This window comes from Mesorhizobium sp. LCM 4576, from assembly GCF_001854815.1.
Classification (GTDB): domain Bacteria; phylum Pseudomonadota; class Alphaproteobacteria; order Rhizobiales; family Rhizobiaceae; genus Mesorhizobium; species Mesorhizobium plurifarium.
The window spans coordinates 57,672-173,014 of sequence record NZ_MDDT01000016.1 but is presented as its reverse complement, the minus strand read 5'-3'; the positions used below and the strand labels follow the sequence as shown (position 1 = coordinate 173,014).

At 64.8% G+C, this 115,343-nt stretch carries 110 protein-coding genes, 1 tRNA gene, 1 other RNA gene, 1 pseudogene and 1 riboswitch (2 of these 114 cut by a window edge); of the genes and pseudogenes, 61 read left to right on the top strand and 52 right to left on the bottom strand.

Translation table 11 applies throughout. The annotated features are described in order from the left end of the window. Positions 1-814 carry the 5' portion of an SDR family NAD(P)-dependent oxidoreductase gene (locus LCM4576_RS08560; protein ID WP_071031744.1) on the bottom strand. It extends 53 nt beyond the left edge of the window, so 814 of the gene's 867 nt are visible here — the first part of the coding sequence; its start codon is at positions 812-814; the stop codon falls past the left edge of the window. A gap of 174 nt (positions 815-988) precedes the next feature. Between LCM4576_RS08560 and LCM4576_RS08555 the strand changes: the two genes are divergently transcribed. Further along, positions 989-1,270: a hypothetical protein gene (locus LCM4576_RS08555; protein WP_041007796.1), complete on the top strand. Its 282-nt coding sequence runs from the start codon at positions 989-991 to the stop codon at positions 1,268-1,270. 3 nt (positions 1,271-1,273) lie between these two features. Here LCM4576_RS08555 and LCM4576_RS08550 read toward each other — a convergent pair whose 3' ends face one another. Then, positions 1,274-1,849 (bottom strand): TMEM175 family protein, encoded by a 576-nt coding sequence (locus LCM4576_RS08550; RefSeq protein ID WP_071031686.1) that lies wholly within the window; start codon positions 1,847-1,849, stop codon positions 1,274-1,276. Between the two features lie 135 nt (positions 1,850-1,984). Here LCM4576_RS08550 and LCM4576_RS08545 point away from each other — a divergent pair, with 135 nt between their 5' ends. Next, positions 1,985-3,193 (top strand): MFS transporter, encoded by a 1,209-nt coding sequence (locus LCM4576_RS08545; RefSeq protein ID WP_071031685.1) that lies wholly within the window; start codon positions 1,985-1,987, stop codon positions 3,191-3,193. Positions 3,194-3,274: 81 nt separating this feature from the next. On the opposite strand, the gene LCM4576_RS08540 is transcribed toward LCM4576_RS08545, so the two are convergent. From LCM4576_RS08540 to LCM4576_RS08530, 3 genes are all read right to left on the bottom strand, one after another. Continuing rightward, entirely contained in the window at positions 3,275-4,741 is a 1,467-nt protein-coding gene (locus LCM4576_RS08540) for an MATE family efflux transporter (RefSeq protein WP_071031684.1), read from the bottom strand. Positions 4,742-4,847: 106 nt separating this feature from the next. Continuing rightward, positions 4,848-6,329 (bottom strand): esterase-like activity of phytase family protein, encoded by a 1,482-nt coding sequence (locus LCM4576_RS08535; RefSeq protein WP_071031683.1) that lies wholly within the window; start codon positions 6,327-6,329, stop codon positions 4,848-4,850. A gap of 156 nt (positions 6,330-6,485) precedes the next feature. After that, on the bottom strand, positions 6,486-7,511 hold the full coding sequence (locus LCM4576_RS08530) for a LacI family DNA-binding transcriptional regulator (protein ID WP_071031682.1): 1,026 nt from the start codon (positions 7,509-7,511) through the stop codon (positions 6,486-6,488). A gap of 196 nt (positions 7,512-7,707) precedes the next feature. On the opposite strand from LCM4576_RS08530, the gene LCM4576_RS08525 reads away from it, so the two are divergent. The 5 genes from LCM4576_RS08525 (at position 7,708) to LCM4576_RS08505 (ending at position 12,659) form a co-directional block, all read left to right on the top strand. After that, positions 7,708-8,739, top strand: a complete 1,032-nt coding sequence (locus LCM4576_RS08525) for a Gfo/Idh/MocA family protein (protein WP_071031743.1) — start codon at positions 7,708-7,710, stop codon at positions 8,737-8,739. Next, entirely contained in the window at positions 8,736-9,644 is a 909-nt protein-coding gene (locus tag LCM4576_RS08520) for a sugar phosphate isomerase/epimerase (protein ID WP_071031681.1), read from the top strand. Before LCM4576_RS08525 ends, LCM4576_RS08520 begins: the two co-directional genes overlap by 4 nt. An 83-nt stretch (positions 9,645-9,727) precedes the next feature. After that, positions 9,728-10,735: a substrate-binding domain-containing protein gene (locus tag LCM4576_RS08515; RefSeq protein WP_071031680.1), complete on the top strand. Its 1,008-nt coding sequence runs from the start codon at positions 9,728-9,730 to the stop codon at positions 10,733-10,735. 89 nt (positions 10,736-10,824) lie between these two features. Continuing rightward, a complete protein-coding gene (locus LCM4576_RS08510; RefSeq protein WP_071031679.1) occupies positions 10,825-11,613 on the top strand; it encodes an ATP-binding cassette domain-containing protein in 789 nt (262 codons plus the stop codon). Further along, entirely contained in the window at positions 11,613-12,659 is a 1,047-nt protein-coding gene (locus LCM4576_RS08505; RefSeq protein WP_071031678.1) for an ABC transporter permease, read from the top strand. Before LCM4576_RS08510 ends, LCM4576_RS08505 begins: the two co-directional genes overlap by 1 nt. A gap of 6 nt (positions 12,660-12,665) precedes the next feature. Here the strand turns inward: LCM4576_RS08505 and LCM4576_RS08500 are convergent, their stop codons facing one another. Continuing rightward, positions 12,666-15,314, bottom strand: coding sequence for an ATP-dependent helicase (locus LCM4576_RS08500; RefSeq protein ID WP_071031677.1), 2,649 nt, complete (start codon positions 15,312-15,314; stop codon positions 12,666-12,668). A 177-nt stretch (positions 15,315-15,491) separates the two neighbouring features. On the opposite strand from LCM4576_RS08500, the gene LCM4576_RS08495 reads away from it, so the two are divergent. After that, positions 15,492-17,804: a glucose/quinate/shikimate family membrane-bound PQQ-dependent dehydrogenase gene (locus LCM4576_RS08495; RefSeq protein WP_071031676.1), complete on the top strand. Its 2,313-nt coding sequence runs from the start codon at positions 15,492-15,494 to the stop codon at positions 17,802-17,804. A gap of 306 nt (positions 17,805-18,110) precedes the next feature. Here the strand turns inward: LCM4576_RS08495 and LCM4576_RS08490 are convergent, their stop codons facing one another. Both LCM4576_RS08490 and LCM4576_RS08485 read right to left on the bottom strand, forming a co-directional pair. Beyond that, on the bottom strand, positions 18,111-20,186 hold the full coding sequence (locus LCM4576_RS08490; RefSeq protein ID WP_083361350.1) for a bifunctional diguanylate cyclase/phosphodiesterase: 2,076 nt from the start codon (positions 20,184-20,186) through the stop codon (positions 18,111-18,113). A gap of 378 nt (positions 20,187-20,564) precedes the next feature. Next, the gene (locus LCM4576_RS08485) at positions 20,565-20,999 is read right to left on the bottom strand and encodes a hypothetical protein (RefSeq protein ID WP_071031675.1); all 435 of its coding nucleotides are present in this window, start codon (positions 20,997-20,999) and stop codon (positions 20,565-20,567) included. 212 nt (positions 21,000-21,211) lie between these two features. On the opposite strand from LCM4576_RS08485, the gene LCM4576_RS08480 reads away from it, so the two are divergent. Continuing rightward, entirely contained in the window at positions 21,212-22,114 is a 903-nt protein-coding gene (locus LCM4576_RS08480; RefSeq protein WP_071031674.1) for a dienelactone hydrolase family protein, read from the top strand. Between the two features lie 9 nt (positions 22,115-22,123). Here LCM4576_RS08480 and LCM4576_RS08475 read toward each other — a convergent pair whose 3' ends face one another. Next, a complete protein-coding gene (locus LCM4576_RS08475) occupies positions 22,124-23,050 on the bottom strand; it encodes a DMT family transporter (protein WP_071031673.1) in 927 nt (308 codons plus the stop codon). An 88-nt stretch (positions 23,051-23,138) separates the two neighbouring features. Here LCM4576_RS08475 and LCM4576_RS08470 point away from each other — a divergent pair, with 88 nt between their 5' ends. Next, positions 23,139-23,615: an Lrp/AsnC family transcriptional regulator gene (locus tag LCM4576_RS08470; protein WP_071031672.1), complete on the top strand. Its 477-nt coding sequence runs from the start codon at positions 23,139-23,141 to the stop codon at positions 23,613-23,615. A gap of 102 nt (positions 23,616-23,717) precedes the next feature. On the opposite strand, the gene LCM4576_RS08465 is transcribed toward LCM4576_RS08470, so the two are convergent. Both LCM4576_RS08465 and LCM4576_RS08460 read right to left on the bottom strand, forming a co-directional pair. Beyond that, positions 23,718-23,915 (bottom strand): hypothetical protein, encoded by a 198-nt coding sequence (locus LCM4576_RS08465; protein ID WP_027168755.1) that lies wholly within the window; start codon positions 23,913-23,915, stop codon positions 23,718-23,720. A gap of 146 nt (positions 23,916-24,061) precedes the next feature. Next, positions 24,062-24,547, bottom strand: coding sequence for a thioesterase family protein (locus tag LCM4576_RS08460; RefSeq protein WP_071031741.1), 486 nt, complete (start codon positions 24,545-24,547; stop codon positions 24,062-24,064). Between the two features lie 167 nt (positions 24,548-24,714). On the opposite strand from LCM4576_RS08460, the gene LCM4576_RS08455 reads away from it, so the two are divergent. Beyond that, on the top strand, positions 24,715-26,130 hold the full coding sequence (locus tag LCM4576_RS08455) for an FAD-binding oxidoreductase (RefSeq protein WP_071031671.1): 1,416 nt from the start codon (positions 24,715-24,717) through the stop codon (positions 26,128-26,130). A 15-nt stretch (positions 26,131-26,145) separates the two neighbouring features. Here LCM4576_RS08455 and LCM4576_RS08450 read toward each other — a convergent pair whose 3' ends face one another. Continuing rightward, complete coding sequence (locus LCM4576_RS08450) at positions 26,146-27,114, bottom strand: Dyp-type peroxidase (RefSeq protein ID WP_071031670.1); 969 nt, start codon at positions 27,112-27,114, stop codon at positions 26,146-26,148. A gap of 195 nt (positions 27,115-27,309) precedes the next feature. On the opposite strand from LCM4576_RS08450, the gene LCM4576_RS08445 reads away from it, so the two are divergent. After that, positions 27,310-31,245 carry an AsmA family protein gene (locus tag LCM4576_RS08445; RefSeq protein WP_071031669.1) on the top strand — a complete coding sequence of 1,312 codons (3,936 nt, stop codon included), beginning with the start codon at positions 27,310-27,312 and terminating at the stop codon, positions 31,243-31,245. Between the two features lie 48 nt (positions 31,246-31,293). On the opposite strand, the gene LCM4576_RS08440 is transcribed toward LCM4576_RS08445, so the two are convergent. Continuing rightward, positions 31,294-31,722: a MarR family winged helix-turn-helix transcriptional regulator gene (locus tag LCM4576_RS08440; RefSeq protein WP_071031668.1), complete on the bottom strand. Its 429-nt coding sequence runs from the start codon at positions 31,720-31,722 to the stop codon at positions 31,294-31,296. 170 nt (positions 31,723-31,892) lie between these two features. On the opposite strand from LCM4576_RS08440, the gene LCM4576_RS08435 reads away from it, so the two are divergent. Next, positions 31,893-33,695 carry a chloride channel protein gene (locus LCM4576_RS08435; RefSeq protein WP_071031667.1) on the top strand — a complete coding sequence of 601 codons (1,803 nt, stop codon included), beginning with the start codon at positions 31,893-31,895 and terminating at the stop codon, positions 33,693-33,695. Positions 33,696-33,702: 7 nt separating this feature from the next. Here LCM4576_RS08435 and LCM4576_RS08430 read toward each other — a convergent pair whose 3' ends face one another. From LCM4576_RS08430 to LCM4576_RS08415, 4 genes are all read right to left on the bottom strand, one after another. Further along, positions 33,703-33,930, bottom strand: coding sequence for a ribbon-helix-helix domain-containing protein (locus LCM4576_RS08430; RefSeq protein WP_040982186.1), 228 nt, complete (start codon positions 33,928-33,930; stop codon positions 33,703-33,705). A gap of 8 nt (positions 33,931-33,938) precedes the next feature. After that, the gene (locus LCM4576_RS08425; RefSeq protein ID WP_041011953.1) at positions 33,939-34,136 is read right to left on the bottom strand and encodes a DUF4169 family protein; all 198 of its coding nucleotides are present in this window, start codon (positions 34,134-34,136) and stop codon (positions 33,939-33,941) included. A gap of 9 nt (positions 34,137-34,145) precedes the next feature. Further along, positions 34,146-34,676: an SspB family protein gene (locus LCM4576_RS08420; protein ID WP_071031740.1), complete on the bottom strand. Its 531-nt coding sequence runs from the start codon at positions 34,674-34,676 to the stop codon at positions 34,146-34,148. Between the two features lie 117 nt (positions 34,677-34,793). Next, positions 34,794-35,477 (bottom strand): TetR/AcrR family transcriptional regulator, encoded by a 684-nt coding sequence (locus tag LCM4576_RS08415; RefSeq protein WP_071031666.1) that lies wholly within the window; start codon positions 35,475-35,477, stop codon positions 34,794-34,796. 211 nt (positions 35,478-35,688) lie between these two features. Between LCM4576_RS08415 and LCM4576_RS08410 the strand changes: the two genes are divergently transcribed. Beyond that, complete coding sequence (locus LCM4576_RS08410) at positions 35,689-36,894, top strand: multidrug effflux MFS transporter (protein WP_071031665.1); 1,206 nt, start codon at positions 35,689-35,691, stop codon at positions 36,892-36,894. Positions 36,895-36,946: 52 nt separating this feature from the next. On the opposite strand, the gene LCM4576_RS08405 is transcribed toward LCM4576_RS08410, so the two are convergent. Both LCM4576_RS08405 and ssrA read right to left on the bottom strand, forming a co-directional pair. Then, complete coding sequence (locus LCM4576_RS08405) at positions 36,947-37,498, bottom strand: AAA family ATPase (protein ID WP_071031664.1); 552 nt, start codon at positions 37,496-37,498, stop codon at positions 36,947-36,949. A gap of 100 nt (positions 37,499-37,598) precedes the next feature. Then, positions 37,599-37,959: a transfer-messenger RNA gene (gene ssrA, locus LCM4576_RS08400) on the bottom strand. 169 nt (positions 37,960-38,128) lie between these two features. On the opposite strand from ssrA, the gene LCM4576_RS08395 reads away from it, so the two are divergent. Both LCM4576_RS08395 and LCM4576_RS08390 read left to right on the top strand, forming a co-directional pair. Then, positions 38,129-38,440 (top strand): DUF2853 family protein, encoded by a 312-nt coding sequence (locus LCM4576_RS08395; protein WP_040982174.1) that lies wholly within the window; start codon positions 38,129-38,131, stop codon positions 38,438-38,440. 142 nt (positions 38,441-38,582) lie between these two features. Next, entirely contained in the window at positions 38,583-39,377 is a 795-nt protein-coding gene (locus tag LCM4576_RS08390; protein WP_071031663.1) for a thymidylate synthase, read from the top strand. A gap of 13 nt (positions 39,378-39,390) precedes the next feature. Here the strand turns inward: LCM4576_RS08390 and LCM4576_RS08385 are convergent, their stop codons facing one another. Next, complete coding sequence (locus LCM4576_RS08385) at positions 39,391-39,600, bottom strand: molybdopterin-binding protein (protein ID WP_040995706.1); 210 nt, start codon at positions 39,598-39,600, stop codon at positions 39,391-39,393. A gap of 161 nt (positions 39,601-39,761) precedes the next feature. Here LCM4576_RS08385 and modA point away from each other — a divergent pair, with 161 nt between their 5' ends. The 4 genes from modA to LCM4576_RS08365 all read left to right on the top strand — a co-directional run bounded on the left by modA (position 39,762) and on the right by LCM4576_RS08365 (position 42,821). Beyond that, entirely contained in the window at positions 39,762-40,556 is a 795-nt protein-coding gene (modA, locus tag LCM4576_RS08380; RefSeq protein ID WP_071031662.1) for a molybdate ABC transporter substrate-binding protein, read from the top strand. Between the two features lie 21 nt (positions 40,557-40,577). After that, positions 40,578-41,282, top strand: coding sequence for a molybdate ABC transporter permease subunit (modB, locus tag LCM4576_RS08375; RefSeq protein WP_071031661.1), 705 nt, complete (start codon positions 40,578-40,580; stop codon positions 41,280-41,282). Beyond that, positions 41,279-42,391 (top strand): molybdenum ABC transporter ATP-binding protein, encoded by a 1,113-nt coding sequence (gene modC, locus LCM4576_RS08370; protein ID WP_071031660.1) that lies wholly within the window; start codon positions 41,279-41,281, stop codon positions 42,389-42,391. The genes modB and modC overlap by 4 nt, the downstream gene beginning before the upstream one ends. An 88-nt stretch (positions 42,392-42,479) precedes the next feature. Beyond that, a complete protein-coding gene (locus tag LCM4576_RS08365; protein ID WP_040982165.1) occupies positions 42,480-42,821 on the top strand; it encodes a winged helix-turn-helix domain-containing protein in 342 nt (113 codons plus the stop codon). A gap of 90 nt (positions 42,822-42,911) precedes the next feature. On the opposite strand, the gene cobF is transcribed toward LCM4576_RS08365, so the two are convergent. Next, positions 42,912-43,673 carry a precorrin-6A synthase (deacetylating) gene (gene cobF / locus LCM4576_RS08360; protein WP_071031659.1) on the bottom strand — a complete coding sequence of 254 codons (762 nt, stop codon included), beginning with the start codon at positions 43,671-43,673 and terminating at the stop codon, positions 42,912-42,914. A gap of 142 nt (positions 43,674-43,815) precedes the next feature. On the opposite strand from cobF, the gene LCM4576_RS08355 reads away from it, so the two are divergent. From LCM4576_RS08355 to LCM4576_RS08330, 6 genes are all read left to right on the top strand, one after another. Further along, positions 43,816-44,832, top strand: coding sequence for a DUF4424 domain-containing protein (locus LCM4576_RS08355; protein WP_071031658.1), 1,017 nt, complete (start codon positions 43,816-43,818; stop codon positions 44,830-44,832). After that, positions 44,832-45,350: a dihydrofolate reductase gene (locus LCM4576_RS08350; protein ID WP_071031657.1), complete on the top strand. Its 519-nt coding sequence runs from the start codon at positions 44,832-44,834 to the stop codon at positions 45,348-45,350. The genes LCM4576_RS08355 and LCM4576_RS08350 overlap by 1 nt, the downstream gene beginning before the upstream one ends. Before the next feature lie 142 nt (positions 45,351-45,492). Beyond that, positions 45,493-46,602, top strand: a complete 1,110-nt coding sequence (gene hflK, locus LCM4576_RS08345; RefSeq protein WP_071031656.1) for an FtsH protease activity modulator HflK — start codon at positions 45,493-45,495, stop codon at positions 46,600-46,602. Beyond that, on the top strand, positions 46,602-47,543 hold the full coding sequence (gene hflC / locus LCM4576_RS08340) for a protease modulator HflC (protein WP_071031655.1): 942 nt from the start codon (positions 46,602-46,604) through the stop codon (positions 47,541-47,543). The genes hflK and hflC overlap by 1 nt, the downstream gene beginning before the upstream one ends. 6 nt (positions 47,544-47,549) lie before the next feature. Further along, complete coding sequence (locus LCM4576_RS08335; RefSeq protein ID WP_071031654.1) at positions 47,550-47,735, top strand: DUF2065 family protein; 186 nt, start codon at positions 47,550-47,552, stop codon at positions 47,733-47,735. Between the two features lie 209 nt (positions 47,736-47,944). Further along, complete coding sequence (locus tag LCM4576_RS08330; RefSeq protein WP_071031653.1) at positions 47,945-49,462, top strand: DegQ family serine endoprotease; 1,518 nt, start codon at positions 47,945-47,947, stop codon at positions 49,460-49,462. Between the two features lie 45 nt (positions 49,463-49,507). Here LCM4576_RS08330 and LCM4576_RS08325 read toward each other — a convergent pair whose 3' ends face one another. Then, the gene (locus LCM4576_RS08325; RefSeq protein WP_071031652.1) at positions 49,508-50,080 is read right to left on the bottom strand and encodes a GNAT family N-acetyltransferase; all 573 of its coding nucleotides are present in this window, start codon (positions 50,078-50,080) and stop codon (positions 49,508-49,510) included. After that, the gene (serB, locus tag LCM4576_RS08320; protein ID WP_116390202.1) at positions 50,077-50,964 is read right to left on the bottom strand and encodes a phosphoserine phosphatase SerB; all 888 of its coding nucleotides are present in this window, start codon (positions 50,962-50,964) and stop codon (positions 50,077-50,079) included. Before serB ends, LCM4576_RS08325 begins: the two co-directional genes overlap by 4 nt. Here serB and miaA point away from each other — a divergent pair. Together miaA and LCM4576_RS08310 are read left to right on the top strand one after the other, a co-directional pair. Beyond that, positions 50,954-51,898 (top strand): tRNA (adenosine(37)-N6)-dimethylallyltransferase MiaA, encoded by a 945-nt coding sequence (gene miaA, locus LCM4576_RS08315; protein ID WP_041012227.1) that lies wholly within the window; start codon positions 50,954-50,956, stop codon positions 51,896-51,898. The genes serB and miaA overlap by 11 nt on opposite strands. A gap of 124 nt (positions 51,899-52,022) precedes the next feature. Beyond that, positions 52,023-52,814: a GGDEF domain-containing protein gene (locus tag LCM4576_RS08310; protein WP_071031651.1), complete on the top strand. Its 792-nt coding sequence runs from the start codon at positions 52,023-52,025 to the stop codon at positions 52,812-52,814. Positions 52,815-52,980: 166 nt separating this feature from the next. Here the strand turns inward: LCM4576_RS08310 and LCM4576_RS08305 are convergent, their stop codons facing one another. Beyond that, positions 52,981-54,816 carry an ATP-binding protein gene (locus tag LCM4576_RS08305; protein ID WP_071031738.1) on the bottom strand — a complete coding sequence of 612 codons (1,836 nt, stop codon included), beginning with the start codon at positions 54,814-54,816 and terminating at the stop codon, positions 52,981-52,983. A gap of 152 nt (positions 54,817-54,968) precedes the next feature. Between LCM4576_RS08305 and LCM4576_RS08300 the strand changes: the two genes are divergently transcribed. From LCM4576_RS08300 to LCM4576_RS08290, 3 genes are read left to right on the top strand one after another with little or no spacing between them, the layout of a single operon-like run. Further along, positions 54,969-55,535 (top strand): XRE family transcriptional regulator, encoded by a 567-nt coding sequence (locus LCM4576_RS08300; RefSeq protein ID WP_071031650.1) that lies wholly within the window; start codon positions 54,969-54,971, stop codon positions 55,533-55,535. 5 nt (positions 55,536-55,540) lie between these two features. Further along, positions 55,541-55,849: a hypothetical protein gene (locus LCM4576_RS08295; protein WP_041007736.1), complete on the top strand. Its 309-nt coding sequence runs from the start codon at positions 55,541-55,543 to the stop codon at positions 55,847-55,849. 39 nt (positions 55,850-55,888) lie between these two features. Next, positions 55,889-56,428 (top strand): GNAT family N-acetyltransferase, encoded by a 540-nt coding sequence (locus LCM4576_RS08290; RefSeq protein WP_071031649.1) that lies wholly within the window; start codon positions 55,889-55,891, stop codon positions 56,426-56,428. Here LCM4576_RS08290 and LCM4576_RS08285 read toward each other — a convergent pair. After that, positions 56,420-57,304, bottom strand: a complete 885-nt coding sequence (locus LCM4576_RS08285; protein ID WP_071031648.1) for a LysR family transcriptional regulator — start codon at positions 57,302-57,304, stop codon at positions 56,420-56,422. The two genes, LCM4576_RS08290 and LCM4576_RS08285, sit on opposite strands and share 9 nt — an antisense overlap. Positions 57,305-57,415: 111 nt before the next feature. On the opposite strand from LCM4576_RS08285, the gene LCM4576_RS08280 reads away from it, so the two are divergent. Together LCM4576_RS08280 and LCM4576_RS08275 are read left to right on the top strand one after the other, a co-directional pair. Next, complete coding sequence (locus LCM4576_RS08280) at positions 57,416-58,567, top strand: gamma-butyrobetaine dioxygenase (RefSeq protein WP_071031647.1); 1,152 nt, start codon at positions 57,416-57,418, stop codon at positions 58,565-58,567. Then, on the top strand, positions 58,564-59,154 hold the full coding sequence (locus LCM4576_RS08275; protein WP_071031646.1) for an HD domain-containing protein: 591 nt from the start codon (positions 58,564-58,566) through the stop codon (positions 59,152-59,154). The genes LCM4576_RS08280 and LCM4576_RS08275 overlap by 4 nt, the downstream gene beginning before the upstream one ends. Positions 59,155-59,205: 51 nt before the next feature. Here LCM4576_RS08275 and LCM4576_RS08270 read toward each other — a convergent pair whose 3' ends face one another. Both LCM4576_RS08270 and LCM4576_RS08265 read right to left on the bottom strand, forming a co-directional pair. Beyond that, positions 59,206-61,014, bottom strand: coding sequence for an NAD(P)/FAD-dependent oxidoreductase (locus tag LCM4576_RS08270; RefSeq protein ID WP_071031645.1), 1,809 nt, complete (start codon positions 61,012-61,014; stop codon positions 59,206-59,208). A 164-nt stretch (positions 61,015-61,178) separates the two neighbouring features. Continuing rightward, the gene (locus LCM4576_RS08265) at positions 61,179-63,101 is read right to left on the bottom strand and encodes a sigma-54-dependent Fis family transcriptional regulator (RefSeq protein WP_071031644.1); all 1,923 of its coding nucleotides are present in this window, start codon (positions 63,099-63,101) and stop codon (positions 61,179-61,181) included. Positions 63,102-63,445: 344 nt separating this feature from the next. Here LCM4576_RS08265 and LCM4576_RS08260 point away from each other — a divergent pair, with 344 nt between their 5' ends. The 10 genes and pseudogenes from LCM4576_RS08260 to LCM4576_RS08215 all read left to right on the top strand — a co-directional run bounded on the left by LCM4576_RS08260 (position 63,446) and on the right by LCM4576_RS08215 (position 75,430). Next, positions 63,446-65,227 (top strand): acetolactate synthase 3 large subunit, encoded by a 1,782-nt coding sequence (locus LCM4576_RS08260; protein WP_083361348.1) that lies wholly within the window; start codon positions 63,446-63,448, stop codon positions 65,225-65,227. An 83-nt stretch (positions 65,228-65,310) separates the two neighbouring features. After that, on the top strand, positions 65,311-65,886 hold the full coding sequence (gene ilvN, locus LCM4576_RS08255) for an acetolactate synthase small subunit (protein WP_040982128.1): 576 nt from the start codon (positions 65,311-65,313) through the stop codon (positions 65,884-65,886). A gap of 120 nt (positions 65,887-66,006) precedes the next feature. Beyond that, entirely contained in the window at positions 66,007-66,603 is a 597-nt protein-coding gene (locus LCM4576_RS08250) for a LysE family translocator (RefSeq protein WP_071031643.1), read from the top strand. Positions 66,604-66,914: 311 nt separating this feature from the next. Next, positions 66,915-68,219, top strand: coding sequence for an efflux RND transporter periplasmic adaptor subunit (locus LCM4576_RS08245; protein WP_071031642.1), 1,305 nt, complete (start codon positions 66,915-66,917; stop codon positions 68,217-68,219). Next, positions 68,216-71,368 carry an efflux RND transporter permease subunit gene (locus LCM4576_RS08240; protein ID WP_071031641.1) on the top strand — a complete coding sequence of 1,051 codons (3,153 nt, stop codon included), beginning with the start codon at positions 68,216-68,218 and terminating at the stop codon, positions 71,366-71,368. The genes LCM4576_RS08245 and LCM4576_RS08240 overlap by 4 nt, the downstream gene beginning before the upstream one ends. A 147-nt stretch (positions 71,369-71,515) precedes the next feature. Then, complete coding sequence (nthA, locus tag LCM4576_RS08235; RefSeq protein ID WP_071031639.1) at positions 71,516-72,133, top strand: nitrile hydratase subunit alpha; 618 nt, start codon at positions 71,516-71,518, stop codon at positions 72,131-72,133. Then, the gene (gene nthB, locus LCM4576_RS08230; RefSeq protein ID WP_071031637.1) at positions 72,130-72,789 is read left to right on the top strand and encodes a nitrile hydratase subunit beta; all 660 of its coding nucleotides are present in this window, start codon (positions 72,130-72,132) and stop codon (positions 72,787-72,789) included. The genes nthA and nthB overlap by 4 nt, the downstream gene beginning before the upstream one ends. Beyond that, positions 72,776-73,120: a nitrile hydratase accessory protein gene (locus LCM4576_RS08225; protein WP_071031635.1), complete on the top strand. Its 345-nt coding sequence runs from the start codon at positions 72,776-72,778 to the stop codon at positions 73,118-73,120. The genes nthB and LCM4576_RS08225 overlap by 14 nt, the downstream gene beginning before the upstream one ends. Positions 73,121-73,257: 137 nt before the next feature. After that, a pseudogene (gene fusA, locus LCM4576_RS08220) lies at positions 73,258-74,136 on the top strand (elongation factor G); the annotation flags it as partial. Between the two features lie 166 nt (positions 74,137-74,302). Next, positions 74,303-75,430, top strand: coding sequence for an ATP-dependent RecD-like DNA helicase (locus LCM4576_RS08215; protein WP_071031736.1), 1,128 nt, complete (start codon positions 74,303-74,305; stop codon positions 75,428-75,430). Between the two features lie 12 nt (positions 75,431-75,442). On the opposite strand, the gene LCM4576_RS08210 is transcribed toward LCM4576_RS08215, so the two are convergent. Next, entirely contained in the window at positions 75,443-75,838 is a 396-nt protein-coding gene (locus LCM4576_RS08210) for an STAS/SEC14 domain-containing protein (protein ID WP_071031631.1), read from the bottom strand. 109 nt (positions 75,839-75,947) lie between these two features. On the opposite strand from LCM4576_RS08210, the gene LCM4576_RS08205 reads away from it, so the two are divergent. The 3 genes from LCM4576_RS08205 (at position 75,948) to LCM4576_RS08195 (ending at position 80,749) form a co-directional block, all read left to right on the top strand. Then, entirely contained in the window at positions 75,948-76,688 is a 741-nt protein-coding gene (locus LCM4576_RS08205; protein ID WP_071031629.1) for a pyridoxine 5'-phosphate synthase, read from the top strand. 86 nt (positions 76,689-76,774) lie between these two features. After that, complete coding sequence (locus LCM4576_RS08200; RefSeq protein ID WP_071031627.1) at positions 76,775-78,688, top strand: potassium transporter Kup; 1,914 nt, start codon at positions 76,775-76,777, stop codon at positions 78,686-78,688. Positions 78,689-78,829: 141 nt separating this feature from the next. Next, positions 78,830-80,749 (top strand): potassium transporter Kup, encoded by a 1,920-nt coding sequence (locus tag LCM4576_RS08195; protein ID WP_071031625.1) that lies wholly within the window; start codon positions 78,830-78,832, stop codon positions 80,747-80,749. Between the two features lie 98 nt (positions 80,750-80,847). Here LCM4576_RS08195 and LCM4576_RS08190 read toward each other — a convergent pair whose 3' ends face one another. Then, positions 80,848-81,741 carry an SDR family oxidoreductase gene (locus LCM4576_RS08190; protein ID WP_071031623.1) on the bottom strand — a complete coding sequence of 298 codons (894 nt, stop codon included), beginning with the start codon at positions 81,739-81,741 and terminating at the stop codon, positions 80,848-80,850. 265 nt (positions 81,742-82,006) lie between these two features. Here LCM4576_RS08190 and LCM4576_RS08185 point away from each other — a divergent pair, with 265 nt between their 5' ends. Beyond that, positions 82,007-82,417 (top strand): helix-turn-helix domain-containing protein, encoded by a 411-nt coding sequence (locus LCM4576_RS08185; protein ID WP_040982105.1) that lies wholly within the window; start codon positions 82,007-82,009, stop codon positions 82,415-82,417. Positions 82,418-82,500: 83 nt separating this feature from the next. Continuing rightward, positions 82,501-83,730 carry an NAD(P)/FAD-dependent oxidoreductase gene (locus LCM4576_RS08180; RefSeq protein ID WP_071031621.1) on the top strand — a complete coding sequence of 410 codons (1,230 nt, stop codon included), beginning with the start codon at positions 82,501-82,503 and terminating at the stop codon, positions 83,728-83,730. Here the strand turns inward: LCM4576_RS08180 and LCM4576_RS08175 are convergent. Both LCM4576_RS08175 and LCM4576_RS08170 read right to left on the bottom strand, forming a co-directional pair. Continuing rightward, positions 83,684-84,403: a glutathione S-transferase family protein gene (locus tag LCM4576_RS08175; protein ID WP_071031619.1), complete on the bottom strand. Its 720-nt coding sequence runs from the start codon at positions 84,401-84,403 to the stop codon at positions 83,684-83,686. The two genes, LCM4576_RS08180 and LCM4576_RS08175, sit on opposite strands and share 47 nt — an antisense overlap. Position 84,404: 1 nt before the next feature. Further along, on the bottom strand, positions 84,405-84,710 hold the full coding sequence (locus tag LCM4576_RS08170; RefSeq protein WP_041011922.1) for a Rieske (2Fe-2S) protein: 306 nt from the start codon (positions 84,708-84,710) through the stop codon (positions 84,405-84,407). 96 nt (positions 84,711-84,806) lie between these two features. On the opposite strand from LCM4576_RS08170, the gene LCM4576_RS08165 reads away from it, so the two are divergent. From LCM4576_RS08165 to ilvC, 3 genes are all read left to right on the top strand, one after another. Next, positions 84,807-85,262: a MarR family winged helix-turn-helix transcriptional regulator gene (locus LCM4576_RS08165; protein WP_040982098.1), complete on the top strand. Its 456-nt coding sequence runs from the start codon at positions 84,807-84,809 to the stop codon at positions 85,260-85,262. A 132-nt stretch (positions 85,263-85,394) separates the two neighbouring features. Then, positions 85,395-86,048: a TetR/AcrR family transcriptional regulator gene (locus tag LCM4576_RS08160; RefSeq protein WP_071031617.1), complete on the top strand. Its 654-nt coding sequence runs from the start codon at positions 85,395-85,397 to the stop codon at positions 86,046-86,048. 138 nt (positions 86,049-86,186) lie between these two features. Beyond that, positions 86,187-87,206 carry a ketol-acid reductoisomerase gene (gene ilvC / locus LCM4576_RS08155; protein ID WP_040982094.1) on the top strand — a complete coding sequence of 340 codons (1,020 nt, stop codon included), beginning with the start codon at positions 86,187-86,189 and terminating at the stop codon, positions 87,204-87,206. An 84-nt stretch (positions 87,207-87,290) separates the two neighbouring features. On the opposite strand, the gene LCM4576_RS08150 is transcribed toward ilvC, so the two are convergent. After that, a complete protein-coding gene (locus LCM4576_RS08150; protein ID WP_071031735.1) occupies positions 87,291-87,575 on the bottom strand; it encodes a PilZ domain-containing protein in 285 nt (94 codons plus the stop codon). 172 nt (positions 87,576-87,747) lie between these two features. Further along, positions 87,748-88,326 carry a BA14K family protein gene (locus LCM4576_RS08145; protein WP_071031615.1) on the bottom strand — a complete coding sequence of 193 codons (579 nt, stop codon included), beginning with the start codon at positions 88,324-88,326 and terminating at the stop codon, positions 87,748-87,750. Between the two features lie 166 nt (positions 88,327-88,492). Here LCM4576_RS08145 and LCM4576_RS08140 point away from each other — a divergent pair, with 166 nt between their 5' ends. Beyond that, the gene (locus LCM4576_RS08140; RefSeq protein ID WP_071031613.1) at positions 88,493-89,605 is read left to right on the top strand and encodes an endonuclease/exonuclease/phosphatase family protein; all 1,113 of its coding nucleotides are present in this window, start codon (positions 88,493-88,495) and stop codon (positions 89,603-89,605) included. Between the two features lie 5 nt (positions 89,606-89,610). Continuing rightward, a complete protein-coding gene (locus LCM4576_RS08135; protein WP_071031734.1) occupies positions 89,611-90,327 on the top strand; it encodes a hypothetical protein in 717 nt (238 codons plus the stop codon). A gap of 14 nt (positions 90,328-90,341) precedes the next feature. Here the strand turns inward: LCM4576_RS08135 and LCM4576_RS08130 are convergent, their stop codons facing one another. The 3 genes from LCM4576_RS08130 to LCM4576_RS08120 are packed head-to-tail and all read right to left on the bottom strand — an operon-like array spanning position 90,342 to position 93,554. Beyond that, a complete protein-coding gene (locus LCM4576_RS08130; protein WP_071031612.1) occupies positions 90,342-91,559 on the bottom strand; it encodes an ABC transporter permease in 1,218 nt (405 codons plus the stop codon). Continuing rightward, positions 91,556-92,263, bottom strand: a complete 708-nt coding sequence (locus LCM4576_RS08125) for an ABC transporter ATP-binding protein (RefSeq protein ID WP_071031610.1) — start codon at positions 92,261-92,263, stop codon at positions 91,556-91,558. Before LCM4576_RS08125 ends, LCM4576_RS08130 begins: the two co-directional genes overlap by 4 nt. Before the next feature lie 4 nt (positions 92,264-92,267). After that, positions 92,268-93,554 (bottom strand): efflux RND transporter periplasmic adaptor subunit, encoded by a 1,287-nt coding sequence (locus tag LCM4576_RS08120; protein ID WP_071031608.1) that lies wholly within the window; start codon positions 93,552-93,554, stop codon positions 92,268-92,270. 133 nt (positions 93,555-93,687) lie between these two features. On the opposite strand from LCM4576_RS08120, the gene LCM4576_RS08115 reads away from it, so the two are divergent. Next, a complete protein-coding gene (locus LCM4576_RS08115) occupies positions 93,688-94,590 on the top strand; it encodes a PhzF family phenazine biosynthesis protein (protein ID WP_071031606.1) in 903 nt (300 codons plus the stop codon). Between the two features lie 161 nt (positions 94,591-94,751). Next, positions 94,752-94,827: transfer RNA gene (locus tag LCM4576_RS08110), tRNA-Lys, on the top strand. A gap of 43 nt (positions 94,828-94,870) precedes the next feature. Here LCM4576_RS08110 and LCM4576_RS08105 read toward each other — a convergent pair. From LCM4576_RS08105 to cbiE, 8 genes are all read right to left on the bottom strand, one after another. Then, complete coding sequence (locus LCM4576_RS08105) at positions 94,871-95,131, bottom strand: hypothetical protein (protein ID WP_071031604.1); 261 nt, start codon at positions 95,129-95,131, stop codon at positions 94,871-94,873. A gap of 222 nt (positions 95,132-95,353) precedes the next feature. Further along, the gene (gene cobT / locus LCM4576_RS08100; protein ID WP_041011914.1) at positions 95,354-96,379 is read right to left on the bottom strand and encodes a nicotinate-nucleotide--dimethylbenzimidazole phosphoribosyltransferase; all 1,026 of its coding nucleotides are present in this window, start codon (positions 96,377-96,379) and stop codon (positions 95,354-95,356) included. A 24-nt stretch (positions 96,380-96,403) separates the two neighbouring features. Further along, on the bottom strand, positions 96,404-97,171 hold the full coding sequence (locus LCM4576_RS08095) for an adenosylcobinamide-GDP ribazoletransferase (RefSeq protein WP_071031603.1): 768 nt from the start codon (positions 97,169-97,171) through the stop codon (positions 96,404-96,406). Then, complete coding sequence (locus LCM4576_RS08090) at positions 97,168-98,484, bottom strand: cobyrinate a,c-diamide synthase (RefSeq protein ID WP_071031601.1); 1,317 nt, start codon at positions 98,482-98,484, stop codon at positions 97,168-97,170. Before LCM4576_RS08090 ends, LCM4576_RS08095 begins: the two co-directional genes overlap by 4 nt. Next, a complete protein-coding gene (gene cobA / locus LCM4576_RS08085) occupies positions 98,481-99,275 on the bottom strand; it encodes a uroporphyrinogen-III C-methyltransferase (protein WP_071031733.1) in 795 nt (264 codons plus the stop codon). The genes LCM4576_RS08090 and cobA overlap by 4 nt, the downstream gene beginning before the upstream one ends. 14 nt (positions 99,276-99,289) lie before the next feature. Beyond that, on the bottom strand, positions 99,290-100,054 hold the full coding sequence (cobM, locus tag LCM4576_RS08080; RefSeq protein ID WP_071031599.1) for a precorrin-4 C(11)-methyltransferase: 765 nt from the start codon (positions 100,052-100,054) through the stop codon (positions 99,290-99,292). Then, positions 100,051-100,551: a cobalamin biosynthesis protein gene (locus LCM4576_RS08075; protein ID WP_040982069.1), complete on the bottom strand. Its 501-nt coding sequence runs from the start codon at positions 100,549-100,551 to the stop codon at positions 100,051-100,053. The genes cobM and LCM4576_RS08075 overlap by 4 nt, the downstream gene beginning before the upstream one ends. Beyond that, a complete protein-coding gene (gene cbiE, locus LCM4576_RS08070) occupies positions 100,548-101,789 on the bottom strand; it encodes a precorrin-6y C5,15-methyltransferase (decarboxylating) subunit CbiE (protein ID WP_071031598.1) in 1,242 nt (413 codons plus the stop codon). The genes LCM4576_RS08075 and cbiE overlap by 4 nt, the downstream gene beginning before the upstream one ends. A gap of 1 nt (position 101,790) precedes the next feature. Here cbiE and LCM4576_RS08065 point away from each other — a divergent pair, with 1 nt between their 5' ends. Then, positions 101,791-102,558, top strand: a complete 768-nt coding sequence (locus LCM4576_RS08065; protein ID WP_071031596.1) for a cobalt-precorrin-6A reductase — start codon at positions 101,791-101,793, stop codon at positions 102,556-102,558. Here LCM4576_RS08065 and LCM4576_RS08060 read toward each other — a convergent pair. From LCM4576_RS08060 to LCM4576_RS08030, 7 genes are read right to left on the bottom strand one after another with little or no spacing between them, the layout of a single operon-like run. Further along, entirely contained in the window at positions 102,522-103,286 is a 765-nt protein-coding gene (locus LCM4576_RS08060; RefSeq protein ID WP_071031594.1) for a precorrin-3B C(17)-methyltransferase, read from the bottom strand. The genes LCM4576_RS08065 and LCM4576_RS08060 overlap by 37 nt on opposite strands. After that, on the bottom strand, positions 103,283-104,032 hold the full coding sequence (locus LCM4576_RS08055; RefSeq protein WP_071031592.1) for a precorrin-2 C(20)-methyltransferase: 750 nt from the start codon (positions 104,030-104,032) through the stop codon (positions 103,283-103,285). The genes LCM4576_RS08060 and LCM4576_RS08055 overlap by 4 nt, the downstream gene beginning before the upstream one ends. Next, a complete protein-coding gene (locus LCM4576_RS08050) occupies positions 104,029-104,661 on the bottom strand; it encodes a precorrin-8X methylmutase (RefSeq protein ID WP_040982059.1) in 633 nt (210 codons plus the stop codon). Before LCM4576_RS08050 ends, LCM4576_RS08055 begins: the two co-directional genes overlap by 4 nt. Continuing rightward, positions 104,662-106,149, bottom strand: a complete 1,488-nt coding sequence (gene cobG, locus LCM4576_RS08045; protein ID WP_071031590.1) for a precorrin-3B synthase — start codon at positions 106,147-106,149, stop codon at positions 104,662-104,664. It lies immediately after the preceding gene. Beyond that, positions 106,146-109,904 (bottom strand): cobaltochelatase subunit CobN, encoded by a 3,759-nt coding sequence (locus LCM4576_RS08040; protein ID WP_071031588.1) that lies wholly within the window; start codon positions 109,902-109,904, stop codon positions 106,146-106,148. The genes cobG and LCM4576_RS08040 overlap by 4 nt, the downstream gene beginning before the upstream one ends. Positions 109,905-109,920: 16 nt before the next feature. After that, positions 109,921-110,958 carry a cobalamin biosynthesis protein CobW gene (cobW, locus tag LCM4576_RS08035; RefSeq protein ID WP_071031586.1) on the bottom strand — a complete coding sequence of 346 codons (1,038 nt, stop codon included), beginning with the start codon at positions 110,956-110,958 and terminating at the stop codon, positions 109,921-109,923. Positions 110,959-110,960: 2 nt separating this feature from the next. Continuing rightward, on the bottom strand, positions 110,961-111,386 hold the full coding sequence (locus LCM4576_RS08030) for a DUF1636 family protein (protein WP_071031585.1): 426 nt from the start codon (positions 111,384-111,386) through the stop codon (positions 110,961-110,963). Positions 111,387-111,425: 39 nt separating this feature from the next. Beyond that, a riboswitch (cobalamin riboswitch) is annotated at positions 111,426-111,629 on the bottom strand. A 215-nt stretch (positions 111,630-111,844) separates the two neighbouring features. Between LCM4576_RS08030 and LCM4576_RS36265 the strand changes: the two genes are divergently transcribed. Next, on the top strand, positions 111,845-112,063 hold the full coding sequence (locus LCM4576_RS36265; RefSeq protein ID WP_131803233.1) for a hypothetical protein: 219 nt from the start codon (positions 111,845-111,847) through the stop codon (positions 112,061-112,063). A 105-nt stretch (positions 112,064-112,168) separates the two neighbouring features. On the opposite strand, the gene LCM4576_RS08020 is transcribed toward LCM4576_RS36265, so the two are convergent. Continuing rightward, positions 112,169-113,368 (bottom strand): winged helix-turn-helix domain-containing protein, encoded by a 1,200-nt coding sequence (locus LCM4576_RS08020; protein ID WP_071031581.1) that lies wholly within the window; start codon positions 113,366-113,368, stop codon positions 112,169-112,171. 335 nt (positions 113,369-113,703) lie between these two features. Here LCM4576_RS08020 and LCM4576_RS08015 point away from each other — a divergent pair, with 335 nt between their 5' ends. The 4 genes in view from LCM4576_RS08015 to LCM4576_RS08000 are tightly spaced (at most 9 nt apart) and all read left to right on the top strand, a layout consistent with a single transcriptional unit that may run on beyond the window. Then, positions 113,704-114,069 (top strand): NADH-quinone oxidoreductase subunit A, encoded by a 366-nt coding sequence (locus LCM4576_RS08015; RefSeq protein ID WP_040982049.1) that lies wholly within the window; start codon positions 113,704-113,706, stop codon positions 114,067-114,069. Beyond that, positions 114,060-114,641, top strand: coding sequence for an NADH-quinone oxidoreductase subunit B family protein (locus tag LCM4576_RS08010; RefSeq protein ID WP_015317338.1), 582 nt, complete (start codon positions 114,060-114,062; stop codon positions 114,639-114,641). The genes LCM4576_RS08015 and LCM4576_RS08010 overlap by 10 nt, the downstream gene beginning before the upstream one ends. A gap of 4 nt (positions 114,642-114,645) precedes the next feature. Then, the gene (locus LCM4576_RS08005; RefSeq protein WP_040982040.1) at positions 114,646-115,251 is read left to right on the top strand and encodes an NADH-quinone oxidoreductase subunit C; all 606 of its coding nucleotides are present in this window, start codon (positions 114,646-114,648) and stop codon (positions 115,249-115,251) included. A 9-nt stretch (positions 115,252-115,260) separates the two neighbouring features. Further along, on the top strand, positions 115,261-115,343 hold the 5' end (the start) of the coding sequence (locus LCM4576_RS08000; RefSeq protein ID WP_040999123.1) for an NADH-quinone oxidoreductase subunit D. The gene runs 1,108 nt beyond the window's last position; the window shows 83 of its 1,191 coding nt (coding positions 1-83); the start codon lies at positions 115,261-115,263; the stop codon falls past the right edge of the window.

Genomic DNA, 115,343 nt, shown 5'->3' with positions numbered 1-115,343 from the left:
ACAAGGCAGGGCGGTTCTCGATGATGTCGCCGATGGCCCACGCCATGYGTTTTTCATCCGTCGGCCGCGCCACCTCATTGTCGGGGCACAGGATGTAGAAATCGTCGTCGATCAGCGATGCCAGCATGAAGTCGATCACCTGCTCGCCGGTCCAGGCGCCGGCGGGCTTTTGCGTCGCGCCTTCGGTCAGGCCGGTATAGGTGAAGCCGGGGATCAAAAGATGCGCCGAAACCTTCGCCCCCGGCTCGTTGCGCAGCGCGTGCGCCAGCCCCTCGGTAAACGTCTTCACGCCGGCCTTGGAGACGTTGTAGGCGAGATTGCCGGGCGGCGTGGTGATGCCTTGCTTGGACCCGGTGTTGATGATCAGGCCGGGCTTGTCCGCCGCGAGCATGCGCGGCGCGAAGGCCTCGACGCCGTGCACGACGCCCCAGAAATTGATGTCGATCAACCGCTTCCAGGCGTCGCGGTTCTCCCAGGGCTTGCCCGGATTGTTGCCGACGCCGRCATTGTTCATCAGCACCGACACCGCACCGAAGGCGTCGTGAGCGAGCTCCGCCAGCCGGTCGACCTCCTCGGCCTTGGACACGTCGGTGGGAATTGGAAGGACGGCATCGTCGCCGGCAACCGCGGCGATGGCCTGCTTCGCCTGATCGAGGCGCACGCCGCCGATGTCGGCAAGCACCACCTTCATGCCCATTGCCGCGAACCGTTTCGCGGCGGYAAGGCCGATGCCGCTGGCGCCGCCGGTGACGACGGCGACATTGCCGGAGGCGAAAGCGGGCAGGGCGGTCTGGATCTGGGCGTCGCTGGTCATGCTTTCCATCCTTGTTCGGGTCGGGTCGAACTTAACGCCGGACGCCACCGAGGCAAGGCTGGTTTGTCCCGATAGGCGACCGCGATGCCCGCAATGGGTTGACGACTTACAGTCGCAATGGGTTGACCATCGCTGCGCCTGCCGCGCATGCTGTTCAAAAAAGGAGCTCGGTATTTGACCGATTGGATCGGAATCCTGAAAGAGCAGACTGCCAATGGCGACCAGATGGGCCGCGAGGTGCCGAAGATGCTCGCCAATCCCGATATCAGCGAGGCGCAGGTGAAAACACTGTTCGCGGCGCTGGAGAAGCAGGCGGATTTCGCCGAGAAGCTGCGGCTGGCGCTGGAGAAATTCGGCCACGACTTCCCGATCATCAAGGCGGCAGAGCGGCTGGAGGAACGCTATGCCGACCTTGCCGCCTCGGCTGCCGAGAAGCTCAAGGCGATGCGCAAGTAGGTTCTATTTTTCGATCAGCMTCTCGAAGCGCTTGTCGGGTGYAAACCAGACGGCCGCTACAACCACGTAGATCGCCACGCTGATCCACTGGTTGAAGAAACTGAGCAGGACCGCGGCGATGTAGAGCGCCAGCGAGATCTTGCCCTTTTTGTCGTGCCCGACGGCCTTGGCGAAGGTCGTGTCGGCGCCGTGCAGATGGCGCAGCTTTATGACCAGGATGGTATAGGCGACGGCGCAAAGCGCGAGGTCTATGCCATAGACTGCGACCGGCGCGGGCGCGAAATGGTTCTCTCCCATGAATGCCGTGGTCACCGGCATCAGCGACAGCCAGAACAGAAGGTTCAAATTGGCCCACAGCACGCGTCCGTCGATGCGCTGCACGGTGTGGAACATGTTGTGCAGATTGTTCCAGTAGATGCCGACATTGATGAAGGAGAGCACATAGCAGAAGAAGATCGGCCACTGCGGCAAAAGCGCGGAAAAATCCTCGCCATGCGRCACTTTCAGTTCCAGCACCATGATGGTGATGATGATGGCGACGACGCCATCGGTGAATGCCTCGACCCGTCCCTTGCCCATGATTCCTCCCTCGCTGTGCGCAGACGTTACGGGAGGATGCAGCGGCTGACCATCCTGCCAGAACTGTCAGGAGGGCGTTCGCTCGCTGGAACGGCGCCATTATTTAGGCGTTGGGCTTGCAACCCGGAGATCGCCATGACCAGCTACGCTCAAACCATGACGCGTGACCATGAGCTTGGCGGGGGCGCCGCGATGACCGCCGTCGCCGCCATGATCGCCGCGCTCTTTGCCGGCAGCACCGCTCTGACCCCGCTTTACGTGATCTACAAGCAGGCTTTCGGCTTCTCGCAGGTTACGCTGACGCTGGTCTATGCCGTCTACGTCGTCGGGAATCTGGCGGCGCTGCTGTTTTTCGGCCGGATGTCGGATGTCGTCGGCCGCCGTCCTGCCGCGCTTGCCGCGATGGGTGTTGCCGTGGTCAGCGCGCTGTTTTTCCTCTTCGCCGAAAACCTGGCCTGGCTCGACATCGCCCGCATTCTGAGCGGCCTTGGCATCGGTGTCGGCGCAGGCGCCGGCACCGCCTGGCTTGCGGAGATGATCGAAGGCAAGGACAAGTCGCGCGCGGCCGTCATCGCCACCAGCACCAACTTCATCGGTCTTGGGCTCGGCGCGCTGATGGCGGGGCTGCTCGCCCAATATGCGCCCTGGCCGCTCAGGCTGACATTTGCGGTCTATCTCGTGCTGCTTGCGTTGGTGACCGTGCTGATCTGGCGCACGCGGGAAACGGTCTCCAGTCCGGGGCGGCTCTCGGACGTCTCGCTGCGGCCACGGCTTTCGGTGCCCGACGATATCCGCGCGCAATTCGTGGCGCCCGCGGTGACGGGCTTCGGCGCCATGGCGCTTGTCGGCTTTTATGCCGCGCTGGCGCCGAGCATCCTGGCGCAGCAGCTCCATGCGACCAATCACGCCGTGGCTGGCGGTCTGTTCTTCGAATTGTCGATCGTGGCGGCGGCGACGATTGTCGGCACCGCCCGGCTGTCCAGCCGCTCGACCATGCTCGCGGCGCTCGTCCTGATGATCCCGGCCGTGGCACTGGTCGTCGCAGCGCAAATCTACGCCTCGATGGCGCTCATGATCGCCGCGACGGCGCTCTGCGGCGTGGCGGCGGCGCTCGGCTATCGCGGCGGCCTGCAGGTGGTCAACCAGATCGCGCCGGGCGACCGTCGCGCCGAGGTGGTTTCGGCCTTCTTCATCTGCTGTTTCTGCGGCAACGCGCTGCCGGTGATCGGCATCGGCATCCTGTCGAGCCTGGCGAGCGCGACAACGGCAAGCCTCGCATTTGCCGGCATGATCATCATCTTCTCGCTGGTGGCGCTCGGTTTCGGCGTCAAATACGCGCGGTAGAATCGCCAACCCGCTCTAACTCTTTGTTTTCGCGCAATTCCGGACGGAAGCCGCTGCGCACTTTTCCTGGAATTGCTATAGCTATTCTGTCTCCGGCAGGAGTTGCGCGCGCTGGCGCGGCACGCCGAGGCCGGTGTCGGGCGGCTCGCCGGCGGCCGGCCGGTCCTCGATCATATGCATCGTGCGCCAGCGGCCGAAGCGGTAATAGGCGGCGGCGAGCACGAGCGAGGCGATCGAGCCGGCCGGAAAGCTCCACCACAGCGCTTCCTGGCCGATGACGCTGCGCATCGAATAGGCAAAGCCGGTGCGGATGATCAGCACCGAGATGATCAGGATGATCAGCGGCGGCATGACGGCGCCGGTGGCGCGCACGGTGGCGAACAGCACGATGGTGACGCCGAACAGGATGAACGACCAGGACGCCGCCTTATTGATGTGGGCGGCGATGTCGATCGCCACACTGTCGTTGCTGAGGAAGAGGCCGAGGACCGGGCGATCGAAGGCGAAAAGCAGCGCCACCAGCGCGCCGGTCAGCACCAGGTTGAAGCCGACGCCGGACGCCGCGACCTGGCCGATGCGGTCCCAACGGCCGGCGCCGACATTCTGCGCCGCCATCGAGGAGACGGCGGCGCCGATCGCCAGAGCCGGCATCTGGATATAGGTCCAGAGCTGGGCTGCGATGCCGTAGGCGGCGGCGACCTGCGAGCCATAGGAATTGACGATCCCCATCACCGTCAGCGCCGCGGCCGAGATGACGATCATCTGAAGGCCCATCGGAATGCCCTTGAAGACGACGATGCGCAGCAGCGATGGATCGGGCCGCAGCAGAGCAAGGTCCGAGCCAGCCAGCCGCAGCGGATGTTTTCGCGCATAAAGCACGGTCAGGATGGCGATCACGCTCACCGTCTGGCCGATCAGCGTCGAGGTCGCCGAACCGGCGATGCCGAGTTCGGGGAAGGGGCCGAGGCCGCGGATCAGCAGTGGGTTGAGCACGACATCGAGCACGACCGCCAGCGCCATGAAGACGAACGGCGTGCGGGAATCGCCGGCGCCGCGTAGCACGGTCATGACGAAGGACAACAGGTTCATCATCGGCACGGCGACGAAGATGATGCGTAAGTATGCGCGCGCCAGCGGCAAGGCATCGGCCGGCGTGCCGAGCCCGGTCAGGATGGYGTCGACCCAGATCCAGCCGCAGACGGCGAATACGACCGAGACGAGGAAGAAGAAAGTGGCGCTGGTGCCGACGATGCGCTTCGCTTCGGGCAGGTCGCGGGCGCCGACCGACTGCGCTACCAGGATGGTCGCCGCCATGCCGATGCCGAACACGGTGCCGAGGATGAGGAACAGCACCAGATTGGCGTTGGAGGTGGCGGTCAGCGCCGCTTCGCCAAGGAAGCGGCCGACCCAGACCGCGTTGATCGATCCGTTCAGCGACTGCAGCACGTTGGAGCCGAGCACCGGCAGCGCGAACAACAGCAGCGTGCGCGGGATCGGACCGCTGGTCAGGTCGCCAGTCCGCCGGCGTGCGGGCTTTTTGTCATCCATGGCAGCACCGAAAATGAATCAGGCCTGCGATGCTATCGCAGGCCCGATGCTCATGCATCCCTTCCGCGCTCGGCCGTATGCCGTTCTGCATACGCCCGAAATAGAACTAGTTCGCGGCGAGGCTGTTCCCGGACAGTCCAGGCAGGGTGACCTGATAGACCAGGAAGGTGGTGTCGACATCGGCGCCGTCCTCGGCCTTGTAGGGCGCGCCGACCTGGAAGCCTTCCTGGGTGAGGAAATCGTTGTCGTTGGCGACGAACAGGAAATAGTCGTCGGGCAGCTTCGGATCGAGCACCGAGACCAGCGACATCGCCTCCCACTTCTCCGAGAGGTTGTTCCTGTCGTTCGGCGCGCCATTGTGCAGGCCGAAGCGACCGAGCTCGCCCTTGTCGTTGATGTCGATGAAGGAGGTCAGCTTGGCCGGCGTCACCGACGGGTCGAGYACGCCCTTGGGCGCAACCGGCTTGTCCGCGGCGTCGAACGGGCCGTTGGCGATGTCGGTCGCGGCGGAGAGGTCGACGATCTCGATCTTGCGGTAGAGCGACTCGTCCCCCTTGAGACCCTGGCCGTTGCCCGAGTCCCGCGCCAGCATCAGGAAGCTCTTGTCGGAGAGGGCGACGATCTCGCTCTGCGCGGCGACCTTGGTCTTGCCCTTGGCGTCCTTGAACACCGGCAGCGGCACGACATATTCGTGCGCCAGCTTGAGGTGGGCGAGGTCGGACGCATCATAGACCAGCGCGCGGGTGTTCTGGCGGGTCGAGCCGGAATCGCCGCCGTCCTGGCGGGCCGCCGACTGCAGCACGGCGATCAGGAACTTGCCGTCCGGCGTCATCGACATGCCTTCGAGGCCCTGGTTGTTCTGGCGGCCGATCTCGGGGTCCTTCGGATCGGGCTCGGCCGCGCCCGGGCCAGGATTGTCGGAAGCGAAGTTCGGCTTGCCGTGCCGGATCGGCACCAGCGCGGCCGGCGGCTGGGTCGCCGACATCAGGCGGCCTTCGGCCGAGAAGCGGTAAATGTTCKGGCCATATTCGTCGGAGATGAACATCGTGCCGTCCGCCAGGCGCACGATCGCCTCGTCGTCCAGCGAAAGCTTGCCGTTGTCGGCCTGCGGCAGGATCGGCATGTCGCCGGCGGCTTCGCGCACGCCGTTCAGCGGATCAAGCCCGGTGGCGTCGGCGCCCTTGTCGTCGGTCAAGAGCATCGTGTCGGCAAGTGTCGCCTTGACGCCGGTCTGTTCCTGCCCTGCGGCGGGCGCGGCACCTGGAGCGGTCGGGATCAGCTCGATGGCGATGGTGTTGAGGCGCGGGCGATAATCGGTGGTGCCGACGACGTTGTAGCCGCGGTCCGGCAGCAGCCAGAGCGAGCCCTTGTAGCTGGCGCCGTCGCGCGCCCAGGACTTGGCGTCGATCGACATGCCGGAACCCGAACCGAACGTCTCGCCGAACTTGTCCTTCTGGCTGGCCGGAATGCGGCCGACGCCGACGAGCCCCTTGTTGACATAGGCGACGCCGTCGGCGAATGCCGGGGTCAGCGTGGTGAACAGGGCAAGTGCCGCGCCGAGCGCGACGGTTCGGTTGAGACGTTTCATCGATATCCCCTTCGTGACGAGCAGAGCGGCTATTGGCTCAAAAGGGCGCGGCATCGACGATGCGGGCAGCCCTTGCCGTCGAGCGGTCTAGGACGTGAACGTGATGGTTGCGTGACAGTTTCCTTCTCCCACAAGGGGAGAAGGGAAAGCTCCGCCTCAATCGCTCTCTCTTGCGACCAGCTCCAGCGGCCAGACCTCGCGGATGATGCGTGTGCCTTCGGGGCCGGCGAAGGCGGGAAGCGAGGCGAGCAGCATCTCGGCCAGACGCCGTCCCATCGGCTCCAGCGATGGACGGAAGGCCGTCAGCGCCGGCGAGAAATAGCGGCAGAGCGGCGTGTCGACGATGACGATCACCGCGATGTCGTGGCCGGGCCTGATGCCCATCTCGGCCAGTGCCTTGCAGCCGCCGAGCGCCATTGCGTCATTGTTGAAGATGATGGCTGTCGGCCGGTCCTTGGAGAGCATGACGCGCGGCGTCACCTGATAGCCGCCGGTCTCGTTGATGAAGCCGTCGGCGATCATGCCGGGGTCGACTTCGATGCCGTGCCGCTTCAGAGCCTTGCGGTAGCCGTCGAGGAACAGGTAGCCGAAGTTGAGATCGAGCGAAGGGCGGATGGCGGCAATGCGGCGGTGACCGCGCGCGACCAGCCGGTCGACGRCTTCCTCACCCGCCCTCTCGAAATCGATATCGAGCGAAGGATAGGCGTCGCCACCGGATAGACTTCGGCCAAGCGTGGCGAAGGGAAATCCGGCCTTGCTGAGATAGTCGATCCGATCGTCTTCCCGCCGCGTATTGGCCAACACGACCGCGTCGGCCCGGCGCGTCTCAACCACGCGGCGCAGCCTCTCCGGCTGATATTGGCCGGGCTCGCCCATGACGACCATCAGATCCAGGTCATGCTCGGCGAGCCGCGCCTGCAGACCGGTCAGGAACGGGATGAAGAACGGCTCGCCATATTGCTGATCGCCGGGATGCGGTTGCAGCATGAAGGCGATAGAATGGGTGGCGCCTTTCCTCAGGCTGCGGCCCGACTGGTTGGGCGAATAGTTCAGCTTCCTGGCCGCCTCCAGCACGCGCTGGCGCGTCTCGGCATTGACATCGGCGCGACCGTTCAGCGCGCGCGACACGGTGCCGATCGAAATGTTCAGATGACGCGCGAGATCGTGGATGCTGGACGCCAAGGCCGGTTCTCCCCCTGTCTTCGCTAGCACCGGCCGCCCTTCAGRCCAAGCAGTGGATGTCGATTTTCGCGAGCGGGTGATTGACATTTTAAGGCATCGGGTGTGTTCTCGTAAACGTTTACGGAAAAACGTTTACGGTGATGCCGGAAATGCCGTGACACTCGGACTGGAGGGGCCGAGCGAGGAGGAGCGCTGGATGATGAAGGTCGTCCTGGTCGGGTGCGGAGCCATGAGCAGGCAGTGGCTCGATGCCGCAAGGCAGATCGACGGGCTCGCGATTGCCGGCCTTGTCGATCTCGACGCCGACCGAGCGCAGACGAGGGCGCGCGAATACGATCTCAGCAACGCCGTCATCGGAACCAGCGTTGAAGCCGTGCTCGACGAGACGAAGCCCGACGCCGTGTTCGATGTTGTGGTTCCAGCGGCCCGCCGCGAGGTGGCGCTTTCGGCCTTTGCCCATCATTGCCACCTGCTCACTGAGAAGCCGTTGGCCGACAGCCCCGAGAATGCGCTGGCCATTATCGATGCGGCACGCCGCGCCGGCCGCATCCATGCGGTCGTGYAGAATCGGCGCTATGTCGCCAATGTCCGGCGGATCAGGCGGTTTCTGGACTCGGGCGCCATCGGTCAGCCGACCAGCATCYATGCCGATTTCTTCATCGCGCCGCATTTCGGCGGCTTTCGCGAGGAGATGCGCCACGTGCTGTTGCTCGACATGGCGATCCACACCTTCGACGCCGCGCGCTACATGGTCGCCGGCGAGCCGGCCAGCGTCTATTGCCAGGAATGGGAGCCGGCCAATTCCTGGTACCGGCAGGGCTCGTCGGCCAGCGCCGTTTTCGACCTCGGCGGCGGCAAGGTTTTCACCTATGCCGGCTCCTGGTGCGCCGACGGCTTCCGCACGAGTTGGGAGGGCAGTTGGCGCATCGTCGCCGAGCGCGGCAGCCTGTTGTGGGACGGCCATGACGGGCTGAAGGCGGAGGTGGTTGCGTCCGGCCGCGACGGCATCATCGACAAGACGGAAGCCATCGAGGTGCCGGCGCTCGACCCGGCCGACCGCGTCGGCGGCCATCTCGGCATCATCCAGGATTTCATGCGCGCGATCGAGACCGGCACCGAGCCGGAGACCCGCGGCGCCGACAACATCAAAAGCCTCGCCATGGTCTTCGGCGCGATCGAGAGCGCGGAGAGCGGGCGGCGCGTGGCAATCGCCAAGGAAGCACAATGATGCCAAACCCGCTTCTCGATATCAGGATCGGCACCATGGTGCGGGCCAATCTCGACGATCCGGCCGCCTATGTCAGAGRGATCCTGCCGCTCGGCTTCGAGAGCATCCAGCCTTTCTTCTGGCAGACGCTGGGCGGCAAGGACCTGAAGCGCCTGGCGGGCGAAGTCCGCGAAGCGATCGGCGATGCCGACGTCACCGTGTCGTCGATCGGCGTGTTCGGCAATCCGCTGGAAGGCGGCGAGGTCGATCGCGGCGTACTCCAAGCCTGGGAGACGGTGATCGACAACGCGCATCTGTTCGGCACGTCCATGGTCTGCGGCTTCACCGGCCGCCTGCGCGGCAAGAAGCTGACCGACAGCCTGCCGCGCTTCCGCGAGGTGTGGGGACCGCTGGCCAGACGTGCCGCCGACAAGGGCGTGCGCATTGCGTTCGAGAACTGCGCCATGGACGGCAACTGGGCGAGCGGCGACTGGAACATCGCGCATAACCCGGACGCCTGGGAGCTGATGTTCAACGAGTTGCCCAACGACAATCTCGGGCTCGAATGGGAGCCCTGCCACCAGCTCGTCTACCTCATCGACCCGATCCCGCAGATCCGCAAATGGGCGCCGCGCATCTTCCACGTCCACGGCAAGGACGCGACCGTGCGCTGGGACGTGATCCGCGAGCATGGCGTGTTCGGACGCCTGCCTTTCGTGCAGATGCGCACGCCGGGTTTCGGCGACAGCGACTGGACGCGGGTGATCAGCGAGTTGCGGCTGRCTGGCTACAAGGGCGCCATCGACATCGAGGGCTGGCACGACCCGGTCTATCGCGGCGATCTGGAGATCACCGGCCAGGCGCGGGCGCTGGATTATCTGAAGCAATGCCGGGGAGGGAACAGCTACCTGCCCAATCCGGTCTGAGTGCCGGCCGGCGGGAGGAGCYGGCCCATCCAAATCATTGTCGAAAACCCTTGATCGCGAGGGACCAAAAGGGAGGAACGTGCATGAGCATCACGACCAGAAGGACTGTTCTGCGCTCGACCGTCGTGGCGGCCGCCACGGCGCTCTGCGCCTCGATCTCCACTCTGCCGGCACAGGCGCTTGACGCGCAATGGTGCAAGGACGTGCATATCCGCTTCTTCGTCGGCGGCGCCGAGGGCGACGCCTTCGGCACCATCGTCTACAATGGCGCCAAGCAGGCAGCGGCCGATCTCGGGCCGAAGGTCGACTACATCTTTTCCGGTTGGGACGTCGAAAAGATGGTGCAGCAGTTGCGCGAGGCGGTCGCCGTCAAGCCCCAGGGCATCGCCATGATGGGCCATCCGGGCGACGCGGCGATCATGCCGCTGGCCGAACAGGCGCATAGGGAYGGCATCAAGATGATGTACCAGAACGTGCCGGTGCCGACCGTGGTGGCGGCGTTCGGGGGCGGTTATGTCGGCGCGCAGCAGGAGCAGCAGGGGCGCGCGCTCGGCGCCGAGGCGTTCAAGCTGGCCGGGCTGAAGGCCGGCGACAAGGCGATCATGATCGGCCCGTTCGAGAACGAGAGCCGCGGCGCGCGCGAGCGCGGGACGGTCGCCGCGCTGAAGGAGGCCGGCGTCGATGTCATTCAGATCAATTCACAAACCGAATGGGCAGCCGATCCCAATCTCGCGATCCCGCCGATCACTGCCGCGCTGCTCAACAATCCCGGCGTCAAGGCGGTCGGTTATCCCGGCGGCCAGATGCTCGGCAATGTCGCCACCTACATGCAGGCGGYGGGCAGGAAGCCTGGCGACATCTTCAATTTCGGCTTCGACACCAGCCCGCAGATCGTCGAGGCCTTCAAGGGCGGCTGGGTGCAACTGACGGCCGACCAGCAGCCGTTCCTGCAGGGCTACCTGCCCATCTTGAGCCTCTGCCAGCAGGTGGTGCTGGGGCTGGCCCCGATGAATGTGGACACCGGCGCCGGCTTCGTCACGCCGCAGAACTATGAGATCGTCTCAGAGCTCGCCAAGCAGGCACTGCGCTGACCTCCCAGGCCGCCGGCCGGACCCAACCCGGCCGGCGGGACCGCTGGCAGACAGAGGCTGGCAGAACAGGCAATTCAAGCGAGGATCGCATGAGCGAACGCATCATCGAACTGCGYGACATCAAGAAATCCTACGGCCAGGTCTATGCGCTGGGCGGCGTCAACCTCAGCGTTGATCGTGGCGAGGTTGTCGGGCTGATCGGCGACAACGGCGCCGGCAAGTCGACGCTGATCAAGATCCTGTCCGGCGTGGTCAAGCCGACCAGCGGCGAGATCCTGGTGCGCGGCAAGCCGGTCAGCGGATGGAGCGCGGCGCGCTCGCGCGACGCCGGCATCGAGACCGTATTTCAGGATCGCGCTTTGGCCGTGCAGCAGACGATCGTGCGCAACATCTTCATGGGCCGCGAGCTCACCAGCTTTCTCGGCTGGCTGAAGGTCGRCAAGGAGATCGAGGAGGCGAGCCGGCTGATGCGCGAGATCGRCTTCACCTCGAAGGTCTTCACGCCGCACTCGATCGTCGGCCAGCTTTCGGGCGGCGAGCGGCAGGGCGTGRCCATCGCGCGCGCCATCTACAAGCAGGCTGAGCTGAYCATCCTCGACGAGCCGACGACCGCGCTGTCGCTGACCGAGACCGCCAAGGTGTTCCACTTTGTGCGCCAGGTGCGGGCGAGCGGCCGCTCGATCCTGTTCATCGGCCACAACATCCACCATGTCTTCGACATCGCCGACCGTTTCGTGGTGCTCGACCGCGGCAAGGTGGCGCTGACCGCCGACCGCACCGAGGTCAAGTCGGCCGAAGACCTCATCAACTTCATGGAAGACGTGGCGCATYCCGGCGGCTTGCCCGGGCTGCACGAGGACGCGGAGCAGAGAGCCTGATGAGCAAAGCCATGGAACCCGATCTGGAGACTCCTCTGGGAAGGACAAGTGGCCAGGCCACCAAGGAATGGAGCCATCCGTCCAATCACTRGCTGCGCGGCTTCGTCCTCGACAACCGCGCAGCGCTCGGCACGCTCGCGGTGTTCATCGTGATGATGGCGGTCTTCATGATCGCCAACCCAACCGTCTTCACCACCTGGTATCTCTATAGCTCGGTGCTGACGACGCTTCCCGTGGCGCTGTTCGTGGTGGTGCCGCTGGTCTTCGTCGTCACCTGCGGCGAGATCGACCTGTCGTTCCCGGCGACGWTGGGTTTCGCCTCCTGGGTCTTCGCGCTGGTGGTGCAGGCCGGCTACGATCCGTTCGTCGGCATCGCGGCCGCGCTCGTCACCGGCACGCTGCTCGGCTTCCTGGTCGGTTCGCTGGTCGTCTATGGCKGGCTGTCGTCGCTGATCGCCACGCTCGGCATGAACTTCCTGCTGCGCGGCCTRATCCAGATCATCAACGAGGGCAAGTCGACGGCGCTGACCAATCTGGCCGACAGCGCAGCCTACAGGATCTTCTCCAGCCAAATCTGGGGCATTCCGGTGCAGATCTTCTGGGCGATCGCCTTCGTCGTGTTCTCGGCGCTGCTCTTCAACCGGCACCGCTTTGGCGCGCAGGTGAAGGTGGTCGGCGATAACCCCGACAGCGCCAAACAGATGGGCATCGACGTCAAGTGGGTGCGGGTGAAGGTGTTCGTCTTCGTCGGTATCGGCGCCGCCATCGCCGGCACCTTCTCGGTGATGATCAACTTCACCTGGTGGCCGACGGCGGGCGACGGCTATCTTTTGCCCGTGCTGGCCTCGGTGTTCGTCGGCGGCACGCCGACCTGGGGCGGCATCGGCACCGTCGTCGGCGGCGCGATCGGCGCGGTCACGGTGTCGTTCATCCAAACCGGCGTCGTGGCAGCGGGCCTTAGCGGCTTCTACGTCCAGTTCTTCAACGGGCTGATCATCATCCTGTCGCTGCTCGGCCATAAGTGGAACCAGGCAAGGTACAGGTGAGGAGGGTCACACCGGCGCGACAAACCCGTCCAGCACGCGCTTTTGCCCAGCCTTGTCGAAATCGATGGTGAGCTTGTTGCCGTCGATGGCCGCGATGTTGCCGTTGCCGAATTTCTGGTGGAAGACGCGGTCGCCGACATTGAAGGCGGACGGCGTGTCGGCGACGGATTTGGCGACCAGTTCGCCCTCGATGGTGCGGCCTTTCACCGAGGTGCGGCCGGCGCCGTAGCCTGAGTCGGTTTCGCCATAGCCGATGCGCTCGACCTGGTGGCCGGAGCGGGTGCCCCAGTTGCGGTCGGTCGCCTCGGTGCGGTTGGCCTGCGCGCGCTGCCAGCCGGGCGTAGCATAGGTGTTGGAGAAGCTGCCCTGGTCCTTGGCGCCGATATTGTCGAAGCGCGAGGCGCCATAGGGGTTTTGCCGGCCGCCACCGCCGCCGCGCCCGGAGGCGAATGAGCCGCCGCCATAGGGATTGCCGTAGCCGCCATAGGAGTTGCCGCCGTCCGCGACGTCGACATGGGTTTCCGGCAGTTCATCGAGGAAGCGCGACGGGATCGTCGATTGCCACAGGCCGTGGATCAGGCGGTTCGAGACGAACCAGATGTGCAGGTTCTTTTTCGCCCGCGTCAGGCCGACATAGGCGAGCCGGCGCTCTTCCTCCAGGCCGGAGCGGCCGCCTTCATCCAGCGCGCGCTGGTGCGGGAACAGGCCTTCCTCCCAGCCGGGGAGGAAGACGGTCTCGAATTCGAGGCCCTTGGCCGAATGCAGCGTCATGATCGAGACGGCATCCTGTTCGGCATTCTGCTCGGCATCCATGACGAGAGCGACATGCTCTAGGAAGGAGCGCAGCGATTCATACTCCTCCATGGAGCGGATCAGTTCCTTGAGGTTCTCCAGCCGGCCAGGCGAATCCGCCGAGCGGTCGTTCTTCCACATGTCGGTGTAGCCGCTCTCCTCCAGGATGGTCTCGGCGAGCTCGGTGTGCGGGGTGGTTTCCAGCGCCTTCTGCCAGCGCTCGAAATTGGCGGCGACCTCACGCAATGCCGCGCGCGGCTTCGGCTTGAGCTCGTCGCTTTCGGCAAGCGTGGCGGCGGCCTCCAGCATCGGGACGCGCATGGCGCGCGCCGTGTCGTGGATCTGGCGGATGGTGGCCTCGCCAAGCCCACRCTTCGGCACGTTGACGATACGCTCGAAGGCGAGGTCGTCGCCGCCGTTGGCGACGACGCGGAAGAAGGCCAGCGCATCGCGGATTTCCAAGCGCTCGTAGAAACGCGGGCCGCCGATGACGCGGTAGTTGAGGCCCAGCGTGATGAAGCGGTCTTCGAAGGCGCGCATCTGGAAGGACGCGCGCACCAGAATCGCCATGTCGTTCAGATTGTGCTTCTGCCGCTGATAGGCCTCGATGGCGTCGCCGATGGCCCTGGCCTCTTCCTCCGAATCCCAGGCGGCATGGACATGCACCTTGTCGTCCTCGGGGTCGTCGCGATCGGTGAACAGCGTCTTGCCGAAGCGGCCCTCATTGTGGGCGATGAGGTGAGAGGCGGCGCCCAGGATGTGCGCGGTGGAGCGGTAGTTGCGCTCCAGGCGGATGATGGTGGCGCCCGGGAAATCCTTGTCGAAGCGCAGGATGTTGTCGACCTCGGCGCCGCGCCAGCCATAGATCGACTGGTCGTCGTCGCCGACGCAGCAAATATTTACGCTCACGGGCTGTTCCGCGCCTGCCGGCGCGGGCCCTCCGCTAGGGCCTCGCAATGGCTCGGACGCCCGGTCGGGCTTGCGGCCTTCGGCCGAATGCGAACTCGCAGAGCGTCCCGCATTTGGCCGCTGCGCCAGAAGCCTTAGCCACATGTATTGCGCGGTGTTGGTGTCCTGGTACTCGTCGACCAGGATGTATTTGAACTTGCGGTGATACTCCTTCAGCACGTCCGAATAGGCGCGGAAGATGCGGATCGGGTGATAGAGCAGGTCGCCGAAGTCGCAGGAGTTCAGCGTCTGCAGCCGTTCCTGATAGGCTTTGTAGAGCTGGCGGCCCTTGCCGTTGCCGAAGCTGCGCGCATCGCCTTCCGGAATCTCATCGGGGCCGAGGCCCTTGTTCTTCCAGTTGTCGAGCATCTGGGCGAAGGTCTTGGCCGGCCAGCGCTTGTCGTCCAGCCCTTCGGCCTGGATCAGCTGCTTGATCAGCCGCACCACGTCGTCGGTGTCGAGAATGGTGAAATCGGATTTCAGCCCGGCAAGCTCGGCGTGACGGCGCAGAAGCTTGACGCCGATCGAGTGGAAAGTGCCGAGCCAGGGCATGCCTTCGACATTGCCTTCACCGATCAGGTGGCCGATGCGCTGCTTCATCTCGCGCGCGGCCTTGTTGGTGAAGGTGACGRCCAGGATCTGCGAGGGGAAGGCCCTGCCGGTGGCAAGGATGTGGGCTATGCGCGTGGTGAGCACCCGCGTCTTGCCGGTGCCGGCGCCGGCCAGCACCAGAACCGGGCCTTCGGTCGTTTCGACGGCGAGCCGCTGTTCCGGGTTCAGGCCCTTCAGATAATCGGGYGCGCCGTTCTGGCCGCTGCGGGCGGCCATGGCGCGCGCGGCTATGCCGGATGGGGCCGCCGCGGGCCGCGCATTCGGTTCATCGAAAAAAGGCATGTCCTCGGAAAAGCCCGACATCGCTCCCGAATGTAGTGATTCGGGAGCGAAAGACCAGAACTGTCTACGTTTTGTTCTAGTTTCGCGTGTCCGGCCCCAACTTGACAGCCGGAGCGGGTGAGGGAAAGCTGCCGGCAGGGCAGGGATTGCCGTCCCCGGAAGACGCCGTAAGCGCGCAACAGTCGAAGGAGCACCGTCTTGGCTGTCACCATCACCTCCCTCGTCCTCTTCCTCATCGGTCTCATTCTCGGCGGCGGCGGCATCTGGCTYGCGGTGCTGGGAGGCAGCTGGTACTATCTGATCGCCGGCCTGGTCTTCCTGATCACCGCCTGGCTGCTTTTCAGGCGCCGGTCGACCTCGCTCTGGCTCTATGCGCTGTTCGTGCTCGCCACTCTGTGCTGGGCGGTCTGGGAAATCGGCTTCGACTGGTGGCAGCTCGGTCCGCGCGGCGGCGTCATCGTGCTCGTGGCGCTTTGGCTTTTGACGCCATGGGCAAGGCGAGGTCTGCGGGGGCCGGACGGACGCGCGCCGCTGATCCTGGCCGTGCTCGCCTCGCTGGCGGTCGCCGGCTATTCGATGACCGCCGATCCTCACGACGTCGGCGGCACGCTCGGCACCGAAAAGGTGGCGGCGGCGGCCAATCTCGGCGGCGACATGCCGGCCGGCGAGTGGCACTTCTACGGCCGCACGCCTTTCGGGCAGCGCTATTCGCCACTCGACCAGATCACGCCGGACAATGTCGCCAAGCTGCAGCCGGCCTGGACCTATCGCACCGGCGACGTGAAGGGTCCCGACGACATCGGCGAAACGACCTATCAGGTGACGCCGCTAAAGGTGGGCGATGCGCTCTTCATCTGCACACCGCATAATTTCGCCATCGCCATCGATGCCGCGAGCGGCAAGGAAAAATGGCGCTACGATCCGAAGATCAAGCTCGACAACAACCGCCAGCACCAGACCTGCCGCGGCGTGTCCTACTATGCCGACGCCAAGATCGCCGCCGGCCAGCCCTGCGCGCAGCGCGTCTACCTGCCGACGTCGGACGCCCGCCTGATCGCGCTCGACGCCGCGAACGGGCAGGTGTGCCCATCCTTCGCCGAGGGTGGCACGCTGAACCTGATGGCCAACATGCCCTATCCGAAGTCCGGCTATTACTATTCGACCTCGGCGCCGCTTATCGTCGCCGGCAAGATCATCGTCGGCGGCGCGGTCAACGACAATTACTCGACCGAGGAGCCGTCCGGCGTCATCCGCGCCTTCGACGTCGACACCGGCGCGCTGCTGTGGAACTGGGATTCCGGCAATCCGGATGTGACGACGCCGCTGCCMGCCGGGCAAACCTACACCCACAACTCGCCCAACATGTGGTCGACGGCGAGCGCCGACGAGAAGCTCGGACTGCTTTACGTGCCGCTCGGCAACCAGACGCCGGACCAGCTCGGCATGGGCCGCAGCGCCAATGTCGAGAAGTTCTCGTCCTCGATCACCGCGCTCGATCTCAACACCGGGCAATTGCGCTGGGTGCGGCAGACCGTGCATCACGATCTGTGGGACATGGACGTGCCGGCGCAGCCGTCGCTGGTCGACATCACGACGGCGAACGGCGTCGTGCCGGCGCTGGTCGGGCCGACCAAGCAGGGCGACCTCTACGTGCTCGACCGGCGCACCGGCGAGCCGATCATTCCGGTGAAGGAAGTGCCGGCGCCCGGCGGCGCGATCGAGGGCGACCAGGCCTCGGCGACGCAACCGGCCTCTGATCTCTCCTTCAATCCGAAACCGCTGACCGACGCCGACATGTGGGGCATCACCATGTTCGACCAGCTGGCGTGCCGGATYGAACTGAAGCGACTGCGCTATGAGGGGCGCTACACGCCGCCCTCGCTGCAGGGCTCGCTGGTTTATCCGGGCAATTTCGGCGTCTTCAACTGGGGCGGCGTCGCGGTCGACCCGGTGCGGCAGGTGATGTTCGGCATGCCGACCTACCTGGCGTTCACGTCCAAGCTGGTCCCGCGCGCGGACGTGCCGCCGCCGGGCGACACCAAGGGCAGCGAGCAGGGACTGAACCGCAACGAGGGCGCGCCTTACGCGGTGGTGATGGGGCCGTTCCTGTCGCCGCTCGGCATCCCCTGCCAGGCGCCGCCCTGGGGCTATGTCGCCGGCGTCGACCTCAAGACGGGCAACATCGCCTACAAGCACCGCAACGGCACGGTCTACGACATGACGCCGCTGCCGCTGCCGCTCAAGGTCGGCGTTCCGGGCATTGGCGGGCCGATGATCACGGCGGGCGGCGTCGCTTTCCTGGGCGCGGCGGTCGACGACTATCTGCGCGCCTACGACCTCACCACCGGCCGGCAGCTCTGGCAGGCGCGGCTGCCGGCCGGCGGCCAGGCGACGCCGATGACCTATACGGTCGCCGACGGCCGCCAGTTCGTCGTCATCGTCGCCGGCGGGCATGGCTCGGTCGGCACCAAGCCGGGTGACTACGTGATGGCCTATACGCTGCCCAAATAAATTCAGGTGGGGCCGGTCTGCAAACGGTGGTTTCTTGCGCTTCCGGCCCCATAAGCGTCCAGCCATTTGTTCCGCATATGCTGGAGATCGGCCGAAGCCTCCGCGACGTCGTCATCCACGGGCGGAGCGACGCGAAGCGGAGCGAAGACCCGAGGATCCATTCCGTTACATCGACCGAAGGGTGCAGCGGTGCGGAAATTCTGGACCGTCGCAACGCCTCGGCGTCACGGCATGGATCCTCGGGTCTGCGCCGCGTCGCTTCGCTCCTTGCTCCGCCCGTGGATGACGACGGCGCGGAGGTTTCAGCTATGCAACAGCAACAGCCTGTCGGACGGCCTGCCGGTTTGCGGCGCCGCCAATCTCCTGGTTATGCATCAGCGCGAAAATCTCGCYGAAGGGCGCCGGACGGCCGAGCAGGAAACCTTGCGCCTCGTTRCAGCCTTCGGCGCGCAGGATCGACAATTGGCTGTGCGTCTCGACGCCTTCGGCAAGCACCGGGATGTGCAGGCTCTGGCCGAGCGCCAGGACGGCGCGGATGATGGCCTTGGCCTGCGGGCTGGTTTCGACCTCGGACATGAAAGAACGATCGAGCTTGATCTTGTCGAACGGGAAGGCGCGCAGCGTCTCCAGCGAGGAATAACCGGTGCCGAAATCGTCGATGGCGATGGTGACCCCCAGCGCCTTGATCCGCCGCAGGATGTTCAAGGTGCGGATCTTGTCGGCGATGATGGTGGTTTCGGTGATCTCGAGCTCCAGCCGRCTCGGCTTGAGCCCGGTCTCGAGCAGGATCTCGTGGACGAGCTTCGGCAGGTCGGCATGAGCGAACTGGACCGGAGAGAGATTGACCGCGACCTTGTAAGGATGATCCCAAGAGGCGGCCTTGGCGCAGGCGGTGCGCAGCACCCATTCGCCGAGCGGCAGGATGAGCCCGTTCTCCTCGGCCAGCGGAATGAACTCGGCCGGGGAAATGTTGCCCCTGGTCGGATGCTTCCAGCGCAGCAGCGCCTCATAGCCGCGGATGTCGCCGGTCGAGACCGACGTCTGGACCTGATAGTGCAGGTCGAGCTGGCTGTTCTCGACAGCGTCGCGCAGGTCGTTGGCTAAAGTCCGGTTGGCACGGATGGCCTCGTCCATGGCCTGCTCATAGAAGCAGACGTTCTGCGTTATGTTCGCCTTGGCGCGATACATGGCGAGGTCGGCATTGTTGACCAGCGTCTCGCGGTTGTGCGCGTCATTGGGGTAGATGGCGACGCCGAGGCTGGCGCCGGTGGCGGTCTCGATATCGCCGATCCTGACCGGCGCGAAGAGCGCCGCTTCAAGGCGCGAAATGAAATCGACAAGGTCCGATTGGCTCTTCATACGCTTGACGCCGGCGAACTCGTCGCCGCCGAGACGGGCGACGAATTCGCCTTCCTGCAGCAGCGCGCCCATGCGCTCGGCCAGATCCTTCAAGGTCTGGTCGCCGGCGCCATGACCCCAGATGTCGTTGATCTCCTTGAAGCGGTTGAGATCGATGCCGACCACCGCGACCTTGCCGCCAAGTTCGCCGGCGCGGTCGATCTCGCGGTCGAGATGATCGTTGAAGTTGGCGCGGTTGGGCAGGCCGGTCAGCGTGTCGTTCATCGCCAGATGATGCAGGCGTTGAAAGGCCTCCGTGCGCGTCCGGTCGTCGATCAGATAGCTGGCAAGGCCTGTGCCGATGATGATCAGGCCGGCAACGGCGACGCCGAGCCCCATCGCATGCAAGGCCAGCGAATCGGTGGCGGCCCCGCGCGTCACCAACGGCGTCACCTGCACCGCCGCCATTGCGGTGAAATGCAGGCTGACGATGGCCAGCACCAGGACGGCCGCGGCCCAATAGTTGCGGCCGGACAACCGTTCGTTCAGGGCGACGCTGACGGCGAGGCAGGCAAAGACCACGGAGAGCAGGACAGAGGCGGCAATATAGGTCGTGTTCCATTCGACGATGCCGTCGACATGATAGGYGGCCATGCCGGTGTAGTGCATGCCGGAAATCGCCAGGCCGACGATGACGCCTCCGACGATCGGGGCACTGCGCGGAGCGTGGGTCGTCGCCGCGATGAAGCCGGCGGCCGTGCCAGTGATGGYAATGAAGAGCGAGGCGATCGTCAGCACCGGGTCGAAGGTGATCKSGGCGCCGGGATYGTAAGCCAGCATGGCGATGAAATGCGTGCACCAGATCGATGATCCGGCGCAGACCGAGGTCAGGAAATGCCAGCCGACCTGCTGCAGCCCCTCGGCCTCATGCGCCCGCAGGAAGAGCCTGATGGTCGCCCAGCAGCCCGCAGCGCAGACCAGCGCCGCGACGAGGACGAGCCATAAATTATGGTCGACCGTCACGCAGGAGATGACGCGCATCATGGCCGGATAGCCCTCTATGTTTTCGGAGGTGCCGGACCTTCTTGCCTCATCAAGCGGCCGCCCGGCGTCCGTCAGCGCGAACGGCCGATTGCCATATCCGGGCGAGGGGTTTGACACAGGCGATGAAAGGCAGCCGCCCCCAATGCGGATACCGATAGTTCAATCAGCACAATCGTATGCAACTTCTAATAGGTGGTTAATGGCAATTAACGGGAGCCTCGGAAGCCATGAGCATGGTTTCCGGAGCATGTACGGTAGTTCTAAAATATCGATATTCCTGGTCGCGCCCGGTGGATTTCCCGTGCGATCCGCCTCCGGACGCAGGCAATCAGTCTGGTCGCCGAATGGGCTGATCCGGCAAGACCGGTGCGGAATGCCTTAGAGTCCGAGATGGCCCCGCAGGCTGGGCACCTGGTCCAGCACCTGATTGGTCAGGTCAGGCCCGGCGGCGGCCTCGGCCTGCTTGATCAGGGTCTCGCCGGCCTGACGGATTTGCGCCATGTCGAGGCCAGAGGCCTTGAGGGCGGCGACGCCGTTGATCAGGGCGCCGRCCTTTTCGCCGAGCACGCCGCCAAGCGCCCCTTGCAGCGACGACAAAAGGCCGCCGCCCGAATTGGCCGCGCCGGCGGCCATCACGTCATATTTCTGGGCCAGCGCGCCGGCGCCGGGGATCTGGTCGAAGAAGGATGAAACGCTGGTGCCTTCCGCCTCGTGCTCCAGCACGGAAAAGATGGTGCCGACAACCTTCTCGGTGGTCGGCTCGTCGAGGCCGGCCTTCGAGGCAACGGTGTTGATGATGTCCTGGACGTTCATGGGATTCCCCTTTCGTCGTTCGGATCAAAGCCGCCTGGGCAGCTTCGACGCCTAATGTGACAGCACCATCAAGGCTTTCGGAAATGACCAAAATGTGATGGGCGAACCGAAGCTCTCCGAATCGTCATCCGCGCGTGCTGGACCGTATGGATCTTGACCCTATCTTGCGCGTCGATCCGCGGAATCGTCCCCCATTGTCGTCGAGGAGAGCCATGACCGAACCCGTTGCCAAGCCCGTCACTATGCAGCCTGTCATCACGCAGGCGATGATCGATGCCTATGACGAATACACCCATCTGACGCTCGACCGCCGCCGCTTCATGGAGCAACTGACGAAGCTGGCGGGCTCGGGCGCCGCGGCGGCCGCGATCGCTCCGATGCTGGCGGCCAACTCGGCCCAGGCGGCGATCGTCGCCGAGGACGACAGCCGCGTTAAGGGCGAGGACATCACATATCCCGGCTCGAGCGGTGAGATGAAAGCCTATCTGGTCAAGCCGGCCGACCAGCAGGGCAAGCTCGGCACCGTCATCGTCATCCACGAGAACCGGGGACTGAACCCGCATATCCGCGATGTCACCCGGCGCGTGACGCTGGAGGGATTCGTCGCGCTGGCGCCGGACTTCCTGTCGCCGCTTGGCGGCACGCCTTCCGACGAGGACAAGGCACGCGACATGTTCAGCAAGCTCGATGCTGCTCAGGTCGCGGCCGACGGCGTGGCGACGGTCGCCTACCTCAAGAGCCTCAAGGACGGCAACGGCAAGGTCGGGGCGGTCGGCTTCTGCTGGGGCGGCGGCGCGGTCAACCAGCTTGCCGTCCATGCGCCCGACCTCAGCGCCGGCGTCGCCTATTACGGCATGCAGCCCAGGGCCGAGGACGCCGCGAAGATCAAGGCGCCGCTGCTCCTTCATTATGCCGGGCTCGATACGCGCACCAATGCCGGCATCGATGCCTATAAGAAGGCCTTGGACGCCGCGCATGTCGAATACAAGGTCTATGTCTATGAGGGCGCCAACCACGCCTTCAACAACGACACGTCGGCCGCGCGCTATGACAAGAAGGCCGCCGATCTCGCCTGGGGCCGGACGGTGGCGTTTCTCAAAGAGAAGCTCGCCTAGTCGAACAATTCACGCATTTGCCGCCGGCTTATGCATGGCAACGCCGGTGATCACCAGAGCGACGCCAAGGCAGTCGGTGACGCCCGGCACCTGGCGCAGTACGATCACGCCGATCAGCGTTGCCGTGAGCGGCAGCAGAGACAGCATCAGAGCGAAGCTCGCGCGCGGCAGGCGCGCCATGGCGAGCTGGTCGCAGATATAGGGGATGACTGAGGAGCAGACGCCGACGCCGATCGCAGCCGCGAGCAGTTGCGGCGATGAGAAGGCAGGCTGCGCCTCGCGAAAGCCGACGGGCAATACGACGAGGAATGCGACCGTCATCGCGGCGCCGAGGCCGGCGATGCCGAGGCCTGCCTGCGCGACGCGGTGACCGATCACGATGTAGCCGACGAACAGGGCGCCATTCAAAAACGCCCAGAACAGGCCGACCGGATCGCTCGACCATTTCACGTCGATGAGAAGCAATGTGCCGGCGACGGCAACAGCGAGCGCCGCAAAGTTGCGCCGGCTGCGCAGGCCGACCAGCGCGACGGCGATCGTGCCGACGAATTCGATCGCCGCCACCAGCGAGATGGGCAGGCGGTCGAGCGCCAGATAGAACGAGCAGTTCATCACCGCCAGGCAGATGCCGAAGGCCAGCAGCAGCAGTCGCCGGTCGCGATCGGCGCGCGCGAAGACGCGCCAGGGCTTGGTCAAAGGGGCGAAGATGAGGGCGGCGGTGGCGATGCGCAGCCAAGCCATGCCGAGCACGCCGACCTGAGCGAAGAGCAGCACGGCGAAGGCCGGCCCGAGATAATGGAACACGGCGCTGACGCAGAACCAGACGTGCGGCGGCAACGCGTCGGCCATTCCGGCAAGTGCGGTGGGGCCGGCGGAGCGCGCTTCGGTATCACCGCTGGCCGGGTTTGCAGTTGGAATTTGCGTTTGAGCTTTCATGCGGGCATTATCGCAGGCGAAACCCGCCGACTATATAGGCAATGAATGGCCAGGTGGCGCTTCGGCTTTGTGATGGAAGAAATTCGGCTTGAAAAACCTTCGAAGTGAAAATGTCGACCTGGACGCGATCGATCTGAAGGTCCTGCGGCTCCTGGAAAAGGATGCGCGCATCAGCACGGCGGAGCTGGCGCGCGCCGTCGGGCTGTCGGCGCCGAGCGTGGCGGAGCRCATCCGCAAGCTGCAGGAAAACGGCGTGATCGAGGCCTATACGGTCAGGATCAATCCGGCCGCTCTCGRCATGAAGCTGTCGGCATGGCTCAGAATCAGGCCGGTGCCGGGGCARCTTTCCGTGGTGGCGGACATCATCCGCGAGCTGCCGGAAATCGCGCAATGCGACCGGGTGACCGGCGAGGACTGCTTCATCGCGCTCGCTCATGTCGGCTCGGTGAGCGAGCTCGAGCGCGTGATCGACCGGRTCATTCCCTACGCGATGACCAACACCGCCATCATCCAGTCGTCACCGGTCGAGCCGCGTTCGCCGCTGGGCGCCTTCAGGCAGAAGTGACAGCGCGTCGCGATCTTTCAAATTCGCCGCATGCGCTTTAGGTTCTTGATTTCACGCATGTCTTCATCCCGGAAACCGGTTCCCACTTTCGGGAGACATGCTTCAGGCGTGGCCACGCTTCATGCGCGCCTGCTTCAGAATCGCGCGCCAGCGGATCATGTCGAACGGGATCGGTTCGTTGTTGTTGGCGATGTGGAAGATCTCGTTGTTGACGTTCTTCAACGATCGCCAGAAATCATAGTCGGTGATGCGTGGATCGGCCGCCAAGCGCTCCACTTCGACCTTGATGTCGGTTTTCATGCACTGTCCTCGCACCGCATTCCGCCAGCCGCCCCGTGCGCAAACCCGGTACGGCGGTTTTCGAACGCGCCGGTGAGTCGTTCAACGGACTCAACTGACTTGTTCACGTTAAAACCTTGGTAAGGTTAACGCGGGCGTGCGGGTTTTCAAGCGCTCTTGCGCTTGATGCCGATCGAGCGGCCGGCGCGCTCGGGCATGGGCAGCGTCGCATGGGCAGCGCGCACGGCCTCCAGCTTGTCCATCACGTCGGCGGGGAAGGGCGCGACCTTCGGTCCTTCCATGTCGACATGCAGCGACAGCGTTTCCGACGTGGCGGCGAGCCAGCCGTCGACGTGGCGGATTTCCTGATAGGTCCTCAACCGCTTGTCGTCATGATCGATGAGCTGGAACGAGACCTTGACCGTGTCGTGAAGATGCAGCTCACGCACGTAGCAGACATGGACTTCCGCGGTGTAGACGCTGAGGCGGCGTTCCTTGGTATAGCTTGCGTCCACTCCCATCATCGCGAACGCTTCGTCGGTGCCGCGATCGAACAGCACGTTGTAATAGGCCATGTTGAGGTGGCCATTATAGTCGATCCAGTCCTTCTCGATCGCCAACGGGCGGGACAGGATGGGTGCGGGGATCGTCATTGCTTTTCCTTGATCGTCGCTGGGCAGGGCGTGGCTGCTGAGATTCTCGTCGTTCTGGYGCAAAAAGTCGCCTAGCCTAACCGCTTGGCACTTTTCCTCGAATTGCTTTAGGCATCATCCATAGCTGCATAACAAGAGTGGCCGCTGGTCCATTCGCGGAGGAATTCATGGCTTTGAGCGACCTCAACCCCGTCGAACGCAATGAGGAAGGCATCGCCGCGGTGCTCGGCATACTCAAGCAGCGCTTCGGCGAGCGCTTCCAGACCGGCGCGGCGATACGCGGCCAGCACGCGCACACCACCACCTATATCCCGACCCAGGCGCCGGACGGCGTCGCTTTCGTCGAAAYGGAGGCGGACGTGCAGGAGATCGTGCGTGCCTGCGCCGCCCACCGTGCGCCGGTCATCGCCTTCGGCGTCGGTTCCTCGCTCGAGGGCCACACCAACGCGCCGGGCGGCGGCATCTCCATCGACACGTCGCGCATGAACCGAATCCTGGCCGTCAATCCGCAGGACCTCGACTGCACCGTCGAGCCCGGGGTGACGCGCGAGGACCTCAACCGGCACCTGCGCGACACCGGCCTGTTCTTTCCGATCGATCCGGGCGCCAATGCCTCGCTCGGCGGCATGGCGGCGACCAGGGCTTCCGGCACCAACGCGGTGCGCTACGGCACGATGCGCGAGAACGTGCTGTCGCTGACCGCGGTCATGGCCGACGGCGAGACGGTGACCACCGGCAAGCGGGCGAAGAAAAGCTCGGCCGGCTACGACTTGACGCGGCTTCTGGTCGGCTCGGAAGGCACGCTCGGCGTCATCACATCGCTGACGCTGAGGCTGYAGGGCATTCCGCAGGCGATCTCGGGCGGCGTCTGCCCGTTCCCGAGCCTGGAGGCGGCCTGCAACACGGTGATCGCGACGATCCAGATGGGCATTTCGGTGGYGCGTATCGAGCTCGTCAACGCGCTGCAGATGCGGGCGATGAAGAATTATTCCAAGCTCGACTATCCGGAGAGCCCGTGCCTGTTCGTCGAGTTCCACGGCAGCGACGCGGGCGTGGCCGAGCAGGCCGAGACGTTCGGGATGATCGCCGAGGAGAACGGCGGAGGGCCGTTTCTGTGGACCAGCGTCGCGGAAGAGCGGACGAAGCTCTGGAAGGCGCGCCACGACGCCTATTGGTCGTCGCTGACGCTGCGTCCCGGCGCCAAGGGGCTGTCGACCGATGTCTGCGTGCCGATCTCGCGGCTTGCCGAATGCGTCACCGAAACCGAGGCCGACATTGCTGAGATGGGACTTATCGCGCCGATCGTCGGCCATGCCGGCGACGGCAATTTCCATGTGCTGGTGCTGATGGACGTCGACAACCCGGCCGAGATCGCGCTTGCGGAAAAATTTGTCGCCCGTCTCAACATGCGCGCCATCGCCATGGAAGRCACCTGCACGGGCGAGCATGGCATCGGCCAGGGCAAGGTCGGCTTCCTGCGCCACGAGCTCGGCCATGGCGTCGACGTCATGCGCATGATCAAGCAGGCGCTCGATCCGCTGAACATCATGAATCCGGGCAAGATTTTGCCGGCGGCGGGCTGATACGCTGGCCGGCGRCTATTCTCCCACGCCTTCGACCAGCTTCTGCAGCATGGGCCGCGTCGGCGCGAAGAAGGTCGTGCCGGTGTGCGGCGTGGAGAAGTCGAGCAGCCGGTCATAGGCGCCGGGCGGCTCGCCGACATACATGCGCTGCAGCATCTTCTCGATCACCCACAGATAGCGCGTGTAGCCGATGAAATAGGTGCCGAACTCGTTCTGCCCCGGGCGGCCGAACGGCATGTTGTCGCGCAGGATATCGTATTCGTTGCCGGCGTCGTCCTCGATGGTGGCCAGCGACTTGTGCGACTTGCGCGGCTTGTCGTCGTCATCGATCTCGATGTTGTCGATCTTGGTGCGGCCGATGATCTCTTCCTGGACATGGGTCGGCGTTTCCTTCCAGGCCGCCATGTTGTGCAGGTATTTCTGCACGACGACGTAACTGCCGCCGGCAAAGTCGCTGTCCTCGTCGCCGACCAATGCGGAGGCGGGCAGGTCGAGGCCGGTCGGATTGGCGGTGCCGTCGACGAAGCCCAGAAGATCGCGCGCGTCGAAATAGCGAAAGCCGGACACTTCGTCGGCGACGGTCACGCTGGCGCCAAGGGCGTCCAACAGGATGCGTTCGAGCTCGAAGCACATGTCGCGCCGCTCGGCGCGGATGTGGAACAGCAGATCGCCCGGCGTCGAGGGCGCCGAATGCGCCGGTCCCTCGATCGGCGCGAAGGGTTTCAGCTCGCGCGGCCGCCGGCTGGGCGACAGGCGGTTCCAGAGCCCGGCGCCGATGCCGGCGATGCAGGACAGCCGGMCCGACAGGTCGCGGAAGCCGACATTCTTGACGAGATCATCGAGCTCGCCCAGCACCGAGGCGGCGGTCGAAAGCGCGGCCTTGTCGCTGGCGACYGTGACGACAAGGAAAATCGCGGCCGTCGACAGCGGAGCGTCGACGCTTTGCGCATYGATCGGCACTCTGTCCCAGTTCTTGCCTGACATCGGGAACGCTCCGTGTTGGGTTCAGATCTGTGGCGGCCAGGGATGCGGCCGGAAGGGCAGGGATCGGGAAAAGAGATATCCTGACCGCGAGCGATCGTGCAACTGGAGAGGTTGGCGGCCGCCGGGCGCCGAATTGCCTCTTTATCGACACGCGGATGCGGGTAGAGTGCGGCTGACTTTCAACCCGGGAAACAGATGCTCGCCCGCCTGTTCGTGATCTTCGGTGGCCTGTTCGTGCTGGTGCTGTGCGCGGCGCTGGTGGTGCCGTATTTCATCGACTGGACGGGTTACCGGGGCGATTTCGAGCGTGAGGCCAGTGCCATCCTCGGCCGCAAGGTGACGGTGAAGGGCGATGCGACGGCGCGRCTGCTGCCGTTTCCGTCGGTGACCTTCTCGAATGTCGAGGTCGCGGGCGGGCCGGAAGGCAAGCCGGCGATGACGGTCGAGACCTTTTCCATGGACGCGGAGCTCGCGCCGTTCCTGCGCGGCGAGGTGCTGATCTTCGACATGCGGCTGGTGCACCCCAGAGCTATCATCGATGTCGCCGGCAACGGCACCGTTGACTGGGCGATCCGGCCGTCGACGCCCTTCAACCCCGGCCAGATCGCCATCGAGAAGCTATCGGTGACCGAGGGGCAGATCGAGCTTCGCCACGCCGCCGGCGGGCGCAGCCATCTGATCTCGGAGATCAACTCGACCATTTCGGCCAAGGCGCTCACCGGTCCATGGCGCATGGACGGAACGCTACGCTTCGACGGCCTGCGCACCGATGTCTCGGCCTCGACCGGCAAGGTGGAACCGGACGGCCAGATGCGGCTCAGGCTGAAGGCCGATCCCGATGCCTATCCGCTGATCGTCGAAGCCGACGGCAATGCCGGCATCGTCAAGGGCGCGGCGGTCTATTCCGGCCAGTTCAAGATCTCGGGTGCGGACAAAAACTCGGCCGAGCTGCGCGGCAATGACGGCGAGCCGGTCAAGATCAGCACCGGCAAGCCCGATCCGGGCTTCCGACTGAACGGCAAGTTCGCGCTCGACCACCAGAAGCTCGATGTCGAGGAGTTCCGCTTCGAGACCGGCCCGCTCGACAATCCCTATACCGCCGACGGCAAGGCCTCGGTCGATCTCGGCCTGAAGCCGCATTTCGCGGTCGAAGYCAGCGGGGCGCAGGTCCAGTTCGACGAGGCAGTAGGTGGAGCCACCGGCTCAGGCTTCACGCTCGACCAGCGCATCGCTGCCTTCGAGCAGACGCTGCAGCACATGCCGAAGCCGACGATACCAGGGACGCTCGAGGTCAGGCTGCCGGCGGTGGTGGCGGGCGACACGACGGTGCGTGACGTGCGGCTGTCGGCTGAGCCGGTCGAAGGAGGCTGGTCGCTCAAGTCGCTTGCCGCTACGCTGCCGGGCCGCACGACGCTCGAAGCCGACGGCATGTTGAGCGTCGAGGACCATTTCGGCTTCACCGGCTCGTTGCTGCTCGCCGTCGGGCAGCCTTCCGGCTTTGCTGCCTGGCTGTCGAAGGATGTCGACGAGGCGATCCGCCGGCTGCCTGCGGCCGGCTTCAAGGCCAAGGTCGATCTCAGCGAGAACCGGCAGTCCTTCAGCGATCTCGAACTCATCCTCGGCAAGGCGAAATTCTCGGGCAGCATCGATTCCARCCAACCGGACGGCGCCAGGCCATCGGTGCTGATGCGGCTCACCGGCGGCGAGATGGACCTGGACGGGCTCGCGGCCTTCGCCTCGATCTTCATCAGCGACAAGGGCGCCAACCGCTTTTCGGATCGCGATCTCGATTTCCAGATCAAGGCGGGGCCGGTCAGCGCGGGCGGCTTGAGCGCCGACACCGTCGACACGGCGCTGCGGCTGCGCGAGGGCTTGCTCGAGATCGACCGGCTTTCGATCGGTGGCCTGGCTGGCGCCTCGATCAGCGCCACGGGCCGGATCAAGGATTTTCCGCAAAGCCCGACCGGCAAGCTCAATGCTTCCGTGGTGGCGGTGGATCTGAAGCCGCTGATCGATGTCGCGGCTCAGCATTATCCCGACAATGGCGTGCTCAAAGGCCTGGCCGGCCGCGCGGCGGCCTATCCCGAACTGTTCCAGGACGCGCGCATCGATCTCTTGACCAGCGCCGCCGACAATGGCGACGGCACCACGGGCCTGGCGCTCTCGGCCCAGGGCAAGGCGGGCGGCTCGGCCTTCTCGGCTTCGCTTTCCGGCAAGGGGACCACGGACAAGCTCTCCGAGGCGCCGGTGTCGATCACCTTCAACGCCCGCAACGACAATGCCACCACGCTGCTTGCGCTTTACGGGCTGCCGGCGCTGCCGCTCGGCATGCTCGGCCACGCCAACACCGACATCTCGGCGAAGGGCTCGGTCGCCGGCGGTCTCGCGACCAGCTTTAACCTGACGGCCGACGATTTCAGGGCAAGCTTCGACGGAACCGTCGCCGAGACGGCGCAAGGCGCCACCGCCAAGGGCAAGGTCAATCTCGACGCCGCCGATATCGAGCCGTGGCTGATGACGACGGGGGTAGGCTTGCCGGGGATGGGAACGGGCACGTCGACGTCGCTGGCGGCCGATGCCGATTTCGGCAACGGGYTCCTGGTGCTGAGCGGCCTCACCGGTTCGATCAACAAGGCGGCGGTCTCCGGCGACATCAACATCGATGCCAAGGATGGGCTGCCRCATCTTGCGGGGGCGCTGGCGCTCGACGAACTCGACCTCGATCCGCTGGCGGTCTCGCTGTTCGGCGACCAGTCCTTCGCTCCCGCCAAGGGCCGGTGGCCGACGACGCCGTTCAGTCAGAAGTCGACCCTTCCTTTCAACGCCGACCTCGATCTCAACACCTCGGCGCTCGCCGTCGGGCCGTTCGCGACGGCGCATGACGCTTCATTCTCGCTGAAGCTCGACCGCGAAGGCATCCATGTCTCCGACCTCAAGGCGAAGCTCTATGGCGGCGACGTGACCGGCCTGTTCGACCTGAAGAACACCGAGGGCACTGGCCTGTTCTCCGGCCAGATGAGGTTGGCCGGCAGCGATCTTTCCGCCGTCCTGCCGGGCGCCGGCATCGGCGGCAGCGGCGATCTTTCGGCGGCGCTGTCGACCAGCGGCAAATCGGTCGACGCCATGATCGCGGCTCTCTCCGGGTCGGGCACAGCGGCGCTGAAGGCATTGAAAGTGGACGGTATCAATCCGGACGGCTTTGGCGCCATCATCGCCAAGGCCGACGCGATCGGACGCGATATCGACACGGCCAAGACCGCGGAGTTCGCGCCGCGGATCGTCGGCGAGGGCAGCTTCGCCGCCGGCGATACGGATGTGGCCTTCACCGTCGCCAACGGCACGCTGCGGGCGCCGCCGATCAGCCTCGACAATCCCGGCGCTACCTTGTCCGCCGACGTCACCGCCGATCTCAACACGAGCACCGTCACGGCGAAGGGGGCGCTGACCTATCGTCCCGGCGACGAGGCTTTGGTGGGCTCGGAGCCTGCCGTCAATTTCAGCCTGGCCGGCCCGCTAGGGGCGACCGCGCCCCAATTCGACAGCGGTCCGCTGGCGCAGTTCCTGACACAGCGTGCCCTGGAGAAGGAACAGCAGCGGGTCGAGGCGATGCAGGCGGCGCTGCTCGAAAAGCAGCGGCTGCGGCGCGAGGTGCGCTATTACGCGGCGCTGCAGACGGAGCGCGACAGGGCGGCCGAGGAGCTGCGCCGGCAAGAGGAAGAGGCTCGGCAGAAGGCCGAGGCGGAAGCCAGGGCGAAGGCCGAAGCGGAAGCGCAGGCACAGGCGGAAGCCGAGGCAAAGGCCAAGGCCAAGGCCGACGAAGAGGCGAGGGCCAAGGCGGAAGCCGACGCCAGGGCGCAGGCCGAAGCGGACGCCAAGGCCAAGGCCGATGCACAGGCGAAGGCGGAGGCCGAGCAGCGGGCCGCGGACGAAGCGGCCAAAGCGCAGGCCGAGGCCGACCGCAAGAAGGCGGAACAGGCGAAGCTGGAAGCAGCACGCAAGGCGGCCGAGCAAGCGCGGAAGGTCGACGGATCGCTGCCCGGCGTCAACGACGGTTCGCCCCCTGCGCCGGTGAAGCCCAAGGCCAACCCGTTCACGATCGACAATCTGTTGAAGTCGCTCGACGGCGGTTGAGTTTTACGCCGCGCATAGCGGAGCTGACCCAGATGCGCCGGCGCGCGCCTAGGACTCTTCCTGGCGCGAGAGCAGACGCCGCAGCATCGRCTCTATGCGCGACAGTTCGTCGAGATGCGCGGCCGAYAATTCGGCCAGGCGATCGTCGGCCAAAGGGGTGAGCTGCAGCAGGACGCGACGGTGATCGCTCTTGTCCTGATCGCGGATGACCAGGCCTGYCTCGGCAAGGCGGTTCACCAGCTCCACCGCGCTGTGGTGGCGGATGCGCAGCCRCTCAGCGAGATCGCCCACCGCCACCGGCCCGCCGCTTGGAAATCCCTTGATCGCCAGCAGCGCCTGGTGCTGGCGCGGCGTGAGGCCCGCCTCATTGGCCTGGACCTGGCTGAATTCGAGAAAGCGGCGGATCAGGTAACGGAACTGTGACAGCCGCTGGTAGTCGGCCTGGCTGATGGCGGGACGTGGTTTCGACGGCGTCATTCCCCGACTTATGGTCCTTTCCCGCAAAAGCTCAACAGGTTGTCGCGATCCCTGTCCAAAATGACGCGGAGCAGGTCGCGAAAACGGCTTGAAGATTTATATCGTATTACGATATGAGGCCACCTGAAACCGGACGGCCATTGCGCCGCCAGAAAGTTCAGGCTCCCAAAATGAAATCGTCTCACGCCGGCAACGGCCATCTTCGCGACTTCACGACCGATCCGCGCGTGCTCGTCATCGCGGCCATCGCCGTGGTGGTGGCGACCGCCGGGCTCCTTGCCGGCATCGTGCTTCTGYAGCTCATCAGGCTTGCCACCAACATCGCCTATTTCGGCCAGTTCTCGCTGGCCGAGCTCAAGCTCGAGGACTCACCGCTCGGGCTCGCCGCCGTGCTCGTGCCGGTGATCGGCGCGCTGATCATCGGCCTGATGGCGCGCTTCGGCAGCGAGAAGATCCGCGGCCACGGCATCCCCGAGGCCATCGAGGCGATCCTGCTCGGGCGCTCGCGGCTCGACGCCAAGGTCGCGGTGCTGAAGCCGCTGTCGTCGGCGATCTCGATCGGCTCGGGCGGACCCTTCGGCGCCGAAGGCCCGATCATCATGACCGGCGGCGCCATCGGCTCGCTGATCGCGCAGATGCTGCCGGTCAGCGACAATGAGCGCAAGACGCTGCTTGTGGCGGGCGCGGCGGCCGGCATGACGACGGTGTTCGGCACGCCGATCGCGGCAATCATGCTCGCCGTCGAGCTGCTCCTGTTCGAATGGACGCCGCGCAGCTTCATCCCGGTCGCCGTCGCCGCGATCGTCGCGGAGGTCGAGCGCACGCTGCTGCATATGCCGAGCCCGATCTTTCCGTTCTCAGGCGCCATGGACGCATCGATCGCCGGGCTCGGCGGCTGGGTGCTGGTCGGCATTGCCGCCGGGCTGCTTTCAGGACTGCTGACGCAATTGGTCTATGCCTGCGAGGACGCCTTCCTGAAGCTGCCGATCCACTGGATGTGGTGGCCGATGATCGGCGGCCTGGTGGTCGGCATCRGCGGGCTGATCGAGCCGCACGCGCTTGGCGTCGGCTACGACAACATCGCCAACATGCTCGACGGCCGCACGGTCGCGACCGCCGCGCTGCTGCTTTTGGTGGTGAAGGCCGTCATCTGGTCAGTCGCGCTGGGATCCGGAACATCGGGCGGCGTGCTGGCGCCGCTGCTCATCATGGGCGGCGCGATGGGAGCGGTGCTCTCGGGCATCCTGCCCGAGGCGAGCCCCGGCTTCTGGCCGCTGCTGGCGATGGCTGCGACCATGGGCGGCACCATGCGCGCGCCGCTCACCGCGACCTTCTTCGCCACCGAGCTCACCGGCAACACGCATGTTCTGGTGCCGCTGATCGCGGCCTGTGCTACCGCGCATGCGGTCACCGTGCTGTTGATGAAGCGCTCGATCCTGACCGAGAAAGTGGCGCGGCGCGGGCATCATCTCGTGCGCGAATACCGCGTCGATCCGTTCGCCCTGACCAGGGTCAAGGAAGTGATGACGACCAAGGTCGAGAGCGTGCCGGCGACGATGACGCTGCATGGCGCGGCGAGCTTCCTGACCGCGCCGGACAYCCGGCACCCGAGCTTCCCGGTGATCGATGAAGCGGGGCATGTGCTCGGCGTCATTGATCCGCCGGCGATCCTGCGCTGGCGTCGTAACGGCAAGCACCGCAAGGCCACCCTCCGCGAACTGCTCGCCGGCAGCAAGATCACGCTCGCCTATCCGGACGAATATCTGGAGGCGCTTTCCGACAAGCTGCTCACCRCCAATGTCTCGCACCTGCCGGTCGTCTCACGCGAGGAAGAACGGCTCATCGGCTATATCGGCTGGAAAGACATGATGCGGGTAAGATCGAAAAAGCAGGCGGAGGAGCGCGACCGCACCGCCTTGCTCAGCTTCGGCGCAAAGCGCAAGGCGCAACAGAGCATCAGCGATCCGGCCTAAACCATCCTCAGGACGTCGCRCCGCCGCGTTTCGCCCAGGCGAGCACATAGAGCCTCAGCGCGGATGACAGGTTGGCGTCGCGGGTGCGCGTCTCGTCGATCTCGGCGACCAGAGCCGCGAGCGACAGCGAACGCTGCGCGGCGATGGCGATGAGATCGTCATAAAAGGGCTGTTCAAGCGAAAAGCTGGTGCGGTGACCGCGGATCGTTACCGAACGTTTTTCGACCGCGGCCATTGCAGGACTCAGCGCTTGCCGGGATCGTCGGGTTTTTCCCGGCGGTGGCCGGCCACGAATTTCTCGGCCTTCTCTGACGTCAGCCGGTCACGCTCGCGCTCGGCTTTGGTCCGGCCATGCGAGGCCCGGTTCTCGCTCGCCTGGCGTTCCTTCTCGGTGCGCGCTTTCTGCTTGCGGGCCTGGCGGAGATTGACGACCTCGCCCACGGCGCCGCGCTATTTCTTGCGGAAAGCGTCGAGCGAGACGACGTCGGCGCCCTTGCCGCCGGTCTCGGCGACAGCCGGCTTCTTTTCGGTCTCGGCGGCCTTCTTMTTCGTTTCCGGCTTCTTCTCAGGGACGACGGCGACCGGCTCGGGCGCCGGAGCGGCGACCTCGTCCTCGGCGCTCTCCGTCTTGACGTCGAATTCGAGCTCGAAATTCACCGACGGATCGTAGAAGCCGCGCACGGCGGAGAAGGGGATCTCGAGTTTTTCCGGCACGTCGGAGAAGGAAAGCCCGACCTCGAAGCCGGCATCCGTCACCTTGAGGTCCCAATACTGGAACTGGATGACGATGGTCATCTGCTCCGGGTAGCGCTCGCGCAGCCTGGACGAGATGCGCACGCCGGGCGCGCCGGTCAGGAAGGTGATGAAGAAATGATGATTGCCCGGAAGGCCAGTGCGCGCGACCTCGGCCAGGACCTTGCGCATGACGCCGCGCAGAGCCTCCTGGGCCAGAATGTCGTAGCGGATATGGTCGTCGGCCATGTGATGGTCGGGTTCCGTTGAATCGTCCGCATAGCTGTAATCAAGCTTGAGCGCGGCGTAAACCGCATATAGGCGCAAAGGCGTGAGGCCAAGAGGGGGTGTCGACGATTTGATCGCTCAGGCGTGAACCAGCGCCGCCTGTTTGCCGGCTGGCGACTTCTTCCTGGCGAAAGCGCTAAGAAAGGTTCGCACGCCATTGGTGGCGGAGCGCAGGACCTCTTCCTCGGTCGGCACGCCGCCCAGCATGAAGGTGATCTGAAGCTCAGCGTTGACGAGGGCGAGAAACTGACGCGCCGCGACGTCAGGATCGCCGATCGCCAGGTGACCGGCAAAGGCAAGCCGGGCGAAGCGCGCGGCAAGCGCCGACCATGTGCGGCCCGGGCCCTGCTCGCGCCATTCGGCAAACAGTTCCGGATAACGCTCGCCTTCGGCCTGGATCAGCTTGCGCAGGAAACGGCCGTCGCGGTTGCAGATGCAGTTGCGGTTCATGCGCACGGCAAAGCCAACCAGGTCGGCTTCCAGATCCATAGGCTGGTCGGGGAAGCTGGCGATGGTGGCGAAGATGCCGGCGTTGCAGCGCTCCGTCAGATCACGCACAACGGCGACGAAGAGCTTTTCCTTGTCGCCGTGATGATTGTAGACGGTCTGGCGCGAGACGCCGGCTTCGGCGGCGATCAGGTCGATATTGGCGCCGGCATAACCTTCGCGGCAGAAGACGGCAGCGGCTGCATCCACCACCGACACGCGCTTGRCCTCGTGGCTGCGTGGCGGGAAAGTGTCAGGAGAAACGCCGTGCTTCATGAAAATCTATATAGCGGTGATTGACGAATTGGACAAGCCTGTCTAAATTTGTGGACACAACAAAGGGAAGTTCGCGCCGAAGGGCGATTAAGCTCGCTCTGAAGGAGACGAGTAAATCGCTCCCGGATGTCGGATTTCCACGGGATGGAACGTCCTGGGTTCAGACGCCGGTATTTCGCGGCGGCAACCAGATCCGAAAAAGAGCCTTATCATGAGTCCCAAATTCCTCCGCATCGCGGTCGTGCTCGGCTTGTTGTCCGCGATCGGACCGTTCGCCATTGACATGTATCTTCCCGCCTTGCCTTCGATCGGCCAGGACCTRCATGCCGGCACCGCCGCGGTACAGATGAGCCTGTTGATCTTCTTCCTGTCGATGGGTTTCGGCCAGATCGTCGTCGGCCCGATCTCCGACATGGTCGGCCGCAAGGCGCCGCTCTACGCCGGCCTCGCGCTGTTCATGGTCGGCGGCGTCGGCTCGGCGATGGCGCCGACCATCGAATGGTTGATCGCCTTCCGCTTCCTACAGGGTCTCGGCGCCAGCGCCGGCATGGCGGTGCCGCGCGCCATCGTGCGCGACCTGCACACCGGCAACGAGGCCGCCAAGCTGATGTCGCTTCTGATGCTGGTGTTCTCGGTGTCGCCGATCCTGGCGCCGCTGACCGGCAGCCAGATCATTGAAAGCTTCGGCTGGCGCGCCGTGTTCTGGACGGTGACGGGTGCGGCCGCTCTGGCAACCATCCTGCTTGCCACCTCGCTCAAGGAAACGCGGCCGGTCGAAGAGCGCGCCGGCTCGTCCTTCGGCACGGCGCTTGCCGGCTACCGCTACCTGATGGGCGACCGCAATTTCCTCGGCCTTGTGGCGATCGCCGGCTTCGGCATCGCGAGCTTCTTCGTCTATCTGTCGAGCTCGTCCTTCATCCTGATCGACCATTACGGCCTGTCGCCGTCGGTCTACAGCGTGTTCTTCTCGATCAACGCGGTCGCCTTCATCGGCATGTCGCAGCTGACCGGGATGCTCGCCGACCGCTTCGGGTTGAAGCGCGTCGTCTGGGTGGCGGTCACCGGCTATGCCACGGTGATGGTGGCGCTGTTCGCGATCATGGCGTCCGGCGTCGACCGGCTCGACGTGATGGCCGCGCTGCTCTTCGTCGGCTACGGCTTCCTCGGCCTGGTCATCCCGACCACCTCGGTGCTGGCGATGGAAGAGCATGGCGAGATCGCCGGCACGGCCTCGGCGCTGATGGGCACGCTGCATTTCGCCATCGGCGCGCTGGYGATGGGCGTCGCCGGCATCTTCTTCGACGGAACGCCGCTGCCGATGGTGGCGGGCATCACACTGTGCGCGGTGATCTCGTTCACGCTGGCCAAGCTGACGCTCGGCCGCGCGCGTGAAACTGTCGAGGCGCCGGCGGAATAGGGCGCCTCGAAACAACTCAAAAAAGGCCGGGCTTGCCCGGCCTTTTTCATATCTATCGCAAGCCGGCTTGATCGAGCACGAAGCGCATCCGTTCTTCGACCGGCACAAGCGGCAAAGTCATCAGCTCATAGCCGAGCTCCGCGTAGACGCCGGTCACGGAACGAAATGTGCGCTCGGCTTCGTCGAGCGTCTGCTTGCGCTCCTCGTCCTGGGTGAAGATCTCCGGCCAGGGCGGCGCGACGAAGACGCGGCGCGCGTAGCGGAATTTTCGCACCGCGCTTGCGACGTGGTCCGGCACCGGCAGGCCGCAGAGCCTGAGATAGCCGATCGTGTCGGGCGCGCCGCGGTCGAAGAAGACCGGGCCGGGTTCGGTACGCGCAACGTGCCAGGAGCGCAGTTCCCACGCCAGCATCAGCTCGGCAAAGAGCGCGCGGTCCTGCCAGGGAAGGGCAGGGCCGCCGATAGCCGTCTGGTCGCGGATGATGCCGCGCCCGGCTTCGGGGGMCGTCGCGAAGCCTTCGGCACGCAGCGCCTCGATCAAGGTGGTCTTGCCGGAACCCGGACCGCCGGTCAGCACGAAGAATCGGTCGGAATCGTTTTGCATCGCATGTCCATGGAGGATGGGCGGCAAGGCTTGCGCCGCGCGTCGAGCGCTGGACAAGCCTTGGCCGTGGGTTGGTCTGGGAATGAGCAAAGAAGGGGAAGGTGGAGGTTTCTGTTGCCAGGTACCTCCGAACCCCGCCTAGAAGTGCGAACCGCTAGGACTTGATTTGAAGCGTTCGCGCCGCATTAAGCAGCGAGACGAGCTTCCGCATAGTTGTCGTTGGCAACTATAAGTTTAGCCCGATAACGGTGGTACAATGCCGGGCAAAAGTACGATCTTTACACCTTCGTCGATCCTATTTCGCCCCCAGCAAAAGCCGCTCTGTCGGCCAGAGCGGTTTTTGGTGGAGGCGCCGGGTACCGCCCCCGGGTCCGAACGGCTTATTTCATCGCCTGTTTATCGCCATAGTCGGTCAAGCCGACGAAACGAATATAGGGAGCGACGAGGGAAAAATAAAGGCCAAACCGCCGCTTATCCGGTTATGCCAAACTGTGCAGCCAAGGGTTGACTTGCGCGGCTACTCAATCAAATCTCGCTCCCGGTGAGGAGTCTCTGACCTAGCGCACAGGCTGCGCGGCGCGCCACAACCCTCATCGACCGGATCCGTGGCGCCGACGAGGGGAAGTTTCGATGGCCGACTATCTTGCGGATGTGAAGAAATACGATGCCGGCGCCAGCGCCGACGCGGTCGATAAGATCGTCAAGCATCTGGGCATTGCGCTCAGGAACCGCGATTCCTCGCTGGTGTCCTGCACCGACCCGAAGGAACTCGACCGCGTGCGGGAGAACTGGATCGGCAAGAAGCTCGGCGTTGCCGATGCCGCAAAGGCGAATGCCTCGATCGAGAAGACCTGCAAGGCCATGCAGGCCGACAACACCAAGAGCCGCGTGACCTTCTACTATCTGGTGGCGAAGGACCTCGGCAAACTCGGCTCGCTCTGAGTCCCGGCCACCCGGCGGCCGGCACGAAACCGTGCCGGCGCCGCGGATTTCTGGYGTGGTCCACATTTGCCGCCAGCTTTGCGGTGTTCGACCGGCTGTCGGTCGGGTATGATTGCCTGTCACCCGAATCGAGGCAGAGCCGATGCGCCAATATCTCGACCTGTTGAAGCATGTGCTGGAGAACGGCGTCGACCGCGGCGACCGTACCGGCACCGGCACGCGCTCGGTGTTCGGCTACCAGATGCGGTTCGACCTTTCGCGCGGCTTTCCGGTCACGACGACCAAGAAGCTGCATCTGAAGTCGATCATCCACGAGCTTCTGTGGTTCCTGGCCGGCGACACCAACATCAAATATCTCAACGACAACGGCGTCAGCATCTGGGACGAATGGGCCGACGAGAACGGCGATCTCGGCCCGGTCTATGGCAAGCAGTGGCGCTCATGGCCGGACGGGCATGGCGGCGAGATCGACCAGATCGCGGGCCTTTTGAAGGAGATACGCCGGAATCCCAACTCGCGCCGGCTCATCGTCTCGGCCTGGAATCCGGCCGAGGTCGAGGCGATGGCGCTGCCGCCTTGCCATTGTCTGTTCCAGTTCTATGTTTCGGAAGGCAGGCTCTCCTGCCAGCTTTACCAGCGCTCCGGCGATATCTTCCTCGGCGTGCCGTTCAACATCGCTTCGTATGCCCTGCTCACCATGATGGTGGCGCAGGTGACCGGGCTGAAGCCCGGCGACTTCGTCCACACGCTTGGCGACGCGCATCTTTATTCGAACCATTTCGAGCAGGCGCGCGAGCAGATGCGGCGCACGCCGAAGACCTTGCCGACGATGTGGATCAACCCGGAGGTGGCGGACCTTTTTGCCTTCCGTTTCGAGGATTTCCGCCTCGAGAATTATTTCGCGGATGCAAATATCAAGGCGCCCATCGCCGTATGAGCCAGTTTTCGGCTTAGTCGATGCCGACCATGACGTCCGAAGCCTTGATCACCGCATAGGCCTGCTTGCCTTTTTCGAGCGCGAGGTCGGCGACCGCCTCGTTGGTGATCGAGGAGGTGACGATGACGCCACCGCCGATGTCGATCCTGACATGCGAGGTGGTGGCTCCCTTGACGATCTCCGTGACCTTACCCTTCAGGATATTGCGGGCGCTGATCTTCATGCGTCTCTCCTTTGAGCTTCGCCGTTGGCATTCATCGTAGGCTGGGATCACGCCGGCGCACAATGCCACGACAGGCGAAAAGCCTTTCTTTGTTATGTTCATCCGGATATATCGGTCAGAGGCTTTGGGCCGAACGGATTTTGAAACCAGGGAGAGACTTCATGACGGGCAAGGGTTTCGGGTTGAAGGCGATCGCTATTGGAGGTTTCACGGCAATGCTGATGGCGGCGGTGCCGGCGGCCCATGCCGACGACAAGGTGGTCGTGTTTGCCGCGGCGAGCCTCAAGGATGCGCTCGACGCGGTCAACAAGGCCTGTGAGCCGGAAGTCGGCGAAGCCGCCACCATTTCCTACGCGGCGAGCTCGGCGCTGGCCAAGCAGATCGAAGGCGGCGCGCCGGCCGACGTGTTCGTGTCGGCCGACCTCGACTGGATGAAATATCTCTCCGACAAGAAGCTGATCAAGCCGGATACCGAAGTGAAGCTGCTCGGCAACCAGATCGTCCTTGTGGCGCCGAAGGATTCCGCGGTAGAGACCAAGGTCGAGAAGGGATTCGACCTCGCCAAGCTGATCGGCGACGGCAAGCTTGCGATGGGCAATTTCAAGGCCGTGCCGGCCGGCAAATACGGCAAGGCGGCGCTGGAATCGCTGGGCGTCTGGTCGTCGGTCGAGGGCAAGGTCGCGCAGGCCGAGAATGTGCGTGCAGCGCTTAAGCTGGTGTCGACGGGCGAGGCGGCGCTGGGCATCGTCTACGCCACCGACGCGCATGCGGAAAAGGGCGTCAAGGTCGTTGGCACCTTCCCGGAAGATTCGCACCCGCCGATCATCTACCCGATTGCCCAGACCGCCGATTCGAAGGACAAGGATACGGCTGCCTTCCTGAAATGCGTCGAGTCGGCCAAGGCCGCCGCGCTCTTCAAGGAGCAGGGTTTCACGGTGCTCGCGCCGAGTAATTGAGAAAGACCGCGCAACGCTGACATGAACTGGCTGCTGGACCTCACTCCCGACGAATGGAATGCGGTCCGGCTGTCGATCAAGGTGGCGACGGTGGCGATGATCGCCAGCCTGCCGCCCGGCATCCTGCTTGCGCTCCTGCTGGCGCGGGGGCGTTTCTGGGGCAAGACGCTGCTCAACGGGCTGGTGCATCTGCCGCTGATCCTGCCGCCGGTTGTGACGGGCTACCTGCTTCTGCTCATCTTCGGCCGGCGCGGCCCGGCCGGGGCCTTCCTGGCCGAGCATTTCGGCATCGTCTTCTCGTTCCGCTGGACGGGCGCGGCACTGGCATGCGGGGTCATGGGCTTTCCGCTGATGGTGCGGGCCATCCGGCTCTCGATCGAGGCGGTCGACCGCAGAATCGAGGCGGCCGCCGGCACGCTCGGCGCCAATCCGCTCTGGGTGTTCGCCACCATCACGCTGCCGCTGATCCTGCCCGGGCTGATCGCGGGCGCGATCCTTTCCTTCGCCAAGGCGATGGGTGAATTCGGCGCCACCATCACCTTCGTCTCCAACATCCCCAATGAGACGCAGACGCTGCCCTCGGCGATCTACACCTTCACCCAGGTGCCAGGCGGCGACCAAGGCGCGCTCAGGCTGACGCTGATCTCGATCGCTATCTCGATGGTCGCGCTCATCGCTTCGGAAGTTCTGGCGCGTCGCGTCGGCCGGCGGATGGACATCGAATGACGCTGTCCGTGGACATCCACCATCGGCTCGGCGAATTCGCCCTGGAAGCGGGTTTCGAGAGCGCCGGCCGACTGACGGCGCTGTTCGGGCCCTCGGGGTCGGGCAAGTCGACACTGATCAACCTGATTGCGGGCCTGATCCGTCCGGACAAGGGTCGCATCTCGGTCGACGGACGCGTGCTGGTCGACACCGCCGCGCGGATCTTCGTGCCCATGCACAAGCGGCGGATCGGCATGGTGTTCCAGGATGCGCGGCTGTTCCCGCATATGAGCGTCGCCGGCAATCTGCGCTACGGCCGCTGGTTCACGCCGGCTTCCGAACGCTACGCCAAGATGGATGCGGTGGTCGATCTGYTCGGCATCGGCCATCTGCTCGACCGGCGGCCGGCGAAACTTTCGGGCGGCGAAAAGCAGCGCGTCGCCATCGGCCGTGCCCTGCTTGCCAGCCCGAAGCTGCTTCTGATGGACGAGCCGCTCGCCTCGCTCGACGAGGCGCGCAAAGCCGAGATCCTGCCTTATATCGAACGGCTGCGCGACGAGACGAAGATCCCGATCGTCTATGTCGGCCATTCCGTCGCCGAGGTGGCGCGGCTGGCGAGCGACGTCGTGGTGCTTTCGCAAGGCAAGGTCGCGGCTTCCGGAGCGACAGAAGCGATCATGCAGCGGCTCGACCTGTTGCCGGCGGAGGAACGCGGCGAGGGCGGAGCGGTACTCGACGCCAAGGTCCTGCGTCATGACGAGGCTTTCGGCATGACGGTGCTTGCCTCGCAGGCCGGCGAAATCCGGGTGCCGAAACTGGCGCGGGTGGCGGGCGCTCCGGTGCGCATTCGCATCCGCGCCCGCGACGTGATGATCGCCGTCGAGAGGCCCGCCGGCCTCAGCGCGCTCAACATCCTGGCGGGAACGATCGACAGCATGAAGCCGGGCGAGGGGCCCGAGGTCGAAATCGGCATCGATTGCCATGGCGCGGCGGTGGTCGCGCGGATCACCGAGCAATCGCGGCAGGCGCTTGGCCTCAAGCTGGGAAGTCAGGTCTTCGCGGTGATCAAGACCRTGAGCTTCGATCGCGCAAATACCGGCGCCGGCCTGCCGGCCGAGGCCGACGTTTGAGGAGCTCGGTCATGTCGCTATGTATATTTGGAATAGCGCTCAGCTTCCACAGGGACTATTGTGATGCCGTGAAATCCGAGGAGATGAAATGCCGTCGCTGAGCCTGCGGATAAATCTCGACCCCGACGGCCGGATCGGCCCGGGCAAGATTGAGCTTCTGGAGCAGATCGCCGCCTTCGGCTCGATCTCGGCCGCGGCGCGCGGCATGGAGATGTCCTACAAGCATGCCTGGGATCTGGTCGAGGACATGAACCGCGTCTTCGGCAAGCCGCTGGTCGCCGCGCAGACGGGCGGCCGCAAGGGCGGCGGCGCGCAACTGACATCGGTGGGTCTGGCCGTGGTYAGCCGCTTTCGCGCGATAGAGCGAGCCGCTTCATCGGCCGCAGCCGTGCATATGCAGGCCTTGCAGGCGGAGATCGATGCGGGGTGAGGCAGTAGGCAGTAGGCTATGATCTCCCTGGAGTTGCCGGGCCCATGAAATGGAGGACCCTCGATCGCCCTACTGCCTAATCSCCACTGCCTATTCTGGCTTCCTCAGCAGATACGTGTCCATGATCCAGCCCTTCTTTCGCCGGGCGTCCTCACGAACCCTTTCGATTTCGGCACCGACGTCGCCTAAGCGTCCGGAAATGACGATCTCATCCGGCGTGCCGAGATAGGCGCCCCACTGGATGAGCACGTCCTTGTCGGCCAGTGTGTTGAAGGCACATTTGCCGTCGAGCATGACTATGGTCGAGCCGGCATTGGCGGGCAGGCCTTCCTCGGTCAGTCGCCGGCCGGTGGTGACCAGGATCGAGTCGCCGATGCGATTGAGCGCGGTCGCGTGGGCGGCGGCCAGCGCCTGGATCGCGGTGATGCCGGGGATGACTTCGAGCTCGAAACCGACATTGCCCCTCAGGCGCACGCGTTCGAGGATACGTAGYGCGCTGTCGTAGAGCGACGGGTCACCCCAGATCAGGAAGGCCCCGCAGCCGTCTTCGGCAAGTTCCTCGCGGATCAGGGCTTCGTAGATCTCGGCGATCGCCTCGTGCCAGTCGTCGACGGTTGTCCGGTAAGACGATGTCGGCTCGGCCCGGACCGGCACATCGAACTCGACCCGGCGCGATTTCGGATTGGTGACGAAGCGGTCGCAGATGTGCCGGCGCAAATCGGCAAGATCGTTCTTCTTCGCTCCCTTGTCGGGAATGAACAGCACGTCGGCGCGGTTCAGGCCGTCGATGGCCTGGACCGTCATGTGGTCGGGATTGCCGGCGCCGATGCCGATGACGAGAAGCTTGCGCATGGCGATCTCCTGCCCGATCGGCGGCGCGGTGTCCAGAAGTACCCGTATCCGGCGACGAAGGGCTTTGAAACGCTATCCTGAAACGGGTAGATGGAAGAGCGCATCCGGCTGGCCCCGGTATCGCGGCACAGAGGAGGGGTCCATGTTACGCACCGTACTGACCGCAGCGCTGGCAGTCATGGCCGCGCCAGCCTTCGCTAATGATTCCATCGCCGAACTCGGCACCGGTGGACTGATCCTGTCGCGCAGCGACGCCGTCGCCATGCAGAGCGAAGATCTTTTCATCTCGCCGGAGAAGGTGACGGTCGACTATGTCTTCCGCAACAACACCGACAAGGATGTCAGCTCCATCGTCGCGTTCCCGATGCCCGACATCGAAGGCGATCCCAACGAGATGCCGGCGATCCCGGAGGCGCAGAGCGATAATTTCCTCGGCTTCGAGGTGACGATCGACGGCGTCGACRCCAAGCCTCAGCTCGAGCAAAGGGCGTTTGCGCTGGGCATCGACATCACCGCCGACCTCAAGGCGCAGAACGTGCCGCTCTATCCGTTCGGCGACGCCGCCAAGGCGGCGCTGGCAAAGCTGCCCAAGGATGTCACCAAGGACTGGGAGGACCGTGGCATCATCATCGAGGATACCGCCGATGACGGCTCGGGCATGCAGACCGCCTATGTGCCCTTCTGGCAGTTGCGCTCGACTTACTGGTGGCGCTCGACCTTTCCGRCCAACAAGGAGGTCCATGTCTCGCACCGCTACAAGCCCAGCGTCGGCGGCACCTCCTCGGTCAGCTTCTTCTCCGACGGCCAGTTCCAGAACCCGCAATATCAAAGCTACAAGAGCCGCTATTGCATGGACGAGACGTTCGACAACGCGGTGCGCAAGGCGGCCAAGGCGAATCCGGACGGCTATCCGAAATATTATGAGAGCCGGATCGCCTACATCCTGACCACGGGGGGCAACTGGGCATCCGGCACCATCGGCAATTTCAAGCTGACCATCGACAAGGGYAGCCCCAAAGACCTCGTCTCCTTCTGCGGCGACAACGTCAAAAAGGTCGGGCCGACGACGTTCGAGATCACCGCGAAGGATTTCTATCCCGAGCGTGACATCGACATCCTGCTTTTGGAGCCGTCGGACAATGGCGGGAATGGCGGCTGATGGACATCGCGATCTACGTCGCCATTGCCGAAAACGGCGTGATCGGCCGCGAGGGCGGCCTGCCGTGGCGGCTTTCCACCGATCTCAAGCGCTTCAAGGCCGATACGATGGGCAAGCCGATCATCATGGGCCGCAAGACCTATGAAGGGATCGGCCGGCCGCTGCCCGGCCGGCTCAACATCGTGGTGACACGCGACAAAGCCTGGCGCGCCGAAGGCATTGAGGTGGCCCACTCGCTGGATGACGCGGTCGCTCTGGCCAGGGTACGCGGCCGCTGCATGGCGGGAGCGGAGGAAATCTGCGTGGTCGGTGGCGGCGAGATCTATGCCCAGGCCTTGCCGCTTGCCGACCGGCTGCACGTGACCCATGTGCTGGCCAGCGTCGATGGCGATGCGCATTTCCCGCCGATCGATCCCAGCACCTGGCGAGTCGTCAGCGCCAAGGACTTTCCCGCCGGCGAGAAGGATAGCCACGCGACGCGCTACACCGTCTACGAACGCCGTCGCGACGGCCGTTGACGACGACAAACGGTCGCTACCGGCCCAAATCGGACGATGGCGGTGGCACATCGCGTTGAAAGCGTGCCAAGGCGTCCCTATAGAAGAACTACGTTAGGATTGCGCCGCAAGGCCTTGAGGGAACCGAAGCGAAAGGACATTCATGCCCTGGAACGACAAGAGCGGTGGCGGCGGCCCGTGGGGCGGCGGCGGCAATCAGGGGCCCTGGGGGCAGGGACCGAAGGGGCCAAGCGGCCCGCAGGGTTCGCCCCCCGATCTCGAGGACATCATCCRCCGCGGCCAGGACAGGCTGCGGCGCGCGCTTCCGGGCGGCGGCGGCGCCAGCCCGGCCGTGCTCGGGCTGATCGCGCTGGCCCTCATCGTGCTGTGGGCCTTCAAGGCGATCTATACCGTGCAGCCAGACGAGGTTGCCGTCGAACTGCGCTTCGGCCAGCCGAAGACCGAGCTCTCGCAGCCTGGCCTGCATTTCCACTGGTGGCCGATCGAAACGGTTGAAACCGCCAAGATCTCCGAACAACTCGTCAGCATAGGCGGCGGCGCGGCCAGCGGCTCCGGGCTGATGCTCTCCGGCGATCAGAACATCGTCAACGTGCAGTTTTCGGTAGCCTATCAGGTCTCCGATCCCAGGGCCTATCTGTTCGATGTCTCCGACCCCGACGGCATGCTGACCCAGGTGGCCGAGAGCGCCATGCGCGAAGTCGTCGGCCGGCGCCCGGCRCAGGACATCTTCCGCGACGAYCGCCAGGGCATCGCAACGGCGGTGCGCGAGATCATCCAGGGCACGCTCGACGGCTACAAGACCGGCCTCCAGGTGAACGCGGTCTCGATCGAGGACGCGGCACCCCCGCGCGAGGTGGCCGATGCGTTCGACGAGGTGYAGCGCGCCGAGCAGGACGAGGACAAGTTCGTCGAGCAGGCCAACCAGTATTCCAACCAGAAGCTCGGGCAGGCGCGCGGCGAGGCGGCGCAGATCCGCGAAGATGCGGCGGCCTACAAGAACCGGGTCGTTCAGGAGGCGGAAGGCGAGGCGCAGCGCTTCATCTCCGTTTATAACGAATACGCCAAGGCGCCCGACGTGACGCGTAAGCGCCTCTATCTCGAAACCATGGAGAGGATCCTGAAGGACTCGAACAAGGTCGTCGTCGAGCAAGGCAACGGTCAGGGCGTGCTGCCTTACCTGCCGCTGCCGGCATTGCAGCCGAAAGCGCAACCGGCGCCGGGCCCGATGGGCGTGACGGGAGGTAACCAGTGATGGYCAACCGTCTTCCCATCATCGCCGTCATCGCGGCCGTCCTTCTGTTTTTGCTCTATTCCTCGGTATTCGTGGTCAATGCCGGCCAGCAGGCGATCGTGCTGAGGTTCGGCGAGATCATCGACGTCAAGAACGAGCCCGGCATCTACTTCAAGGCGCCGTTCGCCTTCTTCGATGCCGACAGCGTGCAGATGGTCGAGAAGCGGGTTATGCGCTTCGACCTCGACAACATCCGCGTCCAGGTCTCGGGCGGCAAGTTCTACGAGGTCGATGCCTTCATCGCCTATCGCATCTCGGATCCGCGCACCTTCCGCGCGGCAGTGTCCGGCCAGGTGGAATTGGCGGAGGCTCGTCTGAAAACGCGTCTCGATGCGGCGCTGCGCCGTGTCTACGGCCTGCGCGACTTCGAGGCCGCWCTTTCGGAAGAGCGCGGCAACATGATGCGCGAGGTGCGCGATCAGTTGCGCCCGGACGCGACCTCGCTCGGCCTCGACATCGAGGATGTGCGCATCCGCCGGACCGATCTGACGGCGGAGGTCTCGCAGCAGACCTATGACCGCATGAAGGCCGAGCGCCTGGCGGAGGCCGAGCGTCTGAGGGCGCGCGGCAACGAGGCGGCGCAGCGCATCAGGGCGCGGGCCGACCGCGAGGTCGTCGAGATCGTCGCCGAGGCGCAGAAGGAATCGGAAATCCTGCGCGGCGAGGGCGAGGCGCAGCGCAGCGCGACCTTCGCGGACGCCTATAAGCGCGATCCGGCCTTCTTCGATTTCTATCGCTCGATGAACGCCTACGGCACGGCGCTGGACAACACCGGAACGACTATGGTGCTCTCGCCCGAATCCGAGTTCTTCCGCTATTTCCGGAATCCGGACAGCAAGCCCGGACCGGCGCCTTCCGCTCCACCGGCCGCGCCTGCGACGCAACCCGGCACCGCCCAGTAGCGGGCGGTGCAGGATTTTGTGGCGGCAATCGGCCTGGTCCTGGTGATCGAAGGGCTGGTCTACGGAGGGTTTCCGGCTCTGGCCCGGAAACTCGCCGCCGAGGTGCTGTCGATGCCGGAAAATATATTGCGGATCGGCGGGCTGGTGGCGATCGCCATGGGCGTCGGTATCGTCTGGCTGGTCCGCGGCTAGCTGTTTGTTTTGCGCAATTCCGGACGGAAAACCGCTAAGCACYTTTCCCGGAATTGCCTCGAATGAAAATTCCATGGTGCCGAAGCGATTGACGATTTATCCTTGGCCGATAGCTATAGCCGCAAACGTGCCTTATTTCTTGCCAACATGAGCAAGACKGGCGCCTTTGCGGATGCGCTTTTCCTTTTCAGAACCACCGGGAGGCCACGATGATATCCGACACCCTATTGCGCGCGGCGCGGCGCATGGTCTTCGCCGGCGCCACGGCATTYGCGGTCGGCATTGTTGCCGTTCCCTCCTTCGTCACGCCGACGATCGCCGCCGACGGGCCGCCCTCGGTCGCCGATCTCGCCGAGCGCCTGCTCGGCGCGGTGGTCAACATCTCGACCTCGCAGACGGTGAAAGGCACGGAAGGACCGGGCGCGGTGCCGATGCCGCAGCTGCCCGAGGGCTCGCCGTTCCAGGATTTCTTCGACGATTTCTTCAAGAACCGTGGCGGCGACAAGGGCGGTGGCGGGCAGAAGGTGCAGTCGCTCGGCTCCGGCTTCGTCGTCGATGCCGAGCAGGGCATCGTGGTGACCAACAACCACGTCATCGCCGATGCCGACGATATCGAGGTGAATTTCTCCGATGGCGTCACGCTGAAGGCGACGCTGGTCGGCACCGACACCAAGACCGATGTCGCGGTGCTGAAGGTCGACCCCAAGGGCCACAAGCTGACAGCGGTGAAATTCGGCGATTCCACCAAGATGCGCGTCGGCGACTGGGTGATGGYGATCGGCAACCCGTTCGGCCTGGGCGGCACGGTGACGGTCGGYATCGTCTCGGCGCGCAACCGCGATATCAACTCCGGCCCCTATGACGACTTCATCCAGACCGACGCCGCCATCAACCGCGGCAATTCCGGCGGTCCGCTGTTCAACGCCRCCGGCGACGTCATCGGCATCAACACGGCGATCATCTCGCCGTCGGGCGGCTCGATCGGCATCGGCTTCTCCATCCCCTCGCAGCTTGCCGCGGGCGTCGTCGACCAGCTTCGCCAGTATGGCGAGACGCGGCGCGGCTGGCTGGGCGTACGCATCCAGCCGGTGACGGACGACATCGCCGAAAGCCTCGGCATGGCGACCGCCAAGGGCGCCCTGGTGGCCGGCGTGATCAAGGGYGGGCCGGTCGACAATGGTTCGGTGCAGGCCGGCGACGTCATCATCAAGTTTGACGGCAAGGATATCCATGAAATGCGTGACCTGCCGCGCGTCGTCGCCGAAAGCCCGGTGGGCAAGGCGGTCGACGTGGTCATCGTGCGCAAGGGCGTCGAGCAAACGGTCAAGGTTACGCTCGGACGGCTTGAGGACGGCGAGAAGCTGGCCAGCGGCGAGAACGGCAACCCCGATCAGGACAAGGGCGACAAGGCAGCGCCTCCGGTGTCGACAGCCTCGGTGCTCGGCATGACGGTCGGCGAGCTCAACGACCAGACGCGGCAGAAGTTCGGCATCGCGGCCGACGTGTCCGGCGTGGTCGTCACCGACGTCGCCAAGGATTCGGCGGCGGCCGAGCGCGGCATCCAACCCGGCGAGGTGATCACCGAGATCGCGCAGGAATCGGTCGGCACGCCGAAGGACGTTATGGACCGGATCGGCGCGCTGAAGGAGCAGGGCCGCAAGAACGCGCTCCTTATGCTGGCCTCGAAGACCGGCGAACTGCGCTTCGTGACGATCAGGATGGATTGAGCGCGGAAACGCGCCCAACCAACTGGATTTCAACGAAAAGGGCGGCTAGCGGGCCGCCCTTTTTCGTGCCTGCCAGCCTTGGCGCGACAGCCTGTAGAGGACATGCCGCTTGAGATGCGGGTGGCTGTCGGGAACGCTCGGATGATCGAAATCGGCGCCTGCGTCGGGTTGCATGCCGAGCCGCTTCATGACGGCGATCGAGCGACGGTTGCCGGCAACCGCGAACGACACGATTTCGTCGACGCCAAGCGTTTCGAAGCCAAAGGCAAGCCAGACTTCCGACGCCTCGGTGACGTAGCCCTTGCCCCAGAATTCGGGCGCCAGGCGCCAGCCGATCTCGATCGTGCCGGGCGCCAGCACGTCTATGTCTTCCGTTCCGGATAATCCGACGAAGCCGATGCATTCGCCGGTTGTGGCAATCTCGGCCGCGGCGAAGCCGTAGCCGTCCTCTTCGATCCAGGCGCAGACCTCGTCCATCTTGGCGTCCGCCGCGGCGCGGTCGCGACGGAACGGGAAGAACTCCATCACGCGCTCGTCGGAGTTGATGCGGTGGAAAAGCTCGCGGTCGCGCTCTTCCCAGTTGCGCAGGATGAGGCGCTCGGTGCGGATCGGCTTCATTCGATGAACTCTTCGCGGCGATAGCCCTGGAGATAGAGCAGCGCGGTCAGGTCGCCATGATCGATGCGGATGCGCGCCTGCTCCGCCACCGCCGGCTTGGCGTGGAGCGCGACGCCGGTGCCGGCAAGACGGATCATATCGAGATCGTTGGCGCCGTCACCGACCGCGATGGCATCCTCCGTCGTCAGCCCGAGCCTCTTCGCGATCTCGAGCAGCGCTTCCGCCTTGGCCGCGCGGCCGAGGATCGGCTCGGCCACCATGCCGGTGAATGCACCGCCGTCCTCGATCAGGCGGTTCGCCTGGTTTTCCTGGAATCCCAGCATGGCGGCGATGCGGCTGGTGAAGACGTCGAAGCCGCCGGAGACCAGCGCCGTCCAGGCGCCATGGGCGCGCATCGTCTGCACCAGCGCGCGGCCGCCGGCGGCGAGCGTCAGCCGATTGACGATGATGCGGTCGACCACGGCGGTGTCGAGGCCCCTCAGCAGGGCGACGCGCTCGCGCAGCGCGGGCTCGAAGGCGATCTCGCCATTCATCGAGCGCGCGGTGATCGCCGCCACGTGGTCCTTGACGCCGATCTCGTCGGCAAGCTCGTCGATGCACTCCTGGTCGATCATCGTCGAATCCATATCGGCGAGCAGAATCTTCTTGCGCCTGCTTTCGGCGGGCTGGACGATGACGTCGACCGGTTCCGACGCCAGCGCGGCGCGCAGATTGGCGGTCATTTCGCCGATATCGGGCGTCTGCGGCAAAACGAGATCGCAGGCGACATCCTCTGCCAGCCAGTGAACGGCRCTTGCGCCGGCGGCCCGCAAGGCCATATTCGCAAGCGAGGCCGGCACGGCGCGGGCTTCTGGACGGGACACTAAAGTGGCGATCAGCGGCATCGAACATTCCGGCAGACAGGCGGGCGAGGGCCGCGTCAAGAACGCGATCCTGATAGCCGGGCCAACCGCCAGCGGCAAGTCTGCGCTGGCGCTCGATCTTGCCGAACGCAATGGCGGGGTCATCGTCAACACCGATTCCATGCAGGGCTATTCGGTTCTCGACGTCCTGACGGCGCGGCCGAGCGCCGCCGAGATGGCACGCGCGCCGCATTTCCTTTACGGCCACGTACATCCCTCCACCGCCTATTCCACCGGCGCCTGGCTGCGCGACGTGACGAAGCTGATCGACGATGGCGTCCTGTCGGGCCGTCCAGTCGTTTTCGTCGGCGGCACCGGGCTTTATTTCCGCGCGCTGGCCGAAGGCATCTCGGATATGCCGGATATTCCGGCGGCCGTCCGCGAGCGCTGGCGTTACGAGCTCAAGGAACAAGGGGCCGAAAGGCTGCATCGTCTGCTGATGCACGAGGACTCGGCCATGGCCATGCAGCTCAGGCCGACGGACGGCCAACGCATCGTGCGCGCGCTGGAAGTGCTCGACGCTTCGGGTCGCTCGATCCTGGAATGGCAGGCGGCGCGCGGCCGGCCGCTGATCGATCGCGACAGCGCGCGCTTCCTGGTCATCGAGCCGGACCGGCAGCAACTGGTCCGGCGTATCGAGGCGCGTTTCGACCAGATGCTCGACAAGGGCGCGCTCGACGAGGTGCGTCAGCTCGTAGCGCTCGGCCTCGACCCCGATCTGCCGGCGATGAAAGCGATCGGCGTGCGCGAGCTGCAGGCGGCGATGGCCGGACAGTCTGGTTTTCCCGAAGCGATCGAACGCGCCAAGATCGCCACCCGGCAATATGCCAAGCGCCAGTCGACCTGGTTCAGGCACCAACTGGGCGCGGAGTGGCGCAGGCTGCGGCCGGGCGACGAACCGGCGCTTCTGGACTGACTAAACGCTTTTCAATCAGCACCTTAAAATCCCCGGCTCTAATTCTCGCCAAGGTTGTCCGGGTTAACGGTCCGTAAGGTCCACCATGCCATAACCTCAGGGCTTGCAGTGCCGCGGGGAGTAGATGCGTTTCCATAAGGCGGAATCCGCATTTTTCGTTTTTATTTTTGTGATCCTGGCCGCGGGCCTGGTGACCTTCCACGCCTATGGCCAATTGCAGGACATCGCCGCCGACCTCGATACGRCATCGCGCGTCGACAAGATCGTCTATCTCAACAAATTGCTGTTCGTCACCGGCGCGCTGCTGGCGACCGCGCTGTTCTTCGGCACCTTCTTCATCTACCCGCTGATCCGCRGCCAGGTGCGGGAGGAGGGCAAGCTCAGGGCCATGACCGTTTCGCTCAGCGCCCGTTCGCAGACGCTCGAGCAGGCGGCGCTCACCGACGGTCTCACCGGCATGCAGAACCGCCRCTATTTCGACGATGCGTTGCGCGAATATCTGCATGAGTTTCGCCRCATCGACAGGCCCGTCGGGCTGATGATCCTCGATCTCGATCATTTCAAGCAGGTCAACGACACGCATRGTCACGATGTCGGCGACGAGGTGCTGAGGGCCGTCGCCACGTGTCTCAGAGACATGACGCGCTATCACGATGTGGTAGCGCGGCTGGGCGGCGAGGAGTTTGCCGTCGTCAYCCCCAACATGGATGTCGAACTGCTCGCCCGGTTCGCCGAGCGCATCCGCAAGGCGATCGCCAACCTGTCGATCATGTCGGGCAATGTGCGTCTCAAGGTCACCACCAGCGTCGGCCTCGCCGTCTGGGACCACAAGGAGAGCGCGGAGGATTTCTACCGCCGCGCCGATCGCCAGCTTTATGAGGCGAAGAAGCAAGGCCGCAACCGCGTCTGCGCCTAAAATCTCATCACTAAATTCGTGAGGCTGGCCGTCTGGAGGCGTTTTCTGCGCTTCCAGTGCTCACGGACTGAATGTCCGCTCCGCTCCGGTTCTCGAAAACGACTCCAGTCGACTCAGCCTGACGAATTTCCTGACGAGATTTACTCTGCTTTCGGAGGTTGCTGGCTCAATCGTTGAACTGGCGCATGCCGAAGGTCGAGGGCTTCAGGCCATAGCGTGTGTCGAAGTCGTCGTCGGGCTGGACGCGAGGGGCGGCGGCGGCCGGCTTCTTGTAGTCCGGGTCGCCAGCTTGACGAGTTGAGTCCACGGTCTCGGCAAAAGCCATGGACTGCTGCGGCTTCGGCACGTTGCGAAGCCGCTCGACGATCATCGCCAGGTCGACGTCGCAGCCGTCCACGGAGGGCTCGATCTGCTCGCCCTTCGCGGTGCCGGGGATGAACTCCTGCGCCAGCTTCTCGAATTTCAGCCGCATGGTCGTCGCCACGCCTTCGCCGAAGGCGATGGCTTCGCGCTGGCCCATGGAGGACAGGAAGGCAAGCGTCGAGGCCGAGGAGTCGGCGATCGCCGAGCGGAWGATCGCCTGGTCCTGCTCGTTGGCGAGGCRCATGGCGAAGAAGGTCGAGCATTGCGACAGGATGGTCGGGTCGAGCTCGCCCGGGCGCTGGGTGACGACGCCGAGATAGCAGCCATATTTGCGGCCTTCCTTGGCGATGCGCGACAGCGCATGCCTGGTYGGCGCGAAGCCGAGGCGCGGATCGGCCGGCATGTAGCGGTGGGCCTCCTCGCAAAGCAGGAGCAGCCTCAGCCGTCCCTCGCTCCACAAGGCCAGGTCGAAGGCCAGGCGCGCCAGCACCGAGCAGACCGAGTTGACGACTTCCGAAGGCATGCCCGCCATCTCGAAGCACGTGACCGGGCGGCCATGGCTCGGAACGCGGAAAATATTGCCGATCGTTTCGTGGATCGTGTCCTCGATCAGCCGCGAATTGAACATGAAGCGGTAGCGCGGGTCGGCGGCGGCCGATTCGATGCGCGTCTTCAGCGATTTCAGGGTCGGTCGGTCGTTCTTGGCTTCAAGCATGCCCATGCGCTCGTCGATCTGCTTGATGAGATCGGCAATGCGGTAAGGCACCGGCGTGTCCGCCGTCAGCGCGTCGCTGCCGCGCCTGACATAGGTGCCGGAATTCGGGTTGCGGTAGAGGTTCTTGGCGGCCGGGATCAGGTCGCGCAGGACATCCACTTCCTCGGGCACCGTCTCGCGGCCGCGAAACAGCACTTCGGCGAACTCCTCCAGCCTGAACATCCAGAACGGCAGGTCGAGCGTCTTGGAATCGACCTTGACGCAATATTCCGGCAGCGAGGCGGCAAACTCGTTGTGCGGRTCGAGGATGAGCAYGCGCAGATCCRGACGCGCCTGGATCGTCTTGCGCAAGAGCAGCGAGACCGCCGTCGATTTGCCGACGCCGGTGGTGCCGACGATCGCGAAATGGCGCGCCAGCGTGTCGTCGATGGCGATGTTGGCGTCGATCGACTCATCCTGCGACAGCGTGCCGATGGTCACCGAATGGCGCCCGGCCAGGTCGTAGACCGCCTGCAGGTCGCGGCTGCGGATGCGGTGGGCGATGGCGCCGATATGCGGATAGGTAGTGATGCCGCGGTCGAACACCGGCCTGGCGCCGGGCTCGGCACCGTCACGCACTTCACCGACCAACTCGACGCTGACCTCGATCAGGTTCTGCCCATCGTGGTTCCAGTGAAGGTCCGACTTGCCGATGGCATAGACAAGGCCGACCGTTCTCGTCGAGCCGAGATTGATTGAGATCATCCTGCCAACGGTCCAGAGGCCGGTGACTGTGCCTTCGGCATCCTCTGCAAAGGCGCTGATGGTGGCGCGGGCGCCGTCGCATTGCACGACATTGCCCAGAATGCGCTTGTCGTTCTGCTGGATGTTGCGGCGTTCCTGCGAGGTCGGTTCCCCGACGGAGGCTTCGYGTTCAACAAACATCATGCTCTGGTCCCATTCCCCTGGAGCAGGAACCCTATCCAATCGGGGTTAAAGTCACGTGAGGTCGGATGGTGTAGGCAGCGTTAAGCCAGCCGCGACAATTCGATCGAACAGCCTCTTCCCCGTTTTCGGAATTCCGATATATTGGATGAATGGACGATATATCGAATGAGATCACAGCGACGATCGGCAGGCGCATACGTTCCGAAAGAACGATGAGGGGCTGGTCTCTGGCCGAATTGGCCGAGCGCTCGGACGTCTCGAAGGCGATGCTGAGCGTCATCGAACGCGGGACGACCAGTCCGACCGCGGCGCTTTTGGTGCGCGTCGCGGCGGCCTTCGGCATGACGTTGTCGACGCTGATCGCACGAGCCGAGACGCAAGGCGGCGGCRTCTCGCGCAAGGAGGAGCAGCCGATCTGGCAGGACCCGGCAACCGGTTACATAAGGCGGCATCTGTCGCCGGCATCGCAGATGCCGCTGGAACTGATCCGGGTCAGCCTGCCGGCAGGCGCCAAGGTCAGCCTTCCGGCGTCGTCCTACGCCTTCATCAAGCAGCAGATATGGCTGATCGACGGAAGGCTGGATTTCACCGAGGGCGATATGGTGCACAGGCTCGGGCCCGGCGACTGCCTGGCTTTGGGTGCCCCGTCGGATTGCGTCTTTCATGCTCCCGGACCCGATGCGGCGGAGTATCTCGTGGCGCTGGTCAGGGACTGACCTTGATGCCCCGACGGCCAAAACGCTCGCACAATGGCGGGCCGCCGCTCGACGACTATGACGGCCCGCCCTGGGGCAAGGGCGATGCCTATATTTTCCTCGCCTGGCGYGCCGCCCATGACAAGGCCTGGAAGGCGCCGAGCCACGCCGTCATGCTGATGCGGCTGGAGAGGGCCGAGCGGCTCGGGCTGACCTACGAGGAATATACGCTCGAGATCCTGGAGCGCGGCCGCCATCTCGGCGAGGAAGATGCCGACCGTATTGCCGAAATCCGGCGGGCGCGCCGGCGCAAACGGGCCAGCCATTTCGAATGACCCTTGTGCCCGATATCTCGTTGCCTGGAGARCACCAGCATGAACTCCCTTGAAATCCGGGCGTTGAGCGGCGAGGCGGCAACCATCGCGATGCTCTCCGATCTGTTGATCGAAACGGTCGCCGCTGGCGGATCGGTGAGCTTCATGCATCCATTGTCAGTGGAGGCCGCGCGGGATTTCTGGCGCCAGTCGCTTGCCGCAGCCGCGCGCGGGGAAAGGGCGGTGCTGGGCGCATGRCAGGGCGATGCGCTTGCCGGCACGGTCACGCTGCTGCTCGGCTTCCCGCCCAATCAACCRCACCGCGCCGAGATCGCCAAGCTGATGACCGGCCCGGCCCATCGCGGCAAAGGCGTCGCGACCCGCCTGATGCGCGCCGCGGAAGAACTGGCAGTCGAGAAAGGCCGCACGCTGCTCGTGCTTGACACGGCGAGCGAAGAGGGCGCGGCGGGCCTCTATGAGAAGCTTGGTTTCACGCTGACGGGAGAAATCCCCGATTTTGCGCTCAAGCCGCATGGCGGGCTGACCGGCACGTTGATCTACTGGAAGCGGATAGGAGCGGAGGCCTGTACGCTATCTTGACCTTCCGGCAACGCGCGACAGAAGCCAGCGGCGAAAATCCTGCTCGGCGCCGGACAATCGCGATAATGACGGTCTCGTCAGGAAATGCCCCGATGGGCTCGAAAGCTCGAAATCCGAAAGCCTGACGAGCCCCTTGTCCTTGAGGGCTGTGTCGATCAGCGGGCGCGAGCCGAGCAGTGCTCCGGCGCCGGCCTTCGCGGCTTCCATCGCGGCGACGAAACTGTCGAAGCGATGCGAGCGGCGGGAATGGCCGGCAAGCCCCGCGGCGGCGAACCATTCCGCCCACATCTCGCGCGCGCCTGCCACCAGGAGCAGCGGCAATGACGTCCAATCGGCTTCCCGGGCGAGCGGCGGAGCCGCGACCGGGACAAGCCGCTCGACGGTCAGCCGGTCGGCCTCGCGCCCGGGAAAGGACCCGTTGCCGAAACGTATGTCGAGCGCCGAACCCGGCTGGTCGTAGTCGGTCGGCCGGTGGATGGTTACCAGATCGAGCCGGACCTGCGGCAGCGCCTTTGCCAGGTCGGGCAGAGCCGGGACCAGCACCAGAAGGGCAAACGAGATTGGAGCCCGGATCGAGACGGTCTGCAAGGCGCGCGGCTCGAACAGCTCGCTTGTGCTGTTGCCGATGGTCGCGAATGCCGACTGGATGTGCGGGAGATAGGCCGCCCCTTCCGGCGACAGCGCCACGCCGCGCGCCAGACGCGCGAACAGTCGCGTCTTCAGCCGCTCTTCCAGTAAACGGATATGCTGGCTCACCGCGGCCTGGGTGAGCCCCAGCTCCGCGGCAGCGGCGGTGAAGTTGGACAGGCGGGCGGCTGCCTCGAAACTGCGCAGCCAGTCGAGAGGGGGTATCGTATCGAATACTTTCTCAGCCATTAGAAATTTAGCGCCAATACCCGCAAAACGATAATTTGAATTATGCCTTCGATGAAGTCAGCATGCAATCCGTGCCCGTTGTGGCGGGTACAAAACGGGAGCTTTCAAAGTATGTTGATGAGGGTAACGCTGGGCGACGATGGGCGAACGATCGAGCTTGGCTGGCAGGACGGAGCGGTGAGCCGCTTCCACGCCATGTGGCTGCGAGACAATGCGCTGGACGACAAGACGCGCAGCGCCGGCAACGGCCAGCGGCTGATCACCATTCTCGATATTCCGGCGGAAACGCGGATCGGTGCGGCCTCCATCAGGGGCGAAACGCTGGAGGTCACATTCGTTCCCGAAGGCAAGGCCGTCAACTTTCCCGCAAGCTGGCTCCGCGCTCATGCCTATGATCGCAAGGAGGATCACGAGCCCGGCTGGACGGGAGGCGACGTACAGCGCTGGACGAAAGCCACGATGCAGAATTCCGTGCCGCGCGCTGCCTATGGGGATGCCAGCCGCGACGGCAACGTGCTGCGGCAATGGCTGGCAGCGGTGCGCCGCTTCGGCTTTGCCGTCATGGACGGCCTGCCMACGGAATCCGGCGCGCTGTGCAAGGTGGCCGACCTCTTCGGCTACGTCCGGGAGACCAATTACGGGCGCTGGTTCGAGGTGCGCGCCGAGGTCAATCCGAACAACCTCGCCTATACCAATCTCGGCCTGCAGGCGCATACCGACAATCCCTATCGCGACCCGGTGCCGACGCTGCAGATCTTGTCCTGCATCGAGAACACAGTGGAAGGCGGCGAATCCAGCGTCGTCGACGGGTTCGCGGTGGCGGCGGCACTTCAGGCGGAAAACCCGGACGGCTTCCGGCTGCTCTCTTCCTATCCGGCGCGTTTCGAGTATGCCGGCTCGTCGGGCGTGCGGCTCCAGTCCAAGCGGCCGATGATCGAACTCGGACCCGATGGCGAGCTCATCTGCATCCGCTTCRACAACCGCTCGCTGGCGCCGGCCGTCGACGTGCCGTTCGCCGAGATGGACAAATACTATGCGGCCTACCGCCGGTTCGCTGAGCTGATCGAGGATCCGGCTTTCGAGGTCACCTTCAAGCTCGAAGCGGGACAATCCTTCATCGTCGACAACACCCGCGTCATGCATGCGCGCAAGGCGTTTTCGGGCAGCGGCAAGCGATGGCTGCAGGGCTGCTACGCCGACAAGGACGGCCTGCTGTCGACGCTTGCCGCGATCGAGCATGGTTTCAAGGAGGCGGCGGAATGAAACCGAACGACCTGAATGCCGGCAACATCGTCGAATTCATCGCCGATATCTTCGAGCGCCGCGGGGCGGAATCCTATCTCGGCGAGCCTGTCACGATGTCGGAGCATATGCTGCAGGGCGCGTGGTTGGCCGAGCAGGATGGCGCGCCGGAGGAACTGGTGGCAGCGGCGCTGCTGCACRACATCGGCCACTACACCAGCGAGTTCGGCACCTATTCGCCTGACGACGTCGAGGACAAGCATCATGACGAGGCGGGCGGCGAGGTGCTGGYGCCTTTCTTTCCGCCGGTCATCGTCGAATGCGTAAGGCTGCATGTCTCGRCCAAGCGCTATCTGTGCGCCACCGATCCAAGCTATTTCGGCAAGCTGTCGCCGGCCTCGATGCATACGCTGTCGTTGCAGGGCGGGCCGATGAGCGCGGCGGAAGTGRCCGAGTTCCGCAGCAATCCGTTCCACGACGAAGCGGTGCGCGTGCGCATCTGGGACGAGGGCGGCAAGGTCGCCAATATGAAGACGCGAGCCTTCCGCGATTACGTGCCGTTGCTCGAGCGGGTGGTGAAGAAGTTCGCGGCTGAAAAGGCGGCATAGACGCGGAAGCCCGGCTGACCGGGCTTCCGCCTTCCGCGAGAGCGCTGTGCGTCAGCTCTTGTGATAGACCTCCTGCAGCCCATAGACCGGCGTCGGCAAGCCGACCTGCCTGGCTTTGAGCTGCAGTGACAGATACTGCGAGTAGTGCCGCGACTGGTGCAGGTTGCCGCCATGGAACCACAGCGCTTCCTGTTGCGTCGGCTTCCACATGTTGCGCTGCTCGCCTTCCCATGGGCCGGGATCCTTGGTGGTGGCGGAGCCGAGGCCCCAGACCTTGCCGACCTTGTCCGCCACCTCCTGCGAGATGAGATCGGCGGCCCAGCCGTTCATCGAGCCGTAGCCGGTGGCATAGATCACGAGGTCGGCCGGCAGTTCGGTGCCGTCGACGAATTTGACACCGGTCTCGGTCAATTCCTGCACCGCGGCGCCCGGTCCGCTCTTCAGCTTGATCGAGCCGTCGATGACGAGGTCGCAGGCGCCGACATCGATGTAATAGCCGGAGCCGCGGCGCAGGTATTTCATGAACAGACCCGAGCCGTCGTCACCCCAGTCGAGCAGGAAGCCTGCCTTTTCCAAGTCGGCGTAGAATTTTGCGTCGCGCTCCTWCATCTGCTCGTAGAGCGGGATCTGGAACTCGTGCAGGATGCGGTAGGGGAGCGAAGCGAAGATCATGTCGGCCTTGCGCGTTGTCATGCCGTTCTCCACCGCCTGCTCGGAGTAGAGTGCGCCAAGCCCGATATCCATCAGCGTGTCCGACTTGACGATATGGGTCGACGAGCGCTGCACCATGGTCACGTCCGCGCCGCCTTCCCAAAGTGCTGCGCAGATATCGTGCGCCGAGTTGTTCGAGCCGATGACCACCACCTTCTTGCCCCGGTATTTGTCCGGGCCGGGATGGGTCGAGGAGTGCTGCTGCTCGCCCTTGAAGATGTCCTGGCCCTTGTATTTCGGCCAGTTCGCCTTGCCGGACATACCGGTCGCCAGCACCAGCTGCTTGGGCTTCAGCACCATTTCCTTGCCGTCGCGCTCGACGACCACGGTCCATTCCTTCGTCTTCTCGTCGTATTTGGCGGATTTGGCGGTGGTGGAGGACCAATAGTTCAGCTCCATCACCTTGGTGTACATCTCCAGCCAGTCGCCGATCTTGTCCTTCGGCGCGAAGACCGGCCAGTTCTTGGGGAAGTCGATATAGGGAAGGTGATCGTACCAGACCGGGTCGTGCAGGCAGAGCGACTTGTAGCGCTTGCGCCAGGAGTCGCCCGGACGCTCGTTCTTCTCGACGATGACGGCCGGCACGCCGAGCTGTTTCAGCCTTGCGCCGAGAGCAATTCCGCCCTGGCCGCCGCCGATGATGACGACATAGGGCTGCTTGGTGTGGCCGAGCTCGGCGATCTCGTCGTCGCGCTCCTCGCGCCACGTCTTGCGGTCCTTGCCGTGTCCGTGCTTGGCGCCGAGGGGGCGGGTGAAGCCCGCTTTCTCTTCATAGCCTTTCAGCTCCGCCATCGTGGTCAGCAGCGTCCAGATCAGGTCGCCCTTGAACCGCACGAGGCCAAAGCCGCGCGCCACGCTCGTCTCGAAGGTGATCCAGGCGGTGATGACGCCGCCGTCCTCGCTCGCTTCCTCGCCCTTGGCCACCGACCAGCCGGTCGGCTTGGTGCTGGCCAGCGTCGCCCGCAGCATGTCGCGAACCTGGTCCTGGCCTTCCATCGTCTTCAGGTTCCAGGTGAAGGTGACGAGGTCGCGCCAGTAGCAGTCGGCCTGGAAGCAGTTGACGGCGCTGTCGATGCCGCCGGCTTCCAGCGCCTTGCCGAACTTGTCGAGCAGTGCCTGCGCCTTGGTGGTGGGTGTTCTCTCGAGCATTTGTTCTCCTCCACTTGCTAGAGTGCGCCATGAGCAGCAAGCGGCGTGCCAACCGTGGCGCTCATTATGGATTGCAATGGAATCAACCTGTTAGGACGCTCTTCCGTCGTCTTGCCTGTTGCGTTTCTGTTGCACGCGCTACGGCGCGCCACAGTCCTGCAGTATCAATTCGGTGCTTCCAGCCGCAGGCGCTTCATGCGGCGATGCACCGTGGTGCGGTCGACGCCGAGACGCCGGGCGGCTTCGGAAATGTTCCAGCCGGTTGCCGCCAGCACGGCCAACAGGGCGCCGCGCTCTTCCTCGAGCGAGGGCGCGCGCAGCGCGACCAGGCTGGCGGACGGGRCCGGCGGCGCCGCGCGGGAGGCGCCGAAATCGGGAAGGTCGGAAGGCTGGATCGTCTCGTCCTCGCAAAGCGCCACCGCCAGATCCACGGCGTTGACGAGCTCGCGGATGTTGCCGGGCCAGTCGTGGCGGATCAGCGCCAGCCGCGCCGCCGCCGACAGTTTTGCCGGCCGCCCGGCAAGACGTGCGCGCTCGCCGACCAGCCGTTCCAGCAGCCATTCGAAATCCGTGCGCTCGCGCAGTGGCGGCAAGGTCAGCGGGGCGGCGTTCAGCCTATAGAACAGGTCCTCGCGGAAACGGCCCTCGGCAACCAGCTGGCGCAGGTCATGATGCGAGGCGGAGATGACCTTGATGTCGACGGGCCGAGGCGCGATGCCGCCGACCGGGACCAGTTCGCGCTCGGCGATCACTCGCAAAAGCCGCGATTGCAGCGCGTAGGGCATATCGCCGATCTCGTCGAGGAACAGCGTGCCGCCGTCGGCGCTCTCGATCAGACCCTTGCGCCCTCTGGCCGTGGCGCCGGTAAAGGCGCCAGCGGCATGCCCGAACAGCTCGCTCTCGATCAGATGTTCCGGGATAGCCGCGCAGTTGATGGCCACGAACGGGCCGGCGCGCCCGGAACTGTCATGGATCGCCCGGGCGAGAACCTCTTTGCCGGAGCCGGTCTCGCCATGGATCAGGATCGGGATCGCGGTGCGCGCCAGCTTGGCTGCCCGCATTTGCACCGCCGTCATAACCGGGTCGCCGCCCGAAAGCTCGGCGATCGGTCCCGGCAGCACCTCCACAGGGGCGCGGCGTCCACTCGTCGGCTGCGGTTCGATGGCATGCGCGAACAGCGCGCTGCCGTTGCGGCCGAACACCAGCCGCTCCTCGGTCGGGCGGCCGCGCGTCAAATTCGGCAAGTCGTCGATATCCATGTCGAGGTAACGCGAGATCGGCTGGCCGATCGGCGAGGACGAGAGCCTCCAGTCGATGCCACCGGCTTGCGCCAAAAGCAGCGCCGCGCCGCGCGTCGTGCCGAGGATCCGGCCCGACGCGTCGAGCGCGATGGCCGCTTCCGGATCGACGTCGAGGAATTCGGGCGAACGTGAGAAGCGCAGCACCCATTCCGAATGCATCTGCGCCATCAAATTGGCGAGCTCGATGYGCCGGGCGGATGCCGTCACAAGGTGAAGGGCAAGGTTCTGGCTGACCTTCGGCTGCGGCGAGCGCAGCAGCGATATGTCGAGCACGGCGGTCAATTCGCCCTTGGTGTCGAAGATCGGCGCAGCGGTGCAGGAAAGCGGCGTGTGGGTGGTGTCGAAATGGTCGGTCTGGTGAATGGTCATCGCCTCGCCGGTGACGATGCAGGAGCCGACGCCGCAGGTTCCGGTGCGGCTCTCCGACCATTCGGAGCCGAGATAGAGCCCGGCCTTGCGCAACTGATCCATGAACAGCGGGTCGCCGAGAAAGTCGACGGTGACGCCCTTGGCATCGGCCAGCAGCAAGACGTAGTTCTGGCCCGCCACCTGCTTGAACAATGTCTCGAGGCCGCTGCGGGCAATGGCGATCAGCCTTTCGGACTGCTCGCGGTGCTCGCGCAACTGCGTGTCGGGAACGATGTAGGCTTCCGTCGGACGTGCCGGGTCGAGCCGATGCGTGTCGATGCAGCGCAGCCAGGATTGGACCACGATATCGTCGCGGGCCGATCGCGCGCCGGACAGCACCTGTTCGATTTCGCGGATATGCTCCCGCTCGCYAGCCATGCGTCCTCCTCGCACGTCCTTTGCCAACGCATAGTGGTGCGTCGGAGAGGYACGCTCAACTGTACTATGGTAGCTGTATCAAAGGAACGCGCCGGCGCCATTCTCACAGGCGGGTGAATTCGTACCGGACCCCATTGACGAGCCCGCGTTTTCGCCCTTATTGTCCGCGCCCATGAAAACGGCACTCATTCTCGTAGGCTGGCGCGTGGGCAAGGCGGTGTAACCGCCGGGCGAAATCCTCCCATGCGCATCCCACAGGCTCCCTCGGGGGCCTTTTTTATTGCCTCCAATCGAACTAAACGACCAGCAATCGCCAGACGGCGAAACAGTACGGGACCAGACCGATGAGCAACGGACAGAACGAGCGGCGCGAGATGACGGGCGCCGAAATGGTGGTGCAGGCGCTGAAGGACAATGGCGTCAAGCACATCTTCGGCTACCCGGGCGGCGCGGTTCTCCCGATTTACGATGAAATTTTTCAACAAGACGAGGTCGAGCACATCCTGGTCCGGCACGAGCAGGGCGCCGGCCATGCGGCGGAAGGCTATGCGCGCTCGACCGGCAAGGCCGGYGTGCTTCTGGTGACGTCCGGCCCCGGCGCCACCAACGCGGTGACGCCGCTGCAGGATGCGCTGATGGATTCCATTCCGCTGGTCTGCCTCACCGGCCAGGTGCCGACGTCGCTGATCGGCTCCGACGCCTTCCAGGAATGCGACACGGTCGGCATCACGCGGCCCTGCACCAAGCACAACTGGCTGGTGAAGGACGTCAACGAGCTCGCCGCCACCATCCATGAAGCGTTCCATGTCGCGACGACCGGGCGGCCCGGTCCCGTTGTGGTCGACATCCCGAAGGACGTGCAGTTCGCCAAGGGCATCTATGTGCCGCCGCAGACGGCGCCGCGCACCAGCTACCAGCCGAAGGTCCAGGGCGACCTGGAAAAGGTGAAGGCGGCGGTCGAGCTGATGGCCGGCGYCAAGAAACCGATCATCTATTCGGGCGGCGGCGTCATCAATTCGGGACCGGAAGCCAGCCATCTGCTGCGCGAGCTGGTCGACCTCACCGGCTTCCCGATCACCTCGACGCTGATGGGGCTCGGCGCCTATCCGGCATCCGGCAAGAACTGGGTCGGCATGCTCGGCATGCACGGCACCTACGAAGCCAATATGGCGATGCACGATTGCGACGTGATGGTCTGCATCGGCGCGCGCTTCGACGACCGCATCACCGGCCGGCTCAATGCGTTCTCGCCGAATTCGAAGAAGATCCACATCGACATCGACCCGTCCTCGATCAACAAGAACGTCCACACCGATGTGCCGATCATCGGCGATGTCGGCCGCGTGCTGGAGGATCTGGTGCGGCTGTGGCGGGCGACCRCCAAGACCGACAAGAAGGCGCTCTATCCGTGGTGGGAGCAGATCGCGAAATGGCGGGCGCGCGATTCGCTCGCCTACAAGATGAACAACGACGTGATCATGCCGCAATACGCGATCCAGCGGCTCTACGCGCTGACCAAGGACATGGACACCTACATCACCACCGAGGTTGGCCAGCACCAGATGTGGGCGGCGCAGCACTATCATTTCGACAAGCCGAACCGCTGGATGACCTCGGGCGGCCTGGGCACGATGGGCTACGGCCTGCCGGCGGCGCTCGGCGTGCAGATCGCGCATCCGGATGCGCTGGTCGTCGACATCGCCGGCGACGCTTCGGTGCAGATGACCATGCAGGAGATGAGCTCGGCGGTGCAGTATGAGGCGCCGATCAAGATCTTCATCCTCAACAACCAGTATATGGGCATGGTGCGCCAGTGGCAGCAGCTGCTGCATGGCAACCGGTTGTCGCATTCCTACACCGAGGCGATGCCGGACTTCGTCAAGCTGGCGGAAGCCTATGGCGGCCACGGCATCCGTTGCGACAAGCCGGATGAGCTCGACGACGCGATCCGGGAGATGATCTCGGTGAAGAAGCCGGTTCTGTTCGACTRCCGCGTGGCGACCTTGGCCAACTGCTTCCCGATGATCCCGTCGGGCAAGGCGCATAACGAGATGCTCCTGCCGGACGAGGCGACCGACGAAGCGGTGGCCAACGCCATCGACGCCAAGGGCAGGGAATTGGTGTAGGCGGCCACAAAGGCGGGGCTGTCGCGAGAAAGCCGTGCGCAAACAGAGAATTAGCTCAAAAGTCTGAAATCGAGATTCATCTTATGAACGCACAACACCTCCAACCGACCGGCTCCGCCTATTTCATCGCCAAGGAAACCGAGAAGCCGGAAACGCACACGCTTTCGGTGCTGGTCGACAACGAGCCGGGCGTGCTTGCCCGCGTCATCGGCCTTTTTTCCGGTCGCGGCTACAACATCGAGAGCCTTACCGTCTCCGAGACCGAGCATGAGAAGCATCTCTCGCGCATCACCATCGTGACGCGCGGCACGCCGCATGTGATGGAGCAGATCAAGAACCAGCTCGAACGCATCGTGCCGGTGCACCGGGTGGTCGACCTGTCCGTCCGTTCGCACGAGCTTGGCCAGGACCGGCCGCTGGAACGCGAGCTCGCGCTGGTCAAGGTCGCCGGCACCGGCGATGCCCGGGTCGAGGCGCTCCGCCTTGCGGACGCTTTCCGCGCCTCGGTCATCGACGCCAACACCGAGCATTTCATCTTCGAGATCACCGGCAAGGGCTCCAAGCTCGACCAGTTCATTGCCATCATGAAGCCGCTTGGCCTGGTCGAGATYTGCCGTACCGGCGTCGCCGCGATGAACCGCGGCCCGCAGGGAATGTGACAAGGACGACCAGCGCTCACACCGTTTCAACCTTGTCTCTGGTCCGGCAGTCCTCCGCCGGTGGCTTTTGCGCATCTGCTAAAAAAAGGACAGTAAGGCTGACATATCCGGGAGGATGACATGTCGCTCGACGCATTCCTTGCGCTGCTGGTCTACGCCTTCGTGACGTCGATCACGCCGGGGCCGAACAACCTCATGCTGCTCGCTTCGGGCGTCAATTTCGGTATCGCCAGGACGGTCCCGCACATGCTGGGCGTCAGCATCGGCTTTCTGATCCTGCTGCTGGCCGTCRGCTTCGGGCTCGGCGCGGTGCTGACAGCGCTGCCTGCGCTGCATACGGCGCTGAAGATCGCAGGCGCCGTCTATCTGCTTTATCTCGCCTGGAAGATCGCCATGTCKCGCTCGATGAGCGACGGAAAAGGCGCGGAGGGGCGGCCGATGCGCTTCATCGACGCTGCTGCCTTCCAGTGGGTCAACCCCAAGGCATGGGTGATGGCGATCACCGCGATGGCCGTCTACACCAATGCCGATCACCCGTTCGTCTCGGTGGCGCTGATCTCGATCGCCTTCACCGTCGTCAACCTACCCAGCGTTTCGGTATGGGCCGGTTTCGGCACGGCGCTGCGCGGCTTCCTGTCGAATCCGGCGCGGCTGAAATGGTTCAACATGGCCATGGGTCTGTTACTGGCGGCGACCCTGTGGCCGATGCTTCGCTAGTAAAGATGTCTTGATACTCAGGTGATGCCGGCGCACGGCTTTGCGTCTCGCCACTATTGGGCACGCTCGGCTCCCCTCTCGGAAAGGGCACTTTCGGTCTATTTTCGATCGGATGATGGCGCCTCATCCTGCTCGTTTGCCGACTGCCCAACATTTGTGCACTGCACATTAAATCTTCGTAATCCCGCGTTTTGGCCCTTTTCCGCCCGGGCCTTGTCCTATCTATTCGGCGAAAATCGCGGCAGACGGCCGTGAAACGAGCTAGGATAGACCACCGGGATCGGCGTGTCGGGTAGAGGACTCATTTGTCGATGCGCGGAAAAATCGCCTTTGCAATTGTCGCGGTCGCCTGCCTGGCGGGCGGCGGGCTCTATTTTTCGCCCACGACGTTGGTCAAGCTGCAGCAGCTGATTTCGGGCAAGCAGGCTAGCGTGGCCACCGCGGACAAGACGGCGAGCGGCGATAAAGCGGCCGGCGCCCCTGACAATGCGAAAGGCGACAATGCGAAAGGCGGCGGTCCGCGTTCGGCCTCGATCGTCGCCGCAGCCGCGACGACCGCTGATTTCCCGATACGCCGCTATGCCATCGGCTTCGTCTCTTCCCCGGAGGTGGTGAACATCAATGCCCGTGTTTCCAGCCAGATCGTGTCGATTGCGGTCAAGGACGGGCAGATGGTCAAGGCCGGTGATCTGCTCATTTCGCTCGATGACCGCGCGCTGAAGGCGCAGCTCRCCAAGGACCAGGCGCAGCTCGCCAAGGACCAGGCGATGCTGGTGAGCGCCCAGGCCGACCTGCAGCGCGCCAAGGACCTCGTCGCCAAGCAGGCCGGCACGCAGCAGACCTACGATCAGGCGCTGGCGGCGCAGAAGGCCGCGGCCGCCACCATCGACGCCGACAAGGCGACCATCGATGCCGACACCGTGCAGTTGAGCTACGCGACCATCTCGGCGCCGATCTCGGGCCGGCYTGGCGCCGTCAACGTCTCGGTCGGCGATCTGGTCACCACCAGCAACGGCAACTCAGGCAGCTCGACGCCGCTGGTCACCATCACGCAGATGGACCCGCTGCAGGTGAACTTCACGCTGCCCGAGAGCAATCTTGCTCTGCTGCACAAGGAACTGGCGAATCCGACGCAAGGCGACGTGACGCTGACCAAGGACGGCGATCCCACGGCGATCGGCAAGGGCACGCTCGATTTCGTCGATTCCAGCGTCGACACGGCCTCCGGCACCATCGCGACGCGGGCGARCATACCGAATCCGGATCTTTCGCTGTGGCCCGGGMAATATGTGAACGTGGTGCTCGAGGCCGGCACGATGCCACAGATGACCTCGGTTCCGACGGTCGCGGTGCAGCCCAGCCAGAAGGGACCATTCGTTTATGTGGTCAAGCCGGACAACACCGTCGAGATGCGGCCGGTGCAGGTGGCGCTGACGGTGGGCCAGAACAGCGCCATCAGCGATGGTCTCAAGAGCGGCGAGAAGGTCGTCGTCGAAGGCCAGACACGGTTGAAGAACGGCGCGGCGGTRCATGAAGGCAAAGCCGCGGCCGGATCCGGCGATCAGGCAWCGCCCAAAGTCGCGGAGGCCGACAAGGCCGGCGGGGCGAGCCAATGATCTCCGAATTCTGCATACGCAAGCCTGTCGCCACCCTTCTGATGTCGTTCGCCCTCATTCTGGGCGGCATTTTTGCCTACAAGTTCCTGCCGGTGGCGGCGCTGCCCAGCGCCGAATTTCCGGTGGTCAATGTTTCTGCCAGCCTGCCCGGCGCCTCGCCGGAGACGATGGCGACATCAGTGGCGACGCCGCTGATCAAGCAATTCGCGACCATCGCGGGCATCGATTCGATCTCGACCACCAATTCGCTCGGCCAGACCTCGATCGCCATCCAGTTCGTGCTCAACCGCGACATCGACGCGGCGGCCGCGGATGTCCAGGCGGCGATCGCGCGCACGCAAAAATCGCTGCCGCCGGAAATGACGGCGCCGCCGAGCTATCGAAAGGTCAATCCGGCCGACGCGCCGATCCTCCTGATGTCGCTGGTCAGCGACACGGTCCCGCTGACCGATCTGGACGCCTTTGCCGAAAACGTCATCTCGCCGTCGCTGTCGACCATCGATRGCGTCGCGCAGGTCTCGATCTTCGGCCAGCAGAAATATGCCGTGCGCATCCAGATCGATCCGACCGCGCTCGCCGCGCGCGGCATCTCGATCGATCAGCTGCAGGCCGCGATCACCTCGGCCAACAGCAACACGCCGCTCGGCGTCCTGCAGAACAACAAGCAGCAGCTGACCATCACCGCCAACACGCAGCTCGACAATGCCGCCGGCTTCTCCAACCTGATCATCGCCACCAAGAATGGTCACCCGGTGCGGTTGGGCGAGGTGACCCGCGTCGTCGACTCGGTCGAGACCACGACGACGGCAAGCTGGTATGACGGCACGCGCGCCATCATCCTGGCGGTCCAGCGCCAGCCCGACGCCAACACCGTCGAGGTGGTCGACAAGGTCAAGGCGATGCTGCCGTCCTTCCAGGACCAGATGCCGGCGGCAGCCTCGATCAAGCTGCTTAACGACCGGTCGACTTCGATCCGGCAAGYCGTCGGCGACGTCCAGTTCACGCTGCTCCTGACGATTGCCCTGGTGGTGATGGTGATCTTCGTGTTCCTGCGCCGGGTGACGGCAACCATCATTCCGGCCGTGGCGGTGCCGATCTCGTTGATCGCCACGCTTGGCGCGATGTTCCTGTTCGGCTTCTCGATCGACAACATCTCGCTGATGGGATTGACCTTGGCCGTCGGCCTTGTCGTCGACGACGCCATCGTCATGCTGGAAAACATCTTCCGCCACATGGAAGAGGATGGGCTGTCGGCCTTCGACGCGGCGCTGAAAGGCGCGCGTGAAATCGGCTTCACCATCATCTCGATCTCGATCTCGCTGGTGGCCGTGTTCATTCCGGTGCTTCTGATGGGCGGCGTCATCGGCCGTATCTTCAACGAATTCGCCGTCGTGGTGACCGTCGCCATCCTGGCCTCGATGTTCGTGTCGCTGACGCTGACGCCGATGCTCTGCTCGCGTCTGTTGTCGGTGACCAAGGCCGATCGCGAAAAGCATGCGCCCGGTCACAAGCCGGACCTCATCACGCGCGGCTACGACCGGATCCTGGGCTTCTGCCTGCGAAACACTTTCCTGGTGTTCCTCGTCTTCGTCGCCACCGCGGCTGCGTCGGTGTGGCTGATCCAGGTTTCGCCGAAGGGCTTCTTTCCGCAGGAGGATATCAGCCAGATCTCGGTGACCACGCTTGCGCGCCAGGACATCTCCTTCGACGCCATGGTCAAGCTGCAGGGCAAGGTCGCCGACGTGTTCTCGCATTCTCCCTATGTGACGCATGTCGCCTGGTCGGTGGGCGGCGGTCAAAGCGCGCTCAATCAAGGCCGGCTTTACGTCCAGTTGAAGGACAAGAGCCAACGCCCCGACATCGAGAAGGTGCAGTCCGATCTGAGGAAGCAACTTTCCAACGTGGCCGGCATCGAAACCTATATGCAGCCGGTGYAGAACCTGCGCCTCGGCTCGCGGTCGTCCGCCAGCGCCTATCAGCTCGTGGTGCAGGGTCTGGATACCRGCCAGACCGACATCTGGGCGCAGAAGCTGAACGACGCGATGGTCGCGGACCACACGATGTTCACCGATGTCACCAGCGACCTGCAGAACAACGCATTGYAGGCGTCGCTGGTGATCGACCGCGACAAGGCCGCCCAGCTTGGCATCGATACCGACACGCTGCGTTCGGCTCTCTATGGCGGCTTCGGCACCGACCAGGTTTCGACGATCTTCGGTTCGGCCGACAGCTATGAGGTTATCACCGAGCTCGACCCCAAGATCGAATGGTCGCCGGAGCGGATGYTGGCCATCCAGATGCGGACGGCGAGCGGCAACCTGGTGCCCCTCGGCGCCTTCGCGCATGTCGATCGTACGGCCGGCGCGCTGACGGTCAATCAGCTCGGCCAGCTTCCGGCGGTGACGATCTCCTACAATCTGCCGCAGGGCGTCTCGCTCGGCGACACGGTGACCCGCATCGACCAACTCAAAGAACAGATCGGCATGCCGAAGGAGATCTCGACAAGCTTTGCCGGCACGGCCAAGACCTTCCAGGATTCGCTGGCCAACCAGGGTTTTCTGATCGGCGGCGCGATCCTGACGATCTATATCGTGCTCGGCATGCTCTATGAGAGCTTCATCCACCCGCTCACCATCCTCACCGGCCTGCCGTCGGCGGTGCTTGGCGCGGTGGTGGCGCTGCGCTTCGCCGGCATGGACCTTTCGGTGATCGCGGTGATCGGCATCCTGATGCTGATCGGCATCGTCAAGAAGAACGGCATCATGATGGTCGACGTCGCGCTGGAGCTCAGGCGACAAGGCATGTCGGCGAAGGACTCCATCCACAAAGCCTGCCTGATGCGTTTCCGGCCGATCATGATGACGACGCTTGCCGCGCTGATGGGGACGTTCCCGATCGCGCTCGGCACCGGCGCCAGCGCCGAATTGCGCCAGCCGCTCGGCGTTGCCGTGGTCGGCGGCCTGCTCGCCTCGCAGGCGCTGACGCTGTTCGTCACGCCGGTGATCTACGTCTATTTCGAGAATTTCTCGGGCTGGCTGCTCAGCTTCTCATCGAGACGGAACCAGCCGGCGCTGCATGTGGTGGAAGGCGGCGAGCAAGCCTCGCTGTTTGACGGCGAGGCAGAGCCGAAGAAGGTGGCGGCCGAGTAGGAGCATGATCCCGAAAAGTTGCAGACTTTTCGGACAAGATCATGCCTCAGAAAACAAACCTGGAGCGAAGCCTCAGTTTCGCTCCAGTTCCGACTGGCCCAAGCCGTGGCGCTTGCGGCGCCATGCCGGCGATCGTAACCTTGGGCCATGTCCCATGATCATGACCACGACAACGAGCTTGATCCGTTCGCGGCGCGCGTGCGCGCGCTGGAGACGATCCTGACCCAAAAGGGCCTGATCGATCCGGCGGCGATCGACATCATCGTCGATACCTATGAGACCAAGATCGGCCCGCGCAATGGCGCGCGGGTGGTGGCGAAGGCCTGGAGCGATCCGGCCTATGCCGAATGGCTCAAGCGCGACGCGACGGCGGYGATCGAGTCGCTCTCCTATACAGGGCGCCAGGGCGAGCACATGCAGGCCGTGTTCAACACCGAGGAGACGCATAACCTCGTCGTCTGCACGCTCTGCTCCTGCTATCCTTGGTCGGTGCTCGGCCTGCCGCCGGTCTGGTACAAGGCGCCGCCTTACCGCTCGCGGGCGGTGATCGATCCGCGCGGCGTGCTCGAGGAGTTTGGGCTGACGCTGCCGGCGGAGAAGAAGATTCGCGTCTGGGATTCGACCGCCGAGCTCCGCTACCTCGTGGTGCCGATGCGGCCGAAAGGCACGCAGGGTTGGAGCGAGGAGCAGCTCGCAGGGCTGGTCAGCCGCGACGCGATGATCGGCACCGCGCTTGCCAAAGAGCCGGAAGGGGAACCGGCATGAACGGGCCGCAGGATCTCGGCGGACAGATGGGTTTCGGGCCTGTCGCGCCCGAGAAGGACGAGCCTTATTTCCACGCTGCATGGGAAAAGCGGGCGCTGGGCGTGACGCTCACCGCCGGCGGCATGGGCGCCTGGAACATCGACGAGAGCCGGCATGCGCGGGAATCGCTGCATCCCGCCGATTATTATTCATCGAGCTACTACCAGATCTGGATCAAGGCGCTGGAAACGCTGCTGAAGCGCCACGGCTTCGTCACCGAGCGCGACCTTGCCGCCGGTAAGGCGGTCGACGCGGCCGCGACACCGAAACGGGTGCTGAAGGCGGCGGATGTGCCGGCGGTGCTCGCCAAGGGCGGTCCGTGCGACCGGCCGGTCGCCACGCCGGCGCGGTTCCAAGCGGGCGACCGGGTGCGCACGAAGAATTTCAACCCGACCGGCCATACGCGCCTGCCGCGCTACGCGCGCGACAAGACCGGGAGGATCGAGGCCGTGCGYGGCGGCTTCGTCTTCCCCGACAGCAACGCGCATGGCAAGGGTGAGAACCCGCAATGGGTCTATACGGTGGTGTTCGACGGGGCCGAAATCTGGGGCGAGGGCGCCGATCCGACGCTCAGCGTCTCGATCGATGCCTGGGAGAGCTATCTTGAGCCGGCATGAGGCCAAGTTGCCGGCGGGTTTCGACGAGCCGGTCTTCGCCGAGCCGTGGCAGGCCGAAGCCTTTGCGCTGACTGTCGCGCTGCATGGCAAAGGCCTGTTCTCGTGGAGCGAATGGGCGGAGGCCTTATCGGCCGAGGTGAAACAGCCGGGCGCCGCGAGCGACGGGCACGACTATTACGAGCACTGGCTGGCGGCGCTGGAGAAGCTTTTGTCGCGCAAAGGGGTCGCCGGCAAGACTGAGGTCGATGAGCTTACCGCCGCCTGGGAACGCGCCGCGCACGCCACGCCGCACGGCAAGCCGATCCTGCTGGAGAATGATCCGAGGCTCTGATCGCAGGCTATGTGCCGCCAGACCCAAAAAGGTCAATTTATATTTCCGTTACCGCAGTTCGGATTTCGTATAAGCCCTTGGTTGCAGATATTGGAGCTGCCTGCGACCATGTAATCATGATGAAAATATCCGGCGCGCCATGGCCTTTGCTGCAACTCGCGATCGAGCCGAAGTCCAGGGCCGACGAGAAGAAGTTTCGTGCGGCCTTGGCAAAGCTGGCAGAGGAACGTTCTGACTTCGAGGTAAAACGGGACAAGGAATCGGGCCAGACCATCATCGCCGCGATGAATGAGCTTGACCTAGACATCATCTTCTATCGCTTGACCCGCGAGTTCAACGTTGCGGTCAATGTGGGCGCACCGCAAGTGGCCTATCGCGAGACGATCACCCACGCGCGCGAACAGGACTACACGCATAAAAGGCTATTGGCCGGCCAGGGACAGTTCGCTCGCGTCAAGGTCCTGTTCGAGCCGAACGGGCACAATCCGGATTTCATGTTCGTGTCGAGGGTTCCCGACGGCGCTTTCCCTGGTGATTATGCCGCCGCGGTCGAAAAAGGGGTGCGCAGCATCCTGGTCGCGGGACCCTTCGCCRGCTTCCCGATGATCGGCGTCAAGGCTGCTTTGGTTGATGGGGCTTTTCACGGGACCGACTCTTCGGCTTTGGCCTTCGAGATCGCCGGCCGCGCCTGCTTCAAGGAAGYCGCGCCCAGCCTCGGCGTGCAATTGCTCGAGCCGATCATGAAGGTCGAGGTGGTGACGCCGGAAATCTATGTCATCAGCATTATCGGCGACCTGCATGGCCGCCGCGGTCTGGTCAAGAGTCGGATAAGCCGCGGCGATGCCATCGTTGTCAACGCGACGGTCCCACTTGCCACCATGTTCAAGTATGTCAACAACCTTGACTCGCTAAGCCAGGGCCGCGCGACCTACACGATGCAGTTCGACCACTACGCRCCCGTTCCGAGGGCTGACCGCGATCCACCGCCGCCTCCGGCAGTCGCCGCCTACGGCTGATTTGATACCCGCTGGGCTGAGTTCTGTTCAAGGCACCCAGCGGCTTTGTTCTCTTTACGTTCCGGTTTGCGRCTGATAGCCTGAGGTGTCGGAGGCTTTGCTGCCGACAACGGTCGGCATTGCGGCCAATCTTGTCTTTCGCTTGCGAATCCGGTCTGTCGCACTGATGGAATTTTCTCCCCAACAGGATGAGGCTCTGAAAGCGGTTGGGCRCTGGCTCAAGGAGGGCCGGCCGCAGGTCTTTCGGCTGTTCGGCTATGCCGGCACCGGCAAGACGACGCTGGCGCGCTATTTCGCCGAGCAYGTCGACGGGCAGGTGCAGTTCGCCGCCTTCACCGGCAAGGCGGCGCAGGTGCTGCGCTCGAAGGGGGCGACCAATGCCCGCACCATCCATTCGCTGATCTACAGGCCGAAGGGGGAGGAATCGGTCGAGGACGAGGTGACCGGCAAGACCTCGATGTCGCCGACCTTTTCGCTCAACCGGCAAAGTCCGATCGCGCGCGCCAAGCTCGTCGTCATCGACGAATGCTCGATGGTCGACGAGCAGCTCGGCCGCGACCTGCAGAGCTTCGGCACGCCGATCCTGGTGCTTGGCGATCCGGCCCAGCTTCCGCCGATCTCGGGCGGCGGCTTCTTCACCGAGCACGAGCCGGACGTGCTGTTGACCGAAATCCACCGCCAGGCGCGCGACAATCCGATCATCCGGCTCGCGCTCGACGTCCGCGAGGGGCGCGAATTCATGCATGGCGACTATGGCACGGCGCAGGTGATCGGCAGGGAAGCAGTCAACCAGGATCTGGTGCTCAAGGCCGACCAGGTGCTGGTCGGCACCAACCGCACGCGCCGCCGCTACAATCAAAGGCTGCGCGAGCTGAAGGGGTTCAATGCCGATTTCCCGCAAGCCGGCGATAAGCTGGTCTGCCTGCGCAACGACCCGGCCAAGGGGCTGCTCAACGGCTCGCTGTGGAAGGTGATGACCTCGTCGCGCGAGACGGTGAAGCCCGGCATCAWCCTTCTGGTCTCGCCGGAAGAGGACGATCCCGATCGCGGCGTCGCCAAGATCAAGCTGCTCAAGGCGGCCTTCGAGGATCCGGACGCCGAGATCCCCTGGCAGCAGAAGAAGCGCTTCGACGATTTCGACTATGGCTACGCGCTGACCGTGCACAAGGCGCAGGGTTCGCAGTGGAACGACGTCGTGCTGTTCGACGAGAGCTGGGCCTTCAAGGAAACAAGGCAGCGCTGGCTTTATACGGCGATCACCCGCGCCGCCGAGCGGCTGACAGTGGTGCGCTGAGGTTTTTGGCCATCAGGTCGGCCTTGCGCCAAGCCACTGCCAGGCGGCTTCCTCATCGTCGACATYGAAGCGTCTGACTTCGAAAGGCAGCGTTTTGGGGAAGAGGCCGGTGACGAGGGAGGCCCAGCCCGGCTCGCCGATGACGGCGCAACGCACGACATGTTCCATCGCGTCTGCCACGCCCTGCCGAAGCGTGTCCTGCTTGATATTGGCCCAGTCGACGCTTTCCTCSTCGGTCAGCCTGATCAGCACGTCGATCCTCGGATGCAGTGCGTAAGCGGCTTCCAGCAGGCCGAACAGGTTTTCCGCGTCGGCCGGCGAGACATCGCCGACGACGTCGATGGCAAAAAGCGCGTCGCGGTTGGTCTCGATGCGGCGGATCGCCGGCACGGCTTCGAGGAAATTCACTGGCAAATCCTCACCTTAGCCTCCAACTATCCCCTGGAACACGCGAAACCCCCTATCTGTTCCCGTCAAAGGCGGTATAGATGCCCGCCGATCCACTGGACGCCAGCCCATGCCCGCCAAGCTTTCGGTCAACCTCAACGCCGTCGCCATGCTGCGCAACCGTCGCGACCTGCCATGGCCAAGCGTCACCGGGCTTGGCCGCATAGCGCTTGCCGCCGGCGCGCATGGGCTGACGGTGCATCCCAGGCCCGACGAGCGGCACACCAGGCATTCCGACCTGCCGGAGATCAGGGCGCTGATCGACGACGAGTTTCCGGGCGCGGAGTTCAACATCGAGGGCTATCCGACCGAGGATTTCCTGGCGCTGGTCGAAAAGCACCAGCCCGATCAGGTGACGCTGGTGCCGGACGATCCGGCACAGGCAACCTCGGACCATGGCTGGAACTTCGTCGCCCAGGCGGCGTTCCTCATTCCGATCGTCAAGCGGCTGAAGAAGGGCGGCTTCCGCGTGTCGCTGTTTTCCGATGCGGATCCGGACGGGGTCAACGCGGCGCGCGATACTGGTGCCGACCGCATCGAGCTCTATACCGGGCCATATGGAGGTTTCCATTCCGATTCCGCAAAGGCGGCGAAAGAACTGGAAAGACTAGGAAAAACCGCCGACGCTGCATTCAAGGCCGAGCTCGGCGTCAATGCCGGCCACGATCTGACGGTGAAGAACCTGCCGGCACTGGCCAAACGCATCCCGGCATTGGCCGAAGTATCGATTGGACATGGGTTGACAGCGGATGCGCTGGAGTATGGCATGGCCGGGACTGTCGGGCGGTTCTTGAAGGCCTGCGGATGGTAGGGGACTTTGAGTAGTTTCGGCAATCTTGGGGCGTCCCGCGTGTCGCGGCGACCGTGGAGCGTGACGAAACCGGTGAAGTGGGGTTCATGGTGCTAGCCAACGCCGGCGAAACGGAATCCCACGAGCGCTCGGGCCATGCCGAAACCGAACGGCAGCACAGCACCAAGGTCCTCATGCTTGGCGCGCTGGGCGTCGTCTACGGCGACATCGGCACAAGCCCGATCTACGCCTTCCGCGAGGCGCTGCATGCCTCATCCAGCTCGGTCGCCCGGCATGACGTGCTGGGCGTGCTGTCGCTGATCGTCTGGGCGCTCACCATCATCGTCACGATCAAATATGTCGCCTTCGTGCTCAGGGCCGACAACAAGGGCGAGGGCGGCACGCTGTCGCTGATGTCGCTGGCGCGCAGCGCCTATCCGCCCGGCTCACGCCTTATCCTGGTGATCGGCCTTTGCGGGGCCGCGCTGTTCTTCGGYGATTCGATCATCACGCCGGCGATCTCGGTGCTGTCGGCGGTAGAGGGCCTGGAAGTCGTGACGCCGGCGCTCGATGCCTATGTGGTGCCGATCACGCTGGTGATCCTTGCGGTGCTTTTCGCCGTGCAGAGGTTCGGCACGGGCAAGGTGGCGGCGGTGTTCGGACCGGTGACCGCGACATGGTTCGTGGCGATCGGCGCGGCCGGCCTCTATCATATCGTCGATGACCCGTCCGTTTTCCTGGCGATCAATCCGTATTACGCGATCTATTACCTGGCCACCACGCCGACCGGCGCCTTCGTCACCGTCGGCGCCGTGTTCCTGGCGGTGACCGGCGCCGAGGCGCTCTATGTCGACCTTGGCCATTTCGGCCGCAAGCCGATCGTGCTGGCCTGGTTCRCAATCGTCTTCCCTTGCCTGCTCTTGAATTATTTCGGGCAGGGCGCATTCGTGCTCTCGCATGGGGGCAAGCCCACCAACCCGTTCTTCCAGATGCTGCCGGAATGGGCGCTGATGCCGATGGTCGGACTTGCGACCGCGGCCACGGTCATCGCCAGCCAGGCCGTCATCTCCGGCGCCTTCTCGCTGACAAGGCAGGCGGTGCAGCTCAACCTTCTTCCCCGCATCGAGGTGCAGCACACATCCGAGATGCAGAGCGGCCAGATCTATATGCCAAGGGTCAACCTTCTGGTCGCGCTCGGCGTGATGCTTCTGGTCGTCGGCTTCGGCAGTTCGAGCGCGCTTGCCTCCGCCTACGGCATTTCGGTGACCGGCGAGATGCTGATGACGACGGTGCTTCTGTTCGTCGTCATGCGCTGGCTCTGGAAATGGCAGCTGGCGCTGGCACTGGCGCTGGCGATGCTGTTCGGCGTCATCGATCTCGGCTTCTTCTCGGCCAATGTCGTCAAGATCGTCGAAGGCGRCTGGGTGTCGATCACGGTCGCCTCGATCATGGGGCTGATCATGTGGACCTGGATCCGCGGTAGCCGCTATCTGTTCGACAAGACGCGCCGCAACGAGATCCCGCTTGATTTCCTGGCGGCGAACCTGTTGAAGAAGAAGCCGCAGCTGGTGTCGGGCACTGCCGTGTTTCTGACCAGCGATCCGCTGAGCGCGCCGACGGCGCTGATGCACAGCCTGAAGCACTACAAGGTGCTGCACGAGAAGAACGTCATCCTGTCGGTGGTGACGGCGCCGCAACCGGTGGTGCCGGACAGCGAGCGCGTCAAGCTGGAGACGGTCAACGAGCTGTTCATGCGCGTGACGCTGACCTTCGGCTATATGGAGCAGCCGAACATTCCGCGCGCCCTGGCCATCTGCCGCAAGCAGGGCTGGAAGTTCGACATCATGACGACATCCTTCTTCCTGTCACGGCGCTCGCTGAAGGCCTCGCCCAATTCCGGCATGCCGGTCTGGCAGGACCGGCTGTTCATCGGCCTGGCGCGCACCGCGGCGGACGCGACGGAGTATTTCCAGATCCCCACCGGACGCGTGGTGGAGATCGGCACCCAGGTGGCGATCTGATCTTCAAGCCGGCACTCAGCGCGTTAGATTTGGTCGGCAGGCCAAGCCGTGCGCCGGCGGCATGGGAGCCCTCACGTCAGGGCACTTGATATTGCACTGCAGCAAGCGTAGAGCACCGCGCGTTTTATCGGAGTGTCGTCCATGGCCCTTGCCAATGGTGGTGCAGACGCAGAACCCGCCGACCTGCCGAGCCACGCGGAAATCGAGCAGCACAGCACCAAGGTCCTCATGCTTGGGGCGCTGGGCGTGGTCTATGGCGATATCGGCACGAGCCCGATTTATGCGTTTCGCGAAGCGCTGGTGGCGTCTTCGCACGGCGAGGTCGCCGATCGCGGCGACATTCTGGGCGTGCTGTCGCTGATCATCTGGTCGCTGACGATCATCGTCACGATCAAATACATCATGTTCGTGCTGCGCGCCGACAACCGCGGCGAGGGCGGCGTGCTGTCGCTGATGGCGCTTGCGCGAAGCAGTTTTTCGACCCGCTCGGCCATCATCCTTGGGGTCGGCATTGCCGGCGCGTCGCTTTTTTTCGGCGACGCGGTCATCACGCCGGCCATCTCCGTGCTGTCGGCGGTCGAAGGCATGAATGTCGTCACGCCGGCCTTCCAGCCCTATGTCGTTCCGCTGACCCTGCTTATCCTCGCCATCCTTTTTGCCGTGCAACGGTTCGGCACGGGCGGCGTCGCGATGATCTTCGGTCCGATCACAGCCGTCTGGTTCCTGGCGATAGGCCTGTCCGGGCTGAACCACATCATCGCCGACCCGGAGATCCTGTGGGCGATCAGCCCGCACTATATCGTAGCCTTCCTGATCCACTCGCCCGACGTCGCCTTCGTCACCATCGGCGCGATCTTCCTGGCCGTCACCGGCGCCGAGGCGCTCTACGCCGACCTCGGTCATTTCGGCCGCAAACCGATCGTGCTGGCATGGCTGGCGATCGTGTTTCCCTGCCTGCTTTTGAACTATGCGGGGCAAGGCGCCTACGTGCTCGCCAAGGGGGGTATGGTCGGCCATCCGTTCTTCGAAATGAATGAGGGCTGGGCGCTGGTCCCCATGGTGGTGCTGGCCACTGCGGCAACCGTCATCGCCAGCCAGGCGRTGATCTCCGGCGCTTATTCGCTGACGAGGCAAGCGGTGCAGCTCAACATGCTGCCGCGGCTTGAAATCCTGCATACGTCGGAGAAGCAGTCCGGCCAGGTTTATATGCCGCGTGTCAACATGCTGCTGGCGCTCGTTGTGATGCTGCTGGTGGTCGGCTTCGGCGAATCCARCAAGCTCGCCTCGGCCTATGGCATATCGGTCACGGGCAACATGCTGGTGACAACCGTTCTGCTTTTCGTGGTCATGACCCGCATCTGGAAATGGCCGCTGTGGCGAGCCGTGGCGCTGACCGTGCTGTTCGCCTTTATCGATATCGGCTTCTTCGCCTCCAACATCGTCAAGGTGTTCGAGGGCGGCTGGGCCTCGCTCGCGGTCGCCTTTGCCATCATCCTCGGCATGTGGACCTGGGTGCGCGGCAGCCGCTATCTGTTCGACAAGACGCGCCGGAACGAGATCCCGCTCGATTTCCTGGCGGCGAACCTGTTGAAGAAGAAGCCGCAGCTGGTGTCGGGCACCGCCGTGTTTCTGACCAGCGATCCRCTGAGCGCGCCGACTGCGCTGATGCACAGCCTGAAGCACTACAAGGTGCTGCACGAGAAGAACGTCATCCTGTCGGTGGTGACGGCGCCGCAACCAGTGGTGCCGGACAGCGAGCGCGTCAAGCTGGAGACGGTCAACGAGCTTTTCATGCGCGTGACGCTGACCTTCGGCTATATGGAGCAGCCGAACATTCCGCGTGCCCTGGCCATCTGCCGCAAGCAGGGCTGGAAGTTCGACATCATGACGACATCCTTCTTCCTGTCGCGGCGCTCGCTGAAGGCCTCGCCCAATTCCGGCATGCCGGTCTGGCAGGACCGGCTGTTCATCGGCCTGGCGCGCACCGCGGCGGACGCGACGGAGTATTTCCAGATCCCCACCGGACGCGTCGTCGAAATCGGTACGCAGGTCGCCATCTGACAGGCTCCGCCCCATCGRCCAAAGCAGTGTCGAGGGAGGCGGTAAACGGTCGAGGTGAAGCGCACCCGAGAGAGAAGCGCTCTCGGGTGCGCCAGTTTTCAGCCGAGCAATGCAGCCTTGTTCGCTTCGAGGAACTGCTTGAGTGTCCGCGGCTTGCGGCCCGAGAGTTTTTCGACGGCATCGGTCACCTCTGCAATGCGACCGGCGCGGGTGTTGGCATCGAAGGAGACGATGATGCGGGCGAAATCCTCGGGAACGCCGGCAGCCTTGACGCCTTCGGTCAGCGCATCGTCCGGCAGTTGGATAACCTCCAGCGGTTTGCCGGTCACCTCGCTTACCAGCGCTGCAATCTCGTTGGTGGTGTAGGCCTGYGGGCCGGTCAGCGTGTAGATGCGGCTTTCCTTGGAGCCGGACGCGAGGCCGGCAGCGATGGCGGCCGCCATATCGTCGCGCGCGCCGTGCGCGATGYGTCCGTCGGCGGCCGAGGTGTACCATTTTCCTGCCGAGATGGCGTGCGGCAGCGACATGAACAGGTTCTCCTGATACCAGCCGTTGCGGAAGATGGTGTAGGGGATGCCGCTTGCCTTGATCGCCTGCTCGGTGCCGTGGTGGTCGCCGGCAAACAGTACCGGCGAGCCCGGCTCGGGATTTGGCATCGAGGTGTAAAGCAGGTGCGAAACGCCAGCCGCCTCGGCCGCGGCCACCGCCGTCTGATGTTGCTTCAGGCGCCGGCCAGTCTTCAAGTCGAGGTCGCCGGTCGAGATGATCAGCACGCGGTCGGCGCCTGCGAACGCCTTCTCCAGCGAGGTCCTGTCGTTGAAATCGGCGGCCCGGACGGCGATGCCGAGMGCCGCCAGGTCGGCTAGGTTTTCGGGATCGCGGGTGGTGGCGATGATGCTAGAGGGCGCAATTTTCTGCGCGCCCAGCAAGTGGTTGATGACGGCGCGGCCAAGCTGGCCGGAGGCGCCGGTGACGAGAAGGGTTTCGGTCATGGGAGGTCCCTGAAAATCGTGTCGAAGGCGGATCAAGTGACGGTCTCAAAAAGAGACCAGCACTAAAATAGGAATTGACCTCGAGCCGTAAAGAAGGCAGTTTTCCGGGAGGTAGGCACAGCCAGGGAACCACCTGGACGGCCTAAAGCGCGTCGCGATCTTTTCGGATTTGCTCCATGCGCTTTGGGTTTTTACGCATGTCTTTGCCCCGAAACCGGTTCCACTTTCGGGAGACATGCTTTGGTTTCGATCAGCGGATGTCGTGATGGATAGCAAGATCTTTAATCTGAAAGCCAAGCTCGAGGTCTATAAGGCCATGACGAACGGCGCCAACTTCGCCGATTGTCCGGTCCGCGACGTGATCCAGGGCATCAGCGGCAAATGGAGCTCGCTGCTGGTCATGGCGCTGGCCGAGAAGCCTTATCGCTTTGGCGAGCTGCGCCGGCTGGTTCCCGATATCTCGCAGCGCATGCTGACGCAGACGCTCCACGAGCTGCAGCGCGACGGCTATGTGCACCGCGAAGTTTTCCCGACCAAGCCGCCAAGCGTCGAATACAGCCTCACCGATCTTGGGCGCTCGATGTTCCTGCCGCTGCAACAGCTCATTCAATGGGCCGAACTCAATCACGACGCGGTGCGTGACGCGCGCGCCGCCTTCGACGCCAACCAAGGCTGATTTCTCGATATAAGCGTCAAAGCGCCCGATTGATCCGGCGCGTTCCACGCGGGATTGTCCCTGCAGGTTCGGGTTGGGGGACGATGGGCAAGTCTAACGAGATCGCGATTGCCGGCGCCGGTCCGGCCGGGCTGGCGGCAGCGCTTTACCTCAAGCGAGCCGGGCACAAGGTCACCGTTTTCGAGCGCTTCGACGCGCCGAAGCCGGTCGGTTCCGGTCTCATCCTGCAGCCGACCGGACTGACAGTGCTCGCCGATCTCGGCCTGCTCGATGAGATCCTTTTGCTTGGCAGCCGCATCGGGCGGCTGCACGGCACCGATGCCCAGACCGGGCGCACGGTGCTCGAAGTCCGCTACGACGCGCGGCGCGGCCGCCGCTTCGGCCTCGCGGTGCATCGGGCGGCGCTGTTCGGCGTGCTCCATCGCGCCGCCTTGCGCGAAGCGATCGCCATCGAGACCAGTGTCGAGGTCGAGACGCTGGAGACGGTTGAGCGCGCGACGCTGGTCTGCGGCAACGGCAAGCGGCTCGGGCCTTTCGACCTCGTTGTCGACGCCAGCGGCGCGCGCTCGAAACTGCGGCACTTTCTCGGCGATACTGCCATGCCGCGACCGCTCGCCTATGGCGCATTCTGGGCGTCGCTCGGCTGGCGGGACGGCTTTGACAGAAGCGCGCTGCTGCAGCGCTACGACAAGGCAAGCATCATGGTCGGCGTGCTGCCGATCGGTCGGCCGGAGCCCGGCRCGCAAGACATGGCGGCTTTCTTCTGGAGCCTCAAGCCGGCCGATGCCGAACGGATAAAGGCCGAGGGGCTCGAAGCATGGAAGGCGAGGGTGGTTTCGGTCTGGCCGGAATGCGAGGCTTTCACCGGCCAGATCGAYAGTTTCGAGCAGCTCTCGCTCRCCCGCTACGGCCACCACACGATGAGGCTGCCGGCCGGCCGGCGGCTTGCCGTCATCGGCGACGCCGCGCACTCGACCAGCCCGCAGCTCGGGCAAGGCGCGAACATGGCGCTGCTCGACGCCGCCGCGCTCAGTCATGCGTTGGCGCGGACGAACAACATCGACGAAGCGCTGGCGACTTATGCGAGTGCACGCCGTTGGCATGTGCGCGCCTTCCAGGCGCTGTCGTTGTCGCTGACGCCGTTCTACCAATCGGACTCCGCAGCCTTGCCCTTCGTCCGCGACCGCATGGTGGCGGGACTGGCGCGAATCCCGCCGGGGCCGCAATTCCTTGCCGCCATGGTCGCCGGAACCGTGATCGATCCATTCAGGCGGATCGGGCTTGCGGAGTTGCAATGGCCTGCCGCCGGATGATCCCGGACAGGTACGATCCTTTTGCCCGAAGGAAGGCATGCAGTCGCTGCGGATAGTCCGGGCTGACGGCTTCGCTTACCGATCGGCGTTCGCTCAGGGCATGGCGCCATGCCTGGACGAGCGGCTTGCCGTCGAGAGTGCCGAAATCGCCGATGCGGTCGAACGTGTCGAAATAGCGGAAGACCGGCCCGTAGACGGCATCGACCAGCGAGAAGCGCTCGCCGGCGAACCACGGGCCGCTCTGCCTTGCCGACAGTTCCGCCTCCACACGCCCAAACATTTCGGACAAGCCCCTGCTTTCATGCAGGAAAGCGGCTTCGTCGGCAGCGGAATAGAAGCGGCCGATGGCATTGAGGATGGCCGAGCCGAATTCGATCCAGGCGCGATGCCTGGCTCGCGCCAGCGGATCGGCCGGGTGCAAGGGATTGGCCTTGGTCTCCTCGAGGAATTCGAGGATGACGGCGGATTCGAAGATCACCTCCTCCGCATCGCCGTGCCGGACGCGGAGCAGCGGCACCTTGCCGAGCGGCGAGACGGCTTTGAACCATTCCGGCTTGTCGGAAAGGTCGACATAGACCCGCTCGAACGGCACAGCTTTCTCGGCGAGCGAGATCGCCGCCCGCTGGACGTAGGGGCACAAATGATGGCTGACGAGGGTGAGGCTGGCAGTCATCTCACTCTCCCCAGACATAGTTCAGCGCGCCGTCTTCGACGCGGGTCGACAGGAACATCAGGCGGGAACCCTTCGGCGCCGGTCCTTCGAGACGCTCGCCATTATCCATGTCGAATTTCGCGCCATGCCATTGGCAGACAAAAGCGCCGTCCTTGCAGTCCAGCGGTCCGCCGAAATGCAGGCAGACATTGGCCGCCGCGCGGATGCGGTCGCCGCTGCGCCAGACATGAACCTCGCGGCCAAAGAAGGGCGCGACCAGGCTGCCGGTTTGCGGGATATCGGCGATCTTGCAGATTTCATGTTTCATCGGAGAACTCCTTATCGATGCAATTGCATCTATATGAATGCATTTGCATCGATCGTCAAGCTTGATGCAGTTGCATCTACCTACTAGAGTGTGCCGATGACGAAAAAATCCCCATCACCCGAGGCCGTCGTCGCCTGGGCGCGCCTCGTGCGCGTCTCGCGCCAGCTGGTCGAGAGGACCGAGGACGCGCTGAAGGCTAACGGCCTGCCGCCGCTCGCCTGGTATGACGTGCTGCACGAGCTTGCCGAAGCAGGCGAGGGCGGGCTCAGGCCGTTCGAGCTGATCGACCGCGTTCTCCTGGCGCAGTACGGCGTCTCAAGGCTGCTCGCCCGCCTGGAGGCGGATGGCCTGGTGGAAAAGCTGCCTGTCTCGGAGGACGGCCGCGGGCAGACCGTCCGCATCACACCAAGCGGCCGGGAAATGCGCCGCCGCATCTGGACCGTCTACGGCGCTTCGATCGCGGAACTGATGGGCGACAGGCTTTCGGCCCAGGAACTGAGGACATTGGCCAGCCTGCTCGGACGGCTGCGCGATCCGCCGGCCGGCGACTAGCTGGTGAGCCTTTGGCCATTCCGCCGGGTCATTTTTCGCGCCATGGCCCTTGCGTCGGAAATCGGAATGCGCAATAAGCCGAACCGTAACGTACGGTACGCCTCTGGGGCGACCGAAGAAACGGGAAAGATTGTGCTGCAGGCAGGCGCCGACATCGACACAAGCGAAACGCTGACGGAGCGGCAGCAGGYCGTTCTTGACGCGGCGCTTCGCCTGCTGGTGGAGGAGGGCGACAACCTCACCATGACCGCGGTGGCGCGGCGGGCCAGTTGTTCCAAGGAAACGCTCTACAAATGGTTCGGCGACCGCGACGGGCTGCTGACGGCGACGGTGCAGTGGCAGGCCTCCAAGGTGCGTGTGACACCGGTCGATCGCAAGGGTCTCGACCTCGCGTCGCTGACGGCAAGCCTCGAACGCTTCGCTTTTGACTGGCTCAAGGTGATCTCCAGCGATACGTCGATCGCGCTCAACCGCGTGGCGGTCGGCCATGCCGGGTCCGGCAAGGATGACCTCGGCGCCATCGTCCTGCAGAATGGCCRCTTCGCGCTTGCCAGGCGGCTGARGCCGGTGCTCGAAGTCGGCCGGCAGGCCGGGCTGCTCGATTTCGAGGACGCCGAGACGGCGTTCCGGACCTTTTTCGGCCTGGTCGGCCGCGACGTGCAGATCCGTCTGCTGCTCGGCGACCGGGTGGAATTGACTGAGGCGACGATCGGCGGCGACGCCCGCMGCGCGACGCAACAGTTTCTCGCTCTCTTCGGAGCAAACAACCGGCTGCAAAGCCACTAGAACCGGATGATTTCAGGTCAAATGGACCTGAAATCTGAATCCGGTTCTAAACCAAAGAGATAGAGCATGATGTCGTCCGAAAACCGCTTCACACTTTTCGGCATCATGCTCTGATCTTCAAAAGGGAAGGAACACCAAATGCGTGTCTATTACGATCGTGACGCCGATCTCAATCTCATCAAGGGCAAGAAGGTCGCCATCATCGGCTATGGCAGCCAGGGCCGGGCGCATGCGCTCAACCTCAAGGATTCCGGCGTCAAGGAGATCGCCATCGGTCTCAAGGCCGGCTCGGCGACCGCCAAGAAGGTCGAGGCAGACGGCCTCAAGGTGATGAGCGTGGCGGACGCCGCCAAATGGGCCGACCTGATGATGATGGCGACGCCCGACGAATTGCAGGCCGACATCTATAAGAACGAGATCGCGCCGAACATCCGCGACGGCGCCGCGATTGCCTTCGCGCACGGCCTCAACGTGCATTTCGGCCTGATCGAGCCGAAGGCCTCGGTCGACGTCGTCATGATCGCGCCGAAGGGCCCGGGCCACACGGTGCGCGGCGAATACCAGAAAGGCGGCGGCGTGCCGTGCCTGGTCGCCGTCAACCAGGACGCTTCGGGCAACGCGCTCGACCTCGCGCTCTCCTATGCCTGCGGCGTCGGCGGCGGCCGCTCCGGCATCATCGAGACGAACTTCCGTGAGGAATGCGAGACCGATCTGTTCGGCGAGCAGGTGGTGCTGTGCGGCGGCCTGGTCGAGCTGATCCGTGCCGGCTTCGAGACGCTGGTGGAAGCCGGTTATGCCCCGGAAATGGCCTATTTCGAGTGCCTGCACGAGGTGAAGCTGATCGTCGACCTGATCTATGAAGGCGGCATCGCCAACATGAACTACTCGATCTCGAACACCGCTGAATGGGGCGAATACGTCTCGGGTCCGCGCATCATCACCGCCGAGACCAAGGCCGAGATGAAGCGCATCCTGAAGGACATCCAGACCGGCAAGTTCACCTCGGAATGGATGCAGGAATACCGGGCCGGCCTGTCGCGCTTCAAGGGTATCCGCCGCATGAACGACGGCCACCAGATCGAAGAGGTCGGCGCCAAGCTGCGCGCGATGATGCCGTGGATCGCCAAGAACAAGCTGGTCGACAAGGCCAAGAATTAATTTTCGACTTCGTTATGCATCTGACGGGCCGGCGGRGCGATCCGCCGGTCTTTTTTCTTCGCCGGTGAGGCCAATCGCTGCAGCTCAGCCGTAATGCCAATGCGGCTTGGGCTCGGTGCCGGTGAACTCTACGCCGATGCGGTCCTCGCGGCGCCAACGCACCACCGCCTTGTAGCCGATGCCGTCGACCGGCACGTAGAGCAGGAATTCGTCCGGCACGCGCGCGTCGATCGGCACTTTCAGCTCCGCGCCGTTCGAATGCATGTTGCGCACCRTGCATCGCACTTCGGAGTTGTTGATGCCGGTCAGGATCGCCGCGCCCTTCAGCACGCGTTGCCTGTGTTGGTTTCTGTGTTCGTTTTCGGCCATGGCGAGCACGTCTCGCACCCCGTTCGCGCGAATCGTCATATTGGGCGACATCGGCATGGATGAATAGCCGCGGCCGATGAATTTAGGGTTATCGGCCGGCGAGCACAGGTTGCCGCAAAAGAGAAACGGCGCCGCGAAGGGCGCCGTTTCCTTGTCCGTGCTGGTGGGCCGCTTAGCTATAGGGCGACCAGCATTGCTTGCGAGGACCGTAATTGGGCTGGAAAGTATTGTCCCAGGCACGATACGACCGGTAGCGGTCATAGCACCAGCGGACATGCGCGCTGGACAGCCGCTCGGTCCGGTAGATGCGCCGCGGCTGGACGTAACGCGGGTAGGGATCGTAGTAGTACGGATCGTAGTAGTTGCCATAGACGCTGCCCAAGCCAAGGCCGAGGCCGAGCCCAAGGAGCGCCGCGTCGCCGCCACGGAAGTGCCGGTGATGATGACGCCGCCAGCGCCAGTCGCCGCCGCCGTCCCATCGGCCGCCGTCCCAGTGGCGCGAGAAGCGACGGTCGCCGCCACGCCATCTGAAGTCGCCGCCGCGGTGACGCCAACGCCAATCCTGGAAGCTACCGCCGTTGTTGTTGCCGGCCCAGCCGTCGCGCACGGGAATGATGTTCGGCGCGGCGGTATTCGTCGCAACGCCGAGATCGGGCTGCAGGATCGGTCCCGCGACCGACGGCGCGGTCACGCCGGCAACGAGGCCCRGGACCAGAAGCCCTGATCTCAGGGAAGAAAAAAGCGGTTTCATTTCACTCTCCAAGGAGTAAAGGCCCCACGCCCAGAACACCCCGGGGAAAGGCCTATTGTTGGAACTTTTCGTCTGAACGGGGGATGAACGGAAAGGTTCCATCAACCATGGCGAGCATCGGCCTGGCTCTTGTTTTCGCTCGCGCTTGCGGGCAAAGGTCACGGCCATGTCGCTGCGCCTCGCCACCTTCAATGTCGAGAACCTGATGAGCAGGTTCGATTTCTCGGGCTATCGCAACCAGCTCAACGAAGACCGCACGCTGGCGCTGTTCGACATCCAGAGCGAGGCCGAATACCGCATCCTCGAACAAGCTCGCACGATCGCCCAATCCGACGACACCCGCCAGTTGACGGCGCTCGCCATCGCGGCCACCCGCGCCGACGTCATCTGCATGCAGGAGGTCGACAACATCGAGGCGCTGAAGGCCTTCGAGTATGGCTATCTGTTCAAGATGGTCGGGCAGGGCTATCGGCAGAAATACACCACCGCCGGCAACGACACGCGCGGCATCGATGTCGCCGTGATGATGCGCAACGAGACCGCGCAAGGGCAGCCGATCGAATTCGTGCGCATGACCAGCCACGCCTATGTCACCTTCGAGGAGTTCGGGCTGTTCACGCCGGAACTCGCCGCGCTCGGCTATATCGCCACCGAGCGTATCTTTCGTCGCGACTGCCTGGAGATCGACCTGAAGATCGGCGGCGCGCCGCTGACGCTCTATCTCGTGCATTTCAAATCGATGGGCCCGCCGCGCAACGGGCTGGACGGCCGAGAGGCGTCGATGCCGCTGYGCATCGCCGAGGCGCAGGCGGTGCGCCGCATCATCGAGGAGCGTTTCGGCAAGGATCACGCCGCGAACAAGCGCTGGGCGATCTGCGGCGACCTCAACGACTACCGGCAGCGCGTGAAGATCGATGGCGACGCCATCGACGGCTATCGTTTCGAGGTCGTCGACGAAGCCMGGTCCTCGGTCGATGTGCTCACCGCCGGCGGTTTTTGCGAGAATGTCGTCGAGCGGCGGCCGGAGATGGATCGCTGGAGCTTCTACCACACGCGCGGCCCGGAGGAGCGGCATCTGTGCCAGCTCGATTATATCCTGCTGTCGAAGGCGCTGGCCGCGAGGAATGCCACGGCCGTTCCCGACATCATCCGCAACGGCCAGCCCTGGCGCACCATCTTCCCGCCCGGACAGGAGGTCGAACGGTTCCCGCGCGCCGGCTGGGACAGGCCAAAGGCCTCCGACCACTGCCCCGTGGTGATCGCACTGGACATGGYGTGACCCTTTTGAGCTTCGATCTGCCCCGCAACGTCATCCTGCCTGTCGACGCGATCGACGTCCGCCTGGATCCCGGCCCGCATCCGTTCGCGGTCAGCAATGCAGAGGCGATCGCCGAGAACTGGCGGCAGGAGATCACGGCCAATCCGGCGCTGTTCGACGGCACCGTGGTGCTGCTTTCCGAACTGGCTTATCGGGACAATCGCCTCGCCGGACGCTGCCATGCGGTGAAGTATTCGACCTTCCTGCTGTGGCGCAAGCGGCGCGAGAATTCCGGCGCCGAGCATGCCTATGCGCATGCCGTGCTGGTTGCCGGCGACAATGCGCTGGTGGCGATCCGCATGGGCCGTCACACGGTCAATGCCGGCCGCGTCTATTTCGCCGCCGGCTCGTTCGAGCCGATCGACTTCCGCGACGGCATGGTCGATGTCGACTTCAACATGATCCGCGAGGTCGGGGAGGAGACCGGGCTCGATCTGTCGACGGCCGAACGCGGGCATCGCTATCACGCGCTGTCGACGGCGAGCGGCACGGTGATCTTCCGCCAGTATCGTGTGACCGAAACGGCCGACGAACTGGCGCGCCGTGTCCGGGCTTTCGTCGCGGCCGAARCCGAGCCGGAGATCGAGGGGCCGGTCATCATCCGTGGCGCCGGCGATCTGCCCGACGGCTTGATGCCCCACATGAAGCCGCTGATCGAGTGGCATTTCGGCGGTGATCGTTAGCACCGTTGCTCGGACTATTCGTGCCGCAGCGCGTCGATCGGGTCGAGGCGAGCGCCGCGCAACGCCGGGAAGAAGCCGAACACCATGCCGATCAGCGCCGAGAAGCCGACCGCGAGCAGGACGACGGCTGGGCTTGGCGCGAACGGTATCGTCAGCGCCATCGAGGCGAGGCCGGCCAGCGAAAGCCCGATCAGGATGCCGATGATGYCGCCGAGCAGCGACAGCACCGTCGCCTCGACCAGGAACTGGATGAGGATGTGCTTTTCATGCGCGCCGATCGCCAGCCTGATGCCGATCTCGCGCGTGCGCTCGGTGACCGAGACCAGCATGATGTTCATGATGCCGATTCCGCCGACCAGAAGGCTGACGCCGGCGACGGCGCCCAGCATGCCGGTCATGGTGGTGGTGGCGCTCGTCATCGCGTCGGCGATTTGRGTCATGTCGCGGATGGCGAAATYGGGATCGCGGTCCGGCGTGATGCGGCGCGTGTCGCGCAAGATGTCCTCGACGCGCGGCTGGAGCTCGGTGGTCGGCGTGCGGTCGTCGGCCGCGATATAGATGTTGTCGATGTCGCGGTTGCCGGCGATGCGGCGCTGATACGCATGCAGCGGCATCAGCACGACATTGTCCTGGTCCTGGYCGAAGCCGGTATAGCCCTTCGGCTCCAACAGGCCGATGATCTTGCAGGAGGTGCGGTTGACGCGGATGATCTCGCCCTCCGGATCGCCGGCGCCGAAGAATTGCTGGCGCACGGTTTCGCCGATCAAGCACACGCCCGTGCCGGCGCGCGTCTCGGAATCGCTGAACGGCCGCCYGGAGACGAGTTTCCAGTCGCGGGCGTCCAGGTAGGCACTGTCGGTGCCTGTCACGCCCGAGGTCAGGCTTTCGGTGCCGAAGATGACGCGGACCTGCTTTTGCGAGGCAGGCGAAATGGCGCGCGCGCCGCTCAGATGCGCGACGAGCGCGGCGACATCCTTCTCGGCCAGCGGCCGCACCGCCTGGTCGAGGCCTCCCGGTCCGCCGGGCCCCGCCGGCCGGCCGGCGCGAACGACGAGCAGGTTGCTGCCGAGCTTCGAGATGTCGGCCTTGACCTTTTCCGTCGTGCCGGAGCCGATGGTGAGCATGGCGATGACGGCGGCGACGCCGATGACGATGCCGAGCAGCGTCAGGAACGAGCGCAACACGTTGCGGCGGATCGAGCGCAGCGAGAGGCGGACGGTCTCCCAGATCACGCCGCTTCCTCCGCTTTCAGGGTGTCGGAGGCGACATGGCCGTCGAGGAAGCGGACGATGCGGCCGGCATAGTCGGCGACGTCCGCCTCATGCGTCACCATGACGATGGAGAGGCCGAGTTCGGCGTTGAGCCTGGTCAGCAGCTCCATGATCTCATGCGTGCGCGCGGTGTCGAGATTGCCGGTGGGCTCGTCGGCGACGAGCAGCGWCGGCCTTGTGACGATGGCACGGGCGATCGCCACGCGCTGCTGCTGGCCGCCCGAAAGCTCGGCCGGAGTGTGGTGCTCGCGCCCGACAAGCCCGACCTGAGCCAGCGCCTGCATGGCGAGCTCGCGGCGCTCGCGCGCGGCCACGCCGCGATAGATCAGCGGCAGCTCGACGTTTTCCGCCGCGGTGGTGCGCGGCAATAGGTTGTAGCCCTGGAAGACGAAGCCGACATAAAGGTTGCGTAAAAGCGCGCGGCGGTTGCGATCGAGGCGTCCCGCATCGACGCCCATGAAGGAATAGGTCCCCGCTGTCGGCGTATCGAGGCAGCCGATGATGTTCATCGCCGTCGACTTGCCTGAGCCGGAAGGACCCATGATCGCGACGAATTCACTTCTGCGGATGGCGAGATCGACGCCGGCCAGCGCGTGCACGCGGGCCTCGCCCTCGCCATAGCTTTTCCAGACCTTGTCGAAGGTGATGAGCAGGGGAGCCGACATGTCGTCAGCTCCGCTGCTGCGCGCCGGTGATGACCTCAGCGCCCGCGTCGAGGCCGGACGTGATCTCGGTCAGCTCGCCGTCGGTCGAGCCTATCTTGACGTTGACGGGATGTGGCCGGCCGTTCTCCAGCACATAAAGCGTGCGCGAGCCGTCGGTCGGCGCCTTCGTCGCCTCGCGCTGCCGGTTGGGGCGGCCCATGCGGCCGGTGAAAAGGTCGCTGAAGCTCCAGCCGCGCGCCTGCTGCTGCATCGGGCGATAACGGAAGGCGGTCGAGGGGACGGTCAGCACCCCCTTGRCCTGTCTTGTGACGACCGAGACCGTTGCCGTCATGCCGGGCCGCAAGAGAAGCTCGCCATTGTCCACTTCGAGGCGCGCATTGTAGGTGACGACGCCGTCGGTGGTGACCGAGGCATAGGAGATGTCGCGGATTTCGGCATCGAACGGCCGGTCCGGAAAGGCGTCGACGGTGAAGCGGGCGTGCTGGCCAGGCTTGACCGCRCCGATATCGGCCTCGTCGACCGCGGCCTGCAATTCCATGTTCCTCAGGTCGGCGGCGATGACGAAGAGTACTGGCGCCTGCAGCGAGGACGCGACCGTCTGTCCAGGATCGACCGAGCGCGTCAGCACGATGCCGTCGATCGGCGCATAGATGGTGCTCTTGGCGAGATCGGTCTGCTGCGCCTTGAGATCGGCCTGGGCGATGGCGAGATTGGCTTCGGCGCTATCGAGCGCTGCCTTCGAGCGGTCGCGCGTCGCCGTGGCCGCTTCGAGCGACTGGTCCGTCGCCATGCCGCGCTTGGTCAGCGCGCTGGCGCGCACAACGGCGTTCTCGTTCTCCTGCAAGGTCACCTTGGCGTCCTCGACGCTTGCTGCCGCCGCCTTGGCGGAGGCGGTGGCGCGCTCGATCTGGACCTCCAGCTTGGCGGTATCGAGCGTCGCCAGCACATCGCCCTTCTTGACCTGCTGGTTTTCATTGACCGCGACCGAGCGGACGATGCCGGACAGTTCGCTTGAGATATCCACCTGGGTCAGCGGCTGCAGCGTGCCGGTGGCCGATACTTCGACCGTGAGGTCGGCGATCGCCGCGGGCACGGTGGTGTATTCGATCCTAGGAGGGGCTGCGGCATACCATCGATAGAGGGCAGCGCCGCAGGCGACGATCGCTATCGCGAGCAGCGCATAGACCCAGAAGCGGCGACGCTTGCGGCTTACGCCCTTGCGGCCGAGCCCGAGCGCAGCCTCTATGGAAGTACCGGATTCCGCGTTTGGCGGATTGACAAGCTKGTCCACCCCAGACCCCTATAATGAAAAATCGACATCCCTATCGGTGCACAAATCAGGCCTCAAGGTTCGAATTTCAAATTAAATTTCCCCCATGTTGGGATTGAGGCAGATATTCGGACCGAGGCGAAAGGTTTACTCCATGGCGCGCGATTACTTGCTTTACGATGTGTTTACCACCGAAAGGCTGGCCGGAAATCCGCTTGCCGTGGTGCTCGACTGCGACGGGCTCGACAGCGCCGGCATGCAGGCCATCGCGCGCGAATTCAATCTTTCCGAGACGGTGTTCGTGCTGCCTGCGGACAATCCGAAGCACCGCAACCGTATCCGCATCTTCACGCCCGACTATGAAATGCCTTTCGCGGGGCATCCGACGGTCGGCGCGGCGATCGCGCTGACCGAACTCGCCGGGGARGCCGCCGGCATTTTCGTGCTGGAGGAGAATATCGGACCGGTGCGCTGCGCGGTAAGCAAGCATGACGGCTCGACCTTCGCCGAGTTCGACCTGGCGAAATTGCCGGAACCGTTGGAGCTCAAGGCTGATCCGGAAGCGATCGGCGCGGCGCTCGGCCTTGCCCCGCACGAGATCGGCTTCGAGAATCACCGCGTCGCCTTCTGGTCGGCCGGCGTGCCTTACGTGACCATTCCCGTTGCCGGATTGGAGGAGGCGGCCAAGATCAGGCTCGACAACCAGGCAWGGTCGGAATTGGCGCCCCGCAAGAGCGAATGGGCCTTCGCCAGCCCATACGTCTACTGCCGAGAGACGGTCCATCACGACAGCGCTTTCCATGTGCGCATGATCGTGCCCGGCACGCCGTCCTACGAAGATCCCGCAACCGGTTCGGCCGCGGCCGCCTTTGCCGGCRCCATCATGCATTTCGACGCCCCGACCGACGGAATCACGCAGCTCTGGCTCGAGYAGGGGCTGGAAATGGGCCGGCCGTCGCGCATCCGTCTCGAGCTCAATGTCGATGGCGGAAACCTGGCATCCGCGCGCATCGGCGGCCATGCGATCAAGGCGGCGGAAGGCAAGCTGTTTGTGTGACGCCTGCGGGCTTTTTTAGGCAGGCATGATCTTTTCCGAAAACCGGAATCCACTTTTCGGGATCATGCCATGTCGATTTGTCGGGAAATGATCCGGCAGGGCTAGACATACCCGAAAGCGGCGGCTATATGCGCCGCCGACGCTGGTTTTCCCGGCGGTGTGGGTGTGTAGCTCAGTTGGTAGAGCAGCTGACTCTTAATCAGCGGGTCCACAGTTCGATCCTGTGCACACCCACCAAATCTTCTCATCAAAACAATGAAGTAGGCCGCAAACGCAGCGCCTACGGCACTGTTTTGCTGAGGCTCGCCTTGAACTTGACCTTCATGGTGATCTGACCGCTTACCGTGAGCTGCGATCCGCCGTAACCGCCGATGTTGCGATCCCTGGCGTTGAGATTGGTGCTCATGCCGGCAATCTCGCATGTATCGGCGACGGTCTCGACCACCATCGCGCAGCTGCCCGCCGCGACCTTGTAGAAAGAACGAAGCGCAACCTGCTGCTGCGCGTCGTCGTCGTCGTCATCCTTGACCGGAAAGGTCATCGAGATCGAGGATTGGATCCTGGCCGCCCCGTCTTCACCGGGACAAGCGGGCGAACATATTGGTCCTGAGATAAGGCCGGCGAAGCCGCCGCAACAAGAATTGCGGCAGATATTAGATATTTCAAATACATCGATCGATCTCCCGTGAGACATCTACGTCCCATGGAATAACCGAGATGACGTTATTTCGTTGTTTCAACAGTGTTGAAATTTCGACCGATTTTATTTTTCCGAAACGCCGGCCTCGGCGAAGCTCGCCATCCTGGCATGGCATTCCAGCGCCGAGCGGACGATGTTGACGGCAAGGCAGGCGCCTGAACCTTCGCCGAGCCGCATGCCGAGATCGAGCAGGGGCGGCAGGCCGAGCGCTTCGAGCAGGCGACGGTGCCCGGCTTCCGCCGAAACATGGGCGGCGACGGTGTGGGCCAGCCCGGTCGGGTGGAGCCTCGCCAGCGGAGCAGCGGCGGCGGTGCAGACGAAGCCGTCGAGCAGCACCGGCACGTTGTTCTTGCGCGCCGCGAGCGTGGCGCCGAGAATGGCTGCTAACTCGCGTCCGCCAAGGGCGGCCGCGATCTTCAGCGGGTCGGAAAGCGAATCGGCATGGCGCTTGAGGCCCGCCTCGATGGCCACCACCTTGCGCTTCATGCCAGCATCGTCGACGCCGGTGCCGCGGCCGGTCCATTTTTCAGCGCTGCCGCCGAACAGCGCCGTGGAGATCGCGGCGGCGGGCGTGGTGTTGCCGATGCCCATCTCGCCGAAGCAGACGAGGTCGAGGTCCTCGGTCACAGCATCGTAGCCGGCCGAGACGGCGGCAAGGAAAGCCTTTTCGTCCATCGCCGGCACTTGCGTGAAATCGCCGGTCGGATGGTCGAGGTCGAGCGGGATGACGTCGAGCTTGGCGCCGGCGATGCGGGCCAGCTGATTGATGGCAGCACCTCCGCCCGCGAAATTCGCCACCATCTGCACGGTGACTTCAGAGGGATAGGCCGAGACGCCCTGCGCGGTGACGCCGTGATTGCCGGCGAAGACGAAGACTTTCACCGCGTCGAGCTTCGGCATGTCGCGGCCCTGCCAGCGGCCGAGCCAGGCAGCGATCGTTTCCAGGCGGCCGAGGCTGCCCGGCGGCTTGGTCAGCGTGTCCTGGCGGCGGGCGACGGCGCTGGCGGCGGCGTCGCTGCCGGCCGGAAGATCGAGGCAGGCGGCGCGAAGGTCTTCGAGCGATTTGAAGGACGCTGATTGGGAGGACATGGGGGCAAGGTCTCCGAAAGGGAATCAGGAAAGGCAAACGGACGCGACGAGAAGAACGGCGATTTCGCCAAGCTGCTGCAGCGCGCCGATCGTATCGCCGGTCTGGCCGCCGATCTGGCTGAGGCAAAGCGCGCGGAAGCCCGCGAAGACCAGGCCGAGCAGGATCAGCGCCVCGATCGCGCCGCCAAGGCCGAGCRCCAGCAGCGCCACCGCGCCGAGCGCAGCACCGATGATGGCGGTTTCGGTGGTGACAGAGCCAGCATTGGCCGACAGGCCGTCGCTGCGGGCCGGCGGCAGAAGATGCATGAAGGCGCCGAACAGGCCGCGCGAGCCGGCATGCGCGGCTAGCAGCGCCAGGACGACGTGGCCGGGACCGGTGAGCTCGGACAGCGCGCTCCAGCGGATGAGCAGCGACAGCCCAAGCGCGGCGGCGCCATAGGCGCCGATGCGGCTGTCGCGCATGATCTCCAGCTTCCTGTCGCGCGTCCGGCCGCCCCAAAAACCGTCGGCGATGTCGGAAAGCCCGTCCTCGTGCAGGCAACCGGTCACGAGCATCGTTGCGGCGAGCGTGAGCGCCGCGGCCGGTGCGGTGGCGAGGCCGAAGACGGCGGCGATGGCGTAGACGAGCGCGCCGATGATCGCCACCGCGAGACCGGCAAAGGGCGCCGCCCAGATCGCATCCGCCAGGCTGCGGTCGCCGAAATCGCTCGATGGCAGCCTCAGCCTGGTGAAGAAGACGAGGCTGAGGCCGATGTCGTCAAGCACTTGCCGGGGCGCGGAGAGGCCTCTCATGCGCCCCTCGCAATGGCATGGAAGAAAGTGCCGCTGACATGGCCGCGCCGGTAGCCTGAGGCGCCGAGCGGATTGCGCTGGCCATCGGCAAGATCGGCCAAGGGCTCGTCATTACCCGTGGCGGTCATCTGCGCGTAGTGGAATTCATGGCCGCGGATCAGCGTGCCCTCCGGCCCCAGGGGGCAGTCGGCGCGCAGCCGCGCCTCACGATAGCCGAGGTTCATCTTCCGCTTGGCGAAACTGGTCGAATGGCCCAGCAGGCCGAGCATCTTGTGGCTGTCACCGCCCGCGTCCTCCAGCCCTTCGCCCAGCACCATGAAGCCGCCGCACTCGCCGTGAACCGGCTTCGTCGCCGCAAAGCGGGCCATTCCCGCCTGGAAGTTCGCCGCGGCCGCGAGCTTGCCGGCATGCAGCTCGGGATAGCCGCCAGGCAGCCAGCAGACCTCGCAATCCTCGGCAGGCGCTTCGTCGGCAAGCGGTGAGAAAGGCACGATCTCGGCACCGGCCTTGCGCCAATGCGTGGCGACATGCGGATAGAGGAAGGTGAAGGCCGCGTCTTCCGCCAGCGCGATGCGCTGCCCGGGCGGCTGCAACGCGTCACCGAAGTCGCCGGCCGCCGGTCGCAGCGGCGTCGCCAGCGCCAGGATGGCATCGATGTCGAGCGACTTCTCGACCATGTCGGCCAGGCGGTCGAGATGCGCCATCAGGTTCTCGTACTCGCCGGCCTGGACAAGGCCGAGATGCCGCTCCGGCAGGTTGAGCGTCGGATCGCGCAGGATGGCGCCGACCACGGGCAGGCCGATCGCCTCGATGGCGTCGCCGGACAGCCGCCGGTGGCGTTCGCTGCCGAGCCGGTTGAGCACGACGCCGGCCATGCGGACATCCGGGTCGTAGGTGGCGAAACCCTTGGCGACGGCGGCGGCCGTGGTCGACTGGCCGGAAACGTCGAGCACCAGAAGGACAGGCAGGTTGTAGAGCCGGGCGAGATCGGCGGCCGAACCGGAGCGGCCTTCCGGCGCGGGGATGCCATCGAACAGGCCCATCGCGCTTTCGAGGATGATGTATTCGGCGTCGTCCGCGGCTTGGCCCGCCAGCGCGTTGAGCAGGGAAGGCGACATCGCCCAGCTGTCGAGATTGACGCCGGATAGGCCGGTGGCGGCGGTGTGAAAGCCCGGGTCGATATAGTCCGGTCCCGACTTGGCGCCGCGCACTTTCAGGCCGCGCCGGGCGAGCGCGCGCAACAGGCCGATGGTGACGCTGGTCTTGCCGGAGCCGGAGCGCGGTGCGCCGATGATGATCGCGCGGGCGGTCACAAGTCACCCGCCAGTGCGGCGCGCATGGCGACGATGCCGCCGACGACGATCAGGGCTGGCGAAGCGAGCCCGGCGGCCGCTGCTTCCTCGGCGATGGTGGCGAGCGTGGCGACGACGATGCGCTCCTGCGGCGTGGTCGCCGCGACGATCACAGCCGCGGGCGTCGACGGCGCGAGGCCGCCGCTCAGCAGCTTTGCCGCGATCACAGGCAGATTGGCCATGCCCATATAGACGACGACCGGCTGTCCCGTGCGGGCAATCGCCGTCCAGTCGATGTCGTCATCGGTGCCCGCGTGGCCGGTCGCCAGGATGACGGCCTTGTTGATGCCGCGCATGGTGGCGGGGATGCCGGTGGCGGCCAATGCGCTGAGGCCCGAGGTCAGGCCGGAAAGCACCCGGAACGGAATTCCTTCGCCCGCCAGCGCCAGAGCCTCTTCGCCGCCACGGCCGAAAATATAAGGGTCGCCGCCCTTGAGCCGCACGACGCGGCGGCCTTCGCGCGCCAGCCGCACGAGCAGGGCGTTGATGTCGCCCTGCTTCATCGAGGGTTGGCCGCCGCGTTTGCCGGCGTAAAAAAGCTCGGCGCCCTGGGCGACCGCCACGACATCGGGCGAGACCAGCGCGTCATAAACCAGCGCGTCGCATTGCCCGAGCGCCGCCAGCACCTCAAGCGTCAGGCAGCCGGGGTCGCCGGGGCCGGCGCCGGCCAGCCAGACATGGCCGGGCTCGAGCTCGCGCGGCTTGAAGTTCAGCCGCGCCAGCGCCTGCTCCAGATTTGCCCGTCCGTTCATATTGGCGCCGCCGTTCACAATCCGTCCCGTCCGCGAAAACGCCGTTGGTAATGGGCGTCGTAGAGTGAGCTTTCGCCGAAATCCTGCGCCGCGAGCGCGCTGCCGACGAAGATGATCGCCGTGCGTTCCATCGGGTTTTCCGCCAACTGCGCTTCGATGGTGCCCAGCGTGCCGGTCAGGATGCGCTCGTCCGGCCAGGAGGCGCGGAAGACGACCGCGACCGGGCATTCGGCGCCGTAGAGCGGCGTCAAATCGGCGACGATGCGGTCGACGGCATGGATGGCAAGATGGATGGCAAGCGTGGCGCCGGTGCGGCCGAAGCCGGCCAGCGTCTCGCCCGGCGGCATTTTAGAGGCGCGGCCGGAGACGCGGGTCAGCACCAGGCTTTGCGCCAGCTCGGGAATTGTGAGCTCGCGGCGAAGTGCCGCCGCCGCCGCCGCGAAGGACGGCACGCCGGGGGTCAACGTGTAGGGGATGCCGTGCTTTTCCAGCYGCCTGATCTGCTCGGCCACCGCGCTCCACACCGAAAGATCGCCGGAATGCAGGCGGGCGACATCCTGGCCGGCCTTGTGCGCGGCGACATATTCGGCCTCGATCTTGTCGAGCGACATCGGCGCGGTGTCGACCAGCTTGGTGCCGGGCGCGCAGTGTTCGAGCAGCTCCGGTGCGACGATCGAGCCGGCATGAAGGCAGACCGGGCAACTTGCGAGCAGCCGCGCGCCGCGCAGCGTGATGAGATCGGCCGCACCCGGGCCGGCGCCGATGAAATGGACGGTCATGGCGCATCTCCGCTGATGGCGATGGCGCAGGTGACCGGGCCAAGCACCGTGCGTGGCCCGAGCAGCCTTGCACCGGCCCCGGCGACAGCGAGTGCCGACGCCTCCGAAACCGACGGCGTGCCGGCAAGTTCTTGCGAGAGGTTGCGCGAGGCGGCCCCCTCATCCGGCCCTTCGGGCCACCTTCTCCCCGGCGGGGAGAAGAGATCGGCGCCCACGCTGGCAGCCTCCTCTCCCCTTGGGGAGAGGTCAGCCGAGCGAAGCGGAGGCTGGGTGAGGGGGCGCGGCGGTTCGGCGCCAGCGCCATCCACCACTATCACCGGGAGGCTGAGCTTACGACCGGCGGCAAAAATGGCTTCTTCTTTGCGTTTGAATTCCGTTGTTGCCAAGGCGGACAATGCCGTCATCGCGAGGCCGTGCGCCTCAAGCGCGGTCTCGATCGCCGCCAGCACTTCTTCGACGCTCACGCCTTTGCGGCTGCCTATGCCCGCGACCATCATGGTTTTATCCAGCTCCACTGCGTGACCGGCATGGCCGGACGCCAGGCTTGCATCGAGCCGACAGGCGCCGCGCGCGATAGCGCGATGCGGGTGAGATCGCCGCCGCGCCTGTTGTTCTGATCAAGCAGCAAGGCTTCCATCTCCAGCGTCACCGCATTGGCGACGAGCCGGCCACCAGGACGCAGCGCCTTGATCGCCTTTTCCAGCACGCCGGCATCGCTGCCGCCGCCGCCGATGAAGATGGCATCAGGCGTCTCCAATTTTGCCAGCGCCTTGGGCGCGGCGCCTTCGACCACGACGAGGCCGGGCGCGCCACAACGCGCGGCATTGCGCCGGATGCGGGCGGCGCGCTCGCCGTTAGCCTCGATGGCGATGGCGCGCAGCGAAGGGTGCGCCAGCATCCATTCGATACCGATCGAGCCGGAGCCGGCGCCGATGTCCCACAGCAATTCGCCGCGCCGGGGCGCCAGCGCGGACAGGGTGACGGCGCGGATCTCGCGTTTGGTGATCTGGCCGTCATGCTCGAACAGATGATCGGCAAAGCCGACAGTCAAGGGCAGGATGCGCGCATCCGGCGTCGATTCAATTTCAAGCGCCAGCACGTTGAGCGGGTTGATGTTTTTGAGATCGAAGGCGTCGGCGCTGGCTGTGCGCCGCTTCTCGTTCGATCCGCCAAGCGCTTCGAGGACCGTCAACCGCGACGGGCCGAAGCCAAGTTCATCGAGCAGTGCGGCGATGGCTACCGGCGCGTCGGCGTCCGATGTCAGGACAAGGATGCGCGCGCCGGGATGGAGCAGGGGGCGGATCAGGTCGATCGAATGGCCGTGCAGCGAGATGGTCTCGATGTCCTGCAAGGCCCAGCCGAGACGGGAGGCCGCCAGCGATAGAGACGACGGCGCGGGCAAGACAAGCATCTCATCCGGACCGACCTTGCGCGCCAGCGTGACGCCGACGCCGTGAAAGAACGGGTCGCCGGACGCGAGCACGCACACGGCTTTGCCACGAAGCGCCAGCACATCGCGCATTCCAGTGTCGAAGGGCGTCGGCCACGGGCGGGCTTCGCCTTTGGCCAGGGATGCCACCAGAGCGAGGTGCCGCTTGCCGCCGAAGATGATTTCGGCCCCGGCGATCCTGCGCTTGGCCTCGTCGCCGAGACCCGCTACACCGTCCTCGCCAATGCCGACGATGGTGAGCCATTTTGAGGCGCGCTTGGCGGCGAGCGGACCCTTAGCAGGCATGATGACCCACCGCATTCTGATCCTCGGCGGAACGACGGAAGCCCGGCAACTGGCTGCGAAGCTGGCTCGTCGCGCGGATTTCTCGGTCACGCTGTCGCTGGCCGGCCGCACCGAAAGCCCTGTCGCGCAGGGCGTGCCGGTGCGTGTCGGCGGCTTTGGCGGCGCCGGCGGGCTGGCGGGCTATCTTCACGAGGAACGTATCGATCTGCTGATCGACGCCACGCATCCATATGCCGCGCGCATCTCGGCCAATGCCGCCGAAGCAGCAACGAAATCCGGCGTGCCGCTCCTGGCGCTGCGCCGTCCCGGCTGGGAGCCCGTCGCGGGCGATCGCTGGACGCTCGTCGACAGTGCCGCCGAGGCGGCAAGTGCGCTCGGTACGGCGCCGCGCCGCGTTTTCCTTGCGATTGGCCGGCAGGAGGCCGGCGCCTTCGAGGCTGCGCCGCAGCACCGTTACCTGATCCGTAGCGTCGATCCGGTCGAGCCGAAGCTCGCGGTGCCCGATGCGCTCTACTTGTTGGCGCGCGGACCGTTTCCGGAAGCCGACGAGCGGGCGCTGCTCGAAAAATACGGCATCGACGCGATCGTTTCCAAGAACAGCGGCGGCGAGGCGACCTATGGCAAGATCGCCGCTGCGCGGGCGCTCGGCATCGACGTGGTCATGATCCGCCGGCCACCTTTGCCGGACGTTCCTTCGGCCGAGACCGTCGATGCGCTGGCGGCAAAGCTCGATCATCTGTTCGACCCCGTTGCCGAACGCGGCGTGTAGACGAGCGCGGGTCTTTCGTCGCGCTTGATGATACGGGTCTCGGGCGAGCCGATGATGATGCAGGTCGACATGTCGGCTTTTGCCRCATCGGCGTCCGCCAGCAGGAAAACCTCGATGCGCTCGTCGGGACGGCCGGCGGCGCGGCCGAAGATCACCGGCGTTGTGCCGGGCAGGATCGCCTTCAGGCATTCGAAGGCGCGGCCAAGCTGCCAGGGGCGGGCCTTGCTGATCGGGTTGTAGAGCGCGATGACGAAGCCGGCTCCGGCCGCCGCCAGCAGGCGCAGCTCGATCAGCTCCCACGGCTTCAGGTTGTCGGACAGCGAGATGGCGCAGAAATCGTGCCCGAGCGGCGCGCCGATGCGGGCGGCGACGGCAAGCATGGCGGTGACGCCCGGGACGACCGAAAGGTCGATGGCACGCCATTCGGCGGGACCGGCTTCGATCGCCTCGCAAACGGCCGCGGCCATGGCGAAGACGCCGGGATCGCCGCCGGAAACGACCGCGACGCTGTGGCCCTCGGCCGCTTTGGCCAACGCTTCGTTGGAGCGCGCAAGCTCCTCGCGATTGTCGGAAGCGATGCGGGTCTGGTCGGACCRCAATTCGAGGCGGTCGAGATAGGGTTTGTAACCGTAGAAGAAGGAAGCCTCGGCGACGGCATTGGCAGCCTGCGGCGTAACCTGGTCGGCGTTGCCGGGTCCGAGACCAATGACGGTAAGGCGGCCGCTCATGGCTTGGCTCCAGGGCGCGCCGACCAGCCGGCGACCAGCACGATGGYGAAATAGGGCGCCTTGTCGTCCGGCTTGTCGGCGAGCCGCATGGAGACGCTGCCCGGCATGGTGCCGCGCTCGACATAGACGGCCTTGGCCAGCTTGCCGGTGGCTTCGAGCGCGCGCCTGATCTTCGGCAGGTTGCGGCCGACCTTCATGATCACCGCTGCATCGGTGTCGGCCAGCCGACGGGTCAGCTCGAACTCGCTCATCGTGCCCGGCAACACTGTCAGCACATCGTCGCCCTGGACGATCGGCACGCCGGTCTGCGACCAGCAGCCGGACATGGCGGTGATGCCGGGGATGACCTCGGTCGGGAAGCGGTGCGCGAGGCGCACATGCAGGTGCATGTAGGAGCCGTAGAAAAGCGGATCGCCCTCCGACAGCACCGCCACCATCCTGCCGGCGCCGAGATGCTCGGCGACCTGCTCGGCCGACTGCTCGTAGAAATCGGTGATCTGCGCGCGGTAGTCGTCGTGATCCTTGTCGATCTCGGTCGTCACCGGATAGAGCAGCGGCAGCTCGACCATCTCCGGCCGGAAGCGCGCCTCGACGATGGCGCGCGCGTTGCTGTTGTTGCCGCGCTTGGCGAAATAGGCGACGACGTCGGCCTCGGCCAGGGCCCGCGCCGCCTTCAACGTCAAAAGCTCGGGGTCGCCGGGACCAGTGCCGACGCCAACCAGACGGCCTTTCAAAAGAGCGTTCACAGGCCGGGCCTCGCCAATGAATTAAGCGCGGCGGCGGTCATGGCGCTGCCGCCCAGCCTGCCGCGCACGATGGCGTAGGGCACGCCATAGGAATTCTCGGCCAGCGCGTCCTTGGATTCGGCAGCACCGACGAAGCCGACCGGCATGCCGATGATCGCGGCAGGCTTGGGCGCGCCGTCACGCAGCTTTTCGAGCAGGTAGAAGAGCGCRGTCGGCGCGTTGCCGATGGCGACGACCGAGCCTGCCATACGCTCGCCCCATAGGTCGATCGCGGCCGCCGAGCGGGTGTTGCCGATCGCCTTCGCTATGTCGTGCGTGCGCGGGTCGCGCAGCGTGCAGATCACCTCGTTGCCGGCGGGCAGGCGCGCGCGGGTGACGCCGTGCGCCACCATCTCGGCATCGCAGAGGATCGGCGCGCCGGCGGCAAGGGCCGCGCGGGCCGCATCGACGAAACTGTTGGAAAAAACGAAATTCCTGGCGGCTTCGACCTGGCCGCAGGCATGGATCATGCGGATCGCGACATCGGCTTCCGCCTCTGAGAAGCGCGACAGGTCCGCCTCGGCGCGGATGATGGCGAAAGAGCGCTCATAGATCGCCATCCCGTCATGGATGTAGTCGTAGGCGGCCATTTACTGGTTCCGTCGATAGAGTTCGGCGATGCCGGCCGCGCCAAGCCTTGCGAGGCAAGCGGCGGCGGTTTCGCCTTGATGTCTTGCGTCGTCGATCGCCGCCGCAATGCCGGCGACCCCGCGCGCGGCGTCATAGCCCGGCCTGTATCCGGCAGGAAGGGCCTTTGCCGTCCCGTCCACGACAAGTCCGGCTCCGTTTTCGTCGCCGACCAAAGTGAGCGTCGCTGCGCCGGGATGCGCGCAGCCCTTGGCGCAGCCGGAAATGTGCAGGGTCAGGGAGGCGTCGAGGAGGTCGGCGCTTTGTTTTGCGATCGCCTCGGCGATGGCGCGGGTGGCGATGCGGCCCGAGGCGCAGGCCGGCGTGCCCGGGCAGGCGGCGATGYGCGTGCGGGGGTCGGTGGGGGACGTGACAAAGCCGAGGGCGGCGGCGGAGGACTGGAGCAAGGAGGGGGCGGAGAGGCTGAGGAACAGCAAGGCGCGGCCGGGGGCGAGGCGAATTTCGGTGGCGCCGAGGGTTGAGGCTTGTGTGGCGAGGTCGATGAGGGGTTGGGCTGGCATGCTGCCATAGGGCAGGCCAATGCCGAGGGCGTGACCGGTGCTGAGGTCGAAGATGCCAATAGAGGATCGATGGCGCTCTACGGCGCCCCCCTCTGTCCTGCCGGACATCTCCCCCACGAGGGGGGAGATCGAGCCGTCGCCGCCGGTTTCGCCAATCGCCGACCTGGAAAGATGAGAGTTCGCTGCAGAGAGGGAGCCGCCGCGCAAGCTGCTAATCTCCCCCCTTGTGGGGGAGATGTCCGGCAGGACAGAGGGGGGCGCGAAGGAATGCCAGCCAGCGAGAGACGCCAGCTGCCGCTCCGACAAATCGCGGGTGTGGGCCTCGCGGCCTTTTTCAGCGACCATCCTCAACGCCGCCACAGCGATGTCGCGCGCAGTCTCCGCATCGGCCGTCGCGAGCGCCTTTACGCTTCGACCATCCCCGCTGAACGACACGGCCCAAACGGCACCGGTGCCGGCCCGCACCGCTCTCAGCCTCACGTCAGCCGTAAGCGCGTCCATGTTCAATTGCCCGCTGCCATCGACAACCACCGACACCTTCGGCCCTAGCCGTGCCGTCAGCCCGGCCTCTTCGATCGCCAGCCTGATCCGCTCGGCCAACGGTCTCGGATCGGCAATCTCCTCAGGGTCGATCCCCGCAAGCGGCCCCGTCTCGACCGGCACGCCGCTCCGCACCTCGATGCCCAGCACATCCACCTCCGCCGCCAGCAGCCGGGCGCTTTCCGCTGTCAGCCCCCGGATCTGCAGGCTGCCGCGCGCGGTTACTTCCATGATGCCATTGCCGTGGCGCAATGCGGATTCGCCGAGTCGGATCAGCAAGTTGGGAGCAAGTCCTCCAGCGACCGGATTGAGCCGCACCAAAAGCCCGTCGCCGGTCTGCATCGGCGCGCTCAACGCAGGGCAGGCGCCGCGTCGCGAGAAGGCGTTCATGCCGCCACCCCGCTCGCCCGGGCCTCGGCGATCAAAGCCGCGAGATCGTCGTCGATGGAATTCCTGAGCGGATGCCAGAGGCCGCGCCGCCGCGCGGCGAGGAAGCGCTCGGCGATGACCTTGGCGGCGGCAGGGTTCTCGCGCAGCAGAAAGGCGCGGACGTCCGGATCACCGACATAGGCGTCATGCACCGCCTCGATCAGCGCGCCTGATATGGCATGGGTGGTCTCGGCGAAGCCGACCAGCCGGTCGACCGTTTCGGCGAATTCCGAGGCGCCGCGCGGCCCGTGGCGCATCTGGCCGGCGATGAAGCGCGGGTTGACGGCGCGGGCGCGGACCACGCGCGACACCGCTTCGCCGACCGAGCGCGGCTTCGGCTTCTTCGGATCGGTCGTGTCCAGCACGATGACGTCGGCGTTGCGGCCAAGCGCGGCAAGAGCCGCCGAAAAGCCGCCAATGAAGGCGACATCGGCCGAACCTTCGAGGATGTCGCGGCCCGGGTCGTCGCCGGTATGGACGAGAAGGTCGGCTTCGGCGATCCGTCCCTCGAAAGCGCCGGGCGCTGAAATCGCCTCGCCATCGGCGCCGCCATAGGCATGCGAGGTGGCGTCGAGATAGGCGCGGCCGATCTCTTCGCGCAAGACCCATTCGCCGCGCGACAGCAGGTCCTCGACGCCGGCGCCATAGGTGCCGGGCGATGTGCCGAAAATGCGCRGCTCGATCTTGCCTTGGGCACGGGTGGCTGCGGCAAGCGGGTTTTCCGAATCGTCTTCGTCGCGGCCGGCGACGGCGTTGGCGGCTGCATCGATCAGCGCGATCTGGGTCGGGAACATGTCGCGGAACAGGCCGGAGATACGCCAGGTGACGTCGACGCGCGGGCGGCCGAGCGTGGCCGGCGACAAGACCTCGATGCCGGTGACGCGACCGGTGGCGGCATCCCATTGCGGCCGGCAGCCCATCAGCGCCAGGCCTTGCGCGATCTCCTCGCCGCCGGTGCGCAACGAGGCCGAGCCCCAGAGGTCGATGACCAGCGAGCGCGGCCAGTCGCCATGGCTCTGCATGTAGCTGCGCACCACTTCCTCCGCCGCCGCCTGGCCGAGATCATAGGCGGTCGGCGTCGGCATGGTTCGGGGATCGGACGTGAAGAGGTTGCGGCCGGTGGGCAGGACATCGGAGCGGCCACGCGCCGGCGCGCCGGCGGGGCCGGCTTTGATGTGGCGGCCGTCGAGCGCGGCGAGCAGGTTGCGTTTCTCGGCCGCCGCGCTTTGCAGGCGCAGCGGATCGGCTTCATCCTCCGGCGCGCGGCCATAGACGTGCAGCCCGTCCTTGACGGCGAAATCCTTGAGGTCGCAGAGCCAGGCGTCGATGCGGCGCAGCGCTTCGTCGGGTTGGTCGGTCTTGGCGACGCCAGCTTCCGAGGCAAGCCCGGTCTTGCGCGCCGTCTCGACGATCAGCTTTGCCAGGCGATCGCGGCGGCGACGGTCGAGCCCGTCGGCCTGCGCATATTCATCGACCAATCGCTCGAGCTTCTGCTGCGCCTCGTCGAGGCCCGCGCCGGTCAGCGGCGGCGGCAGATGGCCGAGCGTGACGGCCGCAATGCGGCGCTTGGCCTGCGCCGCTTCGCCCGGATTGGAGACAATGAAGGGATAAATGACCGGCAGCGAGCCTGTGACGATCTCGGGGAAACAGGCGTCGGAGAGCGCGACGGTCTTGCCCGGCAGCCATTCCAGCGTGCCATGCGCGCCGACATGGACGATGGCGTGGACGCCGAGCGATTTTTGCAGCCAGAGGCCGAAAGCGATGAGTTCGTGGCGCGGGGGGAGCGTCGGGTCGTGGTAATCCGCGCGGCGATCGGCGGAGCGGCCACGGTCGGGGGCCAGCGCGACGGTGACGTTGCCGAAGGTGGCGGCGCGGAAGGGGAAGCGGTTCTGGGGGGTAGCTTGCAAGAGTTCGCGTTCTGTCGCCCCCCCCTCTGTCCTGCCGGACATCTCCCCCTCAAGGGGGGAGATTGGCAGTTCCGCCGCCGGCTCTCCCCTTGCCAGGCCGGAAATTGGCGAAAGCCGAGGTGAAGGAATAATCTCCCCCCCTGAGGGGGAGATGTCCGGCAGGACAGAGRGGGGGGCCTCGCGCAGACCTATCCGTTCAGCCTTTCCCCACGCTGCCTCAAGCGTATCGCGTGCAACTGCAGGCAGTTCGGCCGAATAAGCCAGGTAGTCACCCAAAGTAAGGCTTTCCCCACTCACCTCCAACGCATCCAGCAAATCCCGCGGCGATTGCGGAATCCCTTCAACCGCATAACCCTGTTCCTTCAGGTCCTGCAGCATCGCAAGCACACTGGAGGGCACATCAAGCCCAACGGCATAGCCGGTCCGTCCCGGCGCGCTCGGGTAATCCGGGATCAGGATGGCGAGCTTGCGCTTTGTCCGTTCCGCCCGCTGCAGGCGAATAAACGCTGCGATGCGCTTGGCCACCTGCGACACGCGGTCGRCTTCCGGCCGGTTGGCGAAAGCGCGGAAGGCCAGCGCCGGATCGGTATCGACCTCGCCCTTGAAGGAGATTGCGCCGGCGAGGATACGGCCGTCGAGCTCGGGCAGGACCACATGCATGGCGAGATCGGCGGGCGCCAGGCCGCGCTGGTTCTTTTCCCAGACCTCGCGCCTCGTCGTGGCGACGATGACCTGGAAGACCGGCACGCCGGCGCGGTCGAACAGGGTTTCGGCGCCGGGTTCCGCGCCGGAGGCAAAGGCGGTGGCAGTGACGATGGCGGCGGGACTTAGCGAGGCGATGGCGTTCTCGACGAAGGCGAGGGATGTCGGGTCTTTGAGGCTGGAGACGAAGATCGGCACGGGCGCCAGGCCTTGCTGCTCCAACGCTTCCGCGAGAGCGTCGATGGGCGCTACGTCTGCCGCCAATAGCATCGAGCGGTAGAAGAGGATGGGGATGACGCCGAACTTGTTGGCGTCGAGTTCCGTCGCCCCCCTCTCTGTCCTGCCGGACATCTCCCCCTCAAGGCGGGAGATTGCTTTGTCGTCGACGGTTTCGCCAATCGCAGACGTTGCAGATGGTTCTTTTGACGCCCTTGAAGAAAACGCGCCAGGGTTGATGACGGCTGATCTCCCCCCTTGAGGGGGAGATGTCCGGCAGGACAGAGAGGGGGGCGAAGGATCGCCGACCTCTGAAAGGTCCGGCTTCTCAACGACACCAACTCCCGGCTCATAAAACCCCGCCTTCGGTACGCTCACCAGCTCGGCAACCGCCGCTTCAGCCCCCGCCAGCCTCGCCAATCTCCGCACCAGCGCCGCCATGTTCGCCGGACCGCCCTCTCGGAAATAGCCGAGCAAGGCGTCCAACTCCTCGCGCGGCAGGGTCGAGGCTTCGATCAGGCGCTGGTCCTCGTCATGGCTTTCACCGGGCAGCAGCGCCAGCTTGATGCCGCGCTCGCTCGCCACTGCCGCCAGTTGGTCGCRACCGTAGCGCCACCACTCATAGCCACCGAGGATGCGGACGAGGATGACCCTGGCGTGGCGGGCGACGCTGTCGATCCAGAGATCGACCGACATCGGGTGGCGAAGGTCGCGCAGCGCCGCAAGCCGCATCGAGGGCAGCCGCGCCGCATCGGCCTTCCAGGCGGCGGCCAGGCCGGCGAGATCGCTGTCGGTGAAGGACAGGGCCACGACATCCGCAGGCGTCTGCCTGAGGTCGATCGGCTCGGCAAGATCGTCGAGCGAAGCGGATGTGGTGGCGAGGATATGCATCGCTGTCCGATTTGCCTCAGCCGGCGAGGATACGCTCGATCGCCGGGCGGTTCAGCCCCTTGAGGCCGATGACGACGAGCCGCGAGCGGCGGTCGTCCTCGGCTGTCCAGGCGCGGTCGTAATAGTGGTTGACACGTGGGCCGACGGCCTGCAGCAGGAGGCGCATCGGCTTGCCGCCGACTTCGACGAAGCCTTTGACGCGCAACACGTTCTCCTGTTCGGCGGCAAGGGCGACGCGCTTTGCCAGTTCGTCCGGATTGGCGATCGACGGGATGTCGATGACGAAGGAATCGAAATCGTCATGCTCGTGGTCGAGCTCGTCGTCGTGATGGGTCTTGCGGTTCTCGATGTCGTCCTCGACGGCGAGGCCGAGGCCGAGCAGCACCGACGGGTCGACTTTACCGTGAGTGGTCGGGACGACCTTGACGGCGCGCGCCACGTGCTCGCCGATAACGGCGTTGGCGCGCTGCGAGCCGGCGGCGTCCATCAGGTCGCTCTTCGACAGGATGATCAGGTCGGCGCAGGCGATCTGGTCCTCGAACACCTCTTCGACTGGATCGTCATGGTCGAGCGAGTCGTCCGCCGCGCGCTGCGCCTGCAAGGCGTCCATGTCGGATGCGACGCGGCCGTCGGCCAGCGCCGGGCCGTCGACCACGGCGACGACGCCGTCGACCGTGACGCGGCTCTTCACCGTCGGCCATTGGAACGCCTGGACCAGCGGCTTCGGCAGAGCGAGGCCCGAGGTCTCGATCAGGATGTGGTCGACCTTCGGCGTGCGGGACAGGATCTGGTCGAGCGCCGGCACGAAGTCGTCGGCGACGGTGCAGCAGATGCAGCCATTGGCGAGCTCGACGATGTTTTCTTCCGGACAGGTGTCGACGCCGCAGCCCTTCAGGATCTCGCCGTCGATGCCGACATCGCCGAACTCGTTGACGATGATCGCCAGCCGCTTGCCCTTGGCGTTTTCGAGCAGGTTGCGGATCAGCGTCGTCTTGCCGGCGCCGAGGAAGCCGGTGACGACGGTGCAGGGCACGCGGGATAAGGAAGCGGTCATGGTCAGTCCTTCAGCATGTCGAGGGGAGGGATGCGGGCAACCAGGCCGCGCTTGAGGGAATCGGGCCGGCCCCGCCAGGGGATCAGGCCATCGGTCGAGGTGGCGAAGAGCTTTGCGCCGGCAACGAGGTCGGCGCCGCTGGTCGTGTCCAGATCGCCGAAGACGTAGCTCCAGCAGCCGTCGCGCAGCAGCGCGGCGCTCAATCGGCGCTTGCAATTGCCGAGGCATTCGACGGTGCGAATGCGGATATTGTCGCTCGAGGCGGCGCGGCGCGTGTCTTCGGCCAGCAGCGCGCCGGCGCGGGGATGTGCGTCGGATCCGGTTTCGTCGCGGCAGGACGAGCAGACGATGACGGTCACGCCGGCCAGCGCATCGGGCTCGGACGAAATGTCCGCACTGTTTGCCGGGAAACTGCCGTTGCGATCCAAAACCAGGCTCCTTGCCCGGAAAACCCGCCGGGCATTCGGATACTTTTAGTCTCAGACGGCAGGTCTCCTGGCTCGCGGGTCGTCGCCTCAGATGCCGCCTTCCCGGGAACATCCCAGTGGTTTTCGGCCGGGGCTCGTCGCTTACAGTTGCGGGGACAGCCGCGGATTTGGGTTTTGGCCCGCACCGCATTCCCTCTTGGCTCCTCCCTTTGCCGGGAGAAGACCGTCTGGGTCAGGATTTAGGCTTACGGCCAGGCGCCTGTCAACGCGTGGCTACGACACGGTCGTGTGGGCCAGCGCCATTACCAGCCCTCCCAGCCCTTCGGCGRCTTTATCGGTTTAAGATATGTTCCCACGAGGCGAYGGGGCGCAGCGGCTGCCGGAAGCATGGTTGGCGAACAACCTCTCGGGCAGATCGGGCTCCACATCAAGATAACCCGGCTCCTATCCGATTCTGGTTGCTGATCGTCGAGCAGATATTGATCGCCAACCGTCAGCAGGCCACAGGACTGCTTGATGTCGTCGTCGATCTCTCCGTGTTCGGAACTCAGCCAGCGCAGCAGCAAAAACGCCGCCGCGTCGGCGTCTACGCCGCCGCAGTAGATTACGGGTTTGGTGACTTCTACCCATTTCGACTGGGACGCAGCGTTTGCATCGAGCGTAGAAGACAGCATTAGAGCTGCTACTACCAGACACTTGAAACCATTGAGGGTCATCAAACCAAAGCTCGGTTCATAGCAAGCTTTGTTCTATTTTTGTTCTTTTTGTTTGTCAACGCGCTGCTATGGCATCGCCATGTCGATCAGCGCCGGTCCGAGGTCGCCGGCCGGCGTCACTTCGATCGCCTGCAGGCCGAGCCATGCCTGCATTTGCTTCAGTTCGTCGAAGAGCTGTGCGGCGGTTTCAGCGGGAGCACCGGCTTCGGCATAAGCGGCATGGACGCGCAGCACGCTGGCCGGGCGGTCGGCGCGCAGATCGACGCGGGCAACGATGCGGTCGCCGAGCAGGAAGGGCAGCACGTAGTAGCCGTATTGGCGCTTTTCGGCCGGCGTGTAGATCTCGATGCGATAGCGGAAATTGAAGAGCTTTTCGGTGCGCGTGCGTTCGAAAACCACGGGATCGAACGGGGCAAGCAGGGCACGCGCCTCGATCCGGCGCGGGATTCGCGCGTCCTTGTGGAGATAAGCGGGCTTGTCCCAGCCTTCGACCTTCACCGGCAGCAAATCGCCGGCTTCGACCAGTTCCTCGATGCGGTCCTTGGTGTCGCCGGGCGCCAGCCGGAAATAGTCGCGCAGGTCGCCATAGGTGGCGATGCCGTGGGCGCGTGCCGAGATGCGCAGCAATTCGCGATGCGCGTCCTCGACCGAGGGCACGGGCAGGTCGAGCACGGCCTGCGGCAAAACGCGCTCGGGCAGGTCGTAGTAGCGTTCGAAGCCGCGCCGGTAGGCGGTGGTGATGCGACCGGCCCAGAACAGCCATTCGAAAGCGTGCTTGGCCTCGCTCCAGCCCCACCAGCCGCCATTGCCCTTATGGCCTTCGATATCTGAGGCGGCGATCGGACCGCGATCGGCGACCTCTCTATAGATCTCATCAATCATGTCCTTGCGTTCACGGCCCCATTTCGCCAGGCCGAGATACATCTCGTCGCCCTGCTCGGCGCGCTGCATGCGCCAGCGCATCAAGGGATAGGTCTCGACAGGCAGGAACGAGGCCTCGTGCGCCCAATATTCAAAGACCGCACGCTTGCGGGTGACCGCCGCATTGTCGAGCAGCGCCAGCGGGTAGGGGCCAAGGCGTGAATAGAGCGGCATATAATGTGCGCGCACCACCGCACTGACGGAATCGATCTGCAGCAGGCCGGTCCGCGAAAGCACGCGGGCAAGATGGCGTCGGTCCGGAACACTATTGGGCCTGGGGTCGTTGAACCCCTGCGCGCCGAGCGCGATGCGCCTGGCCATGGCGAGCGAGATTTTCTCCTTCATCAAGGTGTCCTTGCCCCGATCGTCCGTCGGATTTTTAGCCGGTGATTCCGGCCATGCTAGCAGGCAAATGGCGGGAGATATGTCAGGAGAGAAAAGTGGAGTAAAAAGTGAAGGAAATCAAACAGGAGCGGATCGGACCAGTTTCTTCCGATAAGGCGTCCAGGGCCGCGATTTGAACAAGGTTTGACTTGCGTCACCGAAACCGCTGCGCTAACCCTCGCCGCGTTGCAGCATGGGCCCTCTTAAAACGGTTCAGCGGTTAAACTGTCACGCTTCCGCATTAGAGTTCGTTGCTGTAATCAAAGTGAACTGCCCCGCCGAAGGAAAGCCGCCGCATGAGCGCACTCCTGAGTTCTTACCTGCCTATCGTCCTGTTCATCGCCGTGGCGATGATCGTCGGTCTGGCGCTGATCGTCGCTCCTTTCCTGGTGGCCTACCGCAATCCCGACCCGGAAAAGCTTTCCGCCTATGAATGCGGGTTCAATTCGTTCGACGACGCCCGCATGAAGTTCGACATCCGTTTCTACCTGGTGTCGATCCTGTTCATCATCTTCGATCTCGAGGTCGCCTTCCTGTTCCCGTGGGCCGTGTCCTTCTCGAAGCTCGGCATGCTCGGCTTCTGGTCGATGATGGTGTTTCTGGCGGTGCTGACCATCGGCTTTGCCTATGAATGGAAAAAAGGAGCGCTGGAATGGGATTGAACGACAGTTCAGGCACCCTCGTCGCGCCGAAGCCCAAGGGCATCATCGACCCCAACACCGGCAGGCCGGTGGGGGAAGACGATCCCTTCTTCCTCGAAATCAACAATGAGCTGGCCGACAAGGGTTTCCTTGTCACCTCGACCGAAGCGCTCATCACCTGGGCGCGCAGCGGCTCGCTGATGTTCATGACCTTCGGCCTCGCCTGCTGCGCGGTCGAGATGATCCATACCTCGATGCCCCGCTACGACTCGGAGCGTTTCGGCGTCGCGCCACGCGCGTCCCCGCGCCAGTCAGACATCATGATCGTCGCCGGCACGCTGACCAACAAGATGGCGCCGGCGCTGCGCAAGGTCTACGACCAGATGCCGGAGCCGCGCTACGTCATCTCGATGGGCTCCTGCGCCAATGGCGGCGGCTACTACCACTATTCTTATTCGGTGGTGCGTGGCTGCGATCGCGTCGTGCCCGTCGACATCTATGTGCCCGGCTGCCCGCCGAGCGCCGAAGCGCTGCTCTACGGCATTCTCCTTCTGCAGAAGAAGATCCGCCGCACCGGCACGATCGAACGGTGAGCCGATGACCCTGGCGTTGAACGAACTCTCCACCTATCTCGGCGAGAAGCTCTCCGGCCGCATCGGCGAAGCCGTGCTTGCCTATGACGAACTGACCATTTCCGTCGAGCCGGGCAATCTGATCGAGGTGGCGACCTTCCTGCGCGACGATCCGCGCTGCCAGTTCATCTCGATCATCGACATTTGTGGCGCCGACTACCCGTCGCGCGCCAGGCGGTTCGATGTCGTCTATCACCTTCTGTCGCCGAAGCAGAATGTGCGCATCCGCCTCAAGGTCCAGGCCGACGAGGAAACGTTGGTGCCGTCGCTGACCGCCGTCTATCCAGGCGCCGACTGGTATGAGCGCGAGACGTATGACCTTTACGGCGTGCTGTTTAGCGGCCATCCGGATCTGCGCCGCATTCTCACCGACTACGGCTTCGAGGGGCACCCGCTGCGCAAGGATTTCCCGCTGACCGGCTTCGTCGAGGTGCGCTACGACGACGAGGCCAAGCGCGTGATCTACGAGCCGGTCGAGCTCAAGCAGGAATTCCGCAATTTCGATTTTCTTTCTCCTTGGGAAGGGACGGACTACGTCCTGCCCGGGGATGAAAAAGCCAAGACGAATTGAGGCGCCGCGATGGCTGAAACCTCCGTCCGCAATTTCAACATTAACTTTGGGCCTCAACACCCTGCCGCGCACGGTGTTTTGAGGTTGGTTCT

What these genes read in the sequence shown, in the direction of transcription:
- LCM4576_RS08285 (WP_071031648.1), bottom strand. Translation starts at nt 57,304, where the DNA reads ATGGCTGAGAAAGTATTCGATACGATACCCCCTCTCGACTGGCTGCGC.
- modB (WP_071031661.1), top strand. Translation starts at nt 40,578, where the DNA reads ATGAACTGGCTGCTGGACCTCACTCCCGACGAATGGAATGCGGTCCGG.
- LCM4576_RS08105 (WP_071031604.1), bottom strand. Translation starts at nt 95,131, where the DNA reads ATGACCTTTCCGGTCAAGGATGACGACGACGACGACGCGCAGCAGCAG.
- LCM4576_RS08475 (WP_071031673.1), bottom strand. Translation starts at nt 23,050, where the DNA reads ATGAAAGCTCAAACGCAAATTCCAACTGCAAACCCGGCCAGCGGTGAT.
- LCM4576_RS08390 (WP_071031663.1), top strand. Translation starts at nt 38,583, where the DNA reads ATGCGCCAATATCTCGACCTGTTGAAGCATGTGCTGGAGAACGGCGTC.
- cobA (WP_071031733.1), bottom strand. Translation starts at nt 99,275, where the DNA reads ATGAACGGACGGGCAAATCTGGAGCAGGCGCTGGCGCGGCTGAACTTC.
- LCM4576_RS08385 (WP_040995706.1), bottom strand. Translation starts at nt 39,600, where the DNA reads ATGAAGATCAGCGCCCGCAATATCCTGAAGGGTAAGGTCACGGAGATC.
- LCM4576_RS08010 (WP_015317338.1), top strand. Translation starts at nt 114,060, where the DNA reads ATGGGATTGAACGACAGTTCAGGCACCCTCGTCGCGCCGAAGCCCAAG.
- modA (WP_071031662.1), top strand. Translation starts at nt 39,762, where the DNA reads ATGACGGGCAAGGGTTTCGGGTTGAAGGCGATCGCTATTGGAGGTTTC.
- cobW (WP_071031586.1), bottom strand. Translation starts at nt 110,958, where the DNA reads ATGACCGCTTCCTTATCCCGCGTGCCCTGCACCGTCGTCACCGGCTTC.
- LCM4576_RS08545 (WP_071031685.1), top strand. Translation starts at nt 1,985, where the DNA reads ATGACCAGCTACGCTCAAACCATGACGCGTGACCATGAGCTTGGCGGG.
- LCM4576_RS08165 (WP_040982098.1), top strand. Translation starts at nt 84,807, where the DNA reads ATGACGAAAAAATCCCCATCACCCGAGGCCGTCGTCGCCTGGGCGCGC.
- LCM4576_RS08175 (WP_071031619.1), bottom strand. Translation starts at nt 84,403, where the DNA reads ATGACTGCCAGCCTCACCCTCGTCAGCCATCATTTGTGCCCCTACGTC.
- LCM4576_RS08005 (WP_040982040.1), top strand. Translation starts at nt 114,646, where the DNA reads ATGACCCTGGCGTTGAACGAACTCTCCACCTATCTCGGCGAGAAGCTC.
- LCM4576_RS08205 (WP_071031629.1), top strand. Translation starts at nt 75,948, where the DNA reads ATGCCCGCCAAGCTTTCGGTCAACCTCAACGCCGTCGCCATGCTGCGC.
- LCM4576_RS08015 (WP_040982049.1), top strand. Translation starts at nt 113,704, where the DNA reads ATGAGCGCACTCCTGAGTTCTTACCTGCCTATCGTCCTGTTCATCGCC.
- ilvC (WP_040982094.1), top strand. Translation starts at nt 86,187, where the DNA reads ATGCGTGTCTATTACGATCGTGACGCCGATCTCAATCTCATCAAGGGC.
- LCM4576_RS08350 (WP_071031657.1), top strand. Translation starts at nt 44,832, where the DNA reads ATGGACATCGCGATCTACGTCGCCATTGCCGAAAACGGCGTGATCGGC.
- LCM4576_RS08465 (WP_027168755.1), bottom strand. Translation starts at nt 23,915, where the DNA reads ATGAAAACCGACATCAAGGTCGAAGTGGAGCGCTTGGCGGCCGATCCA.
- LCM4576_RS08170 (WP_041011922.1), bottom strand. Translation starts at nt 84,710, where the DNA reads ATGAAACATGAAATCTGCAAGATCGCCGATATCCCGCAAACCGGCAGC.
- LCM4576_RS08460 (WP_071031741.1), bottom strand. Translation starts at nt 24,547, where the DNA reads ATGACGATCCCCGCACCCATCCTGTCCCGCCCGTTGGCGATCGAGAAG.
- cobT (WP_041011914.1), bottom strand. Translation starts at nt 96,379, where the DNA reads ATGTCCTCCCAATCAGCGTCCTTCAAATCGCTCGAAGACCTTCGCGCC.
- LCM4576_RS08480 (WP_071031674.1), top strand. Translation starts at nt 21,212, where the DNA reads ATGACCGAACCCGTTGCCAAGCCCGTCACTATGCAGCCTGTCATCACG.
- LCM4576_RS08075 (WP_040982069.1), bottom strand. Translation starts at nt 100,551, where the DNA reads ATGATGGTCGCGGGCATAGGCAGCCGCAAAGGCGTGAGCGTCGAAGAA.
- LCM4576_RS08020 (WP_071031581.1), bottom strand. Translation starts at nt 113,368, where the DNA reads ATGAAGGAGAAAATCTCGCTCGCCATGGCCAGGCGCATCGCGCTCGGC.
- LCM4576_RS08325 (WP_071031652.1), bottom strand. Translation starts at nt 50,080, where the DNA reads ATGAAGCCGATCCGCACCGAGCGCCTCATCCTGCGCAACTGGGAAGAG.
- LCM4576_RS08185 (WP_040982105.1), top strand. Translation starts at nt 82,007, where the DNA reads ATGGATAGCAAGATCTTTAATCTGAAAGCCAAGCTCGAGGTCTATAAG.
- LCM4576_RS08395 (WP_040982174.1), top strand. Translation starts at nt 38,129, where the DNA reads ATGGCCGACTATCTTGCGGATGTGAAGAAATACGATGCCGGCGCCAGC.
- LCM4576_RS08065 (WP_071031596.1), top strand. Translation starts at nt 101,791, where the DNA reads ATGACCCACCGCATTCTGATCCTCGGCGGAACGACGGAAGCCCGGCAA.
- cbiE (WP_071031598.1), bottom strand. Translation starts at nt 101,789, where the DNA reads ATGCCTGCTAAGGGTCCGCTCGCCGCCAAGCGCGCCTCAAAATGGCTC.